This is a genomic window from Bordetella genomosp. 11 (assembly GCF_002261215.1).
GTDB lineage: Bacteria > Pseudomonadota > Gammaproteobacteria > Burkholderiales > Burkholderiaceae_B > Bordetella_C.
Genome location: NZ_NEVS01000004.1, coordinates 1877222 through 1992564, shown reverse-complemented (window position 1 = coordinate 1992564; position 115343 = coordinate 1877222). Strand labels below are relative to the sequence as shown.

Here is a 115343-nt window from a genome sequence, read left to right as displayed (position 1 = left end):
GGCCTGCCCGACGTCCAGGTGCGCTCGCTCTACGACCTTTATCCCGATTTCTATATCGACGTGGCGGCCGAACAGGCCGCGCTGGCCGAAGCCAGCCTGATCGTTTGGCAGCATCCCATGCACTGGTATGGGGCTCCGCCTTTGTTCCGGCAGTGGATGGACAAGGTACTGGGACATGGCTGGGCCTATGGGGCGAACGCCACCGCGTTGCGCGACAAACCGCTGCTCTGGACCGTGACGACGGGCGGCGCGGCCGACGATTTCGTGCGCTGTGCCGATACGGACCTGGGCGTGTTGGGACAACCGTTGCGCAGCGCAGCGGAACTGTGCGGCATGCGCTGGCTGGCGCCCTACGCCGTGCACGGCGCGGTGGCGCTGGGCGGGGCGGAGCTGGCGGCGGTGGCGGCGGCCTATCGGGAGCTGCTATCCGGCCATGCGGGCATAGGCCAGGCCGAGCCAGCCGACGCCGCGCGTCCCCTGACGACGGAGGCCAGCCATGGATAAGAACATGTTGCTGGAAGTGCTGGTGTATCTGGCCGCGGCGGTGATCTTCGTGCCGCTGGCCATGCGTGTGCGCATGGGTTCGGTGCTGGGCTACCTGATCGCCGGTTGCGTGATCGGGCCCTGGGGCCTGCGCCTGGTCCAGGATCCGGAGCAGATATTGGGCTTCGCCGAGATCGGCGTGGTCCTGATGTTGTTCCTGATCGGGCTGGAGCTCGATCCGCGCCGCCTGTGGCATATGCGGATACCGGTCTTCGGCGGCGGCGCGTTGCAGGTCGGCCTGTGCGGCGCCGTGCTGGCGGCCTTCATGGTCTGGCTGGGGCTGGCCTGGCCGATCGCCGCGCTGGTCGGCCTGACGCTGGCCCTGTCCTCGACGGCGGTGGCGATGCAGGCGATGGGCGAACGCAACCTGCTGCAGACCACCCTGGGCGAGCGCTCGTTCTCCGTGCTGCTGTTCCAGGATCTGGCGGCGATTCCGCTGATCGCGATGATTCCGCTGCTGGCCGGCGGCGCGGCGGGGGAAGGCGGCGACAGCGTGGGATTGGCCACGGTCAAAATCGTCGGCGCACTGGTCGTGGCGGTGGTCATGGGCCGCTACCTGGCCCGGCCGCTGCTGCGCTTCGTCGCCCGTTCGGGGCTGCGCGAGGTTTTCAGCGCGGTGGCGCTGCTGCTGGTCATCGGCGTGGGCGAACTCATGGAGCATGCCGGCCTGTCCATGGCCATGGGCGCCTTCCTGGCGGGCGTGCTGCTGGCCAGCTCGGAATACCGGCATGCCCTGGAAAGCGATATCCAGCCGTTCAAGGGATTGCTGCTGGGCCTGTTCTTCATGGGTGTCGGCATGTCGATAGACTTCGGCACGCTGCTGCAGGACCCGCTGCTGGTCCTTGGCGTGCTGGTCGGCTTCCTGGTGCTGAAGTTCGCCGTATTGTTCGTATTGGGCCGCCTGTTCGGGGCCCAGCGCGGACGCTGCCTGATGTTCGCCGCCTTGTTGGGGCAGGGTAGCGAATTCGCCTTCGTGGTGTTCTCCACGGCGCGCATGGCCGACGTGTTGCCGGAAGACTGGTCGCGTATCCTGACGCTGGTGGTGGCGCTTTCGATGGCCGCCACACCGGTGATCCTGGCCGTGCTGGATGCCCTGGAGCGGCGCAAGCCCAAGAGCACGCGGGCCGACGACACCATCGAGGACGACGGCGCCCGGGTCATCATCGCCGGGTTCGGCCGCTTCGGCCAGATCGCCGGCCGCCTGCTGCTGGCCAACGGCGTGAAGGTCGTTATCCTGGACCACGATCCGGACAATATCGACACGGTACGCAAGTTCGGCACCAAGGTGTTCTATGGCGACGCCACCCGATCGGATCTGCTGGAGACCGCCGGCGCCGCCCGCGCCGAGGTGCTGGTGAACGCCATCGACAGCGTATCGGACAGCCTGCGTCTGGTGGACGTTGTGCAGCAGGATTTTCCCAATCTGCGCGTGGTCGCGCGGGCGCGCGACGCGGTTCATTACTTCCAGCTGCGCAAGCGCGGCATCGAGGTGGTGGAACGGGAGTTGTTCGAATCCTCGCTGCTGGCCGGCCGCAAGGCCCTGGAAGCCTTGGGCATGGGTGCATACGAAGCGAAAGAAGTCGCCGATGCCTTCCGGCGCAGCAACGTCGATATGCTGGAGGAAACCACGCCGCGCTTCGAAGACGATGGCTTCCGGATTACGGTGGCGCGGCGCGCGCAGGACACCCTGGAAAAATCCATCTCGCGCGACCGCGAGCTATCGCTGGCAGCGCACCGCGTTCCCTGGGGTGGGGAGCCCGCAGTAGAGGAAACAGGGCAGGATCAGGAGAAGGCCGCGTAGCGGCCGGACCGGGTCTGTTTTGGCTGGCGGGGGCGTGCCGGCGGGCGCGTATCCCGGCCGGCCCCGCATGCGCGCGGCGCCTTTGCCGCGCGGCGGGCTAGGTGCCCTGGATGCGCTTGCCGGTGTCGGGGTCGAACCAGTGCAAGGGATGGCGCCCGTCCGGGCCGATGTTCATCTGGTCGCCGGGCTTGATGGTCGCTTCCTGCAGTTGGCGCGTGGTACAGCGCACGACCAGGTCGGTGTCCCCGCAGCGGCCATGCACCAGTTGCTCCGAGCCCAGCGTTTCCACCATCTCGACTTCCACCCGCATGCCCGGCGCGTTCAGCACCATATGTTCGGGCCGCAGTCCCAGCACCGCGCTGCGACCGCGTACGACGGTGGGAACGTCGTTGGGCTTGATCGCCAGATCGATGCCGGCGGCGCTCTTGAGCGTGCCGTCGCCCTGCACATTGACGGGGATCAGATTCATGGGCGGCGAGCCGATGAAGCCGGCCACGAAGGTCGACGCCGGACGCTCGAAGACTTCCATCGGTGTGCCGATCTGTTCCGGCACGCCCTTGTTCATCACGATCATCCGGTGCGCCAGCGTCATTGCCTCGACCTGGTCGTGCGTCACGTACAGGCTGGTGGTGCCCAGGCGGCGGTGCAGCTTCAGCAGTTCGAGGCGCATCGCCACGCGCAGCTTGGCATCCAGGTTGGACAGCGGCTCGTCGAACAGGAACACCTTGGGCTCGCGCACGATGGCGCGGCCCATGGCCACGCGCTGGCGCTGGCCGCCGGAGAGCTGGCGCGGCCGCCGTTCCAGCAGGTGGCCCAGTTCGAGGATCTGCGCGGCCACTTCGACGCGGCGGCGGATCTCGTCCTTGGACATCTTGCGGATCTTCAGCCCGTACGCCATGTTCTGGAACACGCTCATGTGCGGATACAGGGCGTAGTTCTGGAACACCATCGCGATATCCCGTTCGGCGGGCTCCAGGTCGTTCACGACCCGGTCGTCGATCCTGATCTCGCCGCTGGTGACGGTTTCCAGCCCGGCCACCATGCGCATCAGCGTGGATTTGCCGCAGCCCGACGGCCCGACGATGACGACGAATTCGCCATCGGCGATGTCGACGTCGATGCCGTGGATGACGGGAATGTCGCCGGCGTAGGTTTTCTTGACGTTGCGAAAGCTCAGGGTAGCCATACGGAGAGTCGGTGAGTTGCGGCGGCGATCACTTTTCAGTGTCCACGAGGCCCTTGACGAACCACTTTTGCATGAAGATGACGACCAGGGCAGGGGGCAGCATCGCCAGCATGGCGGTAGCCATGGTGATATTCCATTCCGTGACGCTGTCGCCGCCGCTGACCATGCGCTTGATCCCGATGACGATCGGGTACATGTCTTCCTGTGTGGTGATCAGCAAAGGCCACAGGTATTGGTTCCAGCCATAGATGAACTGGATGACGAAGAGGGCGGCGATGCTGGTGCGCGACAGCGGCATCAGCACGTCGCGAAAGAAGCGCATGGGACCGGCGCCGTCGATGCGTGCCGCTTCCACGAGTTCGTCCGGTACGGTCAGGAAGAACTGGCGGAACAGGAACGTGGCGGTGGCCGATGCGATCAGCGGCAGCGTCAGGCCGGCATAGCTGTTCAGCAGGCCCAGGTCGGCGACGACCTTGTAGGTCGGCGCGATGCGGACCTCCACCGGCAGCATCAGCGTGACGAAGATCATCCAGAAGAAAAACATGCGGCCGCGGAAGCGGAAGTACACCACCGCGAAAGCGGACAGCAGCGAGATGATGATCTTGCCGATGGAGATGGTCAGCGCCATCACCAGGCTGACCCACAGCATGCGGCCGACCGGCGCGCCGCTGGAGCCGCCGCCGGAGCCGGCGAACAGCGCCTGCAGGTAGTTGCTGACGAAGTGCGAGCCGGGGACCAGCGACATGGGCGCGTTGGCCACTTCCTGCGCGGTCTGCGTGGACGCCACGAAGGTGACGTAAAGCGGGAAGGCCACCAGCGCCACGCCGCACAGCAGAATGGCGTGGGCCAGGAAATCCAGCCAGGGACGGCGTTCAACCATAAGGCCTCTGAATCAGTACTGGACCTTGCGGTCGATATAGCGGAATTGGGCGACGGTCAGCACCACGACGATCGCCATGAGCACTACCGATTGCGCGGCCGAGGATCCCAGGTCCAGCCCCCGGAAGCCGTCGCTGTACACCTTGTAGACCAGGATCGCGGTCGACGTGCCGGGGCCGCCCTGGGTCGTCGTGTCGATGACGGCGAAGGTATCGAAAAAGGCATAGATGACGTTGACCACCAGAAGGAAGAAGGTGGTGGGCGACAGCAGCGGGAACACGATGGTCCAGAACCGGCGGGTGGGCCCGGCGCCGTCGATGGCGGCCGCCTCGATGAGCGAGCGCGGGATCGATTGCAGCCCGGCCAGGAAAAACAGGAAGTTATAGGAAACCTGCTTCCAGACCGCGGCGATGAGCACCAGGATCATGGCCTCGGTGCCGTTCAGGCGCGGATTCCAGGCCACGCCCAGTCGGGTCAGTGCCACGGCGAGGATACCGACCGAAGGCGAAAACAGGAACAGCCACAGCACGCCGACCACCGCGGGGGCGACGGCATAGGGCCAGATCAGCAGGGTCTTGTAAAGCCCGGCACCGCGGATGACGCGGTCGGCCATGACGGCCAGCAGCAGCGATACGGACAACCCGACGACGGCGACCAGGATCGAGAAGACCGCCGTCACCTTGAACGAATCGATATAGGTGGCCTGGCTGAAGAGATCGGCAAAGTTCGACAGGCCGACGAAGGTGGACGACAGCCCGAAGGGGTCTTCGATGTGCAACGATTGCCACATCGCCTGCCCGGCCGGCAGAAAGAAGAAGACGACCGTAATGGCCAGCTGTGGCAGCAGCAGCAGATAGGGAAGGAGCTTGTGGCCGAAAACGACGCGTTTTTCCATGGATGCCATCTATTGCGGCGCGGGATTGCCGCGGACGCATAAAAAACGTGAAACATTTCGGGTGGGGACAATTCCCCGACGCATCGCCCGGCGGGACTCGCCATGTTCAGGCAGGGCCAGATCGCGTTATGGGCGCGACCTGGCCCTGCCCGGGCCCGAAAGCGGCCGCTACTTTACACTTTTTTCGAATTTCTCGAGCAGGTCGTTGCCGCGCTTGACGGCGTCCTTCAGGCCGGCTTGCGCATCGACTTTGCCGGAAACGATCTGTTCGATCGTGGCGTCCTCGATTTCGCGGATTTGCGGCAGGTAGCCCAGGCGCACGCCGCGCGATTGCGCGGTCGTTTCGACGTTCAACTGCTTCACGCCGACGTCGGTTCCCGGGTTCTGGTCATAGAAGCCCTGTTTCTGCGTCAGCTCGTATGCCGCCTTGGTGACGGGCACGTAGCCGGTCTGCTGGTGCCACTTGGCCGCCACTTCCGGGCTGGACAGATACTTGAAGAACTTCGTGATGCCCTTGTATACCTCGGGCTTCTTGTTGGCGAACACCCACAGCGACGCGCCGCCGATGATGGTGTTCTGCGGGGCGCCCTTGACGTCCGCGTAATACGGCAGGGTGGACGTGCCGAACTTGAACTGGGCGTTTTTGATGATGTTGGCGCGCAGGCCGCTGGAGCCGGTGATCATCGCGCACTTGCCCGAGATGAACAGGGCATTGGGATCGTCGCCCCGTCCGCCGTACATGAACTCGCCGTCCTTGGCCAGCCCGGCCAGGAACTTCAGGTGCCGTACGTGCAGCGGCGAATCGATCGCCAGGCGCGCATCCAGTCCGCCGAAACCGTTGTCCTTGGTGGCGTAGGGCACGTTATGCCAGGCCGAGAAGGTCTCCAGCTGCACCCAGGACGGCCAGGAGGTGGTATAGCCGCATTCCACGCCGGCGGCCTTCAGCTTCTTGGTGTCGGCGGCGAGTTCTTCCCACGTCTTGGGCGGCTTTTCAGGATCCAGCCCGGCTTTCTGGAAGGCGTCCTTGTTGTAGTAGAACACCACGGTCGAACTGTTGAACGGCATGGAAACGAGCTTGCCGTCCGGCGACGAATAATAGCCCGCCACCGCGCCGATGAAATCCTTGGGGTTGATCGGGTCGCCGGCTTCCTCGGACATCTGCTGCACCGGCTTGATGGCGCCCTTGGCGTACATCATGGTCGCGGTGCCAACTTCGAATACCTGGAGGATATCCGGCGCATTGCCGGCGCGAAACGCCGCGATGCCGGCGTTCATCGATTCGCCGTAGTTGCCCTTGTAGACGGCCTTGACCTGGTAATCGGGGTTCTTCTTGTTGAAGTCGTTGACGATTTCGTTGACGCGGTCGCCGAGCGCGCCTTCCATGGAGTGCCAGAACTGAATGTCGGTGGCCGCATGCGCCGATGTGGCGGCGAAAGCGGTAAGCAGAGACGCCGCGACGAGCGCGAGGCGATGGGATCGCATGGATATTCCTCCGTGGGTAGCGATGGCTCTTGCCCCGGGTAGGGGGCAGACAGCCCGACACCATATGAATTGTTTGTGACGAATTCGTGACTGTTACACCGTGCTCCCTCACTGTCAAATAGGACTTCTCCTACGCCGAGCGGGGTGATTCAATGGAACGTGACGCGCCCTGGCTGCACTCCGCCTCCCAGCCCGAGGATGCCCAAGGCAGGCGGGCGGTGTTTACAATCCTGCTCCATGGATAAAAACCTGCATATCGCATTCATCGGCGGCGGAAATATGGCTTCCGCCCTGGGCGCCGGCATGGCCGGCAAGATTTGCCCCCCGGAAAACTTCCACGCCATCGACATCAATACCGCCGCCCATACGGCCTGGATCGAACGCGGCGCCACGGCGGCCACGGCGCCGGACGAACGGCTGGCACGGTGCAATGTCTGGTTCTATGCCGTCAAACCGCAATTCATGCGCGACGCCGTGGCCGCCTCGCGCCCCTGGCTGCGCGAGGGCACCCTGGTGATCAGCGTGGCGGCCGGTATCCGCGGCGATGTGCTGGCGGGCTGGCTGGGCGAGGGCGGCGCGCCCTGGCCCAAGCTGGTGCGATGCATGCCCAATACGCCGGCCCTGGTCGGCGAGGGCATGACGGGCATCCTGGCGCTGTCCGGCGTTACCGCCGAAGAACGCCAACTGGCCGAATCCATGCTGCGGTCGGTGGGCAAGGTGGTATGGGTGAAGGACGATGCGGCCATCGACGCCGTCACCGCCTTGTCCGGTAGCGGGCCCGCCTATGTCTTCCGCTTCATCGAGGCACTGATCGAGGGCGGGCAGAGCGTCGGCCTGGATGCCGCGCAGGCGCGCGAGCTGGCCTTGGGCACGTTGTCCGGCGCCGTGCGCCTGGCGCAAGAATCCGAAGACCCGCCGGCCGTCCTGCGCGAGCGCGTGACCTCCAGGGGCGGTACCACCGCCGCCGCCCTGGGCGTGTTCGAGGAAGGCGATTTCATGGGCTTGGTCTCCCGCGCGATGCAGGCCGCTGCGCAGCGCTCGCGGGAACTGGCCGAAGAGTTCGGCAAGGCCTGAGGAACGCGTCCGGCGCTTACTCCAGCGCGTAGGGCAAGGGCTGCGGGCGTATCGCGGGGCCGTCGGTACTGCCCAGCCGCAGATTGCCCGTCGCCAGCGCGGCAAGGCTGGTTTCGAACAGGATGGCCGCATCCGGCACGCCGGCTGCATCCACCACGCGCCCGCAGGGCTCGTTGGGTTGCGTGGCATCGTAAATATCCGCGCCGGCCGCGATGGCCGAAGCATCCTGTCCGGGCACGATGCCGTAAGCCATGCGGCGCTTGACGGTTCCGCGGTAATGGCTGCGCGCGACCACCTCCTGGCCGGGATAGCAGCCTTTGGTGAAGCTGACCCCACCCGCCAGGTCCAGGTTGACCGTCTGCGGAATGAACAGGTCCTGCGTGGCCGCGCCTACCCACGGGATACCGGCGGCCAGGTCGCCCGCCTGCCAGATCCGCGGATCGCCGGACTCCAGCGCCGCGCGCAACCCCGTCGCGGCCTCCCATTGCGCCGGCGAGGCAATCCACCACCAGCGCTGTCCCTGCGCCGACGGCGCGGCGATCCAGGTCCCGCTGGGCAATTCGGCGCGGCGCCATGCCTGGCGCGGCAGCGCGCCGCCCGCGGCCGTCTCCAGCGCGGCCGGGTCCGCATCCGTCCACACGCCCGATACGTGCCCTGCCGTGCTCGAGAGCGTCACCTTGGCCCGCAGGACGAACATGCGCAGCCGCTTGAGCAGGGCGTCCGCGACGTCGGCGCGGACCAGGGCGTGCAGGCGCGGCGCGTCGGCGGCAGCGGCGGCATCGGGGGCAGCGCGCCACATGACGAGGGTGGCCAGCAAGCGTCCCTTGGCGGTGCAGTAGCCGGCCAGGGCGGCGTTATCGGCGGCCAGGGCTTGCACATCCTGCGTCAGCTGGCCGTGCAGGAACTCGATGGCGTCGGCACCGCCGGCCGAAATCCATTGCAGCGTCGGCAGGTCGGCGCGATGCGCGCGCGGCTGGGGAAGGGAGGAGGAAGCGACAGGCAGGTCAGTCATTGATGTCAGGGCAGGCCACGAGGGCCATGCGAAATGCCAAAGCACCGATGATACCGCCGGCGCCGCGGCCGCCCGCCCCAGCCCCTGCAGGCCGCGGGGAATAGGCGCAACGGCCGGCACCCGCGCCGGTGCGGCGGACGCCAATCCTTTAAACTGCTGAATCTCATGAAGAAGCGCTCCGCCTTAACTTTCTTTCTTGCCTTCCTGCTCGTCCTCGTGCTGGCCGCGGCCGCGGCCTGCGCCGCCGGCTGGTACTGGATGCACCATACGCTGCGCCTGCCGGCGGAACGCATCGACTTCGTCGTCGATCCCGGCAGCAGTCCGCGCGCCGTCGCGCGGGTCCTGAACGCCGCCGGCGTGCCCTTGTGGGAAGACGGCTTCGTCTGGATGGCGCGCCTGAGCGAGCGGGACAAGCTCATCAAGGCCGGCGGCTACCAGGCCATCCAGGGCGACACCCCCTGGCGCCTATTGGAGCGCCTGGCTCGCGGCGATATGACCCAGCGCCAGATCACCTTCGTCGAGGGCTGGACTTTCAAGCAGATCCGCCAGGCCTTGCGCGAGAACCCCGATGTGAAGCAGACACTGGGCGACATCGACGACGCGGAACTCCTGCGCCGGCTGGGCTCGGACGCGACCAGCATGGAAGGGCTGATTTTTCCCGATACCTATGTTTTCACGCCCGGCAGCACGGATTTCGACCTCTTGCGCCGCGCGTACCAGGAAGGGCAGCGGGTCCTTGCCCGCATCTGGGCCGAACGGGACCCGGACCTGCCGATCGCCACGCCGTACCAGGCGCTTATCCTGGCGTCCATCATCGAAAAGGAAACCGGCGACACGGCGGACCGTACCCGGGTGGCCGGCGTGTTCATCAACCGGCTGCGCGATGGCATGCCGTTGCAGACCGATCCCACCGTGATCTATGGCATGGGCGACACTTACCAGGGCCGTATCCGCCGCCGCGACCTGCAGACCGACACCCCGTGGAATACCTATACCCGTCCCGGCCTGCCGCCCACTCCGATCGCCAGTCCCGGACGCGCCGCGTTGCTGGCTGCCGTGCGGCCGGCGCATCACAATTACCTGTATTTCGTCTCGCGGGGCAACGGCACCAGCGAGTTTTCCGCGACGCTGTCCGACCACAATCGCAACGTATCGCGCTACATACTAGGCAAGGATCGCGCGCCATGACGCTACGCGGCAAGTTCATCACCCTGGAAGGCGTGGACGGCGCGGGCAAGAGCACGCACACGGACTGGCTCGCGGAAACGCTGCGCGGCCATGGCGTGCGTGTGGTCACGACCCGCGAACCCGGCGGTACCGCATTGGGCGAGCGGCTGCGCGATCTGGTGCTGCACGAGGCCATGGGCCTGGATACGGAAACCCTGCTGATGTTCGCGGCGCGCTGCGAGCACGTGCGCCAGGTGATCGAACCCGCCCTCGCGCGGGGCGACTGGGTGGTGTGCGACCGCTTCACCGACGCCACTTATGCCTATCAGGGCGGCGGCCGCCAGCTGGGTGCCGAGCGCGTGGCCGTCCTGGAACAATGGGTGCATCCCGGCTTGCAGCCGGACCGCACCTGGCTGTTCGACGTGCCGCTGGAAGTCGCCCGCGCGCGGCTGGCGGATGCCCGGGCGCCGGATCGCTTCGAGAGCGAGGGCGCGGCTTTCTTCCAGCGCACCCGCGATGCCTATCTGGCGCGGGCCAGGGCATATCCGTCGCGCTTTCGCATCGTCGACGGCGGCCGCGATATCCCGGCGATACGCGCGCAGCTTGCAACCGATATCCAGGCGCTGGTGGACGCATCGCGATGAGCGTGGCGCGCTTCCTTCCCTGGCAGACCGACACCGCTCGTGCCTGGCTGGCGCAGCGGGACCGTTTCGCCCATGCCTGGCTGATCCACGGGCTGGCCGGTATCGGCAAGCTGCAGTTCGCGTCGGCGGCGGCCGCCAGCCTGTTATGCGAGTCTCCCCGGGAAGGGCTGGCATGTGGCGAATGCGCGGCGTGTACCTGGGTTGCCAGCGGCAACCATCCCGACCTGCGGCGCATCCGGCCCGAGGCCATCGCGCTGGAAGAGGGGGCCGAGGCCGCGGCGGAATCGGACGACGCGGAGGCCGCGTCCGGCGCAACGACGGGCGGGGCGGGCAGCAAGCGCGCGCCGTCCAAGGACATCCGGGTCGATCAGATCCGGGCGCTGGAGTCCTGGTTCAATACCGCGACGCATCGCGGGGGCTGGCGGGTGGCGCTGCTGTATCCGGCCCAGGCCCTGAACGTGATTTCCGCCAACGCCTTGCTGAAGGTGCTGGAGGAACCGCCCGAGCACACCGTCTTCCTGCTGGTGGCCGATGCGCCGGACCGCCTGCTGCCCACGCTGCTATCGCGCTGCCGGCGCCTGCCCCTGGCGACGCCATCGCGGCAGGTGGCCTTGCAGTGGCTGGAATCGCAGGATATCGGCGATGCCCCGGCGTGGCTGGCCGCGGCGGGCGGCGCGCCTTTGGGGGCGCTGCGCCTGGCGCAAACCGGGGAAAGCGCGTGCCCGCCCTGGCTGGAACAACTGGCCGGGCCGCTGGCGCAAGGGCGGTCCCCCGATGTGGGGGCGCTGGCCGATCTGTTGGACAAGCTGCCCGCCGTCGAATGGATCGACGCGCTGCAGCGCTTCTACGTGGACCTGATGCTGGCCGGCGTCGGCGCGCCATCGCGTTATTTCCCGGCCCTGGCATCCGCCGTGGCGCGAACCGCGGCGCGGGCGGACGCGGCGAAGATGGCCGAGGGCGCGCGCTGGCTGACGCGCCAGCGCGCCTTGGCCGGGCACCCGTTGAATGCCAAATTGTTCGCCCATGCCGCGCTGCAGCGCGTGGTGCTATCTTGCCAATGAAACATACCCGCCGACGCACCGGCGGCGTCCGATCCACGGCATCCCCGGTGTGGCCACGGCGGTTTTCCCGGCGCGAGGGGCCGTCAAGCGCCATGGACTACTGATATCGCTATGTACGTAGATTCCCACTGTCATTTGAATTTTCCCGAACTGGCGGAAAACCTGCCGGACATCCTGGAGCGCATGGCGGCGAACCGGGTCACGCACGCCCTGGTGGTCAGTGTCGCCATGCCGGACTGGCCCGGGCTGATGGCGCTGGTCAAGCCGCACCGCAACCTGTGGGCTTCGGTGGGCGTGCATCCGGACTACGAGGACACGCACGATCCTTCGTCCGAAGAGCTGGTCGCGCTGGCCGCCGACCCCAAAGTGGTCGCCATCGGCGAGACGGGGCTGGACTATTACCGGCTGAGCGAGCCGCTGGACTGGCAGCGCGACCGCTTTCGCGTACATATCCGGGCCGCGCGCGACGCGGGGCTGCCGTTGATCATCCATACGCGTTCGTCCGCCGAGGACACGCTGCGGATCATGCGCGAGGAAAGGGCGGAGGAAGTCGGCGGCGTCATGCACTGCTTCACCGAGTCCTGGGAGGTGGCGCAGGCGGCCATGGACCTGAATTTCCATATATCGCTTTCGGGTATCGTGACTTTCAAGAACGCCACGGTGCTGCACGACGTCGCTACCCGCATGCCGCTGGACAGGCTGTTGATCGAGACCGACTCGCCTTATCTGGCGCCGGTGCCATATCGCGGAAAGCTGAACGATCCCTCCAAGGTAATCCACGTCGCAGAGAAAATCGCGGATCTGAAAGGCCTGCCCGCCAGCGATATCGCGGCCGCTTCGACAGAAAATTTCTTCAATTTATTCAGTAAGATAGAGCGGTAATAAAGAATTCACTTTAAACGATGGGGCCGGGGAATCGAGGGTACCCGCCGCCGCACCTGGACGGGACCTCCCAGTCTCGCCGGGGCCAGCCGTGCAGGCGTCGCCCCTCGCGCGGTTTCTTGTGGGGGTGATCGCGCCGGCGTGTCCCTTGCTTGGGGATCGCTTGGAGGCGGACTGCGCTGTCCATTCTTCAGAAATCCCCTTCACTTTCAAGTATAAGGGACTGATATGAAAGATATTTACTCGACGCGATCGCGCTACCTTGCCACCCTGGGAACGGCCGCGCTGGTCGCCATCGCCATGCCAGGCCAGTCGCGCGCGGAAGATCCCGCCAATGCGCCCGTCATCGTCGCCAACGATCGCGCCGACGATATACGCGCGCTGCTGGCCCAGGGCTGGGACCCGAATACGCGCATCAAGGGGCAACCCGCCATCATGCAGGCCATACGGGATGGCGCCTGGCATGTCTACGACGTACTCGCTGCCGATCGCCGCACGGACGTCAACGCCGCCAATGACCATGACGAAACCCCGCTCATGTATCTGGCGATCCAGGGCCAAACGCAGCGGGCGCGAGCCCTGATCGCGCGCGGCGCCCACGTCAACCGACTGGGATGGACGCCGCTGCACTATGCGGCATCCAAGGCGCAGATCGATGTCGCCAAGCTGCTGATGGCGCAGGACGCCATCGTCAACGCGCCCGGCCCGGACGGCACTACGCCGCTGATGATGGCCGGCCTGTCGGGTAGCCGCGAAATGGTCGAGCTGCTGCTCAAGGCCGGTGCGGACGCGACCAACCGCAATCTCCAGGGCCTGGATGCCGCCGCATGGGCCGCGTCGGCCAAGCACCAGGAATTGGCCGACGAGCTTAGGCAGGCCGCCAACGAACGAGAGGCGCAATTGCGCGGCATGGCGCGCGGCGGCGCCGCGGGGGCCGCGCGTCCGCCATCTTCGCCGTCTCCCGCGCCCGCTGCGGGCGACGCATCTCCCGCCGTTCCTTCGACCGCACCGCCCGCGGCGCCGGCCCAGGCGGGCAGCGGAGGTGGGGCGGGGTCCACGCTCAAGGGGGTAGAGGGCGTGCAGCTCGATCCGAACGGGGGAGCCCCCGCGCGCTGAGTTCTCTCTGTGGGCGCGCAGTCGCCATATCGGCGCGCGCCTCCCCTTGCGGCGTCCTGGGCAGGGCCCCGGAGCGCTCCTGGGCCGCGCGACCTGGGGTGAACCCGATTTGATTGATATTTCGTTGATAATTTATCAACGAAACATTATTATTCGGCCGTCAGCGCATGGTGGAGTCCGCATGCGGGCGTGAACCGGCCAATGCTGCTTGCCGGCGCCGCGTCCGTACGGCCGGCCGCCGTGCGATGTTCCCCATCCACCTCCCGGGCTTCGCTATGAGCGTTTCACACGACCCCAAGCCGCCGATTGCGGCTTCTTCGCACCTGGTGTCCGATCGCGCGCCGGATCTTTCCTCGGTGGAGTTCGGCCTGATGATTGCCGGACATGCGTTCAACCGCTGGATCGTGCGCTGCATGGCGGCCGCCGGCCTGCCGGACCTGACTTCCATCGACGTGATCGTCCTGCATCACGTGTATCACCGGCAGCGCGGCAAGAAGCTGGCCGACATCTGCTTCACGCTGAATATCGAGGACACGCACATCGTCAACTATTCGCTGAAAAAGCTGGAGCGTCTGGGCGTGGTGCAGGGGCAGCGTAACGGCAAAGAGGTCGTTTACTCCGTCACGCCCAAGGGCAGCGACGTTATCGCCCGCTATGTCGAGGTGCGCGAACGCTGCCTGATCGACGGCCTGCCTGCGGCCAGCAGCGGATTGGAGTTTTCACAGGACCTGGCCAATCTGCTGCGCGGCCTGTCCGGCGTTTATGACCAGGCCGCCCGCGCGGCCACGTCGCTCTAGGATCAGCCAGGGCCGGGCCCTGGTTCTTGTCTTTCTTCCGAAACAGTATGGGAATCGCTATGAAGTGGCAATTTTGGGTCGACCGTGGCGGCACGTTCACGGACATCGTGGGCCGTCGTCCCGACGGGACCACCACCACCATCAAGATGCTTTCCGAGAATCCCGAGCAGTACCGCGACGCGGCCGTCGCCGGCATCCGCAAGCTGCTCGGCCTGGCGCCGGGCCAGCCGGTGCCCGCCGACCAGGTGGACTGCGTCAAGATGGGCACCACCGTGGCCACCAATGCGCTGCTGGAGCGCAAGGGCGAACGCACGGTGCTGGTGACCACGCGCGGCTTCCGCGATGGCCTGCGCATCGCCTACCAGAACCGTCCCCGGCTGTTCGACCGTAACGTCGTCCTGCCCGAAATGCTGTACGACGGCGTTATCGAAGCCGCAGAACGCATCGGCGCGGATGGCGCGGTCGTTACGGCGCTGGACGAGGCCGCGCTGCGCAGCGATTTGCAGGCCAGCTACGATCAGGGCGTGCGTGCCGTCGCCATCGTCTTCATGCATGCCTGGCGCGAGCCGCGGCATGAACAGCGGGCCGCCATGCTGGCGCGCGAAGTGGGGTTCACCCAGGTTTCCGTCTCGCATGAGGTCAGTCCGCTGATCAAGTACGTATCGCGCGGCGATACCACGGTGGTCGATGCCTACCTGTCGCCCATCCTGATGCGCTATGTGGAGCAGGTCGCCAGCGAACTGCCCGGTATCCGCCTGATGTTCATGCAGTCCAGCGGCGGCCTGACCGACGCGCATCGCTTCCGTGGCAAGGACGCCATCCTGTCCGGGCCGGCCGGCGGCATCGTCGGTATGGTGCGCACCAGCGAGCTCGCGGGTTTCCGCCAGGTCATCGGCTTCGACATGGGCGGGACTTCCACCGACGTATCGCACTACGCGGGTGAATTCGAACGCGAATTCGAGACCCAGGTGGCCGGCGTGCGCATGCGCGCGCCGATGATGAGCATTCATACCGTCGCCGCCGGCGGCGGGTCCATCCTGCATTTCGACGGCGCGCGGCTGCGTGTCGGGCCGGATTCCGCCGGTGCCAATCCGGGGCCGGCCTGCTATCGGCGCGGAGGCCCCTTGGCGGTCACGGACTGCAATGTGCTGCTCGGCAAGATTCAGCCGGACTTCTTCCCCCGCGTGTTCGGCCCCCATGCGGATCAGCCGCTGGACCGCGCGGCCGCCGAACAGGGGTTCATCGAGATGGCCGCCCGCGTGAAGGCCGAGACCGGCCGCGATATGACGCCGGAGCAACTGGCCGAAGGTTTCCTGGAAATCGCGGTGGGCAACATGGCCGAGGCCATCAAGCGCATTTCCGTGCAGCGCGGCCATGACGTGACCGAGTACGCCCTGACGGTGTTCGGCGGGGCCGGCGGCCAGCACGCCTGCCTGGTGGCGGACGCCCTTGGCATGACGACGGTATTCGCCCATCCCCTGGCGGGGGTGTTGTCGGCCTATGGCATGGGCCTGGCCGACCAGACCGAGATGCGGCAGAAAACCGTGGAAAAGGTCCTGGACGAGGCCTTGGTGGCCGAGCTCGGGCAGGAACTCGATGCCCTCGCGGGCGATGCCGTCGCCGAACTGCGGCGGCAGCACGTCGCGCCGGAGGCGATCACGGTACAGCGCCGCCTGCATCTGAAATATCGCGGCACCGATACCGCCCTGGAAGTCTCTTTCGGCCCGTCCGCTCAGGCGCGGGCCGACTTCGAAGCGGCGTACCGCCAGCGCTATTCCTTTTTGATGCCGGGGCGCGAGCTGGTCGTGGAAACGATCTCGGTAGAGGCGACCGGCGGCGGCGAGCCCGTGACCGAGGCGCCGGTACCGGCGCGCCGGACGGGACCGCTGGCGGCGCGGCGCGGCGTGCGCATGTACAGCGGCGGCGCCTGGCGCGAGACACCGCTCTACGTGCGCGACGACATGACCCCCGGCGACCTGGTGGATGGCCCGGCCATCATCTCGGAAAAGAACCAGACCACCGTGGTGGAGCCCGGCTGGCGGGCCGAACTGACGCCGCGCGACCATCTCGTGCTGCGCCGGGTGCAGGCCAGGCCGCAGCGGCGCGCCGTCGGCACGCAGGCCGATCCGGTCATGCTGGAAGTATTCAACAACCTCTTCATGTCCATCGCCGAGCAGATGGGCTATCGGCTGCAGAATACCGCCTATTCGGTCAACATCAAGGAGCGCCTGGACTTTTCGTGCGCCATCTTCGACGACCAGGGCAACCTGATCGCCAATGCGCCCCATATGCCCGTGCACCTGGGGTCCATGGGGGAATCCATCCGCACCGTGATGCAGGCCAACGCGGGGCGCATGAAACCCGGCGATGCCTACGTCGTCAACGATCCCTACCATGGCGGCACCCATCTGCCCGACGTGACCGTCATCACGCCGGTCTTCGACGGTGCCGGCCGCGACATCCTGTTCTACGTGGGCTCGCGCGGCCACCATGCCGACATCGGCGGCACCACGCCAGGCTCGATGCCGCCCGATTCGCGTACCGTGGAAGACGAGGGCGTTCTTTTCACGAACTTTCAACTGGTACGGGACGGCGAGTTCCGCGAAAAGGAAGCGCGCGACATCCTTGGCTCCGGCAAATGGCCGGCCCGCAACCCGGACCAGAATATCGCCGACATGCGGGCGCAGATTGCCGCCAACGAGAAAGGCGTGCAGGAATTGCTGCGCATGTGCGACCACTTCGGCCTGGATGTGGTGCGCGCCTATATGGGCCACGTGCAGGATAACGCCGAGGAGGCCGTGCGCCGCGTGATTTCGGTGCTGAAGGACGGCAGCTACGAATACCCGCTGGATAACGGGGCCGTGATACGCGTGGCCGTGCGGGTGGACCAGTCGGCGCGCAGCGCCGTGGTGGATTTCACCGGCACCTCGCCGCAGCTGGACAATAATTTCAACGCGCCGGGAGCGATCGCCGTCGCGGCGGTCCTGTACGTCTTCCGCACGCTGGTGGACGACGAGATCCCCTTGAACGCCGGCGGCCTGAAGCCCCTGGAGATCATCGTTCCCGCGGGCTCCATGCTGCGTCCCAACCCGCCCGCGTCGGTCGTTGCCGGCAACGTCGAGACCTCCATGTGCATCGTCAACGCGCTGTATGGCGCGCTGGGCGTGCTGGCCGCCAGCCAGGGCACCATGAACAACCTGACGTTCGGCAATGCGCGCTACCAGTACTACGAGACCATTTCCGGCGGTACCGGGGCAGGGCCCGCGCGCATCGACGACCCCACGGATACCCGGCACGGTTTCGACGGCCAGTCCGTGGTGCAGGCCCATATGACGAACTCGCGCCTGACCGACCCGGAAGTCCTGGAGCTGCGCTTCCCGGTGCGCCTGGAATCCTACGAAATCCGTCATGGATCCGGCGGCAAGGGACGCTATCGCGGCGGCGACGGCGGCATCCGCAAGCTGCGCTTCCTGGAGCCCATGACTGCGGCGATCCTGTCGAACAACCGCCGCTACGCGCCATTCGGCCTTCAGGGAGGCCAGCCGGGGCAAATGGGGCGCAACTACGTGGAACGAGCCGATGGGCGCATCCAGCCCCTGGGCCCGCAGGACAGCACCGACTTGCAAGCCGGAGATGTCTTCGTCGTCGAGACGCCGGGCGGAGGAGGTTTCGGAGAAATTTAACGGTGCCGGACTGCCTTTGAGGGGATACAGCCGCAATCGGCTGCGTTAACATCCATCCCTTCGGCGTGCCGCCTACCCGCGGCACGCCTCGCAGCCCGTATCCCGGGCGCCGCTCAACAAAGGAGAGTCGAACATGCTCAATAAGAAATTCGCCGCGATGATGGCCGGGATGTCGGTCGCCTGGTTCGCCATGGCCGCGCCCGCCTCAGCGCAAAGCGCCAAGGAACTCGTGGTCGCGACGGACACGGCTTTCGTCCCTTTTGAATTCAAGCAGGGCAACACCTACACCGGCTTCGACGTCGACCTGTGGGCCGCGATCGCCAAGCAGCTGCACCTGAAATACAAGCTGCAGCCCATGGACTTCAACGGCATCATCCCCGGCCTGCAGACCCGGAACATCGATGTCGCGCTCGCGGGCATCACCATCCGTGACGATCGCAAGCAGGTCATCGATTTCTCCGACCCCTATTACGAAAGCGGCCTGTCCATCCTCGTCAACAACAGCAACACCGATATCAAGAGCGCCGCCGACCTGGCTGGCAAGACGGTGGCTGTGAAGACGGGCACGGCGACGGTGGACTACATGCAGAAGAACGTCCCGTCGGCCAAGCTCAAGCTGTTCCCCAACATCGACAACGCCTATCTCGAACTGGCCACGGGCCGCGTCGACGCCGCCGTGCACGATACGCCGAATGTCCAGTACTACGCCAACACCGCCGGCAAGGACCGCGTGAAGGTCGTCGGCAATGTCAAGAGCGGCGATTTCTACGGTATCGCTTTCCCCAAGGGCAGCCCGCTGGTCAAGGAAGTGAACAAGGCGCTGGCCGACCTCAAGGCCAACGGCGAATACGACGCCATTTACGCCAAGTGGTTCGGCAAGAAGGCACAATAAACCCTCGTTGACGGGGCCGCCGGGCGCGCATCGCGCGTGTCACGCCGGCGGCCCGCTGATTCTTCCGTTTCACCCGCCGCGGCCGCGCCGCCTATTCCGATCGCCACGCCGATCCGGACGCGGGTTCCTATCTACAGGGGAAACATGTGAATTTCGATTGGTCCGTGATCTGGGCGGCCCTGCCCAATCTGCTCGACGGAACGGTGATGACGGTCAAGATCACCTTCTGGGGCCTGTTGGGCGGATTCGCGCTCGGCGCGCTGGCGGGCGTCATGCGTGCCTATGCGCCGCGCTTCCTGGCCACCATCGCCGTGATCTACGTTGCCGTGATCCGCGGCACGCCCATCATCGTGCAGGTGATGTTCATCTACTTTGCCTTGCCGCTGATCGCCAACGGCCTGCGTATCGACGCGCAGCTGGCCGCCATACTTACGCTGATGATCAATTCCGGCGCCTACATCGCCGAAATCGTGCGCGGCGCGCTGCTTTCCGTTCCCAAAGGTTTGCGCGAAGCCGGCCAGGCCATGGGGCTGCCGTTCCACAAGATCCTGACCCACATCATCGGGCCGGTTGCCATACGGCGCATGATTCCCCCGCTGGGCAACCAGTGCATCATCAGCCTGAAGGATTCGTCGCTGTTCATCGTGATCGGCGTGGCCGAACTCACCCGCCAGGGGCAGGAGATCATGGCCAGCAACTTCCGCGCTGTCGAAATCTGGTCCGCCGTGGCGGTCATTTATCTGATCATTACCGGCCTGATGGCCGTGGGCCTGCGGATCGCCGAGAAGAGGATGCGCATCTTATGAGCATGGTTGAATTCAAGAACGTTACCAAGCGCTTTGGCGCGTCCACCGTCCTGAACGGCATCACGCTGAATATCGATGCCGGCGAGGTCGTTGTCGTGGTCGGGCCTTCGGGCTCCGGCAAGTCGACCTTTCTGCGCTGTATCAACGTCCTCGAAACCATCCAGGACGGCGAACTCCTGGTCGGCGGCCTGAGCGTGAAGGGCTCGCCCGCCGAGGTGCGTGAAATCCGCCGCGAGGCCGGCATGGTTTTCCAGCAGTTCAATCTGTTCCCGCAGATGACCGCGCTGGAAAACGTTATGTTCGGCCCCATTCATACGCGGGGTGCCTCGCGGGCACAGGCGCGCGCGGAGGCCCAGGCCCTGTTGGCCAAGGTCGGGCTCGAGCAGCGCATGCAGCACTATCCGTCCGAGCTTTCCGGCGGTCAGCAACAGCGCGTGGCGATCGCCCGCGCGCTGGCCATCAAGCCCAAGCTGATGCTGTTCGACGAACCGACGTCGGCACTCGATCCGGAATTGCGGCACGAGGTGTTGAAGGTCATGCGCGACCTGGCGGAAGAAGGGATGACCATGGTCGTGGTAACCCACGAAATGGAATTCGCCCGCCGCGTGGGCAGCCGCCTGATCTTCATCGACGGCGGCAAGGTGGCGCACGACGGCAACCCTCAAGCGCTGCTGTCCGATCCGCCCAGCCAGCGCCTGAAGGACTTCCTGCAACACGTCGCGTAATCGGCGCCACGAAATTCCTGGCGGATCCGCCCGGTTCAGATTTTTCGGTTTTTTTGCGGTGCGCAGCGCGCCGCAAACTGAGCCATTCCAATAGTCGAACCGCGGATCAGCCACGCCAGGAAATTTCGTTTTCAAGCCACGCCTTACCGATACGTATTCGTCGCCGCCGTCGCGTCCGAATATTGTCACGCGACCTCCGGTTCCAAACGCCGCCGGTTCCGGTGCCGGCCTTGCGTCTCCCGCTGTCGCAATCCCCGCCGCCGCTGGATCGCGGCCTTGGGTAAATCCCGCGCAAAAGAGCAGGGCTGTTTTCAAACCCCGCCTTGTTACGACGTTCCCGGCCGCACCGCCCGGACGCCACATCGCGTCCCGCCGCACTCGTCGCCGGTGCGCGGCCCCTGGTCAATCCGGCGATCAAACAAATGCCGACCCTACGCCGACGATCGATTATGCGTTTCTGCAAAGAGGCTAGGCGGAATATACCTACGACCGCATCCGTGGCGGCCAGACGTATCCGGATTACTTGCTAAGCAAGTTCGAGCTTGCCCCGGAACGAGGAAAACACGCCATTGCCCGCCGGCAAGTGGCGCTTTCGCCGCCTACCGCGGTTGAACAGGGGGGGGGGCGCCGGTGGGACGGGGCGCCGTTTCGTCGGCGCCGGATTTCCTGGTGCGAGAATATTCCAGTTTTCGCCGGCCAGGGGGGAGATGCAATATGGAAGTCCCTACATCACCCAGGCATTGTCAATATATGTCGGACTTCCTCGAATACGGTCAATACCGCCTTTGGCGCGGCGCAAATAATCTCGAATTGATAATTTCTTCCCACGGCGCCCGGTCGCTGGCGGGAGGGCGGAAAATATTGAATGGGTTTCACAAGAAAACCGTGCCAGAGGGTACGGAGCTGCATTTTTATGGTCCGGACCGCGCGATACTGAACACCAGAGACATCTACCAGATGTTCATCCTGCGTAATATGGCCAACCGACCGTATCGCATCAAGACAGGCGGGGAACCCTTTGTCGATTATCAGTTAAACAAGTTTCAGGGTGAATTGGAAAGCTACGAGACGGTCCGCCAGTGCTTGGGTAGGTACGATGTCGTCACGATCCGCCATCGCCCCTGGAAAATCGGATCCGACCATATGATGCTTTCGGAGCTGCTGACGGACCTGGAACGGCGAGGCCATCGATACGCCAAGATCCATTGTTTCTTCTGCCGTTCGTATGCCGCGCCTTTCAATGTTTACCTGGACAGGCCCACGCACAGGGCTCGCTGATGTCTTCCGATGACATGGCGGTTCACGCGCCGCCGTGTCCGTATGAGACCGTCCGACTGCCTGGCCGACTGCCAGGCTGGTCCCTACCGGGCGCTATATGGAGGCAGCACAAGGGGCTGCACCGCCGGGTACTCTGCTTCGGTCAATCGCGACAGGGACCGGCAAAAAAAGCAATGTATTCTTTTATACCTGTGCTTCTTCAGGCGCAGGTGTTCCAGTAGCTCGGATAACTGCACCCGCTCTGTCCAGTCTTGATCCGGCGTCGTTTCTATCGTCACTACGTCGTAATAGGGCAGGCATTTCCGGACATGGTCGAATGTCTCGCTTGCGCCCTGGAATTTGGTCAGCAGGTAGTCCGAACAAGTCTGGCCGGCGCGAATGATCTGATACGGGCGCTTGTCAATCTCTTGCTCGATGAATGCGCGATAAATATTCACCGTCGCGACCGATGCGTAATCCGGTCCGTAGAAATGAAGCGCCATCCCTTGCGGTATCACGTTCTGGCGTCCGAATACGCGAGTGCCGTGCGACGAAATAATAAGCTCGGAATTCGTTCTTTGCCCTTTCCACAGGAGATATCTTCCATAATGGAGGGGGCGGCCTGGAATATAGTCCCCATCCGGCAGGGAGGGGAAGCGGGCCAGAATATTGGTGGGACGGGAAAAGTGCCGGGATGGCGGCGGGCGCCGGCTGTTATGGGCCGCGTGCGGGGGCGGTACCAGCCCCGGCACCTGTGGATAGCCCTGGCCCGGCAGCGGCGCTGCCGCCAACCCTTGCATCGGTACGTTGCCGAACCCCGGCCGGGGCGGCACCCAAAGATTTGCCATTGGAGGAGCGCCCTGGCCCGGACGCGGTGGCGCCTCGAGTCCCGAGAAATGCGGATTGCCCGGGCCAGGCGCCGGTGGCAAGCCGAACCGGCGTGGTGGTGCCGCCAGTGCCGGTATGTCCGGATGGCCCTGGGTTGGCCGCGGTGGTTTTCCCAGATTCAAAATATCCGAGAGACGAGGAGGTCTGAAGACGGGATTCGGCATAAGGGGTATCCAAAAGGGGGCCCGCCAGGGTTATCGCCTACGGGCTTGTGCTGGAGAATGCGCGCTTCCATGGACACGCATGGACGCGCATTCGAGAAACCCCATTTTTAAGAATGCCGGATTCCCCAATAAGAGGAAAAATCTGAACAATCGGATATATATGGCCTGTGTGGTTCGCTCACGACGGCAGGGCTTGTTTTTTTAAGTCTGCCATTTTCACGAGCTTGACGGCTTTCGATCCTGGGCTGGGAAATTCAGAGGCGAGGCCCGGTGGATTCCGACTCCTGAGCCTGAGAAATCCCGATGCGGAATGATGGATTCCGATCCCAGGCCAGAGAACTTCCGATGCGGAATCGATGGGCTCCGATCCTGAATCCGACGGATCCGATTATGACTCGATAAGTCTGGCTGAGCGTGCGGGACTGGCCGACGTGGGGGATAAATCCGATCGCGACCCGGTTCGAACCATAAGCCGCATCATTTCCGACCGATTTCGCGTAGGCGCCGCAATGACCGGTGTGGGGCGCGCCCTGGGGGGAGTTCGGAATCAACGCGTCATGCAGGCGGCGCGCGATGCGCGCCGGGACCGTATCACCCCTTTGGGATCAGCCCTTTACGCGGACGATCTTCTGCACCTGCGGGACATGCCGGATGGCGCGTATGACCTGAGCCAGATGCTTGCGGCTGTCCACCTGCACGGTGACGTGCAGCGATACCGTGGCCACCGCGTCATCGTGCATGGTGACATGCACGATGTTGGCGTCAGTCGCTGTGATCTCGGCCGCCAGTCGCCCCAGTACGCCCCGTTCGTTGCGGGTGACGATATCCAGCCGCGTGGACAAATGCTTGGCGGTCTGCGTATCCCACGCCACATTGATCCAGCGTTCGGGCTCCCGGGTGCGCTGCCGGGCCGCGACGGGACAGTCCGCCGTATGGACGACCAGGCCATGGCCCAGCCGCATGCCGGCGATGATGGGGTCGCCGGGCAGGGGGCCGCAGCAAGGGGCCAGCTGGACGGCCTGGCCTTCATTGCCCTGGATCAGGATAGGCGCGCTACGGGCCGCCGTGATTTCGTCCACCGCGGCCGCGGTGGTGGCGATCAGTTCGTGCTCCGGTGCGAAACGCCGCGCGACGACGGCAGCCAGGCGCTTGCCCAGCCCGATGTCGGCCAGGATCTCATCGCGCGAGCTTGCCCCGCTGCTGCGCGCGAGTTTTTCCCATTCGGGGTCGTCGGCCGGCGGCAGCGAGAGATGCAGTTCCTGCAAGGCCTGGGTCAGCAGGCGTTCGCCGAAAGCGACGGATTCCGCGTACTTCACCGTGCGCAGGTAATGGCGGATTTCGGAGCGCGCGCGTCCGGTACGCACGTAGTTGAGCCATTGCGCATTGGGGCGGGATGCCGGCGAGGTGATGATCTCGACGGTATCGCCGCTGGATAGTTCCGTGCGCAAGGGAATGAATTCGTTGTTGACCTTCGCCGCCACCGCCTGGTTGCCGATGTCGGTATGAATGGCATAGGCGAAATCGACCGGCGTGGCACCGCGCGGCAGCGAGATGATCTTGCCTTGCGGGGTGAACACGTAGACGGCGTCCGGGAACAGATCCACTTTGACGTGTTCCAGGAACTCGCCGGAATCGCCCGTCTGGCTTTGTATGTCCAGCAGCGATTGCAGCCACTGGTGCGTGCGCTTCTGCAGATCGTTCAGCGAGACGTCGGCGCTTTTGTACAGCCAGTGCGAAGCGACGCCTTCCTCGGCGACGTGGTGCATGTCGCGGGTGCGGAACTGGAATTCCACCGGCGTGCCATAGGGCCCCACCAGGGTGGTGTGCAGGGACTGGTAGCCATTGACCTTGGGGATGGCGATGTAGTCCTTGAACTTGCCGGGCACCGGCCGGTATAGCTGGTGCAGGGTACCCAGCGCCAGGTAGCATTCCGGCAGCGTATGGACGATGACCCGGAACCCATAGATGTCCAGGACCTCTGAAAAGGTCTTTTTCTGGTCCACCATTTTGCGGTAGATACCGTACAGCGTTTTTTCGCGGCCGCTGACTTCGGCCTCGATGCCCGCCGCGGGCAGGGCCGCGCGCACGGCGTCCTCGATCTTGCCGATGACTTCACGGCGGTTGCCGCGCGCGGCCAGGACTGCCTTGTACAGGACCTGGTAGCGATTGGGATACATGGCCGCGAAGCACAAGTCCTGCAGCTCGCGGAACAGCAGGTTCAGCCCCAGGCGATGCGCGATCGGCGCGTAGATTTCCAGGGTTTCGCGGGCGATGCGCCGGCGTTTTTCCGGCGCCACGGCGTCGAGCGTGCGCATGTTGTGCACGCGGTCCGCCAGCTTGATCAGGATGACCCGCACATCGCGAGCCATCGCCAGCAGCATTTTGCGAAAGCTTTCCGCCTGCTGTTCGGCCTTGGTCGCGAAGTCCAGCCGATCCAGCTTGGACAGGCCGTCGACGAGTTCGGCCACTTCGGGGCTGAAGCGTTCCGCCAGCTCGTGCTTGGTGACGCCCTGGTCTTCCATGACGTCATGCAGGAGCGCGGCGGACAAGGCATTGGCGTCCAGCTTCCAGCCCGCGCAGATTTCCGTGACGGCGATCGGATGGGAAATATAGGGCGCGCCGCTGGCACGGAACTGCCCCAGGTGCGCCTGGTCGGCGAAGCGGTACGCTTCGCGCACGCGCTCGACGTCCTTCGGGTCCAGGTATTTGCCGATGATTTCCGTCAGCGGCGCCAGGGACGCGATGGGCGCGGTGGCGGGGGTTTCGGCCGCCTGCTGGACCGCCGCGGCAATGGGCGAAGGCGCGGTTTTACCGGACTTGCGGCCCGGCCGGCGGCCCAGGCGCGAACCCGCGCGCAGCGCGGCCAGCAAACCGGTAGAGGCGTATTTCAGTGCGGGGAAGGCCATGCGCGCCACCTTCCGACCGCGATCAGGTCGGTACTTTACGCAGCATTTCGGAGCCGGTCAGCCCAGAGGCGATTTCGCGCAGCGCGGTCACCGTGGGTTTGTCCTTGCTGTCCAGCCGCGGGGCATGGCCCTGCGCCAGTTCGCGGGCGCGATAAGTGGCGGCCAGGGTCAGCGTGAAACGATTCGGAATGTGGGTCAGACAATCTTCAACGGTAATGCGGGCCATAGTGGGTCACCTGAAATACGACAAACTGATGAAAGGGGAGCGAAGCTGCGCCCTGGAGCTCAGTGGGGCGCCGAGATACCCAGTTGCGAGAACAACTGGGCGTGGCGGACTGCTTGAGAAGAGAAACGCAACCTTGCCGCATTGACGATCTGGGTAAGTTCCGTCAACGCGTTGCTAAATTCTTGATTAATAATAACATATTCGCATTCGGGCGCGTGGGCGATTTCGCCGCCGGCGGCCAGCAGCCGGCGCGCGATAACGGAGTCGGAATCCTGCCCGCGCGCCTTCAGGCGGCTTTCCAATTCGTCGATGGACGGCGGCAGGATAAAAATGCCGATCGCGCCGGGAAAGCGTTGCCGGACCTGGCGCGCGCCCTGCCAATCGATTTCCAGCAGCACGTCGTGCCCGCCCCGGGTCGCCTGGACAATGCCGTCAACCGGGGTGCCGTAGTAATTGCCGTGCACTTCGGCCCATTCCAGCAGGGCGTTCTCGTCGCGCATGCGTTCGAAATCCGCGACGCTGACGAAGCGGTATTCCCGCCCGTCCTGTTCACCCGGACGCGGCGGGCGCGTCGTGCAGGACACGGACAGGCGGATCGCGGCGTCGCGCTGCAGCAGCGCCCGGACCAGGCTGGATTTGCCGGCGCCGCTGGGCGCAACGACCATAAAGACATTTCCGGGCGTGGCGGGGATTCCGGCGGATGCGGGCATGGCGATCGACAGTCAAGGAAACTTGCGGGCTACCCGCCGTCCGCCGGCGCGCGCAGCGCAACGGCAACCTGAAGTACGGGCGAGACATGAAGGATAACAAATCGTCGCAGGCGGGGGCCATGGGGTAGGATGCCCGATATTTTCCTATGGCTTCCGACAGGAGACGAGCATGAACCAGAACGGCAGGCGAGGCGAGGGCAAGGTGGCGGTGGTAACGGGGGCGGGAAGCGGCATCGGCCGCGCGGTCGCCCTGCAATTGCTGGCGGAAGGCTATCGCGTGGCCCTGGCCGGGCGCAGGGCCGAGGCGCTGGAGGAAACCCGCGCCGCAGCCGGCGCCGATGCGCAGGCTGCCCTGGCGGTGCCCACGGACGTCTGCAGCGAAGAGTCGGTACGCCATCTGTTCGACGAGACGAAGCGTGTTTTCGGGCGGCTGGACGTGCTGTTCAATAATGCGGGACGCGGCGCGCCTGCCGTGCCGATCGAGGAATTGCCGGTGGAAACCTGGCGCAGCGTGGTCGATACCAATCTGACCGGCATGTTCCTGTGCGCGCAGGCGGCGATCCGGATCATGAAAGACCAGCAGCCGCGTGGCGGGCGTATCGTCAACAATGGCTCGATTTCCGCGCATGCGCCGCGGCCGTACTCGATCGCTTACACCTCGACCAAGCACGCCGTGACCGGCATGACCAAGTCGATCTCGCTGGACTGCCGCCAGTACGATATCGCCTGCGGGCAGATCGACATCGGCAATGCCGCGACCCCGATGACCGAGCGCATGGTCGGGGGCGTCCTCCAGCCGGACCATACCGTCCGTCCCGAACCCCGCATGGACGTCGCGCACGTGGCGGAGGCCGTGGCTTCGATGGTGGCCCTGCCGCTGGATGCCAACGTGCAATTCATGACCATCATGGCCACCAAGATGCCCTTCCTGGGACGGGGCTGAGCGCCGCAGGCGGTCCTGACTTCCCGCGAACGGCCCCCGCGGTGGTTCGGATCGGCCACCCGGTAGGCTGGGCCCCCAGCGGGGCCGCTACGCGCCGGCGTTAGCGCGCGTTCGAGGCGACGACGGCCGCGCCGCCATTGGGACCGATATAGCGGCGCGCACCCGTGAAGCGCTTGGCCCAATAGGCGCTGTCCAGGGTATCGATGCGCACTCTTTCCCCGCGCGTGGGCGCGTGGACGAATTCGTTATTGCCGATATAGATGCCCACATGCGAGGTCTGGTTACGCCGGTGGGTACCGAAGAAAACCAGGTCGCCGGGTTGCAGCTGGGCCGTTTTCACGGCATGGCCCTCGGCTCGCTGATCGCGGGCCCGGCGCGGCAGCTCCATCCCGGCCACTTCCCTGTAGATGAAGCTGACCAGGCCGCTGCAATCGAAGCCGGTATCGGGATCGTCGCCGCCCCAGCGATAGCGGGTGCCCAGCGCGTCCAGCCCCGCGGCAACCACGCGGTCGCGCAGCGAGGGAACGGTAGGCAGGTCGGTCGGGGAAAGGCCCTTGAGCGAGCCGAAAGCGTCTGACGAAATCATCGCGCCGGCAGTGCCGGGCAGGGTGGCGAGGGCGATGGTCAGTAGGGTGGTCGGTAGCAGGAATCGAGAAAAAGCAAAGCGTCTCGTCGGCGGCGTCATAACTTCACTTCAGAATGCGGAGTGGAATGGCGTGGCTTCAACTGCGTTCAAGCCGGCGGATGCGGAAATAGTTCGCGAAGCGGATTATATAACGGAAATATTTCTTACATCTGTCGGGAAAATCGTGCTATCTCGTCCATCCTGGGGGCAATTCGTCACATCCCGCCGGAGTGTTCGAAAGTTGTCCCGGGCACGCCTCGGCGATACCCGGGTAAACCCTGATCCGCCCCGGATTTCGATGACAGCCCCAGTGCCGAGCGGACCGTTCACCGACGTTTTGGGGCGCCGCCGGGCGCGTTCCTGCGGTTGCCGTAACTTGGGCGAATATTCGCCGAAGAAGAAAGCAGGAAAGCGGGGAAGCAGGAAAGCGGGAAGCGGGAAGTGGGGAGTGCGAAGCGGGAAGCGGGACAGTCGCCATGCGCGAAGCGCGGTGCCGAAGCGCCGCGCTCCTGGAAGCGCAGCTTCCGGTCAGAAGCTTCCCCGCAGGCCCACCATCACGGCGCGGCCGCCCTCTGGCGCGATGTCGCGCAGTACCGAGGTCGCATAACGGATCTCCTGGTTCGTCAGGTTGGTGCCTCGCAGATAGGCCTGCCATTGCGTCTTGTCGACGCGGAAGGAGTAGGTAAGGTCGGCATCCAGCTTGTAGTACCCGTCCGTACTATCGTCATTGTCGGGATGGCGGTGCTGGGCGAAGGCCTTGGTGAACGAGACGCCCGCGCCCCAGGCGCCGTAGGCGTAGTCCAGGCCGAAGCCCAGGCGCAGCGGCGGAATGCGCGGCAGCGGTTCGCCGGTGTCGCTGTTGCGGGCGTTGGTGTAGTCGCCCGAGAGCAGCAGGTCCAGCTTGTGCGCGCCCCGATCGAGCACCCGGAACGAACTTTCCGCCTCGAATCCGAAGAAGTCCGCGGGGACGCCCCGGTATATCGCCTGCGACAGCGCGTCGTCGGAGCCCGGCGGCACGACGTTGCCCTCGTCGTCGACGGACAGCCCCGTATTGACCTCGGTGATGTAATTGCGGAAGTGGCTGTAGAACACGCCGACGCTGCCATGATGCGGTCCTTCCTTGAAGCGCAGACCCAGGTCGGCCGAGAAGGAGCGCTCCTTGTTCAGGGCGGGATCGCCGATCAGGTATTGGCCGGTCGCGTCATGCGGTCCGTTGGCATAGAGCTCGTAGAAGGTCGGGGCGCGTTCGGTATACGACCCGTTCGCCGCCAGCGACCATACGCTGTCGAGCTTGTAAATGGCGCCCAGCGCCAGGCTGCCGGCGGTGAAATCGCGCTGGGAGGCCGCATCGAATTTTTCGATACCGCCCGCCGAGGGTGTAAGCCTTGTGTATTCCATCCGTCCGCCGACGCTGAGGTTCAGGCGGTCGGTGACGTCCCACTGCTCCAGATCGAATAGCGCGAAGGAATCGGTATTCGTTGTCGGCACGAGGCTTTCGTCGCCCAGCGCGGAAAACCGGCTCTGGCTGACCTGTATCCCCAGCGCGCCGTGCAGCGGGCCCAGGTCGCGATGTTGGGCTTCGATGCGCGCCTCGTAACCATGGTTTTTGAAGGTGGTACCGGTGACGCCGTCGTCCACCTCGCGATGTCGGTAATCGGTGTACGCGAAATCGAAGCGCACGCTTTTGAAGGGGCCGTCCAGGTCTTCGATTTTGCCGGTGGCGCCGAAGCGTTCCTGGCGCATCTTCAAGCGCACCGTATCCTCCGCCACCGAACCGTAGTCAGAGTCGTAGCCGCTGTAGGAAAGCCCGGCGTAGCCGCTGTCGCCCGTCCACGCCAGGCCCAGGCCGCCGCCGTGCACGGAGCCGTCGCTATTGGGCAGGCGGCCGCGCGGTTCGTCGGTGCCCGGATCGTCCTGGGCACGCAGCGCCGCGGAGCGGGCAAAGCCGGGAATACGCAGCTCATCGGTTTTGCGGCCGAAGGCGTCCGCCCGAATGGCGAAGTTGCCATCGCCGCCTTCGACCTGGACGGCACCCGATCGGCTGTCGTTCGCGCCGCCCCAGTCGCCCTGGACCTGGCCGTGTATGCCCTGGACAGGCTCGGTCGGGATGCGGCCGTCGATGACGTTGACCACGCCGCCCACGGCATTGCCGCCGTAGAGCAGGGCGGCCGGACCGCGCACGATCTCGATACGGTCGGCCGTCATGGGGTCCAGCGGCACGGCATGGTCGAACGAGAGCGACGATGCGTCGATCGAGCCCAGGCCGTTGTTCATGATGCGGATGCGGTCGCCGTCCATGCCGCGAATAATGGGGCGCCCCACCATGGGGCCATAGGTGGTCGTGGATATTCCGGGCAGGCCGTTCAGCGTCTGGCCCAGCGTATCGGCACGGCGCAGATCCAGGCCGGTGCCTTCCAGCACGGTCGTCGGCGCGGCCACTTCGGTGCTGCCCAGCGGGTTGCCGGTGATGATGACGGTGGGCAATGTGACCGCGGGTGTCGGGGCGGGTTCGACCGCGCTTTGCGACCGCGCGGACGGTGCGGCGGCCATTGCCAGGGCAGCGCTCAACGATAGGGCCAGCGGGGTGGGGAGAAAACGGCGCAGTGCGGCGCCGCGCGGCTCCTGAATGGATAGGGTCGTCATGGTTTTTTGAAGGCAAAAGGAATCCCGCCGCCGCGGAAAGCGGCGGGAATGCCGGGCCTCGATGAGGCGCGGTACGGGTCGATACGCGACACGATGCACGGCCGGATGGCCGCGATGGTGCGTTCGGCGCTAAGTGTTGACGTTCAGCCTGCGCGGCGGCGCGCGCGGCAGGATCCATGGCCGCCCGGCGGCAAGGTGCGAGACGGGAAGTCGCGTGGCGACGGGGATTGCCGGCGAGGGTGCGGCGTCCGCCTGCGCCGGATTGGGCAGGGCATGATCCAGGAACTGCCACTCATCGCAGGCATGGCAATGCGCCGCCGCGCCATGTCGGTCGGGGTCATCGCCCTTCGGCCCCGCGGCGCCGGCGGATTCCATGTGCGACATGGCGTGCCATGTCGCGCCCGCCGGGGCGAGCAGCACGGCCAGCCACAGCCAGAGCAGCGTGGCGGCGCGTATCGCCGGACGCCGTCCGAATGAGGCCAAGGCGCGGTTTGCCTGCGGCAAGGTTCTTTCCCCGTATATGAATGGCCGGCTTTGGAATGACTAAGCAGCCGGTTTGTCTATTTATGTAATGATATATTATTTCATATCAGATTCGGCAGAAATATGAACGCCGCGGCGGCAAGCCGCCCGCCAGCCGGTATGGTCCCCGGCCATGATCGTCCGACCTAAAGCCCATTGGTTCCGGATGCTGTTCGCCTGGGAAAACTCGGTGCAGAACACCATCCTCGCGCCCCTTGCCATCATCGTGGCGCTGTCGCTGGCAGCCGTGTGGGGTTATCGACGCAGCGACGCATTCTTCCTTTGCCTGAGCCCGGTGCCGTTTTCCCTGATCGGCGTGGCGCTGGCCATCTTCGCCAGCTTCCGCAACAACGCCTGCTACGAGCGGTACTGGGAAGGCCGCAAGCAGTGGGGCGCCCTGACCGCGACCACGCGCGATCTCGTCCGTTTCGCCGTGACGGTACCGCGCCACGCCGGGGCGTCCCCGCCGCCGTCCGACGCGCACCCGCAGGCGCGTCATGTCGTTACGCTGCTGACGGCTTTCGTGCATGTCCTCAAGCACCAATTGCGCGGTACCGATCCGGCCGACGCGTTGCGCGCCCTGGTGGGCGACGCGCAGGCCGGCGAAATCCTGCGGCTTGCCTATCGTCCCCATCATTTGCTGCTGTGCGTGCAGCGCCAGATGGTGCGGTGGCATCGGGATGGCGGCCTCAGCGACGTCCTGCTGGCCACCGGGCTTGCGCATCTGGACAAGTTGAACCAGGCCGCCGGCGCGTGCGAACGGATACGCGGCACGCCGGTGCCGTATCCCTACGAAGTCCTGCTGCACCGGACGACGTACTTCTATTGCGTCCTGCTGCCTTTCGGCCTGGTGGAAAGCATAGGGTGGGCCACGCCCATCGTCGCCGTGTTCATCGCCTATGCCTTCCTGGGACTGCACACCATCGGCGGAGAACTGGAGGATCCTTTCGGACAGGATGCCAACGACCTGCCGCTCGATGCCCTGGCCGTCCATGTGGAACGCGCGATGCGCGAGGCGCTGGGCGACGATGCCTGGCCTCCCGTGCCGGTTCCGGACGCGCGCTACCGGTTGGATTAATCCTGCCGGCGGATCGCCGCGTGAACCGGCGGGCGTGGGTCACCGCCTGAACCAGCGCACGGACAACACGCATGCAATGGCCAGCAGCAGCCCGGCGGCCGCGGCCAGCAATGCGCTGATTTCGGTTTCGCGCCGTTCCAGCGAAAAGCGCGTGCTGAGGTTCTTGTAGACCTGGCTGAGGTCCGCGGCCGAGCCCGCCTGGAAATATTCGCCTCCGGTCATCTTTGCCACGGCCCGCAGGGTGGTCTCATCCAATTGCATGAAATACGACCAGCCATCGCCGCCCACCGTCCCTCCCTGCTGGGTGCCGAAGCCCACGGTGTAGATGCGCACGCCGCGCTTGGCCGCCATGCGCGCGATGTCGATGGGGTCCGGCCCGGTGGTGCGGCGCCCATCGCTTAGCAGGATGATCGCGCCGTTGCGGTATGAGCCGGGCTCGCGGGGAGGGCGGTCCTGCTCGCGCTTGAGCGCGTCATTGACCGCGCCCGCGCTGTCCATGGGAGGGGCGAACGGGCCGAAGCGGGATGCCGGGTCGTTGAGCAGCAGGGATTCGAACTCCGCCCTGTCGTCGGGAAACAGTGTGGCCAGCGCCACGATCAGGCCGCTGCCGGTCGCGGTGGCGCGCTGCAGTTCGAAGCGATCGATGGCGTCGAGCATGTCCTGGCGGTTGTCCGTCGGTGGCTGCACCACCGTGGCTGCAGCCGCGAACGCGACGATTCCCAACCGTACGCTGGCCGGCAGATCCTTGATGAAATCGCGCGCCGCCTGTTGCGCCGCGCCCAGGCGCGTGGGCTGCACATCGGTGGCTTCCATGCTGCGCGACACGTCCATGGTCAGGACCACCGTCAGCGTATCGGCGGGCAAGGTAACGGTGGCGCTGGGGCGTGCGCAGGCCAGCAGGGCCGCGCCCAGCGCCAGCCAGAAAAGGAAAGGAGGGACATGTCGCCGCAGCCGCTGCTTAGGCCCCATTGCGGTGCGTGCGAGCACCAGGCTGGGGTAGATCACCGCGGCTTTTTTGCGCCGCGCGAGCGCATAAAAATAGGCCGCCGCCAGCAAAGGCATCACCAACAGCAGCCAGAGCAATTCCGGCCAGAGAAACCGCATACAGTTCTCCTTGGCGCGTGGATGCGACGATGGTACTGTACTTCCACGACGAGGCGGAATTCCGGTGGCAACGATGAAAAGGGTTGCGATCTACGGATGGGTAGCGGCGGCGGTCGCGTTGGTTTTCGTTGCGGGCTTGGGCTCCGCCTGGCTGATGCAGCCGAAGCTGCGGGTGTTGACGCAAAAGGATATCGACGCCGCGGTCCTGCACACGCTGCAAACCAAGTCGCTGCCGTCGCGCACCGCACGTGCCGCCGAAGCGGTGCGGGCCTCGGTGGTGGAAATCGTCGGGTACCCCGCGGCGGACGAAAAGCCCGCGGCGGCGGACGACCAGGGCGATTCCAAACCGGATCCGCAAAGGCAGGCAGCGCCCGCCCAGCCCAAGGGCGCCGTGCCGGACGGCCCCAAGACCGTGCCACCCGATGCGGGCAAGCAGGCGCCCGCCGACAAGCCGGACGGCGACAAGGAAACGCCGGCGGAGAAGGGCGAGGCCGTCAATATCGGTTCGGGCGTGGTCGTCACCGACAAGGGCGTTATCCTGACCAACTATCACGTCATCGCGGGCGCGCGCCGCTTGAAGGTGCGCTTCTACGATGGCCACGAGTCCGATGCTTCCGTGCTCGGCGTGCAGCCGGAAAAAGACCTGGCCGTCATCCGCGCCACCTCGCTGCCCGATGACCTGCCGGCGGCTACGCTGGGCTCCAGCCGCAACCTGGCGCCGGGTGACGAAGTCGTTGCCGTGGGCTTTCCCTTCGGCATCGGGCCGTCGGTGTCCGCAGGTGTGGTGTCCGGCCTGAACCGCGACTTCGTGTCGCCTGAAAGCAAGCAGGATCTCGATCATCTGATCCAGTTCGACGCGGCCGCGAATCCGGGCAATTCCGGCGGACCGCTGGTGAATATGGACGGCGAGGTGGTGGGTATCGTGACCGCGATCCTCAACCCCACCAACAGCAAAACCTTTCTGGGCATCGGCTTTGCCACGACCATCGAAAGCGCTGGCAGCGCCGTGGGTATTTCCCCCTTCTAGATGTGGAGGCGTATGAACGACCAACCCATGAGCGCCGCGGACAGCGCCAATCTGATGGAACGCCTGCTGTACGAGGTGAAGCGGGTGGTGGTCGGGCAGGACCACTTCCTGGAGCGGGTTCTGGTGGCCATACTCGCGCGCGGGCATTTGCTGGTGGAAGGCGTGCCCGGCCTGGCCAAGACCCTGACGGTGAATACGCTGGCGCGCACCATGCGCGGTTCGTTCAAGCGCATCCAGTTCACGCCCGACCTGCTGCCGGCGGACCTGGTCGGTACGCGCATGTACAACCAGCGGACGGGCGAATTTTCCACCGTGCTGGGCCCGGTCTTCGCCAACCTGCTGCTGGCCGACGAGATCAACCGCGCACCTGCCAAGGTGCAAAGCGCCTTGCTCGAAGTCATGCAGGAAAGGCAGGTCACGATTGCCGGCGAGAGCCATCCGGTGCCGACGCCTTTCCTGGTGATGGCCACGCAGAATCCGATCGAGACCGAAGGCACCTATCCCTTGCCGGAAGCGCAGATCGACCGCTTCATGATGAAGGTGCTGGTGGGTTATCCGACCGAAGAGGAAGAGGTCGTTATCGTCAATCGCTTCACCGGTCCGCCGATTATGGTGAATCCCGTGGCGATGCCGGGACAACTGGCGCGGCTGCAGGATGAATGCCGCAAGGTCTATACGGATCCCGGCCTGATCCAGTACGCGGTGCGCGTGGTGGCGGCGACGCGGTCGCCGGCCCGCTGCGGCCTGGCCGACATGGCGCGCTACGTGTCCTTCGGCGCGAGTCCGCGCGCCAGCATAGGGCTGATCGACGGTGCGCGCGCGCTGGCTTTCCTGCGCGGCCGCGATTATGCGCTGCCCGAAGACGTCATCGACCTGGTGCCGGACATCCTGCGCCATCGCCTGGTGCTTTCCTACGAGGCGCTGTCCGATGGCGTAAGCGCCGACCAGCTTATCGACCGCATCCTGCAGGCCTTGCCGGCGCCCGAGCGCCCGCTGGAATCCCATGTTCGGGTGGCGCAGGCCTAGCGGGCGAGCGGCCGCCCAGGGCGCATCGGCCGATGCGCCGCCAGGCATGTCCGCCGGCGGCGCGCAACGCCGGGCGGACGCGCTGATGCGTCATCTGGAGTGGACGGTCGTTCGCCATCTGGATGGTTTGTTGCAGGGGGACTACCGAACGCTTTTTCGCGGTTTCGGCATCGACTTCGCCGATCTGCGCGAGTACAAGCCGGGTGATGATGTGCGCTACATCGATTGGAACGTGACGGCGCGGGTGCAGACGCCCTATGTGCGCGAATTCCAGGAGGACCGCGAAGTCGCCGCGTGGTTCCTGCTGGACCTGAGCGGATCGGTGGATTTCGGGTCGGGCGATGTGCGCAAGCGCGCGCTGCTGGCCGATTTCACCGCAGTCATGGCGCGTCTGCTGACTCGTCATGGCAATCGGGTCGGCGCGATGCTGTATAGCGGCCAATCCGATGCACGACCGGTGGTCGTACCGGCGCGGTCGGGGCGGCGGCACGTGCTGCATCTGATCGACCGCATGCAGGCGATGCCGTCCGCGGCGCGTGGCGAGACGCGCCTCGGCGACCTGCTGGACCATGCGCGCGGGAGCGTAAGCCGGCGGTCCGCGCTCTTCGTCGTTTCGGACTTCATCAGCGCGCCGGGCTGGGAGACGTCGCTGGGCCATCTGGCGCGGCATCATGACGTGGTCGCCGTGCGCCTGATCGATCCGCTGGAATCCGCCTTGCCGGACCTCGGCCTGCTTGTGCTGCAGGATGCGGAGACCGGCGAGCAGATGCTGGTCGATACCCACGACGCCGCATTCAGGAAGCGTTTCGCCGAGGCGGCCGCCGCGCGCGATGCCGGGCTGCGGGATGCCTTCGGGCATGCCGGCGTGAGTTGCCTGTCCCTGGTTACCGACGCCCGTCTGGACCTTGCGCTGCTGCGTTTCGCGCAAGAGCGCCGGCGACCGGGCGTTGCGGCGAAAGGCGTGGCGCGGCCCGCGGCCGCGGTAGTCGCGGATGTGGCGGGCGCCGCGCGGGATCGCGCGCGAGCGAGCCGGATGGAGGGCAATGGCGTGGCCACGGAGGTACGGGCAAGCCGTCCGAATGCCGTGCGGGGCCTGTCCTGATTTCGCCGTGAGCGCCGCCATGAACGCTTTGCCCTCCATCAGTTTCCTCTGGCCCCGGATGTTGTGGCTGTTGGTGTTCGTGCCCATCCTGGTGCTGCTGTACGTATGGCATGGCAGGCGCCGGGCGCGCGCCGCCGTCCCTTATCCCGCCTTGAGGGCAACCGCCTTTGCCACGGGGAAATCCGCGGGCTGGCGCCGCCACTTTCCCGCGGTGCTGATGCTGCTGGCCGTTACGTCGCTGTTGATTGCCGTGGCGCGCCCGCAGGCCTTGGTGATGCTGCCGTCGCGTCTGCAAACCCTTATTCTTGCCATGGATGCCTCGGGCAGCATGCGGGCGGAGGATATCAAGCCCAACCGCATGCAGGCCGCGCGCCAGGCCGCCAGGATACTGATCGACGCGCAGCCGGCGGATGTCAGCGTGGCCGTCGTGTCCGTGGCGGGTACGGCTGCCCTGGCGCAGGCGCCGAGTCGCAGGAAGGAAGATGTCGTCGCCGCGCTGGACCGGCTGCAACCGCAGCGCGGCACGGCGCTGGGCAACGGCCTGATCATCGCGCTGGTGACGCTGCTGCCCAAAGCGGGCATCGACGTCGATCGTTTCATGAACGACAGCGCCAGGGAAGAGAACGCCAGGCCGGCGCAGCGGCCGGAAGCATCCCGCAACGGTGCCCGTGGCGGATCCGATAATGGCGCGGCCCTCCGGCCGCTGCCCCGCGAAGGCGATGGCGCCAAGCCGGCGCCGGACAACGTCGGCGCCATCGTGCTTCTGTCGGACGGCGAAAACAATACCGGCCCGGAGGCGATCCAGGCGGCCCAGGTCGCCGCGGAACACGGCGTGCGCATCTACACCGTGGGCATCGGCACGCCGGATGGCGTCGTCATTACCGTGGACGGCTGGTCCTCGCGCGTGCGCCTGGACGAGGCGGTATTGAAGAAGGTGGCCGATATCACCGGTGGCGAATACTTTCGCGCCGAGGACGCGGAGGCGCTGAAGAAAGTCTACGGCACGCTCAGTGCACGGCTGGCCTTCGACAGGCAGGACCTGGTCGAAATCACGGCGCTGTTCGCGGCGCTGGGCGCGCTGCTGGCGGCTTGCGCGGGCTTGGTTTCGCTATGGTGGTTCGGGCGCGTGTTGTAGCGACTTCGGCATGCTGGCCTCGAAAGCGGCGATCACAGATTCGCACACCATGGATTCCTGCGCGATCGATAGGAGTTGGCGTCCTTCCCGGTGAGAGGAACGGGTGCGCTGCTCAAATCCGCGACAGCGGCTGCGCGATCTTATGTCGACATTCCTGTCTCCTACATGGTGCCGGCGGAGCTTATTCAAAATACTTTGCCGGGAACTAAAAGCGACCATGGCGTCGATCCGATATGTTGATGCTTATGGCAGTAATTGACTGATGCCCGGCATAAGTGTTCCTTGATGGAACAACGCACCGAGCTCCATCGTCTATCGATCGGAATCCAAAGGGAGCGACTGGTGCGCGCAATGTGGCGTCGAGGAGTGAAGGCCGGCTACCGTTGGTTCGTTAATGCCGTTGTGTTTTCCAGCGCATTGCTGGCTATGGCGACGGTATCGGTGGCAGCTTCCCCCGTGGCCCGGGACAATGGTGCGCGCAGTGCCGATCTTCCCCGGGTTTCACTCGATGCGAGGCTGTCGTCAATTTCCCTGTTGCACCCGGAGCGTCAAGACAGAGTGCCTCCTGGTCAAGCAAGCGAGGTCGTTGCCATCGACGAATCGGTTTCGGGGCCTGATGGGCCGTGGACCCCCGACTGCTCGGGCAGCGTGGTTTGGCAAGGTAAAGACTCCAAGGTCCAGGGGAAGACGCGTGACTATATTTTGACCGCGTACCATTGCGTGAATGACTTGGTGCCCATAGACGCCTTGGACGACAACTGCGTGGATGCGGCATCGAATCCCAAGGTAGGGAATTATCGCGTTCTTTATCTCAATGATCCGAATCAGGCAAAGGCCACGGTCGGCCAAATTTGCCGCCAGCCAACAAAAGAGGGCTACGGTGGCGACGTTGCGCTGCTGATCACCAATCCCAAGGACTATATAACGCCGATGGGCAACATAAGGCCAGTCGCGCGGGGGAGTTTAAGCACTGAAACAGAGGCCAAGGATCTTACGTCCCATACGTTGTTTGGGTATGGGTATTCTGGCACCCAGAAGATGCGGTATGAGCTGACGACGGGACAGATATATTTCGCGTTCATGGGTCGCGTTGTCGACCTCTTCGATGGCGATGGCGTAAATGTAGAGGGACTTCGGATAGAGGCGATGTTGCCTGGCGGGTCGGGCGGGCCGATGTTCTACCAGGGAATATACGTGCTGGGGCCGCTTTCCACGAGCAGCGTATACGAGCCCGAACTGCAAAGCCCTCTGTTCGGCATATTGACGTATTCCCTTCTCGACCCGATTTGGCTGCAGCGCAAGACTTCCAGCGTGCTTATTACTGAACCTGCGCCTGGGAGCTATGTATCCGCGGGCGAACCGCTCGTGCAGCGCGTAGCGGGGGTCGGTCCGCCCGGCGCAGTGATCAGCGTGCAGTTGGGCGATGCGACTTGCAATGGCTTTGGGGACAATGGAGTCGTACAGGTCGATCCGCAAGGGAATTGGAGCTGTCTGATCTCCATCGACTCTTTGCCCCAGTCCGTGCCACACGGCCTTCTGGCACTAGTGGCCGCGATAGTCTCGGATGATGGCAGTCCTCCGCTTGCGACAGATCTGGTCCATCTGCAATACACCGGCTCCGATACGCTGCGATTCACCGCGCCGAGCCATAAGTCGGGCAATTACGGCCAGGATGGAACGAATCTCATAGTCCCGACTTATTCTATTCGCGGCAACAGTCCAGCAGGGTCGCCCGTGGACGTCAGCCGCAATGAGAGCGATGTGCAGCCTGGGGGACGCCAGGTTTGCGACGGTGCGCAACCTGATGGCTTGCTGCGGTGGAGCTGCCCTCCGATGGATGTGGGCAGCGACGGCAGGATGTACACATTGACCGCAGTCACGCGGTTGACGTCTGGCACGAAGGCTGCGCGCCTGTCGGCGCAGACCGAGTACACGGCCAATGGTGGTTCCATCGCCCCTCTTAAGATGCTGACGCCGACGGATGGAAGTACGGTGCCGGAGTGGTATCCGGTAACGCTTAGCGGACAGCCGGGCATCGATACTCAGGCGGAAGTGTCCTCCAGAGACTTCGTGCGTAGAAGAATAGGAAATTTACCGTCTCTCGTGCCGTTTCGGACATACAGATCCAGTGCACTGCTGGCGCGGCAGTTCAATAATGGCGACCAGACCGGCTTTCAACGGATACAGGTCAATTTTCAGGCGGGCACACAATTCACGGTCGATGCACCGCGCGATAAAGAAGCCGGCGCATATCTGCCGACTGACACCATTACGGTGTCGGGTGTTGCATCACCCTGGTTGAAGGTTGAGATCGACAAGGTCTACAAGGATGGGAATCCGTACACCGGGGAGTACAGCTGCAATGTCGCTGTGCAAGCGACAGAGTCGAATGAGCGGCCGAAGGGCTCGTGGCAATGTCCGGATTTCGACGACAAGACGCCCGGCGTTTATACGATGGTCGTGAATCTCGTCCTTCCTGACCCCCCTAACGCGGTGCTGGAGACGATTCAACGCACATTCGAGATCGCATCGCCGGTGACGGTAAGCCTGCCGGCGGAGGGGTCGGTGCGGCAGGAAGGGATCGTGCCGGTGCAGGGCGAGGGCCAGCCGCTGTCGACGCTGGACATCTCCGACGAGGGCTCGTCGCAGACGGTGCCGCAGTCCTCGCTGATCCGCGACGCGTCGCTATGCACGAGCGGGCCTGTGACGGTGGATGCGAACGGTCGGTGGCGGTGCAACGTGCTGGCCTCCGAGGAGGGGGAGTACACGCTGACGGCCAAGGAGTACGTCAACGGTCGCTACCTGAACACGGCGACGCGGCACTACACGGTGGAGGACGACGACGATGACGACGACGACCCGCCAGAGCCGCAGGACCCGCCGGCCGATGGCATGGTGCCGCCCGGCGGCGGTGGCGGCGGCGCGGGCGGGGGCATCCCGTTAAGCGGGTTCGCGCCGCCGGGACTGCCGGCGCTGGGCGGAACGATCTTTCTGTGGCCGCCGGGCTTTGGCCTGGGCGGGGGCCTGGAGGGTGGCATCGAGATACCGATCAGCCCGAGCAGCGGGATCTGGAAGTCGCCGCCGCTGCCGTTTCCGCCGGGCGGGCAGTACACGGTGAACGTGCAGGTGCACAAGCACGGGCAGCCGTTCGGCAAGCCGGTGTCGCGGCACTTCTATGTGTCCGTGGAGATTGCCAAGAACGCGCAGCAGCTGCGGCCGGTGCTGCACGGCCAGCAGGCGATCACGGGGCGGGGCTATCCGGGGGCGCGGGTGGATGTGACGCGCGACGGCCAGCCGGTGTGCACGGTGGAGAAGGTCGGGCCGTCGGGCGACTGGTCGTGCGGACAGTACCCGACCGATACGATGGGCGAGTACACGATCACGGCCACGCACACGCTGGCCGGGGTGCCGCCCAGTACGAGTGCGGTGCACGTGGTGGTGGCGACGCCGGCGGCGACGATAGCGGCGCCGGCCGAGGGGTCGAACGTGGGCACGCCGACGTATGTGGTGTCGGGCACGGGCGAGCCGGGTGCGGTGGTGCTGCTGGACAGCACGCAGGCGCCGGCGGGGGTGGCCGACTGGCTGCGCTGGGCGGTGCAGGTCGATGACCAGGGCCAGTGGCAGTCGCCGCAGTATGTGGCGGTGGCGGGCAGCTACACGGTGACGGCCACGCAGGTGATCGACGGGGTGGCGCAACTCACGCCCAGCACGCGGGGCTACACGGTGTCGGTGCGGGCGACGACGATCGCCACGCCCACGCAGGGCCAGTGGGTGCCGGCGGGCACGCTGACGGTGCAAGGCAGCGCGGCGCCGGGGTCGTCGCTGACGCTGGCCGACTGCGGCGGGGGTACGCTGCCGCAGTGCACGGGCGGCACGCTGGTCAATCGTACGATCGAGGCCGATGACAAGGGCAACTGGTCCAGCAGCTATCTGGCGGTGCGGGGGCTGCATGCGGTGTCGGTGCAGGCGTATACGGCGGGCATCGCGGCGGGGGCGCCGGCCACGGTGAGCTACGCGGCGCAGGGCGACGTGGCGGGGATGTCGATCACCGCGCCGCAGCCTGGGCAGAGCATCAGTACGCCGACTTACACGATCGCCGGCACGGGCCAGCCGGGCACGCTGGTGACGGTGTCGGGGGTGGGGCTGGCCACGCATGCGAACATCCCGGTGGGGTCCAAGGGAACGTGGTCCACGACCTATCTGTCGCAGGCGGGCAGCTACACGGCGACGGCCGTGCAGAAGGGACCCGACGGGGGCGCGGACTGGAACGCCAGCGCCTCGGTGAGCTACTCGGTGGCGGGGACGGCGGTGGCGGCGGCGCTGAGCATCACGGACCCGGCGGAGAACGCGACGGTGGGCGCGAGCCACACCATCAGCGGCACGGGCCAGCCCGGGGCGGTGGTGACGTTGCCGGGGCCGGTGCCGGCGGCGGCAGCGGCACTCGCCTCGTCATCCATGTCGGCCGCTGGTTTGAGCGCGAACAATGGGTGCTACACGACGGTGAGCTCGCAAGGGGCGTGGAGCTGCGGCCCGTACGAGCTGGCGCCGGGCCCGTACAGCGTGACGGCCACGCAGTGGATCAATAACCTGGCGGCCGGGCCGCCGGTGCAGCGCGACTATGCGGTGCGGGCGGCGGCCGCGCCGGTGACGATCACCACGCCCACGGGCGGCGAGGTGATCACCGACCCGGTGTACACGATCGGGGGCACGGGGGCGCTGGGGGCCAGCGTGACGGTCAGCGGGCTGGGGCTGCCCGATGTGGGGCCGATCGCGGTGGGCCAGGACCGCACGTGGTCGGCGGCGTATCTATCCAAGAGCGGGACGTACACGGTCTCGGCCGCGCAAACGATCGGTGGACAGGCCGCGGGCACGAGCGCGCCGGTGCGCTACACGGTGCAGGCCGATGCCACACCGCTGACGATCGCCACGCCGTGGGAGAACCAGGAGATCGACCAGACGCCGTACACGATAGGCGGGTCGGGCGAGCCGGGGGCGTCGGTGACGATGAGCGATCCGCAGGGCGGAGCGCCGTGCCAGGTGACGGTATCGTCGGCGCGGCAATGGTCGTGCGGGCCGTACGACACGAAGGCGGGGACGTACTGGGTGCAGGCCGCGCAGTCGATGCAGGTCGACGGCAAGACGGTGCAGGTGGGCGATCCGGTCCTCCGGCATTACTCGGTGGAGCCGGACCAGGCGACGGTGCCGCCTGCGGGGGTGACGATCGGCACGCCGACCGATGGGCAGATCGTGCAGGTGCCGTATGTGGTGTCGGGCACGGGCCAGGCGGGGATGCAGGTGACGGTCAAGGGCGACAACGGGCTGCCCGAGCACGCGGACATCGACGTGAACGGCGACGGCCAGTGGACGACGACGTACGGGACGGAGTCGCCGCTGAAGGGGGCGTTCACGATCACGGCCACGCAGACGCTGGGCGGACAGATGCAGGGCACGCCGGCGCAACGTTCGTACCAGGTGCAGCCGGAGGCGGTGGCGATCGACAACCCGCAGTCGGGCATGACGGTGGATGTGCCGTATGTGGTCAGCGGCCGGGCGCAGCCGGGGACCACGGTGACGGTCACGGGCAATAACGGCCTGCCGACGTACGCGGGGATCGCGGTCAATGACCAGGGGCTGTGGACGCAGACGTACGGGAAAGGTACGCCGAGCAAGGGCCAGTTCACGATCACGGCCACGCAGTACGCGGGCAGCACGGCGCTGGGCAGCTCGGATCCGGTGACGTACAACGTGGGCGGCACGGCCAGCGTGTCGATCGTGTCGCCGCAGGAGGGCCAGTCGGTGTACCTGCCATACACGATCCGGGGTACGGGCGGGGGCCAGCTGGACTCGGTCAAGGTCGATGTGTCGGGCGTGGCCGAGCGCTCGGCACCGGTCAACGCGGACGGGACGTGGTCGCTGACGTACACGGACCAGGAAGACAAGCAGGGGGCGGGGCCGCGCACGGTGCAGGCCACGGAATACATGGGCAAGGATCAGATTGGGCAGACGCCCACGCGCGACTTCACGGTGGTGGCGGGGCCGCCGCCGGACGCGGCGATCGTCTACCCGCGCGATGGCGACCAGGTGCGCACCAATGGGGGCCGGCTGTACAAGGTGATGGGCACGGGGGCCTCGGGCGGGCAGGTGACGGTGACGCAGGCCGGCGGCGAAGGCGGGCCGGTGACGGTGGACGTGGACCTGAACGGCAACTGGATGACCGACGCGGTCTTCCGGGCGCCGCCGCCGATCAGCGACGCGCAGCACTGCACCTACAACTGGAGCTCGTGCAAGAGCGATCCCGGCACGGTCACCGCCACCCAGACCTACGGCGGCAAGCAGGTCAACCAGCAGCAGATCACCATCTATGGCGTGGTCACCTTCAATTGAAGGCCAGCATGTCGAAGTCGAAGGTGAAGCAGGACGTGGAAGGTGGAAATGGAGGACTAGCCGAACGACGCCTCTTCAAACCCGCCAGGTTGCCTGCCCGGGTGTCATCGCGAACGTCACACGGCCTTGCGCAGGAAGACCACGTCCGGCAGGCCTTCGAAATGGGCGTCGCAGGTCAGCAATTCCGCGTGCTGGTGTTGCGCCGTGGCATAGACGATGGCGTCGGCGGTAGCCAGCTTGTGCTCTCGGTGCAGATCCGCGGCGAGCAGCGCGATGGCCGAGTCCAAGGGCACGACGGCGCACTTTTGCGTATAGGCAATCACCTGGTCGGCACCTTCTTCGCCGACCTCGCGCACGAGCCATTTCGAGAGTTCCAGCTGCACGATGGTGGGGACGATGCACTGCGACTTGTCGGGGAACCGCTTGCGCAGTGTCTTGCCCAGCGCGCTGCCGATAAGCCATTCGATCCAGGCCGAGGTATCGACCACGCACAGCCGCGCGGCCATCAGTAGCGGTCCTTGCGGTCGCGGTAGCCGTCCTTGCGCGCGCCCTTGGCGATGCCGGCCAGTTGCTCCAGTTCAGGTACCGGCATGACCAGGACGCCCTTGCCCTTGGGGATGAATACGAACTCTTGTCCGGCTTGCCAGTGTTGCTCTTCACGCACGGCTTTGGGAATGGATATCTGGAATTTGCTGGACAGGGTGGCGGTGGCGGACATATTCGTACCTCATTCCTATCGATATTGGTTTTGTAAGAATACATCATTCCCGAACCGAAGGACAGCCGATCCGGCCTGCTCCCGGCAGAGCATGCGGCAGATGCCGCGTCGCACCCAAACGGCCGACATGGGGTCGACGCAGCTTATTCAAAACACTTCGCCGCGAACTAAAAGCCGTCGTTGTCCCCTTTGGGTATGTTGTTGCCAATTGCGGTCGGCTGATGCTCCGCCTGCATGGTCTCTTCGCCGGAACCGGGCACGCACATCGCGCCGGTGTTGGTTCGCCGGATCCGCATAGGAGTAATGGTGCACGCAATTTCGCGTTGTCGAAGGATAGCCAGGCCTGGGTGGATGCTCGATGCGTTCATACTGGCCGGTATATTGCTGGCCCTGGCTGCATCGGTGGCTACTGCCGCGACGCCGTCGGACGGCGGCTTGCAGGATGCCCAGCATCGCCGCACCTTCCCTGACGCCATGCTGGCCGCACCAGCCCCGCTACATCCGGCGCAGGGGAATAAAGTGCCGCTGGGCGAGGCACGTCAGATCGTCTCCATAGAGAAGTACGCCATACAATCCGGGACATGGAATCCCGCCTGTACGGGCACCGTGATCTGGCAAGGCGCGGATACCAAGGATCCTTCGAAGACACGCGACTACATTCTGAGTGCCTACCATTGCGTCAATGATCTCCTGCAGATCGAGGCAACGGATGACGATTGCGTGGATGCGGCGTCGAATCGGATTGTGAGAAGTTTTCGGATCCGCTATCTGAACGATCCGGCCCAACGACAGACCTCCATCGCCCGGATCTGCCGGCAGCCGAGAAAAGAGGGCTATGGCGAGGATGTAGCGCTGCTGGTCACCGATCCCAAGGATTACATAACGGAGATGGCCTACATCAGGCCGGTGGCACGCGGGGCGTTAAGTACCGAAGATGAGGTCAAGGCACGGCAGCCCCATCTGCTGCTCGGTTATGGGTATTCCGCGGCCAATCGGGCGCTGTATGAACTGACAACAGGACCCATATTCTTTGCTTTTATGGGACGGATCGCCGACCTGCTGAGTGGGGCCGGAGTTGGCGTATCGGGACGCCGGATATCGGCAATGCTGCCTGGCGGGTCGGGCGGCCCGATGCTCTATCGTGGATTGTACGTACTGGGTGTCATCTCCACGACCGACGTCGAAGAATCCAACTTGCAGAGTCCTGTGTTTGCCAGGATTGCGGTTTCCCTGGTCGACCCGGAATGGCTGCAGAGAAAGGCTTCCAGCGTGCTTATTACAGAACCGGCGCCTGGAATCTATATATCGGCTGGGGAAGCGCTTGCCCTGCAGGTAAAAGGTTTGGGTCCGCCCGGCGCTACGCTCGGGGTACATCTGGGCGGTTTGGTCTGCAATGGCTCGGCCGGCGATGACGCAGTACAAGTCAACGCGCAGGGTGATTGGAGTTGCGAGGTTACTACCGGCTCCATGCCGCAGCCTGTCAGGCCGGACGGCCTTGTAGCACTGTCTGCCGTCATAAATGCAGGTGCCGGCAAGGCCCCGCTTGCAGCGGACTGGGTGTATCTGTCATATACGGGCAGCAATACGCTGAGATTCACCGCCCCGACCGATAGTTCCGGCAATTACGCCACGGACGGTAAGAATCTTGTCGTTCCGAGTTTCTCCATCCGTGGAACCAGTCCTATGGGATCGCGGGTCGAGGTCAGCCGCAACGAGAACGGCATGCAGTCGGGGCAGTCGATATGTTTGGAGGAGGAGCCCGACGCCCTGCTTCGCTGGCGCTGTCCTCCGATGATTGTGGGAAGCGACGGCAAAGGTTATGTACTGACCGCGGCCGCGCGCGTGGCCGCCGGCGCCAAGGCGGCGCGACTGGCTGTGCAAACCGAGTACACGGCCAATGGCGGCCCGATCGCTCCACTTCAGATTTTGGCCCCGCAGGATGACAGTACCGTGCCGGAGTGGTTTTCAAGCACGCTTGGAGGCCAGCCGGGCATCGATACCCGCGCGGAACTGTCCACGGCATATACGATGCGCAACGGGCAAAGCAATTTACCGGCCGCCGTGATGATGCGTACGTTGGCGCCCACCGTGATGCAGGCACGGCAGTTCAACAATGGCGATCAGACGGGCGATGCTCGTATACATCTCAAATTTCAAGCGGGCACCACGTTCACTGTCAACCTGCCACGTGACAAGAGTAGGGGGGCTTATCTGCCGAGTGAGAATCTCCCCGTATCAGGTACCGGGTCCCCATCGTTCAAAATCGAAATCGACAAGGTCTTTAAGGACGGAAGCCCCTATACCGGGGAGTATTCCTGCGATGTCACCGTGGGCTCGAACGGATCCTGGGCGTGTCCCGACTTCGGCGATAAGACGCCGGGCGTCTATACGTTGGCGGTAAGCCTGGTCAATCCTCAGCCTCCAGGCGAGGTGTTGCAGACGATCGAGCGCACGTTCGAGATTGCAGCGCCGGTGTCGGTGAGCCTGCCGGCGGAGGGGTCGGTGCAGGAACAGGGGTTGGTGCCGGTAGAAGGCGAGGGCCAGCCGCTGTCGACGCTGGACATCTCCGACGCGGGCTCGTCGCAGACGGTGCCGCAGTCCTCGCTGATCAGCGACGCGTCGCTGTGCACGAGCGGGCCTGTGACGGTGGACGCGAGCGGTCGGTGGCGCTGCAACGTGCTGGCCTCCGAGGAGGGGGAGTACACGCTGACGGCCAAGGAGTACGTCAACGGTCGCTACCTGAACACGGCGACGCGGCACTACACGGTGGAGGACGACGACGATGACGACGACGACCCGCCAGAGCCGCAGGACCCGCCGGCCGATGGCATGGTGCCGCCCGGCGGCGGTGGCGGCGGCGCGGGCGGGGGCATCCCGTTAAGCGGGTTCGCGCCGCCGGGACTGCCGGCGCTGGGCGGAACGATCTTTCTGTGGCCGCCGGGCTTTGGCCTGGGCGGGGGCCTGGAGGGTGGCATCGAGATACCGATCAGCCCGAGCAGCGGGATCTGGAAGTCGCCGCCGCTGCCGTTTCCGCCGGGCGGGCAGTACACGGTGAACGTGCAGGTGCACAAGCACGGGCAGCCGTTCGGCAAGCCGGTGTCGCGGCACTTCTATGTGTCCGTGGAGATTGCCAAGAACGCGCAGCAGCTGCGGCCGGTGCTGCACGGCCAGCAGGCGATCACGGGGCGGGGCTATCCGGGGGCGCGGGTGGATGTGACGCGCGACGGCCAGCCGGTGTGCACGGTGGAGAAGGTCGGGCCGTCGGGCGACTGGTCGTGCGGACAGTACCCGACCGATACGATGGGCGAGTACACGATCACGGCCACGCACACGCTGGCCGGGGTGCCGCCCAGTACGAGTGCGGTGCACGTGGTGGTGGCGACGCCGGCGGCGACGATAGCGGCGCCGGCCGAGGGGTCGAACGTGGGCACGCCGACGTATGTGGTGTCGGGCACGGGCGAGCCGGGTGCGGTGGTGCTGCTGGACAGCACGCAGGCGCCGGCGGGGGTGGCCGACTGGCTGCGCTGGGCGGTGCAGGTCGATGACCAGGGCCAGTGGCAGTCGCCGCAGTATGTGGCGGTGGCGGGCAGCTACACGGTGACGGCCACGCAGGTGATCGACGGGGTGGCGCAACTCACGCCCAGCACGCGGGGCTACACGGTGTCGGTGCGGGCGACGACGATCGCCACGCCCACGCAGGGCCAGTGGGTGCCGGCGGGCACGCTGACGGTGCAAGGCAGCGCGGCGCCGGGGTCGTCGCTGACGCTGGCCGACTGCGGCGGGGGTACGCTGCCGCAGTGCACGGGCGGCACGCTGGTCAATCGTACGATCGAGGCCGATGACAAGGGCAACTGGTCCAGCAGCTATCTGGCGGTGCGGGGGCTGCATGCGGTGTCGGTGCAGGCGTATACGGCGGGCATCGCGGCGGGGGCGCCGGCCACGGTGAGCTACGCGGCGCAGGGCGACGTGGCGGGGATGTCGATCACCGCGCCGCAGCCTGGGCAGAGCATCAGTACGCCGACTTACACGATCGCCGGCACGGGCCAGCCGGGCACGCTGGTGACGGTGTCGGGGGTGGGGCTGGCCACGCATGCGAACATCCCGGTGGGGTCCAAGGGAACGTGGTCCACGACCTATCTGTCGCAGGCGGGCAGCTACACGGCGACGGCCGTGCAGAAGGGACCCGACGGGGGCGCGGACTGGAACGCCAGCGCCTCGGTGAGCTACTCGGTGGCGGGGACGGCGGTGGCGGCGGCGCTGAGCATCACGGACCCGGCGGAGAACGCGACGGTGGGCGCGAGCCACACCATCAGCGGCACGGGCCAGCCCGGGGCGGTGGTGACGTTGCCGGGGCCGGTGCCGGCGGCGGCAGCGGCACTCGCCTCGTCATCCATGTCGGCCGCTGGTTTGAGCGCGAACAATGGGTGCTACACGACGGTGAGCTCGCAAGGGGCGTGGAGCTGCGGCCCGTACGAGCTGGCGCCGGGCCCGTACAGCGTGACGGCCACGCAGTGGATCAATAACCTGGCGGCCGGGCCGCCGGTGCAGCGCGACTATGCGGTGCGGGCGGCGGCCGCGCCGGTGACGATCACCACGCCCACGGGCGGCGAGGTGATCACCGACCCGGTGTACACGATCGGGGGCACGGGGGCGCTGGGGGCCAGCGTGACGGTCAGCGGGCTGGGGCTGCCCGATGTGGGGCCGATCGCGGTGGGCCAGGACCGCACGTGGTCGGCGGCGTATCTATCCAAGAGCGGGACGTACACGGTCTCGGCCGCGCAAACGATCGGTGGACAGGCCGCGGGCACGAGCGCGCCGGTGCGCTACACGGTGCAGGCCGATGCCACACCGCTGACGATCGCCACGCCGTGGGAGAACCAGGAGATCGACCAGACGCCGTACACGATAGGCGGGTCGGGCGAGCCGGGGGCGTCGGTGACGATGAGCGATCCGCAGGGCGGAGCGCCGTGCCAGGTGACGGTATCGTCGGCGCGGCAATGGTCGTGCGGGCCGTACGACACGAAGGCGGGGACGTACTGGGTGCAGGCCGCGCAGTCGATGCAGGTCGACGGCAAGACGGTGCAGGTGGGCGATCCGGTCCTCCGGCATTACTCGGTGGAGCCGGACCAGGCGACGGTGCCGCCTGCGGGGGTGACGATCGGCACGCCGACCGATGGGCAGATCGTGCAGGTGCCGTATGTGGTGTCGGGCACGGGCCAGGCGGGGATGCAGGTGACGGTCAAGGGCGACAACGGGCTGCCCGAGCACGCGGACATCGACGTGAACGGCGACGGCCAGTGGACGACGACGTACGGGACGGAGTCGCCGCTGAAGGGGGCGTTCACGATCACGGCCACGCAGACGCTGGGCGGACAGATGCAGGGCACGCCGGCGCAACGTTCGTACCAGGTGCAGCCGGAGGCGGTGGCGATCGACAACCCGCAGTCGGGCATGACGGTGGATGTGCCGTATGTGGTCAGCGGCCGGGCGCAGCCGGGGACCACGGTGACGGTCACGGGCAATAACGGCCTGCCGACGTACGCGGGGATCGCGGTCAATGACCAGGGGCTGTGGACGCAGACGTACGGGGAAGGTACGCCGAGCAAGGGCCAGTTCACGATCACGGCCACGCAGTACGCGGGCAGCACGGCGCTGGGCAGCTCGGATCCGGTGACGTACAACGTGGGCGGCACGGCCAGCGTGTCGATCGTTTCGCCGCAGGAGGGCCAGTCGGTGTACCTGCCATACACGATCCGGGGCACGGGCGGGGGCCAGCTGGACTCGGTGAAGGTCGATGTGTCGGGCGTGGCCGAGCGCTCGGCGCCGGTCAACGCGGACGGGACGTGGTCGCTGACGTACACGGACCAGGAAGACAAGCAGGGGGCGGGGCCGCGCACGGTGCAGGCCACGGAATACATGGGCAAGGATCAGATTGGGCAGACGCCCACGCGCGACTTCACGGTGGTGGCGGGGCCGCCGCCGGACGCGGCGATCGTCTACCCGCGCGATGGCGACCAGGTGCGCACCAATGGGGGCCGGCTATACAAGGTGATGGGCACGGGGGCCTCGGGCGGGCAGGTGACGGTGACGCAGGCCGGCGGCGAAGGCGGGCCGGTGACGGTGGACGTGGACCTGAACGGCAACTGGACGACCGACGCGGTCTTCCGGGCGCCGCCGCCGATCAGCGACGCGCAGCACTGCACCTACAACTGGAGCTCGTGCAAGAGCGATCCCGGCACGGTCACCGCCACCCAGACCTACGGCGGACAGCAGGTCAACCAGCAGCAGATCACCATCTATGGCGTCGTGACCTTCAATTGAAGGCCAGCGATATCGAAGTCGAAGATGAAAGTAGAAATTCACGCCGCAGCATGGATTCTATTAATTGAACTGAAGGGTCGAACATGAGAACGCGGATAGGGACGGCATGGACCGAAGTCGTTGCCATCGGCATTGCGCTGGCGATCTTCTTGCCCGGCGTGACGCAAGCCGGTCCTGTATTGGCCAAACACTCCGATGCGCGCCAGCCCGTATCCGCAGCGTCCGCGCAGCCTCAGAAGCCCGGGGAACCCGTGTCGCGAGAGGCAACCTATAACGTACAACTGATCAATCATGGGCCGGCGAACATCACCCTGGATCGGATATTCGATGATTGCATGTACGACGCGGGGCCCCGTACGATTTATGTAAAAGGATTCAGCACTACCACTATCTCATTGTCCGACGACAACAACTTCGGCCATGGTTGCTCCGGCGTCATGAAAACCGTGGCTTGGTGGGTACAGCCCACGACCGAGAAGGGGGCTACGACTCCATATCCTCTGCTATTTACGCATGAGTGGCTTTTCGGATGGGCGACCACAATTGTGGCTCCAGAGGGTAAATCAAACGGAAAAGGCGATGTATCGAGTGCCACGTGCGATGGCGTCGCGTGCCTTGATGAGCCTGCCATGGCGTCCGACAACAACATCGATATCTACTTTGACGGGGACTATGACGCGCACTTGCGGCCCCCGGTGATAACGTGGCCGGCGCAGCACAACGCCATCCACCAAGCTTCCAACGCTTATTCGTCCATACGCGGTACCGCCACGGAGAACTCTCAGGTCACCGTAACTTCTAATGGGCGCAAGGAGTACCCTTGGGCGGACGACAATGGTAACTGGCAGACAAGTGCTTCGTGGTACTTCGGCGCGGGGCAGGTATTTTCCGCGACCGTAACGAGCGCAGACGGGCCATATACATCGACTTTCATCTCGGTTCCCAACGTCACTATCACCGGGCCACAGTCGCCCGTGACTTGGAGCGAGGCGATCACAGTGAGTGGCACCGCCCTTCCCGGCGCGACGGTGGTCGCCAAGGCTGGCCGCCAAGCCGACTCTCCAGGGTGCAACGGCGTCGCGAACGGTGCAGGCTATTGGATGTGCGATTTGACCGGGTTGGCGCCGAACACCGATTACATCATTACGGCGTCGCAACACGGACGTGTGGGCGGTGGGGACGGGTGGTCCTGGAGCGATACGGTACTGGCACAGCAACCGCTTCGTGTCGACGCGCTGCCGCTCAGTTTTTTATATCCCCCCAATGGCGGCCACATCGACGGCGACGTTACGACCTTTACGTCGATCTTCGGCACGGGCACTCCCGGTGGGCAGATCACTATCGTTTCGGATTACAGCGCCACAAAGCCCGTCTATGCCCAGATCAATGCGCAGGGATATTGGAGAACCGATTCCGTATTCCGTTTCCCGCCGCCGTCGCCACATTCTGAAGGCTATTCGGTACCGGTCTCCCAGCAGGTAAACGGCCAAGCCGCGCCCGGCGCTACGTTGCGCTTCGATTCGTGGCCGAGCCTGAAATTTACCTATCCGCTGGACCAGACCACGCTTCCGTCGAACCAGACCAGCGTCGCTATAAAAGGAACGGGGTTGGTCGCGGCCACCGTAACCCCTGATCTTCCGATCTATCCGGACAACGGTGCAAAGGTGTGCGATCCCGTGCAGATCGACTCCACCGGCACATGGTCTTGCCCTGTATCGAACCTGACACCGGCGTTCTATACGCTGAACATGCATCAAGGCATCTCCGGCCAGACGGACCGCCCGGTGTCGGTACATTTTTCCGTGGCGCGCCCTGTCTCCATTGACGAGCCGATTGACGAACAAGCTTTTCCGCCGCAAACGACGCAGGTCGCGTTCAAGGGCTGGGGACAGCCCGGGGCAACGCTGAAAGTCAGCGTGCCGAATGCGACGCCATGCCAGAACCAGGTGATCCCGAATTCCGGCCAGTGGGCGTGCCTGGTGACCGGACTAAAGGTGGGGGCCTCATACATCGCCACCGTGACGGAAGGCGACAGCAGTGCCATTGCCGGAGGCCCGGGTTGGCTCGATCCCGCCGTGACGCGGCAGTTCTCCGTCAGCGGATTCGACCCCTTGTCCATCACCGTGCCTGCCGAAAACCAAGTGTTCAGCTCCACGACCACCGGTATTACGGCTACCGGCCAGGCGCAAGCAGGCGCGCAGTTAAGCATCAATGTGCCGGGAGCACAGCCGTGCCAGCCGCAACAGGCGCCGGCAAGCTGGCAATGCGCGGTATCCGGGCTGCAACCCGCCACATCGTATCTGTTGACGGCCACCCAATCGGTGGGCGGCGTGGACGACGCGCCCAAGCATGCCGATTTTTCGGTTGCGACGCCGCTCGTGGTCCTGCTGCCAAAGGAAAACCAGCAGCTTGGCGCCGCCGATACCACCGTCGATATCAGCGGCACGGGCCAGCCGAACGCGAACGTCGCCATCACGGCGAACCCGGCGCAACCCTGCAATACCACCGCCGACGACAAAGGCCGGTGGCGCTGCATGGTTACCGGCCTGACCACAGGCACATCGTATACGGCGCAGGTCACCCAGAGCGGTCAGGGTTGGCAGGATCCCGCCGTGCCGCGCGACTTCTCGGTCCCGGCGGCGCAAGGTATCGGCATCCGCGCGCCACGGGATAAATCGGTGGTCTCCAGCAACAATCCCATCGACGGCATCCAGATTGCCGGCACGGGGCAGAGCGGCGCGGTGGCCCAGGTGGTGGTAGGCAGCGATTCGCCGCGCAATATCGATATCGTGAACGGAGCCTGGGCGACGGATCCGATACCGCTGTCGCACTATGGCGTAAACGGCGCTCCGCTTTCCATCGTGGCTACCGAATACGTGGACAACAAGCCGCAAAGCCAGGCCACCGCGAATATCACCGTCGCCAAGGTCGCGACGGTGACGTCGCCGCGCGACGAAGAAGAGGTGCAGGACATCGGCAAGGTAACGGTGCGCGGACAAGGCCAGGAAGGTGCCCGCATCACCGTCAATATCATCGATGGCGCCGGGCCGAAGAAGGGCTGCGGGGCCACGGTTACCCAGGGCGCCTGGTCTTGCGTATTGACCGGCATCCTGCCCGGATCGCCCTATACCTTGAGCGTGCTGCAATCCGGGCAAGCCGGCGACTGGACGGACCAGCCGGTCGGCCGGGTGTTCCATACGCGCGCCGCGCGTCCCATCGTGTATGGACATCCCGCGCCCGGCGACGGCTTGCCGGCCAATACGCCGTACGACGTCACGGGAACCGGCGAACCGGATGCGCAGCTGTCCTTGAAACTGATGGGCGTTATCGACCTGGGCTTTACCACGGTGCAAGGCGACGGCACATGGGCCTTCACCAACCTGCTGTCCAGCGGGCCGGGGTGCTACAGCCTGACCGCGACCCAGATGCTGGACGGTTATCCGCTGGACCAGGGGACGACGCAGTATCCGGTGGGCGGTGCGACCTGCCCGGGCGGCAGCCCTTTCTACATCACCGAACCCATGCCGGACCAGGTGGTGGTCGGTTCTTCATACATCGTGCAAGGCTACGGGACGCCGGGCTATACGGTGACCTTTCCAAATGGCCCATCGTGCCAGACGCTGGTGCAGCGCGACGGCACCTGGACCTGCGGTCCTTATCCGATTACAGCCGCGGGCACGTATAGCGTACTCGCGCGGCAGACACAGAACCCCAGCATGGTCAGCGGGGATCCGCCGACGTCGACGCGGCGTTTCAGCGTTTTGAATCCGGTCGCGATTTCTTCTCCCGCGGACGGTTCGAAAACATACTGGCAGGCAAACAAGCCGCCTCCGCCGTTCAGCGTTTCCGGAACCGCGACACCGGATACGTGGGTGGAGGTGAGCCAAACCGGCGGCGGCAGCGGCGACCCGCAGATGGTCAGGGCATCTTCCGCCGGGACGTGGTCCACCGCGGCGGTGTTCCAGACGCCCGCGCCATACCCAGGTGGCAATTGCAGTATCCATGCATGCATAAGTCCACCTCTGACGCTACACGTGCAGCAAATCTACGCGGGCGAGGTGGCGGATGAAGCGAGCGTAACCATTAATGGGGAATGGGACATAACGCAGGCCGAGCAGGGAGCGACGCAAGACCAGAAGCAGGGATCGCGGCAACCGGTATCGCCGCAAGGGGCGGGCCAGGGATCGGCGCGGTGAGCGCCCGCGGCGACTGCCACGGGCGCATCAGGCCACGCGGCGCTATTCGATGTTCTGCGCCTGTTCCCGCATCTGTTCGATCAGCAGCTTCAAGTCCATGGCGGCGCGCGTAACGTCGACGCTGCCGGCCTTGGAGCCCAGCGTGTTTGCCTCGCGGTTCATTTCCTGGAACAGGAAATCCAGCCGCTTGCCGGCGCTGCCGCCGCCGCCGGCGCGTTTGGCGGATTTGCCGGCGGCGTCGGCGTTGCCATCGGCCAGGATGTGGACGAGCTCGGCCAGGTGCGAGCGCAGGCGCGACAGTTCTTCGGCGACGTCGATGCGCAGGGCGAATAGATTGGCTTCCTGCGACAGGCGTTCCGTCAGCTCCTGCCCGCTGATGTGGGCAAAGCCGCCGGGAAAGGCCGCCTCGACCGTTTCGCGCAGTTTGGCCGCCAGCTTTTCGCGATGATCGGCCAGTAACTGCGGCAGGTGGCGCTCTACGTCCTGGACGATTTTTTCGATGCCGGCGGCACAGTCGCGCATCATCGCGGCCAGGCGTTCGCCTTCGCGGGCACGGGCGTCCTGCAACTGGACCAGCGCGTCGCGCGCGGCCTGCATGCCGGCCGCGCCCCAGGCCTGCGGATCGAGGGCATCGTTATTGCGCTGGCCGGGCCAGTTGAACAGCTCCACCAGCCGCGGCGATTCGGTTTCGGGCAGGACCTGGCGAGCCGCCTGCAGTTGTTCGGCCAGGCGCTGCAGCCACTGCGTATCCAGGCGATCCAGGTCCGCGGCCGCGTTGCGGGTATAGCTGACGCGGACTTCGACCTTGCCGCGGCCCAGGCTGGCAGTCAGCAGCTCGCGCAGCGGCGATTCCAGGTGCCGCAGATCGTCGGGCAAGCGGAAATACAGGTCGAGGAAACGGCTGTTGACGCTGCGAAACTCCAGCGACAGCGAGCCTTGGTCCAGGTCGGCGCGGGCGCTGCCGAAGGCGGTCATGCTTCGTATCATGTTCAATACATCCTGAAGGGGCGGTCGCGAGGCGAACGCGATGCCCGCAGAATAACCCGAAGGGCGGCCGGGCCGCCCCGTACAATCGCTGCCGACCTCATCGACTGGAGATATCCGTGACCTCATCCGCATCCACCCCGGTCCGCCATTCGGGCCGCGCGCCCGACGAGCTGCGGCCGCTGTCGCTGACGCGCGGCTTTACGCGCTACGCGGAAGGATCCGTATTGATCAAGGCCGGCAATACGCATGTGCTCTGTACCGCCAGCGTGCTGGACAAGGTACCGCCTTTCCTGAAGGGCCAGGGGCAGGGCTGGGTCACGGCCGAATACGGCATGCTGCCGCGCGCGACGCACACGCGCGGCGACCGCGAGGCGGCGCGCGGCAAGCAGTCCGGACGAACGCAGGAAATCCAGCGCCTGATCGGCCGCAGCCTGCGCGCGGTCATGGACATGACCGCGCTGGGCGAGCGCACGCTGCATATCGATTGCGACGTCCTGCAGGCCGATGGCGGCACGCGCTGCGCCAGCATCACCGGCGCCTGGGTGGCGATGGCCGATGCCATTGCCTTGCTGATGAAGCGGGGCGACCTGGCATCCAGCCCGCTGCGCGATCACGTCGCCGCGGTATCGGTGGGCATGGTCGGCGGACGTCCGGTGCTGGACCTGGACTACGAAGAAGACTCCGGCTGCGATGCCGACGTGAATGTGGTCATGACGGGCGCGGGCGCCTTCGTGGAGGTGCAGGGCACCGCGGAGGGCGTGGCGTTCAGCCGCGCGGAACTGGACGCGATGCTGGGCCTGGCCGAGCGCGGCATCGGCGGGCTGGTGCAGGCGCAGAAGCAGGCGATGGCTTGACGCGCCACGCGAGCCAGCGCCCGCCGACTGCCGGTGTCCCAGGCCTTGCAGGCACGGCGTAGGCGGATCGCATGACACCCGGATGACGATCGCGGTGGCCGTCCTCCCCGGTCCCGCCCGATGTCAAGAAACTGCCATTTGACCGCAACATAATCCTTACCAAATGTGTTTTGCCCCCAGGGGCACGTAGGTGGGATGCGATGCGGAACAAATTGACTGTGAATAGGGCCTTGACGATCGTGCTGGCGCTGTTCGTGACGCTGTTCGTCGTGGCCGGGGCCGCGGCCATCGCGCTGTTGCGCGAGAACCGCGCGTGGGTCGAAGAACTCGGACGCGACAATATCGAGCGCGCCAGCGAACTGGGCAACGTCAGCAGCGCGGTGTTCCAGGCACGTGCCGCGCTGGTGGACGCGAAAACCTATATGGAAGGCGGCCGCATCCCCGAGCGTGACCGGATGCTGGCCGTCGTCGATCGTTTCCTGGGCGATGCGCGCAAAAGCGTCGAACGGCTGCAGTCGCAGGCGTACACCAATTCCGAGGGCAAGCCTCTGTACGATGCGGCGATGCAGGCCTATGCCAGGCTGGTGGACGATTGCCTGGCGCCGATGCGCAAGGCAATCCAGGGGTTCAACGGCGTGGAAGTGAATCGCTTGAACGACCAGGTGCTGCCCGGTTCCGCCGAGGCCTACGTCAAGGCGGAAGGCGCGTTCCAGCGCTATACGCGTGCCCAGGGCGCGGCAGCCATCGTCGAGGTGGCGCGCATGCAGGATGCCGCCGTGTATAGCGCGGCGGGCCTGGCGGTTTTCGTGCTGTTGCTGGCCATCGGTATACGCCTGGTGTTGCGGCGCTCGCTGCTGGAGCCGCTGCGCGATGCCGGCGGCCATTTCGACCGCATCGCCGACGGCGACCTGACGCGTCCCATCGATAGCCGCGGGGAAAACGAGATCGGTGTCCTGTTCTCTGCCATGAGCCGCATGCAGGCCGGTTTGTCCAACGCCGTCGGTACGGTGCGCGCCGCCGTGGACGACATCCATGCCGATATGCGCGCGCTGGCCGCCGGCGGCGTCCAGCTGTCCGAACGGACAGCCGAGCAGGCCGGCATGCTGCAGGAAACCGCGGCCGGCATGTCCACCCTGGCGCAGACCGTAAACGCGACCTCCGAAAACGCCGAGCAGGCCCATGCCCAGGCGCATCGCGTCGAGGCGCTGGCCGAGCAGGGCGCGCAGGCCGTGGATCGCGTGGTCGGGCGCATGCGCGATATCGCCGAAAGCGCGCGCCGCATCGGCGATATCGTGGGCGTGGTCGACGGCATCGCGTTCCAGACCAATCTGCTGGCCTTGAATGCGGCGGTCGAGGCGGCTCGTGCCGGCGAAGCGGGCCGCGGTTTCGCGGTGGTCGCCGGCGAGGTGCGCACCCTGGCCCAGCGCAGCGCTAGCGCCGCGCGCGAGATCAAGTTCCTGATCGCCGACTCGGCGGATCACGTCGACGCGGGCGTGCGCGAGGTGGGTTCGGCGGGCGAAACCATCGGCGCCATGCGCGAGGCCGTCGCGCGTGTCACCGCGCTGGTAAACGAGATATCGCAGGCCGCGGCCGAACAGGCGGCCGGCATTGGCGCGATGCACGAGGCCATGTCGGGCCTGGATCGCAACACGCAGGAGAATGCCGCGCTGGCGGAAGAGACGGCCGCCGCGGTGGCGGCATTGGAGGGCCGTGCCGAACGCCTGAACCGCGCGGTGGCGGTATTCCGCCTGGGGCGGACCGAAGACGGTGCGCCGCCCGCGGCGCGGCGGGCCGCAGACTCAGCCGCCGCCGTCCGCCACGTAGGGCTCGACAACGATCGGAACGTTTCCGTGCTTGACCTGATGCTTGACGCGGGCGGCGGCGGACGCAATGTCCTCGGGGCGGATGCGCACGCCTGACTGCGGCGCCACGCGCAGCGCGCCGATACTGAGCGTGACGAACGGGAACGAGCGCATGACGCCGTAGCGGTCCTCGGCGGCGATGCCGCCGCGCGCGCGGCCTTCGTCGTCGTACAGGTCCACCGCGTCCTCGTTGAAATCCCGGATGATGCGATCGGCACGGTCGCGCCAATCGGGACTGCGGAACAGGATGACGAAATCGTCGCCGCCCACATGGCCGACGAAATCCCGCTGCGGGTCGCAATGGTTGCGGATGACCGTGGCGCACAGCTGGATCATGTCGTCGCCGCGCCAGTAGCCGTAGACGTCATTGAAGGGCTTGAAGTGATTCAGGTCGCAATAGCAGGTGACGAACTCGACGCCGCCGTCCAGCAGGCTGCCGATATGCTGGCTGATCGGAATATTGCCCGGCAGCGAGGTCAGCGGATTGGCGTAGCGCGCGGCCTCGATGCGCATTTCCGTGACCGAGCGCACCAGGGCCTCGCCGGTGCCCAGTCCGTCGTAGTTGCCGTCGCGGGTGATGATGAAACCGTCGACGAGGTAGCGCTGGTCGTCGGATACCAGCACGTGACTGAGCTGGTCGATGGAGGCATGTACGTCGACCAGGACCGGCCGGTCGTTCATGAATGTCGTGCAGGCATCGCGTCCGAACAGCTCGCGGGTGTAGCGCTGTGCGTAGTGCTCCGTGAAGTCGCGCCGGTTGATGATCCCCAGGGGACGGTTATCGTCGTCCACCACCGCCACGGCATGCATGCCCTTGTGTCCGTCGAAAAGACGATGCACGTCGTCGTTGGTATGGCGGCTGGGAGATACCGACGGCGCCTGGACGCGCAGCGTGGCGGCCGTCGCGCCCGGCGCCCGGGTGGGGACGCGCGACGGCGACCGCGCGCTCAACACCTGGCTTACCTGGGGCGACACCTCGCCGCTCAGGCGCGTGGCGGGATACCCCAGGAACCAGCCCTGCGCGTAGCGGATCCCCAGGTCGCGCACCATGGCCAGGTCCTCGGCGGTTTCCACGCCCTCGGCCACCGTCGGCGTACCCAGGCACTGCGCCACCGACAGGACCGCGCGCACCAGCTTCTGGCGGCGCTCGTCCTGCGCGATGCCGTGGAAAAAATAGCGGTCTATCTTGACCAGGTCGGGCTGGGCTTCCGACCATAGCTGCAGGCTGGCATGGCCGACCCCGTAGTCGTCCAGCGCGAGCCGCACCCCATGCGCGCGCAGCGTCCGCAGCATTTCGGTCAGGGTGCGCACGTCCGGATGAAGCGTGTCATGTTCGCTCAGTTCGATGACGACACGGCCCGGTTCGATCGTGCAGGCAGCCAGCAGGCGGGCCGGCATGGCATCGCCCCACTGCGTCCAGAAATGCAGCAGGGCGGAAGCGGACATGTTCAGGAAGAGGCTGCTGCCGGCCGGCGCCGCGTCCTGGAAGCCGCGCAGGCCGCTGGTGGCGCTGGCGTGTTCGACCAGCGGATGTACGCCGTGGCGGCGGGCTTCCCCGAACAGCGCCTCGGGCATGTGCAGGTCGGTGTCGCTGGGGCCGCGGATCAGGCTTTCGTAGCCGTAGACACGGCCGTTCGCCAGGTCGATCACCGGCTGGAACAGGGGTACCAATCGCCCGGAGCGCAGAATCTCGTCCAGCAGGCCCGGAGGAGGCAGGACCGCACTGGAGCCGGCGGCCGGGATAGCGGGGTGTACAGACGCGTGCATGCTTTGCCACCGGGTGAAGAGCGCTTATGGTGAGCGGCCCATATTGCGCGGGCGTTTCAATCTGTGTCTTGCCGCGCGGGCGATACACTACCAGTTTGCCTCTCGAATCGCACCGTTGGTTACAAATACCATGTCCTCCGACTTCGTTTCCGGCCTCGACCGCGTGGTGCTCGCCTCCGGCAATGCGGGCAAGCTGCGCGAGTTCTCGGCCCTGTTCGCCCCGCTGGGCATCGAACTGATCCCGCAAGGCCAACTGGGCGTGCCCGAATCGCCGGAGCCGCACTGCACCTTTATCGAGAATGCGCTGGAAAAAGCCCGCCACGCCAGCCGGCTGACCGGTCTGCCCGCGCTGGCCGACGATTCCGGCCTGTGCGTGGATGCCCTGGGCGGCGCGCCCGGCGTGTATTCGGCGCGCTATGCCAGCCTGGAGGGCGGCGAGAAATCCGACGCCGCCAACAACGCGCGGGTCGTGCGGGAACTGGCCGGCCAGCCGGACCGGCGCGCCTGTTATATCGCCGTCCTCGCGCTGGTGCGGGCGGCGGACGATCCCCGGCCGCTGTTGGGCGAGGGCGTCTGGCTTGGCGAAATCGCCGATACGCCGCGCGGCGAGCACGGTTTCGGCTACGATCCTTATTTCTATCTGCCCGACCTGGGCAAGACGGCGGCCGAGCTGGCTCCCGCCGACAAAAATGCCATCAGCCACCGCGCGCAGGCCCTGCGCGAACTGCTGGCCAAGCTGCACCGGGCCACCCGCTGAACGCGCAACACCGCATGCCCATTACCATTCCCATCCGCCCGGCCGCCGCGGCGCCTGCCGCGCGCGGCGCGTCCGGGCTGACCAGCCTGCCGCCGTTGTCCGTCTACGTCCACGTGCCCTGGTGCGTGCGCAAATGTCCCTATTGCGATTTCAATTCGCATGCGGCCGAGGGTGAAATCCCGGAACGCGCCTATCTGGACGCCTTGCGCGCCGACCTTGAACAGGCCCTGCCGGGGATCTGGGGCCGCCAGGTGATTTCCGTCTTCATCGGCGGCGGTACCCCCAGCCTGTTGTCGGCCGCCGGCCTGGACGAATTGCTGGCCATGCTGCGGGCCTACCTGAACCTGTGGCCGGACGCCGAAATCACCATGGAGGCCAACCCCGGCACCGCCGAGGCCGGCCGTTTCCGCGACTATGCGGCCAGCGGCGTGAACCGGCTGTCGCTGGGCGTCCAGAGTTTCGATGACGCGCAGTTGCGGGCGCTGGGGCGCATCCACAACGCCGACCAGGCGCGGCGCGCCATCGACATGGCGCAGTCCGCCGTGTCCCGGATCAACCTGGACCTGATGTTCGCGCTGCCGGGACAATCGCCGCGGGATTGCGAAGCGGATGTGCGGGAGGCCTTGTCGTACGGCACGGAACATCTGTCGCTGTACCACCTGACTCTGGAACCGAATACGGTCTTCGCCAAGTATCCGCCGGGCAACCTGCCCGACGACGATACGGCGGCCGCCATGCAGGACGCCGTGGAAGCCCTGGCGGCCGGGGCGGGCCTGGAGCGCTATGAGGTCTCGGCCTATGCGCGACCCGGCGCCCGCTGCCGCCACAACCTGAACTACTGGGAATTCGGCGACTACCTGGGCATTGGCCCGGGCGCGCACGGCAAGCTGTCATTCCACGACCGTATCCTGCGCGAAGCGCGCACGCGCAACCCGGAGCGCTGGATGGCGGCGGCGATGGCGCGCGACGGTTCGCACATCGCCGAGACGCGCGAGGTCGGCAAGGACGAGCTTCCCTTCGAGTTCATGCTGAATGTGCTGCGCCTGAAGGAAGGGGTGCCCACCAGCCATTTCGCCGAACGCACCGGCCTGTCGCTGGCGGCGATCGCGCACCAACTGGAGGCGGCCGTCCGCAAGGGCCTGCTGGATGCGGACCCGACGCGGCTGAAGGCAACGCCTCATGGTTGGGCGTTCCTTAATGACCTTCAAGCACTGTTTTTGAACTGATGCACCAAAATAGAGCTCATATGCCCCATGATGGGCACTGTATTGGTGCAATATTTGTCCATCGCCCCGGCGGCACGCCGGATCACCCTCGGGATTCCCAGGGTAAAACATGGCATGGTTGTTGCTTTTTAGCTGAGTGCCAGTCGAGTTGCAGCGCTCGACCCTTTATCAAACGGAGATGACATGGCAAGCCCTAAAGAAGTCCTGAAACAGATTGCCGACGCGGAAGTCAAGTTCGTCGACTTCCGTTTTACCGATACCGCCGGCCGCGAGCATCACGTCTCGGTGCCGTCGCACGTGATTGACGAGGACAAGTTCGAAAGCGGCCATGCTTTCGACGGTTCTTCGATCCCGGGCTGGAAGGGTATCGAGGCGTCCGACATGCTGCTGATCCCGGATGCCACCACCGCGCGCATCGATCCGTTCATGGAAGAAACGACGCTGATCCTGACCTGCGACGTTGTCGAGCCCTCCGACATGAAGGGCTATTCGCGCGATCCGCGCTCGCTGGCCAAGCGCGCCGAAGCCTACCTGAAGGCCTCCGGCATCGGTGACACCGCCTACTTCGGTCCCGAGCCCGAATTCTTCGTTTTCGACGGCGTGACGTGGAACACCGACATGTCCGGCACCTTCGTCAAGATCAAGTCGGAAGAGGCCCCGTGGTCCACCGGCATGGAATTCGAAGGCGGCAACCTGGGTCATCGCCCGCTGGTCAAGGGCGGCTACTTCCCCGTGCCGCCGGTCGATTCGTTCCAGGACATGCGTTCGGAAATGTGCCTGCTGCTGGAGCAGCAGGGCGTGCCGGTCGAAGTGCACCACCATGAAGTGGCGGCTCCCGGCCAGCTGGAAATCGGTACCAAGTTCAGCACGCTGGTGCAGCGCGCCGACTGGAACCAGGTCCTGAAGTACGTCGTGCACAACGTGGCCCATGCCTATGGCAAGACCGCCACCTTCATGCCCAAGCCCGTCGTCGGCGACAACGGTTCGGGCATGCACGTGCACCAGTCGATCTGGAAGGACGGCCAGAACCTGTTCGCCGGCAACGGCTACGCCGGCCTGTCGGAATTCGCGCTGTACTACATCGGCGGCATCATCAAGCATGCCCGCGCGCTGAACGCGATCACCAACCCCGGCACGAACTCCTACAAGCGCCTGGTTCCGCACTTCGAAGCGCCGGTCAAGCTGGCCTACTCGGCCCGCAACCGTTCGGCCTCGATCCGTATTCCCTACGTCGGCAATCCCAAGGGCCGCCGTATCGAAACGCGCTTCCCGGATCCCCTGGCCAACCCGTACCTGGCTTTCTCGGCCCTGATGATGGCCGGCCTGGACGGCGTGCAGAACAAGATCCACCCGGGCGATCCGGCCGACAAGAACCTGTACGACCTGCCGCCGGAAGAGGATGCCAAGATCCCGACCGTCTGCTCGTCGCTGGATCAGGCCCTGGAAGCGCTGGACAAGGATCGCGAGTTCCTGACGCGCGGCGGTGTCTTCACCGACGATATGCTGGACGGCTATCTGGCACTGAAAGAGCAGGAAGTGCAGCGTCTGCGCATGACGACGCATCCTGTCGAGTTCGACATGTACTACAGCCTGTGATTGCCGGCTGATTTCCCGGTGCACGCAGGGGCGGACCGGGGCGCCGGTCCGCCTGTATGCCGCCCCGGGTGATGAAGATGAATGTAGAAGCCTTCGAACTGCTTGCGACATCGGTACTGCTGGTGAACGAGCAGGGGTGCGTCGAATATGCCAATGCGGCCGCCGAGGATATGTTCGGCCGCTCGCGCCGCCAGTTGAGCGGACAGCAGGCCGCCGGCCTGTTCGACGACCGCGAGGCCATGCAGTCTTCGATCGACCAGGCGAAGGCCGGCAATGTCGCCGACGTTCGCCAGGTGACCTCGCTGCGGCGCGGCGGCGATTCCGTCAGCGTGGTGGTGACCACGGTGGCCCTGATGGCGCAGGCCTGGCCCGTGTTGATCGAGGCGCGCGAGATCGAGCTGCGCGTGGCCGCCGATCGCAATCACCGACTGGTCGACGAGATCGAGACCCACCGGCAGTTGCTGCGCAACCTGGCGCACGAGGTCAAGAATCCGCTCGGCGGCCTGCGCGGCGCCGCCCAGTTGCTGGAGGGCGAATTGCCCGATCCGTCGCTGGCGGAATATACCCAGGTGATCATTTCGGAGGCCGACCGGCTGCAGGCGCTGGTCGACCGCCTTATCGGGCCGCAGCGCGTGCCGTTGCACGCCCGTCCGGTGAATATCCACGAAATCTGCGAACGCGTCAGCGCGTTGATCCAGGCCGAGTTCCGCGACGGACTGGCCATCGTGCGCGACTATGACGCGTCCATGCCCGATTTGCAGGGCGACGCGGCGCGGCTGATGCAGGCCGTGCTGAACGTGGCGCGCAACGCCGCGCAGGAGCTGTCCATCCAATCCGCGGGCGACGATGCGCCGGCGCCACAGATCACGCTGCGCACGCGCGTGGCCCGGCGCGTTATGCTGGCGCATCGGCAGCATCGGCTGGCCGCGGTCCTTTCGATTATCGACAACGGTCCCGGCGTACCGGAACATATCCGCGACCGTATTTTCCATCCGCTCGTCACCGCGCGCCCCGGCGGCACGGGCCTGGGACTGAGCCTGGCCCAGGACTTCGTGCAGCAACACGGCGGCATCATCGAATTCGAATCCCGACCCAGGCATACGGAATTCCGCCTGGTACTGCCGATGGAACACGCATGAAACCTGTTTGGATCGTAGACGATGACCAGGCGATACGCTGGGTACTGGAAAAGGCCCTGGCGCGCGCGGGTATAAACACCCGCAGCTTTTCGCAGGCCACCGATGTGCTCAGCGCGCTGGAAGGGGACGAGCCCGCGGCGCTCGTATCGGATATCCGCATGCCCGGCGGCAGCGGGCTGGACCTGCTGAGGCAGATCAAGGAAGGCCACCCCGCGCTGCCGGTCATCGTGATGACGGCGTTCGCCGACCTGGACAGTACCGTATCGGCGTTCCAGGGCGGGGCCTTCGATTACCTGGCCAAGCCTTTCGACGTCAATGAGGCGGTGTCGCTGATCCAGCGCGCCGCGCAGGAGTCGGCCGACGGCCCGGACGGCGGTCCCCTGGCGGGCCAGGACGAGCAGGGCGAGCGTTGGATGATGACGCAGTCGGCCTCGCCGGCCATGCAGGAAATCTTCCGGGCCATCGGCCGCCTGGCGCAGTCCAAGGTAACGGTGCTGATCACCGGGGAATCCGGCACCGGCAAGGAATTGGTGGCGCGTGCGCTGCATGGCCACGGCGCGCGGGCCAAGGGCCCCTTCGTGGCGCTGAATGCCGCCGCGATCCCGCGCGACCTGCTGGAAGCGGAACTGTTCGGCCATGAGCGCGGCGCCTTCACGGGTGCCAATACGCTGCGCCGCGGCCGCTTCGAGGAAGCCCACGGGGGCACGTTATTCCTGGACGAGATCGGCGATATGCCGATCGAACTGCAGACGCGCCTGTTGCGCGTGCTGGCCGAGGGCACGTTCTATCGCGTGGGCGGTGCCCAGCCCGTGCGGGTGGACGTGCGCATCGTCGCGGCGACGCACCAGCCGCTGGAGCAGCGCGTAGAGCAGGGGCTATTCCGCGAGGACTTGTTTCATCGCCTGAACGTTATCCGCCTGCGCCTGCCGCCCTTGCGCGAGCGGGTGGAGGATATTCCCGCGCTGGCGCAGCATTTCCTGACGCAGAGCGCGCGGCAGCTGGGGGTGTCGGCCAAGCGCCTGACGCCGGAAGCCCTGGCCGTGCTGACACGCTTCGATTTTCCCGGCAACGTGCGCCAGCTGGAAAACTTCTGCCACTGGCTGACCGTCATGGCCCCAGGCCAGACCATCGAACGCGCCGACCTGCCGCCGGAAATCCGCGCCATGGAGCAGCAGTCGTCGTTGCCGCAGACCGCCGCGCGCGGCGCGACGGCGGCGCCGGCCGCCGCGGCCGTGGCCGATGCTTCCCAGCAGAACTGGCAGGAATTCCTGTTGCGGGATGCGCAGCATCGCCTGGATCGCGGCGAGCCTGCGATCATGGCCACGCTGACACGGCAGTTCGAAAAGATCCTGCTGCAAACGGCACTGCAGGCCAGTCGCGGGCGCCGGGTCGAGGCGGCGTCGCGGCTGGGGATCGGCCGCAACACCATCACACGCAAGTTGCGCGACCTGGGGATGGAAGACGAGTAGTCAGGCCGCCGGCACGTCCACCAGGCTGCCGCGCAGCCGCGGCGATTCCAGTTTCTTCAACCACCACTTCAAGGCTTCGCCGCGGGCGGGCGCGCGCCACGCGCAGGACAGGCGTTCCAGCATGCCGCCGTCGCGTGTGGGCTTTTCCACCAGCAGTCCCTGGTCCAGATAGGGCGCGGCGAGCAGGTGCGGCAGGTAGCCGCAACCCACGCCGCGTATCTGCGCATGGATCTTCGCCTGCATGGTCGGCATGACGACGCGTTGCTGCGTGTCCAGCAGGCCGCGCGTCAGTGGCGGCAGGGCGCGCGATGTGTCGGCCACGACCACCGCGCAGTGCGCGCCGATGTCCTCCGGCGTCAGCGGCTGCTCGGCCTGGGCCAGCGGGTGGTGCGGCGCGACGCAGAACAGCAGATGCAGCTCGCCCAGGGGCTGGGTGGCGAAGCGGCCCGGCGGCGCGAGCGCGGCGTCGCCGCCGATCAGCAAGTCCGCGCGTCCGCCGGTCAGGGCGTCCCAGGTACCGCCCAGCACTTCGCTGGTGAAGCGCAGCTTCGTGGCGCTGCCCAGGGCCTGGAATTCCTCGATCAGGTCGTAGATGGGCGGCCAGGGCAGCACGCCGTTCACGGCGATGCGCAGCTCGGGTTCCCAGCCGGTGGCGATCCGGCGCACGCGTCGGGTCAGGTCTTCCAGGGACTTCAGCAACAGGCGGCCATCGTCCAGCAGGGCCTGGCCGGCCGGGGTCAGGACGGCGCGGTGCCCGCTGCGGTCGAACAGCAACACGTCGAGGCGGTCTTCCAGGCCGCGAATGGCGTAGGTCACGGCGGACGGCACCCGGCCCATTTCCCGGGCCGCCTTGGCGAAGCTGCCATGGCGGGCGATCGCGTCCACCAGCAGCAGCAGGTCCGGGGTGATCAGGGCGTCGGGGCCGGGCGGGGGCAGGTCAGGCGGCATGGTGGAAAGCGTCGGAAGAAGGGCAGTGCGCAGACGGCGGTGCGGCCTTGGCTGGCAGCGGGAAGGCGGGGTACGGACCGGTAAAAATCGTTCAAATTTATTGAATGATGTCTTCAAAACGGCTCAGCCGCAAGTGCCGCCGGGACGCCCACAATGACGTTCATCGACAACGTTCACAAGGAGTTCCAGCCATGCTTACCCTGCGACGCAGCGAAGAACGCGGTTTTGCCGACCACGGTTGGCTCAAGAGCCACCATACGTTCTCATTCGCCGGCTACTACGATCCGCGCCATATGGGATTCGGTCCCCTGCGGGTGATCAATGACGACCAGATCGCCGCCGGGCGCGGCTTCGGCACCCACGGCCATCGCGATATGGAAATCATCACCTATGTGCTGGACGGCGCGGTCGCGCACAAGGACAGCATGGGCAACGGTTCCACCATCCGGCCGGGCGATGTGCAGCGCATGAGCGCCGGGCGCGGCGTGTTGCATTCGGAGTTCAACCCGCAGCCCGATCACGGCACGCACCTGCTGCAGATCTGGATCGAACCGAACGTGGCCGGCATCGACCCCAGCTACGAGGAAAAGCGCTTCGAGGAAGCCGACAAGCGCGGGCGCCTGCGCCTGGTGGCGTCGCCGGATGCGCGGGACGGTTCGGTCCTGATCCACCAGGACGCGCGTTTGTATGCGGGATTGTTCGATGGCGAGGAACGTGCGACCCTGACGCTGGCGGACGGCCGGCGCGCCTGGATCCACGTGGCCCGCGGCAAAGTGACCGCCAACGGCAAACCCCTGGTGGCCGGCGACGCGGTGGCCGTTGAGGATGAAAGCGAGATCGTCCTGGAACAGGGCGAGGACGCCGAAGTCCTGGTATTCGACCTGCCGTGATCGCTCGGTCGCGCCTGCTCCGCGTCGCCGATGCGGGGCAGGCGCGTCGCCCCCATCGTTGTTCGCCCTTGCCACCGCACCGCTTACCGGAGTCTGCCATGTCCCAGCTAATGCCCGAGTTCCCCCCGTCCATCGAATCCGTGGTGATACCGCGCACCAGCGACATCGGCAATTTCGAGGTGCGGCGCGCCTTGCCTTCGCGCGAGCGCCGCACGGTGGGGCCCTTCGTCTTCCTGGACGAGATGGGGCCGGCCATGTTGCCGGCGGGCGCGGGCATCGACGTGCGGCCGCATCCGCATATCGGTCTGTCCACGGTGACCTACCTGTACGAAGGGGCGATCGTGCATCGCGACGGCGTGGGCACCGTGCGCACCATCCTGCCCGGCGAGGTGAACTGGATGACCGCGGGGCGCGGCATCGTGCATTCCGAACGCTCCTCGGCGCAGAGCCGCGCGCAGCCGCAGCCGCTGGCGGGGTTGCAGTCCTGGGTGGCGCTGCCGGCCAGCCACGAAGAGACCGATCCCGGTTTCGTGCACTACGGCCGCGATGCGCAGGCGGTGATGGAAGGCGAGGGCGTGCGCGCGCAGATCGTCGCCGGTTCCCTGTTCGGACAGACTTCGTCGATACGCACGCTGTCGCCGCTGTTCCTGGGCGATGTCGCGCTGGAGGCGGGCGCGCGCCTGCAGCTGGACGCGGAATATGAAGAGCGCGCGGCCTACGTGGCGCGCGGCGAGGTGGAAATCGACGGCCAGCGCTTCGAGTCCGGGCGGCTGGTGGTATTCGCGCCGGGCAAGCCGGTGACGCTGAAGGGACTTTCAGCGGCGCGGGTGGCCTTGCTGGGTGGCGAACCGCTGGACGGTCCGCGCTACCTGTGGTGGAACTTCGTCTCCAGCCGCCGCGATCGCATCGAGCAGGCGCGCGAGGACTGGATACGCAATCGCTTCGGCCAGACCGTGCCGGAGGACACCACGGAATTCATTCCCGCGCCGGCCTGGGCACCGCTGGCGCCGATCCCGCCGCGATAGGCTGGTTCGCGTCGCGCCTTGCAGCCCATGGCTTGTGTGTGCGGACGCGCGGCATCGTAGCGCCGGGGCCCGGCCCACAACGACGCATGGCACGCAGGCGACCGTGTGCTACGGCGATCAGGCGCGCCGCGCGCCGCGCGCATAGGCCGCCGCGCGCTGCTCCGCCAGCGCTTCCCGGCGGATGAAGTCGGCGACGAAAGGCGTGGCGGGATGGTGGCGCAGGTTGTAGGGCGTGTCCCACTGCGCCACGCGGCCTTCGGTCATTACCCCGATGCGGTCGGCGATGGCGAAGGCTTCCGCCTGGTCGTGCGTGACCAGCACCGCCGTGTGCCCGGTGTGCTTCAGGATGTCGCGCACTTCGAATGCCAGGCGTTCGCGCGCATCCGCGTCGAGGTTGGAAAAAGGCTCGTCCAGCAGCAGCAGGTCCGGCGACGGCGCCAGCGCGCGGGCCAGCGCGACGCGCTGCTGCTGGCCGCCGGAAAGCTCGTGCGGATAACGGTCGACGGCCTGCGCCAGTCCCACGAGTTCCAGCATCTCGGCGACACGGCGCTCGCGTTCGGCGCGCGGCTGGCGGCGCAGGCCGAAGCCGACATTGCGTCCCACCGTCAGGTGGGGAAACAGCGCATAGTCCTGGAACATCATGCCCACGCGCCGGCGCTCCGGCGCCACGTGCCGGGTGGTGCTGGACAGCACGACGCCATCGAGCAGAATGCGGCCGCCGGCCGGCGGTTCGAACCCCGCGATGGCGCGCAGCACGGTGGTTTTGCCGCAGCCCGACGGGCCGAGCAGGCAGCCGATGTGGCCGCCGGGCAGCGTCAGCGACAAATCGTCGACCGCGCGTATGGGGCCGCGGGGCGTATCGTAGGCCAGGGCAAGGTGATCCAATTCCAGTGTTGCGGTCATGATGGGGTGCCTTGCGGCATTGCGCGATCGCGCGATCGGCTCGCGCGCGGGACGGACGTATGTTCCTGGCCGCGCGCCAATAGAATCACGGGAAGCAGGCCGGCCGCGACGATGGCCAACGCGGCCACCGCGCCTTCCTCGTAGGTGCCGCGCGCGGCTTCGCCGTACAGCCAGGTGGCGAGGGTGTCGAAGTTCATGGGCCGCAGCAGTAGCGTGGCCGGCAGTTCTTTCATGGCATCGACGAATACCAGCAGGGCGGCCGCTGCCATGGCGGGACGCAGCAGCGGCAGGTGCACGCGCCGTAGCGTTCCGCCCGGGCTTTCGCCGAGCAGGCGCGCCGCCTGTTCCAGCGAGGGCGGGATGCGTGCCAGTCCCGCTTCCAGGGCGCCGGAAGCGATGGCCAGGAAACGGATCGCATAGGCGCATACCAGGGCAGCGGCCGATCCCATCAATACCAGGCCGCCGGTGCCCAGCGTTGCCGATAAGGCGCGATCGAACAGCGCCAGGGGCGTCAGCAGGCCGATCGCCAGCACGGTGCCGGGCACCGCGTAGCCCAATCCGGCCATGCGCGCGAAAAGCCGCGTCAACCGGTGTCCGCCGCTGTCGCGCGTGGCGCGGGCCGCCCAGGCCACCACCATGCCGCAGGCCAGCGTGATCGCGGTTGCCGCGGCGGCGATCGCCACCGTGTTGCCGGCCGCCGCCGCCAGTTGCCGCGAGATACCGCCGACCAGGTGCAGGCGTTTCTGCGTTTCCCACAGCAGGTAAAGGGCGGGTGCCAAAAAGCCGAGTGTGACCGGCACGGCGCCCAGCGTGGCCGCGAGGGCCGCGCGCCAGCCACGCAGCCGCAGCCGCTGCATCGGCCGCATGCGCTGGGCGGCCGCGTAGCGCTGGCGCCGGCGTCCGTGCCGTTCCAGCACGATCAGGACCACCACGATCGCGAGCATGGACAAGGCGATCTGCGCCGCCGAGGCCAGGTCCGACCGTGTCACCCAGGTGGTATAGACCGACACCGTCAAGGTCTGCACACCCAGGAATTCGGACGCGCCGATGTCGTTCAGGGTTTCGAGCAAGGCCAGGCTCAGGCCGACCGCGATGGCGGGCCGCGCCAGGGGCAGGGCGACACGCCAGAAGGCCGCCAGGCGGCCCGCGCCCAGCGTGCGGGCCGCTTCCAGCACATTGGCCGCCTGCGTCATGAACATGGCCCGCGTCGTCAGGTAGACATAGGGATAGAGCGCGCAGCCCAGGACGAAAATGGCGCCCGGCAGGGAGCGCAGATCGGGCAGGCGGAACTGCCGCGGGCTGTCGTAGCCCAGCAGCGCGCGGATGGCGCCCTGCACCGGGCCGAGCGGATGCAGCAGATCCAGGTAGGCGAAGGCGACGATATAGGTGGGCACCGCCAGCGGGAGCAGCAGCGCCCAGCTCAGCACGCGGCGCCCGCGGAATTCATAGGCGCTGACCAGCCAGGCGCTGCCGGTACCCAGCACGGCCGTCACCGCGCCCACGCCCAGCAGCAGGATTCCCGTATTCGCCGCGGCCTGCGGCAGGACATATTGCGCCAGGTGCGACCAATGGCCGACGTCGGCGCCCAGCGCCTGCCACCCCAGCGCCACCAGCGGGGCGCAAACGACCAGCGCGATCAGCAACGCGCCCCAGAACCAGGCCATCAGTTATCGAAGCCCACCTTGTCGACCAGCTCGCTGGCCTGCTTGCGATACTTGGCGATGTCCGCCACCGACAGGGCATCGACCTTCAGCGGACCGAAGCTGGCCACGACGGGATCCAGCTTGACGCCTTCGCGCACGGGATACTCGTAATTGGCCTGCGCATAAAGGGCCTGGGCCGGCGCCGATACCAGGTACTCCAGCAACTTGACCGCTTGTGCCTTGTGCGGCGCGTGCCGGGCCACGGCGGCGCCGCTGATGTTGACGTGCGTGCCGCCGTCCTTGGCCTTGGCGAAGGTGGGCCGCACGACCTTGATGGCGTCGCCCCACTTGCGCGCGTCCGTACCGGGTTGGGCATTCTTCATGTGGCCGACGTAGTAGGCGTTGGCCAGGCCGATATCGCAGATGCCGCCCAGGATGTCGCGCGCCACATCGCGGTCGCCCCCGGCGGCCTTGCGCGCCAGGTTGGCCTTGACGCCGCGCAGCCAGTTTTCGGTGGCTTCGGCGCCGTCATGGGCGATCATCGCGGCGATCAGGCCGGTGTTGTAGGGGTGCTGGCCGGAACGGATGCACACCTTGCCTTTCCACTTGGGGTCGGCCAGGTCTTCGTAGTGGAAGCTGGTCAGCGGCAGGTCCTTTTCCACGTACAGCACGCGGTCGCGCAGGGACAGCGCATACCAGCTGCCGCCCGCGCCGCGCAGGTTGGCCGGCACCACGGATTCCAGCGTCTTCGACGGCGTCGCCTGCGTCACGCCGCCGTCCACCAGGTCGAGCAGATTGCCGATGTCCACCGTCATCAGGACGTCCGCGGGCGATTTGTCGCCTTCTGCCTTGACCCGCTCCAGCAGGCCGTCCTTGACGAAGACGGTATTGACCTTGACGCCGCTTTCCTTGGTATAGGCGTCCAGCAGCGGCTGTATCAGCTTGGGCTCGCGGGTGGTGTACAGCGTGACTTCATCGGCGGCGACCGCCGGGCCGGCGTACGTGGCGGCGGCGAGGCACAACGCGCCGAACAGGGAGGACAGGGTATGGCGTTGGAATTTCATGGTCAGCTCCGGACGTCGCCCGCCGGATCGCCCGCGCCGCGTCCGGAAGACTGTTAACGAAAATTATTCTCAGTCAGAGGACGGGGAAGATACCAAGATTCCGGGGTTTATTCAACTTAATGTAAGGAGCCCTAAGGAAGAGGCAGTGTTTGCCAAAGCGGCGGCGGCCGGGAGGTGTCGGGCGGAAGCGCCAAAGGGCGAAAAGCACGGATACGGGACCGGGGGCGCGACCGGAGGCCCGGCGAAGGGATGGCGATATCGCGGCTATTTGTCCAGGCGCAGCAGGCGCGCCTCCTCCATCAGACAGGCCTTCATGTCGCTGGCCGGTTGGCTCATGCCGCGCTGGCGTGGCCAAACCAGGGCCAGGATCAGGTCGTCGACAGGCATCACGCTACGCGCGACCAGCCCCTGGCGCCGCGCGTAGACCGCGCCCAGGCTTTCCACGATCCCGATGCCGACGCCGGACGCGACCAGCGCGCAGGCGGCGGAAGATTGCATAACTTCGACGCTGGGTAGGTGGGCCATGCCCAATGCCTCGAGCGCGCGGGCGGTGGCGCGGCCGGCGGGAAGCGCCGCGCCCAGTACGATCGGCTGTTCCCGCGCCACTTCGCTCAAGGCCAGGCGCCGCCGCGACGCATAGGGATGTTCCGGCCGCATGATGCAGAACAAGTTCAAACTGCTGAGCGTGCACATTTCCACGCGCGCATCCTGGGACGAACCGACGATGATCCCCAGGTCGATGCGGTGGTCCACCGCCATGTCGATGATTTCCAGCGCGGTGCCGGATCGCACCGTGACCGCGACGTCGGGATGCGTGTGGCGCAGCCGGGCCAGCGCCGCCGGAAACAGGCTGGAGGCCGCGATCGCCACCGCGCCGATTGCCAGGCGCGAGGCGGATCCATGGCGGATGTCGCGTGCCAGACGGTCCACGGATTCGATACCGGCCAGCGCATTGAGCACTTCCGGCAGCAGGGCGCGTCCCTGGCTCGTCAGGTGCAGCCGGCGGTTCTCGCGGCTGAACAGGGCGAAGCCCAGACGGATTTCCAATCCGCGCAGCAGGGCGCTGGCGGCCGGTTGCGTCATGTTGACCGACGCGGCGGCGGCCGTCACGGTCTCGTGCTGGTACATCGCGCGCAGCAGGGCCAGTTCGCGGCGGTTCACCATGGGCAGGACACGATAGGGATCATAGGGAAGGCACCATACGGATTTCATATGAAGGCAGACAATCTATCTATTTGACCATGCGCTGCACGGCTGGGAGACTGGCGGCCTTCACGCAACCCGACCGAATATGGCAGCCAACGACATCGTCTCCGTGCAGTGCATTCCCATGCGCCTGCCGTTTCACCACTGGACCGCGCCGCCATTGTTCGCGGGCCGTCCGCGCGACCGGCTGGACAGCGCGCTGGTGCGCGTGCAGACCGCCGACGGGACGGTCGGCTGGGGCGAATCCTATTGCGTGGAGCCGCGCGCCATCGTGGCGGTTTTCGAGACCCTGGTCGAACCGCTGGCCCGGGGCAAGGACGCGGCCGACCAGGCGCTGATACCGGCGATGCAACGCACCCTGCACAACCTGGGCCGCTCCGGCCCGGTGGTGCATGCGATCGCGGGGCTGGATATCGCGTTGTGGGATCTGCGCGGCAAGCGCGAGCGCGTGCCGGTTCACCAGCTACTGGGCGGCAGGCGGCGTTCGCGGGTCCGCGCCTATGCGTCGCTGCTGCAGTACTACGGCGATGCGGGTCTCCTCGACCGCGTGGTGACGCGTGCGCTGCAAGAGGGCTATACCGAAATCAAACTGCACGAGCGCACGCCCGATGCGGTCAAGGCCGCGCGCCGGGCCGCCGGCCGGGGCGTGCCGGTGATGGTCGATACCAACTGCGCGTGGCTGCCCGTCGAGGCGCCGGCCGCGATTGCCGCGATGGCCGAGCATGAGCCCTTCTGGATCGAAGAGCCCCTTTGGCCGCCGGAGGACCACGACGCGCTCGCGCGCTTGAGCGCGTCCAGCCCCGTGCCGCTGGCGGTGGGCGAAAACGCCAGCAGCGCCGTCGAACTGTCGGCCTTGATCGCACGCGCGTCGTCCCGCTACGTGCAACCCAGCGTCATCAAGCTGGGCCTGAGCGCGGCATGGGCGCTGTCGCGGCAATGCGAGGATGGCCCGGTGGCCTGCGCGCCGCAGGTGGCCTTCTTCGGGCCGGGATACCTGGCCAGCCTGCACCTGCTGGCCGCACAGGCCGCCGAGGCCTCGCTGGAACGGCTCTACGTGGAGCTGGGCCATGTCCCGTATGGCGCGACGGTGCCGGTTTCGCGCGGCTGGATCGATGTGCCGGATGGACCGGGATTGGGCGCGGACCCGGAGGCGGAACTGGCCGCGGCACGCTTTGCATGATGAGCACCGCCGGGCGGATAACAACAGACGACAGGAGACAGGAAAATGAATGGTTCACGCAGACGTTTTGTCGCCACCGGCGGTGCGCTGATGCTGGCCGGTACGCTGGCGCCCCGGGCCGGCCGCGCCCAGGGCATCGCGTATCCCGACAAACCCGTGCGCATGTTCGTGCCTTACCCGCCGGGAGCGGCCACGGATACGCTGGGCCGTTTCGCGGCGGAGGTCTACACCAAGGCATATGGCCAGTCCTTCATCGTCGAAAACCGCAGCGGCGGCGGCACCGTGATCGGAACGCGGGCGGTGGCGACCGCGCCCGCGGACGGCTATACCATCGGCATGGTGGATACCGCGTTCGTCATCAATCCCGGCCTGCTCGGCAGCCGCCTTCAATACGATACGTTGAAGGATTTCGCCCCCATCTCGCTGCTGGCGACGGCGCCCTTCGTCATGGTGGTCCATCCTTCGGTGAAGGCGACGGACATGGCATCGTTCGTGGCCTTGGCCAAGGCGGAGCCGGGCGCGCTGTCGTTCGGCTCCGCCGGCGTGGGAAGCGCGCCGCACCTGGCGGGGGAGCAGCTGCGCCAGCAGGCGGGGATCAGGATCGTCCATGTGCCTTACCGCGGCGGCGGTACGGTTTTCACGGATCTACTGGGCGGCCAGATACAGTTCGCTTTCGCGACGGTGCCCACGCTGCTGGAGCACATTAAGGCGGGGCGCCTGCGCGCCATTGCCGTCACCAGCCCCGCGCGCGTGCCCTCGCTCCCGGACGTCCCGACGATGGCCGAGGCCGGCTATCCCAACGTGGATACCGCGCCGCTGTTCGGCCTGGTGGCCCCGGCCGGCGTTCCCGCACCGGTGATCGATAAGCTGGGCGGCACGATATCGTCCGCCGCCCGCGAGGGCGCGCTGCACGACAAGCTCGCATCATTGGGATTCCAGCCGGTCGGCAGCACGCCCGCCGAATTCGCCGCCCGCATCGCCGCCGATATCGCCAAGTGGCAGGGCGTCATACAGCGAGGCGGCATCAAGCCGGAATAGCGGGACAGCCGCCATGCCTGGCCCGGGGGCGGCCAGGCCGGCCAGGGCGGCACGCCTGGCCGGGGTGGCACGTGGGTCTGACCAGGGAGCGACATGCCTGCAAGGCATATGCCGCCCGGAATTTTCGCGCCGGGGTTATTTGCTTACAACGAATCTGTCTCGATAAACGAGGCAAAACCGCCTCAGTTGAGAACCTTTATCAACAAAAACGTATAAAATCGGGTTATCCCTCACCTGTTGGACGGATCCTTTTATTCCCCGTCCGGCGGCCGCGCCTGCGAACGACGCTGCCGCGCGTCATCCTTGATCACTATGGCAGCCTTCAATACCGAGCGCGTCCTGAGCGTGCACCACTGGAACGACACCCTGTTTTCCTTCAAGACCACCCGCGATGCGGCGCTGCGTTTCCATAACGGTCATTTCGTCATGATCGGGCTGGAAGTCGAGGGCAAGCCCTTGCTGCGCGCCTACAGCATCGCCAGCGCGAACTACGAGGAAAACCTGGAATTTCTCAGCATCAAGGTGCCCGATGGCCCATTGACGTCGCGCCTGCAGCATTTGAAGGAAGGCGACACCATCCTGGTCAGCCGCAAGCCGGTGGGCACGCTGGTCGTCCATGACCTGAAGCCGGGCAAGAACCTGTACCTGTTCGGCACGGGCACCGGCCTGGCGCCGTTCATGAGCATCATCAAGGACCCGGACGTCTACGAACGCTTCGAAAAGGTCATCCTGGTCCATGGCGTGCGCTGGAAGAGCGAACTGGCCTACGCCGACTATATCCAGAACGAACTGCCGGCCAACGAGTTCTTCGGCGACATGGTCAACGGCAAGCTGGTGTACTACCCGACGGTCACGCGGGAACCCTTCCGCAACCAGGGCCGGATTACCGAACTGGTCGACAGCGGCAAGCTGTTCCAGGACATCGGCCTGCCGCCGTTGAACCCGGAAACCGACCGCGCCATGATCTGCGGCAGCCCGCATATGCTGGCCGACATCAGCGCCATGCTGGACAAGCGGGGATTCACCGTTTCTCCCGGCGTGGGCCAGCCGGGGGACTACGTGGTCGAACGCGCCTTCGTGGAAAAATAAGCCGCGTTTATTGGCGGCACGATGCAAGGGCCGGCGATAGGGTCGGCGCCCGCGGGCTGGACCAAGTCCAGGCCTGAGGCGCCGGTCATATCGCCGGCCTTTTCGTTTCTGCGCGATCCCGCCGGCTCGGGCGGGTGTCCGTTCATTGTTCCCGCGCCGCGATCTGCCGGCGCGGTGCGGCCATTATTCCGGTTCGATGCCGGCCTGCTTGATGATGGTCTGCCACTTTTTCGATTCCGCTTGCTGGAAGGCGGCCAGTTCCGCCGGGGTCGAGGTGGCGGGCTCGGTGCCGGTGCTGCTGTAGAACTGCTTGGCGGCAGCGCCTTCGGTGGCCTTGGTCAGCAGGGCATTCAAGCGCTTGACCACGTCGTCGGGGGTCCCGGCCGGTGCGTAGGCAGCAAACCAATATCCCATTTCATAGCCGGGCACGCCCGATTCCGCGATCGTGGGAACGTCAGGCGCCAGCGGCGAACGTTTCAGCGTGGTCACGCCCAATGCGCGCAGCTTGCCGGACTGGACCTGCGGCAGGCCGGTCGCCATGTCGGTAATCATGGTGCTGATCTGGCCGCCCAGCAGATCGGTCAGGGCCAGGGGATTGCTCTTGTAAGGCACGTGCAGCAGCTTCACGTTGGCCATTTGCTGCAGCAATTCGCCGGCGATGCGGCTGCTGGAACTGCCGCTGCCGAAACTCAGCTTGCCGGGCTCCTTGCGCGCCAGGGCCAGGAATTCCCCCACGGTTTTCGCCGGGAAGGACGGGTTGACCACCATGATCTGGCTGCCCTTGCCCAGCAACGTCAGAGGCGCGAAGTCCTTGACCGGATCGTATTGCAGGCGCTTGTACAGGTGCTCGTTGGCCGCATGCGTGGTGTTGGTGGTGATCAGCACCCGGTAGCCGTCCGGCTTGGCGCGGGCGACATCCTGCGCGCCTATCATCGCGCTGGCACCGGGCTTGTCCTCGATGACCACGGCCTGGCCGGTCTGCTCCGTAACGCCCTGGGCCAGGGCGCGGGCGATCTGGTCGGTGGCGCTACCCGCGGCGAAGGGAACGACGAAGGTGATGGGGCGATTGGGGAAGTCCTGGGCGGACGCCGCCAGCGGCGCGCAGCCGGCCGCGATCAGGGCGGCCAAAGCCGGCAGGGCACGGATTTTCATTGTGTGTCTCCTTGGTTTTTCGTGGGTGTGTCGCGTGATTGAGGTTTGCCCGCGCGCGATCCGCGGATTCATGGGTGATGCGAAGCGTCCTGGAAAGGCCAGGCGTCGCCGGGTACGTCGGGCAGGCGCGCCGCCAGCGCGGAGGGCACCGGGACGGGCAGGTCCAGCAGCTGGAAGGACAGCGACTTGCCGTGGGCGTCCAGGTTCAGCGCATCGTTCACGCCGCCGTCCAGTACGCCTTCCAGCACGAAATTCATCGCGTGCAGCGTGGGGAGCAGGTAGCGCGTGACGGCGTGCGGCCGGCGGTAGGCGAACCAATCGCGCACGCGATCGGCAGTCACATAGGCCGCGATCACGTCGTAGCATTCCGGATCCCAGGCGATCAGGCTCAGGTTCGAGATATCGCCCTTATCCCCGGAACGGCTGTGCGCCAGGCGGTAAAGAGGTACGAATGGCTGATTCATCGCGCGTCCTCGTCGGCGTCGAACATGCGCCAGCCGCCGGGCACGGCGTTCCGGTCGATGGCGCATGACACCATGTTCAGGCGCGGCCGCAGGGCGGTGCGCACGCCGCCGCCGCCGGCCGGACCGCAGCAATACAGCGCCGTGACTTCGCGCAGCACGCGTTCGGCAACGGCGCGATCGGCATGCGTGCCGGCCACGCGCAGCCTGACGTCGCGCGCGTGGCGGTCGGGCAGGGCGCCGCGCAAGGCGCCGTCGTCGCTGTCAAGGATGCTGATCGCCCCGATCAGATCGATGCGCAGCGGCAGGGCGCTGCCCAGGCGGCGGCGCACGATGTCGGCGGCCAGCCGCGCGCGGGCCTCGGCCTGCACGCCGGCGTAGGAAATCTCGGCTTCGCCCAGCCAGCCGCCGCGATGGCATATGTTGACCTTCAACGTGTCCGGACGCGCGTGGCCGGTAATGCCGCGCAGCTGGACGCGGTCGGCTCCCAGCTCCACGACCTGCGCCCGGCTGAGGTCCGCGACGACGTCCGGCGTCAGGTAGCGCGCGGGATCGTGGACCTCATACAGCAGTTGTTCCTTGACCGTGCGCGCGTCCACGCGGCCGCCCGTGCCCGTGGCCTTGCCGACGACGAAGTCGCCGTCGGCGGAAATTTCCGCGATCGGAAAGCCTGTCTCGTGCAGGCCGTCGACATCTTTCAGGCCCGGCACGGCGAAATAGCCGCCCGTGACCTGCGTGCCGCATTCCAGCATGTGGCCGGCCATGGTGGCCCGGCCCAGCTTTTCCCAATCGTCCTCGCGCCAGCCGAAGTGCGCCAGCGCCGGCCCCACCGTCAACGACGGATCGGCCACGCGGCCCGCCACGACGATGTCGGCGCCCGCGCGCAGGGCCGCGGCGATGTCGGCGCCGCCCAGGTAGGCATTGGCGCTGACGATGTCCATGTCGTCCATGCGCGGGCCCAGTTGTTCACGCAGCAGCGCGCGCTGCCGCGGCGAGGCAAGATCGTCGCCGTGGATGATCGCGATGCGCGGTGCGGGCAGGCCTTGGGCGCGCGCCAGTTCGGCAATGCGCCGCGCCGCGCCCGAGGGATTGGCCGCGCCGAAGTTGCTGACGATGCGTATGCCGTGCGCGTGGCAGCGCGCGAGTATCGGGCCGACCAGTTCGTCCAGCAGGGGCTCGTAGCCGGCCCGCGGATCCTGCTGGCGGGCCAGTTGGGCCAGCGCCAGCGTACGTTCGGCCAGGGTTTCGAAAATCAGCGTGCCGCCGCCCCGCGCGGCCAGCGTGTCGACCACCGGGCCCGCGCCGTCGGTGCGGTCGCCGGAAAAGCCAGAGGCGCAGCCGATCAGCAGGGGCGGCGGCGTACCGGCGGTGGGGGTACGGGCGGGCGTGTGGGTATCCGGCATGGCTTTTTTTGAGGGTGTCTCCCCGGCCACTATAGGGAGCCGCCGTTCATACGTAAAATAGAAATAAAAGATCGATTGATACAGAAAACCCATGAATCTATCGGCCCGGCACCTGCGCGCCTTCGTCGCCCTGGCGGAAGAGAAGCACTTCACCCGGGCGGCGCAGCGCTGCCATTTGACGCAGCCCGCCTTCAGCGCCCTTATCCGCGCGATCGAGGACGACGCCGGCATGCGGCTGTTCGACCGCACCACGCGGCACGTCGAGCTCACCGCGGAGGGCCGCGTGCTGGAGACCTCCGCGCGGCGCCTGCTGGCGGACTTCGACATGGTCATGGAGGACCTGCGCGACCACGCGGCGCGGCGCCGCGGGCGCGTGGCAATGGCGGCGCTGCCGTCGCTGGCGGCCGGATGGCTGCCCGACATCCTGGCGGATTTCCATCGGCGCTATCCCGGCATCGCGCTGACGCTGCGCGACGCTTTGCTGGATCCCTGCCTGGACATGGTGCGCGACGGCGAGGTGGATTTCGCGGTGGCCTCGCGGCGCGCCGATATGACGGACCTGGACAGCGAGTTCCTGCATGCGGACCGCTTCCATCTCGTCTGCCGCGCCGACCACCCCCTGGCCGCCCAGCCGGACGCGACCCTGGCGCAGATCGCCAAATGGCCGCTGATCCAGCTGGCCCGCAACAGCAGCGTCCGGCAGCACCTGGATGCCGCCCTGGGCCGGCGCAAGCTGCGCCCCCTGGTGGAGGTCGAACACCTGGCCACGGTCATGGGCCTGGTGGCTTCCGGCCTGGGGGTCAGTCTCGTGCCGGCGATGACGCTGTTCCATTTCCAGCGGCCCGGCCTGGCCATCCGCCCGCTGGCGGGCAAGGTGCCAACCCGGGCGCTCTATCTGGTCAAGCGCAGCGGACGCACGCTGCCGCTCGCGGCCCAGACGCTTTACGAAATATTGTTACGGGAGCGTGAACATATCGCGTCGCTGGCGCATCATGCGGGGCTTTCGCGGTAGCCTATGGGTGATTAAACTTCGATAGAAGTTTTCCTATGTCTTTCGCGCGCGGAGCCACCATGAACAAGCAAATCATCCACACCCATGACGCGCCCAAGGCTGTCGGCCCTTACTCGCAGGCCGTGGCCGTGACCGGGTCCAAGACGGTTTATCTGTCGGGGCAGATCGGCCTGGAGCCGCATAACGGCGAGCTGGTGTCCGAAAGCTTCGAAGGCCAGGTCAAGCAGGCTTTCGCCAATATGCTGGCGGTGGTGCAAGCCGCCGGCGGCGGCAAGGAGAACGTCGTCAAGCTGACGTTGTTCCTGACGGACCTGGGCAAATTCGGCACGGTCAACACCATCATGGAAGATATCTTCCCCCAGCCTTACCCGGCGCGGTCGACCGTGGGCGTCGCCAGCCTGCCCAAGGGCGCGCAGTTCGAAGTGGAAGCCGTTGTCGTTGTCTGAGGACGCGATCCGTTTTCCGCTTCCAGTACGGTAATCATCGCCATGCCTGCCGCCGCGGCCCCGGGCAAGGCCCGCGCATCGACGGCCGATGCCGCGTCGCCCGCGCGCGGCGACGCCATCACGCGCCGCCTGCACGCCCTGGGCCTGTTCGAGCCGGCCGACCTGATCCTGCACCTGCCCCTGCGCTACGAGGATGAAACGCGGATCACCCCGATTTCCGCCTTGCGGCCCGGCTTCAGCGCCCAGGTGGAAGGGGAAATCACGCGCTGCGAGGTGCAGTACCGGCCGCGCCGTCAATTGACGGCGGCGATCGCCGACGATAGCGGCGAACTGCAATTGCGCTGGCTCAACTTCTATCCCAGCCAGCAGCGCCAGCTGACGGTCGGGCGCCGCCTGCGCGCACGCGGCGAGGTGCGCGGCGGACTCTTCGGCAGGGAAATGGTGCATCCGCGCATGACCAGCGCGGACGCGCCCCTGGCCACGGCGCTGACCCCGGTCTACCCGACTACCGAGGGCCTGCACCAGACGGTGCTGCGCAAGGCGATCGGCCAGGCCTTGGCGCAGGCCGATCTTGCCGACACCCTGCCGGCCGGGCTACGGGAGCGCTATGGCCTGGCGCCGTTCGACGAGTCGATACGCGTGCTGCACGCGCCGCCGCCCGGCGTGTCGGAGCACGAACTGGTGGAGCGGGCGCATCCGGCATGGCGGCGCATCAAGTTCGACGAACTCCTGGCCCAGCAATTGTCCCTGGCCGCCGCGCGGGCGGCCCGCCGCACGCATAAGGCCTTGCCGCTGGCGCCATCCGGCGATGCGGACGGGCTGGTCGCGCGGCTGTACGGCGCCTTGCCCTTCGCGCTGACGGGTGCCCAGCAGCGTGTCGTGGCGGAAATCGCCGGGGATCTCGCCCGTCCCTTTCCCATGCATCGCCTGCTGCAAGGCGATGTCGGCAGCGGCAAGACCGTCGTCGCCGCCATCGCCGCGGCACAGGCCATGGAAGCGGGCGCGCAGGTGGCGCTGATGGCGCCGACGGAAATCCTGGCCGAGCAGCATTTCCGCAAGCTCGTCGATTGGTTGCAGCCGCTGGGCGTGCGGGTGGCCTGGCTGAGCGGCAGCCTGGGGGCGAAGGCACGGCGCGAGGCGGCGGCCGCCGTGGCGGACGGCAGCGCCCAGCTGGTGGTCGGCACCCAGGCGCTGATCCAGGACCATGTGGCATTCCAGCGCCTGGGCCTGTCCATCGTGGACGAACAGCATCGCTTCGGGGTGGGCCAGCGCCTGGCCCTGAATCGCAAGGGCGAGTCCGCGCGCGGACGCATCGTGCCGCACCAGCTGAACATGAGCGCGACGCCGATTCCGCGCACGCTGGCCATGACCTTCTTCGCCGACCTGGATGTGTCGGTGATCGACGAATTGCCGCCCGGCCGCACCCCGGTCGTGACCAAGCTGGTGAACGACGGCCGACGCGAGGAAGTCATCGCCCATATTGCCCAGGCCGCCCGCGCCGGACGGCAGGCGTACTGGGTGTGTCCGCTGGTCGAGGAAAGCGAAGCGCTGGAATTGCAAACGGCCGTCGATACCTACGAGGCCATGCGCGCCGATCTTCCCGACCTGCGCATCGGGCTGGTCCACGGGCGCCTGCCGCAGAACGAGAAGGCCGAGGTGATGCAGGCCTTTCGCGAAGGGCGGGTCGACGTGCTGGTCGCCACCACGGTGATCGAGGTCGGTGTGGACGTGCCCAATGCCTCGCTCATGGTGATCGAACATGCGGAGCGCTTCGGCCTGGCGCAATTGCACCAGCTGCGCGGCCGTGTGGGGCGGGGGACCGCCGAGTCGGTCTGCGTGCTGCTGTACCAGGCGCCGCTGTCGCGCATCGCGCGGGAGCGCCTGCGCGCGATGTTCGAGACCTCCGATGGATTCGAAATCGCGCGGCGCGACCTGGTGCAGCGTGGGCCGGGGGAATTCCTGGGAACCCGGCAATCCGGCCTGGCGCTGCTGCGTTTCGCCGATATCGAACTGGACGCGGACATCGCCGAACAGGCCCGCGAGGCCGCCGCCTGGCTGCGCGGGGAACATGCCGAGGCCGTACAGGCGCACCTGGCGCGCTGGATGCGCGGCCGCGAGGATTTCCTGCGTACGTGAAGACCGTGACTCAATGCGCCGCGCGAGCGGCATGATAGGGAAGCCGCACCATGACTCTCACTGAACTCAAGTACATCGTCGCCGTGGCGCGCGAACGTCATTTCGGTCGCGCGGCCGAAGCCTGTTTCGTCAGCCAGCCCACGCTGTCGGTGGCGATACGCAAGCTTGAGGACGAACTGGGCGTGACGATTTTCGAACGGGGCGGGTCGGAGGTCGGCGTCACACCCATTGGCCAGCGCATCGTTGCGCAGGCGCAGAAGGTGCTGGAGGAAAGCGCGAGCATCAAGGAGATCGCCCGGCAGGGCCACGATCCGCTGGCCGGGCCTCTGCGCGTGGGTGTCATCCATACGATCGGACCTTACCTGCTGCCCAGGCTGGTGCCGGTGCAGATCGAACGCACGCCGCAAATGCCCTTGCTGCTGCAGGAGAATTTCACCTTGCGGCTGGTGGAGCTGTTGCGTCAGGGCGAGATCGACTGCGCCATTATGGCGCTGCCCCTGCCGGAAGCCGGCCTGGTGATCCAGCCGCTGTACGACGAGCCCTTCCTGGTGGCCGTGCCCCGCGACCATCCGTGGGCCGACCGCAAGGCCATTCCCGCGCAGGACCTGAAGCAGCAGACCATGCTGCTGCTGGGCAGCGGACATTGCTTCCGCGACCAGGTGCTGGAAGTCTGTCCCGAGCTGTCGCGTTTTTCCGCCGCCAGCGACGGTATCCAGCGCACCTTCGAAGGCTCGTCGCTGGAAACCATCCGCCACATGGTCGCGGCCGGCATCGGCATTACCGTGCTTCCCGTTTCGGCGGTGCCGGAAAACCCGCCCAGCGACAGCCTGTTGCGCTACGTGCCTCTGGAAGCGCCGGTACCGGACCGCCGCGTGGTTCTGGCCTGGCGGCGCAGCTTTCCGCGGCTGGCCGCCATCGAAGCGCTGGCGCAGGCCGTCTATGCCTCGCCCATGCCGGGAGTGCGCATGCTGGAAGGCGAGGCCGCCGCGCATCAGGACCAGAGCGAAGCGCTTTCCAGTATCAACCGGCCCTAGGCGCGATTCCACTCGCCGCGATGGCGTTGCTCCAGCGCCGCGCGCAATGCGGCGACCAGGCCGGGATCGGGGGCCTTGGGCAGGCGCGCGGCCGGCGATGAAGGCAAGGGCTTCACGGGGCTGGCGGGCTCGGTGGCCGGCTCGCGCCGATGGCTGTCAATGACAACCTTGGCGCAATCGCCGATGCCGCTGTCCTCGGAGACCGTCACGCTGGCGCGACCGCCGCCATGGCCGCCCACCGCCGTGGGTGCCGGCTCTAGGGCCGGGATAACGGCGTAGATGGAGTCCGGCCGCGGCCAGTCCTGAATCAGGCTGTACTCCTCTTCGTCGATCGCGACCGCCGTCGCCCGCCGCGGCCGGTCGAGCAGGGATGTCGGTAACTTGTAGCAGTTCTCGTCCACCGAGCGCGTTGACTTCGTGCTGGCACGCGTGCCACCCCGCCTTGGCGTGTCGAACGGATCGCTAGGTCGCGCGGCGACCCAGTCGGGTTGCGTGGCCGCATCACGCGGCTGGCGATGCGCCAACTGGTCCAGATGCTTCCATATGCCGGTCTCCTGCAGGATGTAATCGACCGCGCCGGCGCGCCATGCCCCGAGGGCCGCGGAGGAGCGGAAGCGCGCGATGCCTATATCGTCCATGCTTGCCTGCAGGCGCATGTGCAGCGCCGCGATGTCGCGCGACAGCGCGCGCGTCACGTCCTGTGCCACATCGTAGCCATGCACGGTGCGCAGGAATCCCGTTCCCATCATTTCCGTTGCCACCCGTTCGCCATACTCGTGGGTCAGGCGGCCATGCCTGGCGGCATCGGCGATCAGGCGCTCCAGCGTTCCGAGCAACGGGCCATTGGCCGCGGCCGCCTGCGGCGTGTCGAGCAAGGTGTGAAGGAAGGCCGCCTGTTCGAAGACCGCCGAGCGAACGGCCGTTATCGACGCGTCGCGCAAGGCCTCCATGCGCTGTTCCGCGTGGCCCTTCGCCGCCTCGTACAACTGATCGAGAAAGGCCCGCGTATCGATCCGCCGGCTGCTCGGCACGACGGTGTTCGCATCGATCCGCGCGGAGTCGCCGCGCAGATAGCGCGTCAGCCGCTGGCGCAGCGTCAGCGTTCCGGCGCCGGCGGGGGAGGCCGGCTGGCCCGGCAGCGTCGCGGCCACGCCGCTGATCCCGGCCGGGGCCGGGCCGGCAGCGGCCGGCACGGCAGCCAGCGCGGGAACCGTCGCCAGGGCATGGATCAAGGCCTTCAGTTCGGCGTTATCCAGGCTTTGCAGGGCGGCGTCCAGCAGTGTCTGCACCGGTACCGTGCCGTCGGCAAGCATGCCTATCCGATCGCGCAGGGACTCGACCTGGCGGGGAAGCGTCGCGCCCTCGGCCATGTCCCGCGGCGTCGCCAGCGTTGCGCACCAGGCTTTCAAGACCGGGCCCGCGTCGCGGCTGGCGGATGCCGCGCGGACGGCGGTCCAGACGTCCCGTAGCAGCTTATCGCTGGCGGCGCGGTGGGCCGGATCGGCGACCTTGGCGGCCAGCGAGGCCATGCCGCTAACATGCGCGTGCAGCGCGCCCGTATTCAGCGCCAACAGGTCGTGGTCCTTCAAGCGCCTGGCTTCCGCGGTCAGCACGCGTTGCCAGACCGTTCGCGCCGATTCGCCGTGCACGGCGTACAGCGCTGCATGAATGTCGTTCAGCGCTTGCAGCCTGTAAGCCGGCAGAGGCTTGCCGCCAGCCTGCCGGCAGGCCGACAGCAGCTTGGCGACCTGGCGCCGTGCCTCCGCTTCGACTTTCTTCATGCGCTTGGCGACTGTCGGATTCAGCGGTTTGTCGACAGGCCCGGAGAGCGTGAAGGGCGTGCGCGGCGGCCGGGTGTCGCGTGTGGCGGACTTGCGCGTCGTGGGCGTGCTGACGGCGTCGGCGGATGCGTTCAATCGGTGGATTTCCCCGAGAATGCCGGTTTCCTCCAGGACCGCCTGCATCAGCGCCTGGCGCAGGGCGGCGATTTCCGCAGCCGGTGCGTGCAGGGCAAACTGCCGCTCGTCCAGCGCCTGCTGGATATGCTGGGCAACCTGGTCCAGTCCGCTTTTGAGCTGCCCTAGCAAAGGCCCGAGGTTCCCAGCCGGCTTGGCGGCGATGCCCAATGCCTGATTGGCGGCCTGTTCCAGCAGCATCTTCACGGCATCGGGCGGGGATGCGCGCAGGATCGCCTCACCGGTATTCTGTCCCGGTTCGCGTTCGCGCCAACGCTGTGCGCTGGCATGCAGGATGCCGGCTTCCCGGAACAGGCCACGCTGCGCTTCGCGCGCCCAGCCGGGCACCTGGCCGCGAAGCTCTTCATGCAACACCTTGCGGGCCGCGCCTGCCAGGCCATCCAGCAGCACATCCAGTTGATCGGCCAGACCCTGCCGGGCCGCGGCCCGATCGCGGGCCAGGGAATCCGGCGAATTGTTCGCCAGCCACAAGTCCAGCGCGCCGCGATTCCGCTTCAATTGCGCGCGCAGCCCTTCCGGATCGTCCCGTCCGGCTTCGCCGAGATCGCGCAACAGATTGCCCAATACCCGGCCCGCATCCGGATGCGCGACGCGGTTTGCCTCATGCATCAGCTTCACTGCCGGATAGAGAAAATCGGCGGGATCCTGGTCGTGGCCGCGCAGCATGTTCATGCCGTCCAGCAGGCCGATCAGGTCCTGTACGAACCGTGCGGACGGAACGATCCGGCCCGGGTCGGACCGGTATGCGTCGCCTATGGCCTGGACCTGCGCGGCCGAGGCTTCCAGGGCGGTCGCGGCCTGCAGCGTGGCGCGGACCGCGTCATGCGCCGGGCCCGCACCCTGCGGGGCTTTCGACACGGCCTGCCGCAGCTTGATCAAGCCCTTGTAGCGCCGCCTGGCCTGCCGCGCATCGGCCTGCGGCAGGTGTGCGCGTATGGCGCGCTCGACCATCAGGTCGCGCATCGAGCAGTGGATGCGTGTCTGGCCTCGCAGTTTCTCTTCCGATCGCTGGAGTGTCGCGAGCTCGTCCGTGTCCAGGGGGCGCGGCGAGCCGCCGTGGAGCAGGGCGCCGACGTCGGCGATGCGTTCGCGGCAGCGCGCCGCCCGGTCCGTGCGCGTGGCGAATTCGCCGCGCACCAAGGTAAAGGGGGCATGGCCCGTGGAGCGCGTGGCCGATTGCCATGGGCGTATTCGCTTGGTCAGGCCCTGGATGGCCTTGAAGCCGGTTCCGGCTGCGCGATGGGAGGGTTGGATGGAGTCGGAAGAAGCGACCAGTGTGATGGGAGCCGGATTGGCTCCGGTAATGGGAGGCATATGGCTTGATTTCGATGCAGGCGGATAGCGCCACCAGTCTAGGCACGGCTTCATGCCGGTTCCATAGGCGGAGGCGCGCCGTATGAACCCATCTCGCCGCGGCATCTTGTAGGGATGAGCGCACCGGTGCCGTACGCCGGCCGTGCCGCGTGGCGGCGAACGGAATTTCCCTGGCGGGATAATTCCGAGGTCCGGCGATGGACGCCCGCCGGTATCAGGCGCGCGCCCGCGCCAGCGGAGGAATGCGGCGCACCGGCGCGGTGACGCGCCAGGCTGCGCGGCGACGCAGGGCATGCAGTATTTTCAGGCCGTCCGGCCAGTTGCCGAAGCCGGCCGCCGCATTGATGTGCCCGGCGCCGGAGAGCACCACGAGACGGCTGCCCCAATGCTGCGCGAATTCGCGGGCGCGGGGCAGGGCGCAATAGGGATCGTCGTCGCTGGCGACCACCACGCTCTGGAAAGACAGCGCCTGCGTCGCAATGGGCGCGAACGATGCCAGGCAGGGCGGCGCGCCCGGCCGCTCGACGTCCGCCGGTGCCACCAGCAGCGCCGCGCCGATCCGGCCGTGCAGCGCGGCGGGCAGGGCGGTCGTCGCGATGCAGCCCAGGCTGTGGGCAATCAACAAGGCCGGCCAGGGCGCCGCCTCCACGCGCGCGGCCACGGCGGCGACCCATTCGCGCGGATCCGGGTTGTGCCAATCCCGCTGGCACACCCGCACGGCATGGGGCAGGCTGCGCTCCCAGAGCGTTTGCCAGTGATCGGGGCCGGAATCCATCCAACCCGGGACGATGATCGGTTGAAATCGCATGCCGCGATAATGCCGCCGCCGCTTCATTGCGCAAACAACTTAATTTGCGTTTGTTTATATGCCTTCCGTTATATAAATAGGGCGTTGAAACGGACCATTGCATCTTTTAAAAGGACCTGGCCGATATTTGCGGGGTGTCCCGGAGACGGCGTGAATGGGTCCCGCTTTACGGTATCCTTTGGTCCCTTCCGGCGGCCTGTGGCCGGCGGAAACGCCCTGGAGGACCACGAGTCCGCCATTTGGCACGGAGCGCAACAGGAGATGAAAATGACAAAGCACCATCGTTTGGCGGCCATGGCCGCGCTTGCCCTGACGGCCGGCATGCTGGCCGCGCCGGCTCAGGCCCAGGCGATCAAGATCGCCGTGGTCGGCCCGACCACCGGTCCCGTCACGCAGTACGGCGACATGGTCCGCGAAGGCGTCGCTACCGCCATCGAGCAGGTCAATGCCCAGGGGGGCGTCAACGGCCACAAGCTCGAGACCGTGATCATCGACGATGGCTGCGAGCCCAAGCAGGGCCCGACGGCGGCCAACCGGGTGGTGAACGAGAAGATCAGCTTCGTCGTGGGCGGGGTCTGCTCCGGCGCGACGATCGCCGCCGCGCCGATCTACGATCAGGAAGGCGTGGTGATGATCACGCCGTCGGCGACCGCCCCGGCCCTGACCGACGGCAAGAAGTACAACTTCATTTTCCGCACCATCGGCCGCGACGACCAGCAAGGTCCGGCGGCGGCAGCCTACATCATCGAGAAGGTCAAGCCCAAGAAGGTCGCGATACTGCACGACAAGCAGTCGTATGGCCAGGGCATCGCCACCTCGGTCAAGAGCCAGCTGGAAAAGGCCGGAATCGCAGTCCCGGTATTCGAGGGCATCAATGCCGGCGACAGCGACTATTCCGCCGTCATCACCAAGCTCAAGAGCCAGAACGTCGACTTCGTCTACTACGGCGGCTATCACCCCGAAATGGGCCTGCTGATGCGCCAGGCGTCGGAACAGGGCCTGAAGGTGCGCTTCATGGGGCCGGAAGGCACCGGCAATCCGGATATCAACGCCATCGCCGGCCCGGCCGTGGAAGGCATGCTGCTGACCCTGCCGGCGGACTTCTCCCAGGACCCGCGCAACGCGAAGCTGGTGCAGGCCTTCAAGGACAAGCAGCGCAATGCGTCCGGCGCCTTCCAGCTGACGGCCTATACGGCGACGATGGCCATCGTCGACGGTATCAAGGGCGCGGGTTCGACGGATCCGGCGAAGGTGGCGGCCTGGCTGCACAAAAGCAGCATCGAATCGCCCATCGGCACGGTATCCTGGAACTCGCAGGGGGACCTGAACAGTTTCGCCTTCAAGGTCTACGAGTGGCACAAGGACGGTTCGCATACGCCGGCGCCCTAAGGCGGGCCAAGGTACCCTGGGGCACTCTGGGCCACCCTGGGGCACCCCAAGGCAACCGTGCGGCGAGGGGCGCCCGGACGGCCCCGGCTGCCGCGCCGGCTCTGTCGGCCGGCCGCCCTTGCCGGGGGGCGGCCCACAGGAGATTCACCCATGAGCAGTGTCGATGCAGTATCCCCCACCGTCCGGCCCGATTTCATGCCGTACGAGGCATTCCATAGTGCCGAAGCCGCGGTCCAGCGCCTGATCGACATCTATGAACGCAATACCGCCTACCTGCGCGAGGCCCTGCAGCGCCTGACGCGCGGCGGCGAGCTGCAGGCCGTCCGGGTGCGCGCCTGCTATCCCAGCGTGCGCATCGCCGTCCATACCTACGACCCGGTCGATACCCGTTTGTCGTACGGCCACGTGGCCGAACCCGGCGTTTACCAGACGACCATCACGCAGCCCCGCCTGTTCAAGGACTACCTGACCGAACAGATCGGCCACCTGCTGCAGAATCACAAGGTACCGGTCGAAGTCGGCGAATCCAACGTACCCATTCCGCTGCACTTCGCTTTTCCCGAGGGCGCCTACGTCGAGGGCGAACACCTGGAAGCGCTGGCCCGGCCACTACGCGATACCTTCGATGTGCCGGACCTGGCAATCACCGACGACGCCATCGTCAACGGCACCTGGCATGGCCGCGACAACGAGCCGCGCCCGCTGGGGCCTTTCACGGCACCGCGCGTGGATTACTCGCTGCATCGGCTGCAGCACTACACCGCCACCGCGCCGGCGCACTTCCAGAATTTCGTGCTGTTCACCAACTACCAGTTCTACGTCGACGAATTCTGCGCGCGCGCGCGGGCGATGCTGGCCGCGGGCGAAGGCGACTACGATGCGCTGATCGAGCCCGGCAACCGGATCACGCGGCGGGGCGAACCCGTGGTGGCGGAGCCCACGCCGGGCCGCTTGCCCCAGATGCCGGCCTACCATCTGACGCGCGCCGGCCATTCCGGCATCACCCTGGTCAATATCGGGGTGGGGCCGTCCAATGCCAAGACGATTACCGACCACATTGCGGTGCTGCGCCCGCACGCGTGGCTGATGCTGGGGCATTGCGCGGGCCTGCGTACCTCGCAGCGCCTGGGCGACTATGTGCTGGCGCATGGCTATGTGCGCGACGACCACGTGCTGGATGCGGACCTGCCGACCTGGGTACCGGTGCCGCCGCTGGCCGAAGTGCAGGTGGCGCTGGAACAGGCCGTGGAGGAAGTCGCCGGCCTGTCGGGGTGGGAGCTCAAGCGCATCATGCGCACCGGCACGGTGGCCACCATCGATAACCGCAACTGGGAACTGCGCGACCAATCCGAACCGGTCCAGCGATTCGCGCAGTCGCGCGCCATCGCCCTGGACATGGAATCGGCCACCATCGCGGCCAACGGTTTTCGCTTTCGCGTGCCGTACGGCACCTTGCTATGCGTGTCGGACAAGCCGCTGCACGGCGAATTGAAACTGCCCGGCATGGCCACGGCCTTTTACCGTCGCCAGGTAGGGCAGCACCTGGAAATCGGCATCCGCGCGCTGGAACGGCTGCGTGAAATGCCGCCCGAGCGCCTGCATTCGCGCAAGCTGCGCAGCTTCATGGAAACGGCGTTCCAGTAATCTCGCAGCGCGCGTCGCCGGCATCCAGCCGCAGCGGCGCGCCGGCCGGCAGCGCGGCCAGCGCCTGCCAGGTGTGGGTGTCGACCACGGCGATCGGTATGTCGATGCCGTACAGTTCGGACGCCACGATGCAGCCCAAGGCCACGATCAGGTCGCGATCCTGCATGACGATGGCGGCGGGGCCGGTGCCGTTGCGTATGGCTTCCGCCAGCACGCTGCTGCTGGAGCTGGATCCCTTGGCGCGCGCCATCAGCAGGAATCTGCCCTTCAGCGCCGTGCCGAACTGCGGGTGCCGTTGCTCGACGATCGTGCCGCCCTGGGCGTCGTAGCCGCCCCAGAAACTAAGCGCTTCCTCCAGCACGAGCAGGCCGCCCGAGCCGCTGCCCGGCACGACGGTTTCGCCGCGATACCGGGCGCTGCCCGGCACGACGGTTTCGCCGCGATACCGGGCGCTGCCCGGCACGACGGTTTCGCCGCGATACCGGGCGCTGCCCGGCACGACGGTTTCGCCGCGATACCGGGCGCTGCCCGCCGGCGCGCCGGCAGCGGACGCGGCCACGCGGGGCGGGGCGGGAAATGCATCAGGCTTCGTCAAAGCACACCTTCCCTTGCATGGCCGACCGCACGCATTCGCGCAGGCTGCCGTAGGCGACCTGTACGCCGATATTGGCGGGCGCATAGTGCGCCCATTTGCCGGAATTGGTCATCACCAGGCCTTGCGTTTGCCGCATGATGGGCGTGATGTAGGTGCAGGTGTCCGTCACGAACTGCACGCCGGCCGCGCGCAGCCGTTCGGCCTGTCCCGTCGCCTCCAGTTCCCAAAGGATATAGCGGCTGGTATTGACGTAGAAGTCCACGGCGAAGCGATGCTGCCCTCCACCCAGCAGGCTTTCCAGCGCGGCGCATTCGGCCAGCGAGAAATGCGGGGTACCGACGCTGACGGCGGCCAGCGCCGCGCCGGGCGCCGCCTGGTTCAATGTCGCGCGCACGGCGCGCAAGTCGGCCATGCCGACAGGGATGGTACGCGGCGCAGGATGGCCGGCCAGCGCGGCTTCCAGGGTGGGCGCTTCCGGCGTGACGCCCACCGCATGGAACAGGGCGATGGCGCCGCTGGATGCCGCGGCGGCGCCCAGTGCCTTGAGTTCGTCTTCCGTCGTATCCCGCGGCATGCCGGTGATGGCCGGGATCGCGCCGCCGGCGCGATCCCCGACGAGCAGGCCCAGCGCCGCATACCAGATATCGCGCCCGGCAGGGTCGCGGGGAAAGGCGTCGTCCAGCGCGAAGACGATGCCGGCATGGCGGTTTTCCGTCAGATGCAGGCCGCAGCGCGGCGCGCGGCCGGTCAGCGCCGCGCACAGGTCCATGAAGTCGCCGTAGCGGTTGGTGCGCGCGCCCAGCACGGAATTGGCGAAGACGATGGCGTTGGATTCGGCCCAGGCGATCTGCTGGCCCAGGTGGGGCCGCCGCTTGAGCTGATAAGGCGCGCAGGTAAAGCTGGATTCGCAGCCCAGCTCGATGTGGGCCTGCATCAGGCGCGTGCCGGCGCTGCGCAGCGCGTCGCCGCCGCGGAACAGCTCCGGATGGATGAGGTCCATGGAGCCGACGTTCAGCGTGGTCGGGACCACGACTTTGCCGCCGCCGCGCACCAGCCTTTCGACGAAATCCAGGCTGGCCTGGCCGTGGTACAGGCAACCGTCGATATGGGCGCTTTCGATATCGATAAGGCTGTCCGCGCCCATGACGGCGGCGGAACGCACCAGCACCCGCATGGCCAGGGCGGCGGCCTCGCCGCGTTCACCCCGGAGCAGGGCCTGGTCGTAGTCGGAAAGCGCGATCACGGAGGAGCTTCCTTGCGGCGGCGAAAAACGGAATTGTAGTGCGGACCCCGGTTTTCCATCCCTATCTTCCGCGCTTGCCCGCCGGCGAAGCCGCGCGTAACGTGATGCACGACACGTGATGCACGACATGATGTACGACGCTCCAGGAGACACCCTTATGCAAACCTTTGCTTTTCACGCCGCGAAATCCGTCATCGTGGCGCCGGGCGCGGTCGGCCAGCTGGCCGATCACGTCAGGCGGTTGGGCGCGCGCCACGTGCTGGTCGTCACCGACCCGGGGGTGGCGCGGGCGGGGCTGGTCGAACCCGTACTGGCGGCATTGCGTGACGCCGGCCTGGCGGTATCGTGCTTCGCGGACGTCGAACCCGAGCCTCCCGTCGAGGTCGTGTTGCGCGCGGCCGAACAGGCGCGTGCCAGCGGTGCCGGGTGCGTGGTCGGGTTCGGCGGCGGCAGTTCGCTGGACGCGGCCAAGCTGGCCGCTTTGCTGGCGGCGGGCGATACCCGCCTGGAAGATATCTATGGCGTGGACAAAGTGCGCGGCGCGCGCTTGCCGCTGGTGCTGATCCCCACGACCGCCGGGACGGGATCCGAGGTAACCCCTATCGCCATCGTCACGACGGGTGAAAACATGAAGCAGGGCGTGGTTTCACCCGTGCTGCTGCCCGACGTGGCCTTGCTGGACGCCGACCTGACGCTGGGCCTGCCGGCGCACGTCACCGCCGCCACCGGCATCGACGCGATGGTGCACGCCATCGAGGCCTATACCAGCAAGCGCCTGAAGAATCCGTTATCGGACAGCCTGGCCCGTGAGGCGCTGCGGCTCCTGGCGGCGAACATCCGCCGCGCCTGCGAAATGCCGTCGGACCGCGAGGCGCGGCAAGCCATGCTGGTGGGTGCCTGCATGGCCGGCATGGCGTTCGCGAATGCGCCCGTGGCGGCCGTCCATGCGCTTGCCTATCCGGTGGGCGCGAGGTTCCACGTACCGCACGGTTTGTCGAATTCCCTGGTACTGGGGCCGGTGCTGCGTTTCAACCTGCCGGTAGCCCTGCCGCTGTACGCGGAACTCGCCCAGCAAGTGGTGCCGCATGCCGGCGGGTCGCCGGAGGCACGCGCGGCGGCGTTCATCGACACCCTGGAGGCGCTGCCCGCCGCCCTCGGCCTGCCGGCGCGGCTGGCGGACGTGGGGATCGCCGCCAAGGACATCGACCTGCTTGCGGACGATGCCATGCGGCAGACGCGCCTGCTGGTGAACAATCCCCGCGAGCTGTCCCGTGACGATGCCGCGGCTTTGTACCGCCAGGCGCTTTGATCCGCGGATCCGGAAACGCCGGCGCTCCCCGGAACCGGGCACCCGAAGCCTGCCCGGCATGTGCCCGTACGGTAAATATCTCAAAAAAAGAATGTGAATCGCGATAGCATTCCTTGAAAAGAATCTGGGGCAACCCATGGAAATCGCCGAACTGGAAATCTTTCGCGCGGTGGCGGAAGAACAAAGCGTGACGCGGGCCGCCAGGCGCCTGCGGCGCGTGCAATCGAACGTGACCACGCGGGTCAAGAACCTGGAAGAGGACCTGGGCGCGGTGCTGTTCCAGCGCGGGCGGCGGCAGATGACCCTGACGCCGGAAGGCCAGCGCCTGCTGGACTATGCGCAGCGCATCCTGGCATTGACCGCCGAAGCGCGACAGGCCGTGCGCGACGAAGCGCCGCAAGGCCCCTTGCGACTGGGTTCCATGGAAGCCGCGGCGGCCAGCCGGCTGCCGGCCGTGCTGGCCGGCTTCAACCGCAAGTGGCCGGCGGTGCGCATCGAGATCAAGACCGGTACGACGCAGGCCCTGGCCGATGCGGTGGGCGCGCACCGCCTGGACTGTGCCATCGTGGCGCATCCCGGCGAAGGCCGCCCGGAGCACGCGGACATGGCGCGCCTGGGCGCGGATCTGGAAGGCAGCTATCTGTTTTCGGAAAGATTGCTGCTGGTGGCGCCGCCGTCGCATCCGCGCATCCGGCGCGCGCGCGACGTGCGCGTGCGCAACATCGCGGCCTTCGGGCAGGGTTGCACGTATCGCAATTGCATCGACGACTGGCTCGCGCGCGACGGCGACAGCCTGGACGGCTGGGGCATCGTGGAGCAGGGCTCGTATGCCTCCATCCTGGCCTGCGTGATGGCCGGCACGGCGGTGGCGGCGATCCCGCAATCCGTATTCGAAATGCATCCGGCGGCGGCCGCCGCGCGCACCGCCTATCTGCGCACCGTCAATAGCTTCCTGATCCGCCGCGCGGGGTACGCAACGTCGGCCTGCACGGCCTTTTACGAGGAGATGCGGCGCGTCGCGGCCTGATCCCGTCCGCCGCGCGTGGCGCCGTCCGGCCCGAAAACATCCCGCAGCACATCCGATAGCGCATCCCACAGCACATCCGATAGCCCAGCCAAGGAGCCCATCATGCCAGCCCGCATCCGCACCCCGTTCACAGAACGCCTGGGATTGTCCACGCCCATCGTCCAGGCGCCCATGGCCGGCGTGACCACCCCCGCGCTGGCCGCCGCATCGGCCAACGCGGGGGCGCTGGGATTTTTGGGCGTCGGGGCGATGACCGCGGCGGCGGCGCGCAAGGCGATCGCCGACACGCGCGCGCTGACGCAACGGCCGTTCGGCGTGAACGTGTTCTGCCATCGTCCGGCCGTGGCCGATGCGGCCGTGGAGGCCGCATGGCTGTCCTACCTGGCGCCGGTGTTTCGCGAATTCGGCACCGACCCGCCCCAGGCCTTGGGCGAGATCTACACCAGCTTCGTGCAGGACGATGCCATGCTCGAGGTCTTCCTGGCGGAGCGGCCGGCGGTGGTCAGCTTTCATTTCGGCCTGCCGGATGCCGCCCGCATCCGCGCGCTGCGCGATGCCGGCATCTACCTGATGGCCAGCGCCACCAGCGTGGAGGAAGCGCTGCGCATCCGGGACGCCGGTGTCGACGCGATCGTGGCGCAGGGCTACGAAGCCGGCGGCCATCGCGGCGTATTCGATCCCGGCGCGAGGGACGAGCGCCTCGGCACCCTGGCCTTGACGCGGCTGCTGGTGCGCCGCATCGATCTGCCCGTGGTGGCGGCCGGCGGCATCATGGACGGCGCGGGTATCGCCGCCGTGCTGGCCTTGGGCGCGCAGGGCGCGCAACTGGGCACGGCCTTCGTCGCGTGTCCGGAGTCATCCGCCGATGCGGCGTTCCGCGCGGCGATGGCGGATGCGCGGGCGGTCACCTCCATGACCGCGGCCATCTCCGGTCGCCGCGCCCGCGGGCTCTACAACCGCCTGATGCAGTTGGGCGAAGCGGCGGACAGTCCCGCCGTGCCGGACTATCCCATTGCCTACGATGCCGGCAAGGCGCTGAACGCGGCGGCCAAGGCGCGCGGCAACAGCGACTTCGCGGCGCAATGGGCCGGCCAGGCGGTGAGATTGTCGCGGGCATTGCCGGCCGCTGAACTGGTCGCGGCGCTGGACGCCGAACTGGACGAATCCCTGCAAGGGCTGCTGGCCTTGCAAGGCGGTTCGCCGGCGAGATAGCCATCCACCGGCTATTCGCCGGCGGTATCCGAATCGAAGTGCGCCAGCAGCTCGCGCAACATCGGGCCGATGGCGCGCAGTTCCTCGAAATGGGCGGCCGACAAGGCATCCAGCTTGTCCTGCGCCGCGCGCGTCAGGGCCACGTGCACCTTGCGCCGGTCCATCGCGTCGGCCCGGCGTTCGACCAGGCCCATGCGCTCCAGCCGATTGATCAGCTCGCCGGCACTGTGCGGCCGCAGCAACAGCCAATCGGCGATTTCGCCCACGGTCATCGTCTCGTCCGGCGCGGCCTTGATCGCCAGCAGTGCCTGGTGCTGCTGCGGTGTCAGTCCGCGCTCGGCCGCCGCGGATTCGCTGAAGGCGGTGAACTGGCGCAAGGCGAAGCGCAGGCGCGCCAGGGCGACGAAGTCGTCCGCCTGCAGCGTACGCGAGGCGGCGGTATCGGCATGGCGCCGTGACAGCTGGTCCAGGCGGGGAATGGGAGAGCGCGACATGCCGGCTATGGTACAGCCACTTCAGGCGCGTCCGTGGGCTTCGGCCACGGCCTGGCAGGCCGCGCAACGGATGGCGGTGGGCAAGGCAAACAGGCGCGCTTGCGGTATGGCACCCTGGCAGTCGATGCAGATGCCGTATTCGTCCTGCGCCAGGCGCGCCAGCGCGCGGTCGACATTGGCCAGGGTGTGGCGGTCGATTTCCATTTCGGCCCAGCGCACTTCGTCCTGCCGGCGCGGTTCCGCGGCATCCGCGGCATCGCCGGCTTCGTGGCCGGCGCCCGTCCGCTCGGCACCCGTATCGGCGCCGCCTTGCATTTCCAGAAGCGCGCGGGCGCGGATGTCACGCAACCGTTGCGCCAGGGCGGTAAGCTCCGCGGCGGATAAGTGGGACATGGCCTCGCTCCTTTATGGAAATCATTGTCCGCCGGTCCGCGAGTGCCATGCTTGATGGCGATCAAACGCACGCGGGGCGGCATGGATGCCTATCAAGTAGCGTTCCAGGCGGACGGCAGGCGAGGTTGCCGCGCCGGCAAAGGGCGCGGTAGGCGATGGACGAGCAGGAATGGGAACGGCATCGCGGAAATCGACGCCTGGCCTGGGTAAGGGCGCGGCATGCTGCCGCGCGCATCAGGAGGCGGGCAGGTGTTCGAGCTGGCGCGTGTACCAGAACGACCAGGCGACCAGGCCCAGCATGATCAGATAGCTCACCGCCGGGACCGCCGCGAGGAAATGCTGGAACGGCCAGTCGGCGCGCGACCACACTTGCCACCAGCCCTCGAAAAGGAAGGCCACGCCCCAGGTCGCCGTCAGCACGACGGCGGGCTTGCCCGACGAAGGCGCGCCCGCTTCCGGCAAGATCCCCAGCAGCACCGGGCGGCCAACGAGCAGCGATGCCAGGAAGACCGCCCCCATGGCAGTGGACCAGGCCGCGGCCCATATCGTCCACAGCCCCAGCGCTATTACCGCGGCGCCCACGACGCCGCACAGCGCCACGCCTATCAGTACCGTCTTCGGAAGCGTATCGATGCGTTCGTGCTGGGTCCGGTACGCGACCGCGCGGATCAGCGGGATCGCGGCGGCGACGATGAGGGCGCCCAGGTAATTGCCGTGGGGCTCGACAATGCGAAACAGCAGCCATGGCACGGGTACGCAGGCCAGAAATTCCAATGGTTTGCGCATGGAGCGAGGCTCCCGTTCAAGGCGACGCGGAAGTGTATCCCAATCGGCCTACCATGGTTTCGACTTGGCTGGATATTTTTACTGGATTTTTACGCCAGATTTTTCATAACTGTGTCTTTTTTGCAATATCGACCGTGTTGCGGAATCGGGCGGCGGCACGCTCCGCCCCCCTGCCGGCGTCCCGCCGGGCGTGTAGGCGATGCCCTACAAAAAGTGTCCCGTAAACGCCGATACTGGCCGTCCGGCCTGTTGGGCACAATGCTGTTCACCTGCATACGGGGCGCGGCGTCTGGGCGCGGCCGGTACGGTCAGGCAACGACATTCGCCCCACGGAGCCGCCATGGAAAACCTTCACACCGACACGTTCGCATTTTCAGAATATCTATCCGGGTCGGCGCCGTGGCTGGACAGCGTCGCGCCACCCAGGACCGCCGGCCGCGTGCCGTGCGACGGCTGCGGGGCGCGCCGGCTTTGCCAGGCGGCTCAACTGTGCCGCGGCGGGCAGGAAAGGCCGGTATCGCTGCCCGTGTGCTCGCGCAAGGTCAGCGCGGGCGAGGCGGTCTACCGCGCCGGCGATCCGCTGCGCAACCTGTACACCTCCCGCGCCGGCACCTGCAAAAGCATTCGCCTGTACCGCGACGGGCGGCAGCAAATCACCGGGTTCCATCTGAACGGTGAGTTCCTCGGCCTGGACGCGATCGCGACAGGCCGGCACGAGACCGACGCGGTGGCGCTGGAGGACATGGTCGTCTGCGTGCTGCCGTACCGGGAAATCGAGGCACTGTCGGATGAACACGCCGATGTGCGCCGCGGCATGCAGCGCATGCTGAGCCGCGAAATCGTGCGTGAAGCCGGACTGCTGATGTTGATGGGCAATCTGAGCGCCGAAGAGCGGGTTGCCGCCTTCCTGGTGGATCTGGCCGACCGCTACGCCGAGCGCGGCTATTCCCCGGTTGCGTTCACGCTGCGCATGAGCCGCGAAGAGATCGGCTCGCACCTGGGCATGAAGCTCGAAACCGTCAGCCGTATGTTTTCCCGCCTGCAACAGCGCGGATTGATCGCCCTGCATGGCAAGGAAGTGCGCATCCTGGACCTGCCCGCCCTGCGGCTGGCCTGAGCCCGGCGTCGGCCGACGCCGGACAAGAGGGCCCGCCGGATCGGGACGGGAGCGCGAATCGATCGATAAGGCGGCCACGGCGCGCGGCGGGACCGTCGCCGTTCAGGTAACAGCGGGTTACGGTCGGCTACGCTCGCGGCATGACTTCAGCAATCTCCGACTCTGTACCGCGCCTGGCGGGTGAACAATGGCTCGCCCTGGGCCGGGCCCTTAACGGGGCCGGCCGGCATGCGGAAGCGGTAAAAGCGCTGCAGCGGGCAGCCGCCGACCTGCCGCTGGACCTGGATGTCTATCGCGCGCTGGTCGAAGCCTTCGACGCCAGCGGGCAGGTCGCCGATGCCGCATCCGCCCGTATCGGCATCGATGCCATCGAACGGCGCCGTGCGGTCGACCTGTTCGAGATCGGCCGCGTGTACGCCAGGCATCGCCAATGGGATGCCGCCGGCCATTGGCTGGAGCGGGCGTTGATGATCGATCCCGGGCTGTTCACGGCGCACATCTGCATGGCGTGGGTGCTGCGACAACTGGGGCGCGCAAGCGAAAACGGCCGGCAGGTCCATCGCGTCTATCGCCGCCAGGCCGCCTTCGTCCAGGCCAGGGCGGGCGGACGGCGCCGCACCGTCCTTATCCTGTGCTCGAGCGGTTTTGCCAATGTGCCGTTTCGCCATCTGCTGCCGCCGGCGGTGAACCGGGTCATCCGTTGGGTGGTGGACCTGGGCGTGGTCGGCATGGTCCGCGGCCGCACCCGCCGCCTGCCGCGCTACGACATCGCTTTCAATGTCGTCGGCGATGCCGACCTGGGCGTGCTATGCCGGGAAGACCTGGCGCGTTTCGCCGCCGTGGCGCCGACGCCGGTGCTGAACCAGCCGGACCGCATCGAACGGACAACGCGCGAGCGGATCGGCGCGCTGCTCGATGGCATCGGGGACATCCTGGTGCCCGCCACAGTGCGCTGGGATCGCGGCGGCGGCGCCGAAGAAACCGTGCACGATGCGATCGCCCGTACGGGCATGCGCTATCCCGCCATCGTGCGTCCGGCAGGGCATCACGGAGGCCAGGGCGTGGTGCTGCTGGCCGCGCCCGGAGACGCTTGCACGGTACCCGACACGGGAGACATGTACCTGACCGACTACCACGAGTACCGGTCCGCCGACGGCTACTACCGCAAGTACCGGGTCATCTTTATCGACCGCGAACCGTATCCCTATCACCTGGCCATCGGCAGCCTGTGGCTGCTGCACTATTTCTCCGCGGACATGCTTTCGCAGGCCTGGAAGCTGGAGGAGGAAGAGCGGTTCCTGCGGGATCCCGAAGCCGTGCTGGGCGCACCTGCCTGGGCCGCGCTGCGCGCCATCGGCACGCGCATGGACATGGACTATTGCGGCATCGATTTTTCCCTGCTGCCCGACGGCCGCGTCCTGGTGTTCGAAACCAACGCCACCATGCTGGTGCACCCGGAGGTCGAGGACGATGGACTGCGCTTCAAGAACGCCTACGTGCAGAAGATCTTCGATGCGTTCGACGCCCTGATGACGCGCCGGGTGTCGGCCGCGTCCGCCTGAGGCGGCAATGGCGCGGCGAAGCGGCCGCGCGCGCCTCGGGCGCCGTCGCGTCGCCGCGGCTTCCGGGGTGGGGCGCCCCATCTCCATATGTGTACGGACGATTCAAATCTTCCATGCGGGCCGTGGGCTCAAGGCCGGTTTTCCCTTAATTAATCACGGCCTTGCGTGAATCGCGCGGGCGGGAAGGACTGCTCTTCAGCCGCGCAAGCAGTTGTTAGCGGTCGTACGCCCTCACGCTCGCCGGGCGTACATTTTCCTGCAATGGCGCGGCGTGCCGGGTGCCCTCCGCCGGCAAGCCTGCCGCGCCATGCGATTCCTGGCTGGTGTGTTTCTTCCCCCGATTCCGCCGTGGCGGCATGGAGGAACGCGATGCGTGCATGCCTCAAAACCAGGCGGCGCCGGGCCGCGCGGAGGCGATATGAGCCAGCCTGATCGTGGCGATATCGCTCGCGTCTTTTTCCTGATCGTCGTGCTCTCGGCCTTGCTGGCGGGCAGCGTGTACGTCCTGCGGCCATTCATTCCGGGATTGATTTGGGCGACCACCATCGTGGTGGCATCGTGGCCGCTGCTGCTGGCCGTCGAGCGGCGGCTGGGGAAGCGGCGGTGGCTGGCCGTGACCGTGATGATGGCGGGCCTGGTCGTCGTGATGGTGCTGCCGCTGTATCACACCATCGCCACATTGGCGGAGCGCGCCAACGAGATCATGGTGGCCATCCGCAAGCTGCCCACCTATGCCTTGCTGCCGCCGCCCGGGTGGGTGCGCGACATTCCCTTGATCGGACATCGGACCGCCACGGAATGGCAGCGGCTGTCCGATGCGGGACCGGGCGGCCTGCTGGCGCGGATAGAGCCCTACCTGACGCTCGCCGCGCGCTGGGTGCTCGGCCGCGCGGCGGTATTGGGCGCCTTCGCCGTTCATATGCTGGTGACGCTGGTTTTCTCCGGCATTCTCTACGCGCGTGGCGAGGCCGCGGGGGCCTTCGTGTCGCGCCTGGCCGTCCGGCTGGCCGGCCCGGCGGGCGAGGGCGCCATCCTGCTGGCGGGCCAGGCGGTACGTGCCGTCGCGCTGGGCATCGTGCTGACGGCCATTGTCCAGGCCACGCTGGGCGGACTCGGCCTGTGGCTGGCCGGCGTGCCAGCGGCGGGCATCCTGACGGCCATCATGTTGCTGCTGTGCGTGGCCCAGATCGGCCCTTTGCTTCCCATGGCGTTCGGCGTGATCTGGCTTTACCGGCTGGACGCCAACCTGGCCGCGACACTGCTGCTGCTGTGGGGAATCTTTATCGGCACCATGGATAACGTGCTGCGCCCGCTGCTGATCAGCCGGGGAGTGCGCCTGCCGCTGCTGCTTATTTTGTGCGGCGTGGTCGGCGGCCTGTTGGCCTTCGGACCGGTCGGGCTATTCATCGGGCCGGTGATTCTTGCGGTCACCCACGTGATGCTGCGCACCTGGGTGGACGGCGTGCCGCTGTCGCACGCAACGCCGGATGTGCAAGGCGCCGCGATGCCGCCGCGCCACGCGACACCGGACCCGCAAGGCGATGCGCCGCCGCAGCCGCCGGCGGCGCGCGATCAGGCCGCGCGGACGTAGTCGGGATACCGTTTGCAGATGTCTTCCACCTGGCTCAGGGTACCGGACAGGTGCTCGCGCAATGCCTGCTGCGCGCGTGGCGCATCCCGCGCGACGATCGCATCCAGGATGCGCTGATGGTCCTGCAGGATGCGCTCGGCCTTGCCGGCTTCGGGCAAATGCAGCCGCCGCAGGCGATCGACGTGGCCGCTGTAGCGTTGTTCCAGCTCCCAAAGACCGAGTACCCCCGCCGCGTCGTGCATCTCGCGGTGGAAAGCCTGGTCGGCGGCGATGAACTGGCTGTACTGATTGGCGGCCAGGCTGGCGCGCTGCAGGTCGATATGGCCTTGCAGGCGGGCGGCGAGCAGGGCGTCCGCGCGGCCGGCCAGGACATGGACGATTTCCAGTTCCAGCGAACGGCGCAGGAAATGCGCCTGGCGCGCGGCCGCGATATCGATGCGGCTGACCTCGGTGGTGTGCTGCGGAAAGATGTCGACCAGGCCTTCCTCGCTCAGCCGCAACAGCGCATCCCGGATGGGCGTCTGGCTCAAGCCGAAGGCTTCGGCCAGCTCGGGCCGGGACAGGACGGTGCCGGGAGCCAGCTCCATCGACACGATCAGTTCGCGCAGCTTGTCGAAGACCTGCGGCGCGGCGTGCCGGGAGCGGTCCAGGCGCAGGGTGGAGAGGATTTCAGTCAAGGACATGGATCTGCGCGAAGGCGCGGCGCGGCTTGCCTGGCCGGCCGCGCCGCCGGAGTTAGGATAGGAAGCGGACCGGAATTGTAGCGGCTGGACCGCGTTGACATACTAATACATTAGTGTTTCAATGCGACCCGAGACACGCCGCGGCCGCGTCCGGCGCCTATAAATCCGATACGAGTGGAATCCATGACACGCACCTACGAAAGCCTGCGCAGCGCGCGCTGGATGGCCAAGGACGACCTGCGCTCCTTCGGCCACCGTTCCCGCATGATGCAGATGGGGTATGCGCCCGAAGACTGGGAAGGCCGGCCCATCATCGCCATCCTCAACACCTGGTCGGATCTGCAGCCCTGCCACATGCACTTCAAGGAGCGCGTGGCGGACGTCAAGCGCGGCGTGCTGCAGGCGGGCGGCTTTCCCGTGGAGTTGCCGGCGCTGTCGGTATCGGAGTCCTTCGTCAAGCCGACCACCATGCTCTATCGCAACATGCTGGCGATGGAGACGGAAGAGCTGCTGCGCAGCCATCCGGTGGATGGCGCGGTGCTGATGGGCGGCTGCGACAAGACCACCCCGGGCCTCATCATGGGCGCCATCAGCGCCGGCCTGCCTTGCGTCTACTTGCCGGCGGGCCCGATGCTGCGCGGCAACTGGAAAGGCAAGGTGCTGGGTTCGGGCTCCGACGCATGGAAGCTGTGGGACGAACGGCGCGCCGGCAATATCAGCAAAGCGGAATGGACGGAAGTCGAGGGCGGCATCGCGCGCAGCTACGGCACCTGCATGACCATGGGCACGGCCAGCACCATGACCGCCATCGCCGAGGCCATCGGCATGACGCTGCCCGGTGCGTCCTCCATTCCGGCCGCCGATGTGGGGCACATGCGCATGGCCGCCGAGTGCGGCCGCCGCGCCGTCGAGATGGTGTGGGACGACCTGACCCCGCAGAAGATCCTGACGGTGGCGTCGTTCAAGAACGCCATCAACGTGGCCATGGCCATGGGCTGTTCGACCAATGCCATCGTGCACCTGGTCGCCATGTCGCGGCGCGCCGGCTGCGCGGTCGGGCTGGAAGATTTCGATGCGGCCAGCCGCAAGGTGCCGGTCATCGCCAACATCCGGCCCAGCGGCGATACCTACCTGATGGAAGACTTCTATTACGCCGGCGGCCTGCCCGCGCTGATGAACCGCCTGGCGGCGCATCTGGACCTGTCGGCCTTGACGGTGAACGGCAAGACGCTGGGCGACAACATCCATGGGGCGGAGGTCTACAACGACGACGTTATCCGTCCGCTGGACAATGCCATCTACGACGAAGGCGCGCTGGCCGTGCTGCGCGGGAACATCGCGCCGGACGGCTGCGTCATCAAGCCCAGCGCCTGCGCGCCGCAATACCTGCAGCACACCGGCCCGGCGCTGGTGTTCGACGACTATCCCAGCATGAAGGCCGCGGTGGAGGACGAGAACCTGGATGTCACCGCCGACCACATCCTGATCCTGCGCAACGCCGGCCCGCAAGGCGGCCCCGGCATGCCCGAATGGGGCATGCTGCCCATCCCCACCAAGCTGGTCAAGCAGGGCGTGCGCGACATGCTGCGGCTGTCGGATGCGCGCATGAGCGGCACCAGCTACGGCGCCTGCATCCTGCACGCGGCGCCGGAAGCCTATATCGGCGGCCCCCTGGCGCTGGTGCGCACGGGCGACCTGATCACCGTGGACGTGCCCGCGCGCCGCATCCACCTGAATATCAGCGACGAGGAAATGGCCGCGCGCCGGGCCGCGTGGCAGCCGCCGCCGCGCCGCTACGAGCGCGGCTACGGCTGGATGTATTCCAAGCACATCCTGCAGGCCAACGAAGGCTGCGATTTCGATTTCCTGGAAACCGGGTTTGGCGCGCCGGTCTCCGAACCCGAGATTTTCTGATCCGCGTCCGTCCGTATTGGGCGCGCGAGTCCGCGCGCCTTCCACCGATATCCCGGAGTTCCCCGTGTCGCAACTCAAACCCGAAACCAAGGCCCGGCTGGCGCAGGTCAGCACGGCCACGCTCTGCACGGCCCTGTTCAAGCGCGGCCTGCGCAACCAGTTCATCCAGAACGTGCATCCGCTGAACGGCGACCTGCCCAATATGGTGGGCGAGGCCTTCACGTTGCGGTACATCCCGGCGCGCGAGGACCTGAATCACATCAAGGTATTCGAGGACCGCACCCATCCGCAGCGCGTGGCGATCGAGACCTGCCCCGAAGGGGCGGTCATGGTCATCGACAGCCGCAATGACGCGCGCGCGGCGTCCGCGGGTTCCATCCTGGTGACGCGGTTGATGAAGCGCGGCGCGGCCGGCGTCGTCACCGACGGCGGTTTCCGCGACTCGCCGGAGATCGCCAAAATGGGCTTTCCCGCCTATCACCAGCGCCCCTCGGCGCCCACCAACCTGACCCTGCATCAGGCGCTGGACATCAATGTGCCCATCGGCTGCGGCGATGTCGCCGTGTTCCCGGGCGATGTGGTCGTCGGCGATGGGGAAGGCGTGGTCGTGATTCCCGCCCATATGGCCGACGAGATCGCCGCCGAGGCCACCGAGATGACCGCATTCGAGGATTTCGTCACCGAGCGCGTGCGCGAAGGCGCATCGACGCTGGGGCTGTATCCGCCGACCGACCCGGCCTCGCGCGATGCCTTCGCCGAATGGCGCAAGGCGCGCGGCCGCTAGAACCACCCGGAAACCCGCGCGGGACATCTTTGCCGGGCCTTCGGTGCCGCGCCTGCCCGGGCGGCGCCGGGGGGCGTTCGTCCCGCGGAAGCCATATCCCGCATGCCGGCACGGGGCCGCGCATGTCCATAGCAAATAGCGATAGACAGGAGACAACCATGACATCGCAACGACGCAGGACGCTTGCCGCCCTGGCCGGCGCCGGCTTGCTGGCGACCGTGGGCATCCCGGCGCACGCCGCCGACTGGCCGCAGCAGAAACCGATTTCCTATGTCGTGCCGTTCACGCCCGGCGGATCCACCGACGTGGTGGGCCGCGTCATCGCGCAGAAGCTGTCGGAGCGCCTGCACCAGTCGGTCGTGGTGGAAAACAAGCCGGGCGCGGCCGGTGCCATCGGCGCCGCCTATGTGGCGAAGGCGACCCCGGACGGCTATACGCTGTTCGGCGGCACCATCAGCACCCACGCCATCAATCCCAGCCTGTACAAGAACCTCAGCTACGACCCGGTCAAGGACTTCGAACCGGTGTCGCTGGTGGCGACCCTGCCCAACGTGCTGCTGGTCGATCCGCACCTGAAGCTGAAGTCGGTGGCCGATCTGATCGCCTTGCTGAAGAAGGATCCCTCCAAGCGCACGTTCGCCTCGTCCGGCGCGGGCACGTCCACCCATCTGACGGGCGAGCTGTTCGCCCAGACCATCGGTGTGCCGCTGACCCACATCCCCTACAAGGGCACGCCGCCCGCGATGGTCGACGTCTCGTCCGGCAATGTGACCTTCATGTTCGACCAGATGACCGCCGCCTTGCCGTTGCTGCAGCAAGGCAAGCTGCAGCTGCTGGCGGTGACGACGGCCAAGCGGATCGCGCTGGCGCCGGATGTCCCGACGCTGCAGGAAGCGGGCGTGCCGGGCTTCGACGTGTCGTCATGGCAGGCCGTGTATGCCCCCAAGGGCACGCCCAAGGCCATCGTCGACCGCCTGTCCAAGGAAATCTCCGAAATCCTCAAGGAACCCGACGTCCAGGAAAAACTGGGCAAGACCATGGGAATGGAACTGGTGGGCGGCTCGCCCGAACAGTTGCGCGACCTGATGGCCCGGGAGATCCCGCGCTGGGCCGAGGTGGTGAAAAAGTCGGGCGCGAAGGCCGAGTAAGGCGGGCGCTTCGCGCGCCGGCGGCCACGCGTCGCCGGGTATGCCGGGGCGCGGCCCGGCGCCCCGGCACCAGCGGGGCGGCCGCTATTTGCCGGCGCGCCACACCGCCACGCCGGCAAAATCGCCGGCGGCGCGGTGGGAGGCCGCGCTGGCCGCCGCGGCGGCCAGCCGCGCCTCTTCGGCCTCTACCGTCTTGCCGGTATCGATGAACAGCGCGGCGATGGTGCCGACGGCCAGCAGGCAGGCGGAAATCACGAAGGGCACGGTGTAGCTTCCCGTTGCCTGGATCAGCACGCCAAACACCACGGGCGAGATCATGCCGGCGATGCCGAAGCCGGTGTTCATCATGCCGCCGGCGGTGCCCGCGTACTTGCCCGCGATGTCCAGCGGCAGGGTCCACAGCACGGGATTGGTGATCTCCAGGAAGAAGAACGACGCGCTCAGCAGCAGGACCGCGACGACCGGATCGCGCACGAAAACCACCGGTCCCAGGAAAACCAGGGAGCCCAGCATTCCCGTGACGAGCACGGTGCAGCGCGCCATGCGCAAGCGCCCGGTTTTCTTGTACAGGTGATCCGAGACGACGCCGCCCAATGTGTCGCCGATCACGCCGGCCAATAGCGGCAGGGCCGTGAACAGCGCGAGTTGCTTCAGGTCGAAGCCGCGCGCTTCCTTCAGATAGGACGGCAGCCAGGTCAGGTAGACCCACAGCAGCCAGCCGTAGCAGAAGTCCACGAAGGTCACGAGCCACATGCGGCGCACCAGGATGCGCCATGGCGTCCTGGCGTCGCGGGCGCGTTCGCAATCGCCCTTGCGGTAGCCGATCTCGGCCATCTCGCTCGCGTCGACCCGTCGATGCTGTTCCGGCGAATTGGTGAACACGAAGGCATACAGCGCGGTCCAGACCAGGCTGAGCACGCCCAGCAGCAGGAAGGCATCGCGCCATCCGCCGAAGGCGATGACCACCAGGACCAGTGGCGGGGTAACGGCGCCGCCCAGGCGCGCGAAGCTGTGGGTAATGCCCTGGGCGAAGCCGCGTTCCGTGGCCGGCATCCAATAGGTGAAGGCACGCGTGGCGGTGGGGAACGCGCCGCCTTCACCCACGCCCAGCAGGAAGCGCAGCATCACCAGCATGCCGACGCTGCCGGCAAAGCCCGTGGCCAGCGTCGCGACTCCCCAGATCAGGGACAGCACGATCAGTACCCGCTTCGGTCCGTACTTGTCGGCCAGCCAGCCGCCGATGATCTGCATGGCGGCGTAGGGATAGGCGAAAGCCGAGAACACCAGGCCCAGCTCGGTGCTGGTCAGCCCCATCTCCTGGCGGATCATGGGGGCAGCCACCGAAATGTTCACCCGGTCGATATATGAAATGAAGTACATCAGGCACATGACCCCCAGGATGATGTGGCGGGTCTTCACGTGCGGTAGTCGCTTTCCCATGTCGTCTCCTCCTGTCTGCGCCGGTTATCCGGTCGATTCGTGCCGTTCGCCTTCTTAACAGGCCCTAGGGCAATAGCTTCAGGCGCTGCACCTTGCCCGAGGGGCCGCGCGGCAGCTCGGCCACGGTGCGGAATTCCTTGGGTGTTTTGTATCGGCCCAGCTCGCGCAGGCAATGCGCGCGCAGATCGTCGAAGTCGATGCGGTCGCCGCGGGGTACGACGAAGGCGATGATTTCCTGGCCGTAGGCGGGATCCGGCATACCGACGCTGGCCGCCTCCAGCACGCCGGGGTGCTTGAGCAAGGCTTCGTCGATCTCGCGCGGCGCGATGTTTTCCCCGCCCTTGATGATCAGTTCCTTGGCGCGGCCGTTGATATAGAAGTAGCCTTCGGCATCGCGGTAGCCCAGGTCGCCGGTCCGCAGCCAGCCATCGTCGGTGTAGGCCTTGCGCGTTTCTTCGGGCTGCTTGTAGTAGCCACGCATGACCTGCGGGCCGCGCACCACGATCTCGCCGCATTCGCCCGGCGCGGCCGTGCGGCCGTCGGGCAACAGCACCTTGGCCTGCGCGCCGCAGGGCAGGCCGATGCTGCCCACGCGCCGCCGGTCCGCGGCAAGCGGGTTGCTGAACAAGGGCGCGGCCGTTTCCGTCATGCCCATGGTTTCGATGACGCCGATACCGAAGCGTTTTTCGAAAGCGCGATGATGTTCCGGCGGCAGGGCGGCGGACGCCGAGCGGCAAAAGCGGATGCGGCGCAGGCCTTCGGCATCGACGGCCTCTTCCCCATTCAGCAGATAGGCGACGATGGTGGGCACCACATTGATCCAGGTGCAGCGATGGTCGATGACATCGCGCCAGAAAGTGCGCGCGGAAAAGCGCGGCGGCATGACGACCGACCCGCCATGCGCCAGCGGCGCCAGCAGCGTCACCACCAGGCCGTTGATGTGGTACAGCGGCAGCGACGCCATCACCCGGTCTTCCGGGCCCAGGCGATGCTCCGCGCTGATGATTTGCGCGTTGGCGACCAGGTTGGCGTGCGTGAGCAGCACGCCCTTGGGCGTGCCCGTGGTGCCGGAGGTATACATCAGCAGCGCATCGTGGCCGGGCGCCGGCGCCTCGGACCGGGCGGATGCGCCGGCATCATCGGAGCGTGCCGCGATGGCGGCGCCATCCAGGGCCACATCCAGGTCCAGACCCAGGTCCATACCCAGGTCCACATCCACGCCCACCTCCGCGGCTGCACCCAGGCCCGGGTGCGCGCCGGCATCACGGCATCGCTGCCCGGGGGGCGCGGCCTCGCCATCGGCGAGCACGGCATGGCCTGCCGGAGACGGCCGCCATGCCATCGCGCCGTCGATGCATACCGGGTGCGGCAACCCCGCGTGCCCGTCCGCGCGCAGTTCGGCCAGCGCCGCGTCGATGGGACCTTGCGTCGCGGCGGTCGTGAAGACCAGCCGGGAGTCCGAATGGCACAGTATGTGGCGGGTCTGGACCGGCTGGCACAGCAGGTTGATGGGATTGGCGACCAGGCCGCTGTACATGGCGCCCAGCAGCAGGCGCGCGGCGTGGATGCAATTGCCCATATAGACGGACACCACATCGCCACGCCGCAAGCCCTGCTGGCGCAGGCGGGCCCGCAGCGCGCGGCAATCGGCCTGCAGCTGGCCGTAGGTCAGGATCGTCGCCGGCCGGCCCGGCGCGTTGTCGTCGTCCAGGGCGATCAGGAAAGGCGTGTCCGGATGCGTCGCCGCGCGGGCGTCGATCAGGTCGCGGATGGTGCTGGCGCCGCTCATTGTCCGTACCTCTCGAAAAAGTCGCCCAATACATCGTCCAGCTCCGGGACCCGTTCCTCGATGGGATGGGCGACGCGTGTGATGTTCAGGTAGTGCCGGTAGTTCAGGTTGTCGGAAAAGTTGTTGCGCCCCCACGTACCGCAGCCCATGGACAGCGAGAACGGCAGGCCGTTGTCGAAGTTGCCGCCGGTGGCGAAGCAGTGCGATTGATTGACGATGACGCGGGCTACCGGAAGATCGCGCGCCAGGGATTCGGCGCGCTCCGGCGTCGCGGTATGCAGGCCGACCGAATGTCCCGCGCCCATATAGGCGTAGATGCGGTCGACGATGTCCGCGGCATGCGCGAAATCGCGCGCACGGTAGACGGCCAGCACGGGCGACAGCTTCTCTCCGGAAAATGGATGATCCGGGCCATAGCCGTCTTCCTCGGCCATCAGAAAGCCGGGCTGCCGCGCGGCAATGGCATGCAAGCCGGCGCGGGTGGCCAGCGTGGCGGCGTCCCGCGCCGTCATGGCGTGCGACAACTTGCCTTCCTGCCACATCGCGCGTTGCAGCGCCGCCTTGCCGGCGGCATCCAGCAGGGCGCCGCCGGCCGCGGCAAGCTCGTCCAGCATGCGCGCGTAAACGGCATCCTCGATCACCACGCTGTTCTCGGACGAGCAACTGGTCGCGTTATCGAACATCTTGGAGCGGGCGATGCGTTGCGCCGCGAGCCGCAGGTCCGCGCTGGCGTCGACGATGGCGGCGACGTTGCCGGCACCCACGCCGAAGGCCGGTGTGCCGCTCTGGTAAGCCATGCGGACGTTCGACTGCGATCCGGTGGCGACCACCAGGTCCGCTTGCCGCATCAGTTCGGCGGTGGCCTGTTTATCGACCGGCGCGGGCAGCATCTGGACGAGCGCGGCGGGCAGTCCGCAGCGATCCAGTTGGGCGTGCGCGTATTCCAGCAGCCGGGCGCAGGTCGAATGGCCCTTGGGCGAAGGCGCGACGATCACGGCATTGCCGCACTTCAGCGCGTTGATGATCTTGTTGGCGGGCGTCGCGGCCGGATTCGTCGACGGCGTGATGGCCGCCACCACGCCCACCGGCCTGGCGATTTCCACCAGGCCGCGCGCCGGGTCGCGCGAGATGACGCCCGTCGTCGGCACGCCGTGCAGGTCGCGCATCAGGCCCAGCGTTTTGCGATGGTTCTTGCGTATCTTGTCCGGGACATTGCCCAGTCCCGTGTCGGCGACCGCGAGCTCGGCCAGCGCGCGGTTGCGGTTTGGCTCCATGATGGCCCAGGCGACTGCCTGGGCCGCGGTGTCCAGGCTTTGCTGGCCCCCGGCCAGCAGCGTTCGCTGCGCCGCGCGGGCCTGTTCGATCATGGTGGCGATCTGGGCGGAACTGGCGCCGGTCTTCGCCGGAACCGGGGCGGCAACCGCCAGCGTTGCGGAGGCGTTCATGCGTTTGCTTCCTTGCAAGAGAACCGGCCCTCACTCTAGGTCCACTCGCACCGCAGCAAAGTCCCGTTTTTTTCAACTCGCGCGCCTGCTTTCCTCGCTAGAATCGAAATAAACGTTTTTCGGGACCGATGTTGTCCCGAAAAACAATAAAGTCATCGCAAAAATACACAGAGCATAAGAAGAGGGGACCGCTGGAGGAGGCATGACGAATTGGAATCAATCCAATGCGGCGGCCGTGCGCGCTTTCCGGGTGCTGGAAACCCTGGCCAGCGCGGGCCGTCCGCTTTCGATGACCGAGCTGGTGGAGACGCTGGGCCTTCCCAAGCAGACGGTGCATCGGATTCTCGGCCAGCTCACCGATGCATGGCTGGTGACGCGCGGCGCGGGCGACCGGCTCTATGAATGTTCGTCGCGGGTGCGCCAGCTGGCGGTAAACGTGTTGATGCACGCCGGCCCGGCGGCGGCGCGTCACGCCTTGCTGGAACAACTCGTCGAGCGCATCGGCGAAACCTGCAACCTGACCATGCTGTCCTGCAACGACGTCGTTTACGTCGACCGCGTGGAAACACGCTGGCCGCTGCGCCTGCATTTGCAGCCCGGCTCGCATGTACCGCTGCACTGCTCGGCCAGCGGCAAACTGCTGCTGAGCTTCCTGCCGCACGAGCGGCGCGAGCGCGTCCTGGCCACGCTGCCCCTGAGAGCCTATTCCGAGCGCACCATCGTCGACAGGGACCGGCTGCGCGAAGAACTTGCCCTGACGCGCAAACGGCGGCTGGCGGTGAACGACCAGGAACACCTGCAGGGCCTGATCGCGATCGCGGTGCCGGTGATGCTGGACCGCACGCGCGCCTGCGCCGCCATCGCGGTACAGGCGCCGGTAGGCCGGGTCACGCTGGAAGACCTGGAGGCCTTCGTGCCGGACCTGCGCGCGGCCGCGGCCAAGACCGCGGAAACCTTTCGCCTGTAGAAGGGGCAGCCGCCGCCTGGGCAGGGCTACAATAGCTCGTCTCATTTTCCGGAACGGCTGGCATGACCAAGGCGGATACCCCGACGCTGCGTTCGTTCGCATTGCTGGAGCACCTCGTGCGGGCCGAGCGGCCCGTTTCCCTGGCCGAAATCGTGCAGGAGTTCCCCGCGCCCAAGGCCTCGCTGCATCGCATGCTGGCCTCGCTGGAGGCGGGCGGCCTGGTCATCCGCGAGCCAGGGCAAAAGAATGCCTACGCCATCGGGCCGCGGCTGGCGCAACTGGGGCTGGGCATCGTGATGCTGGCCGGCGAGCGGCGCCAGCGGCATGCCATCCTGTCGCGGCTGGTGGCCGAACTGGGCGAGACCTGCAACCTGACCATGCTGCACGAAAGCGAAGTGCTCTACCTGGACCGCATGGAAGCGCCCTGGCCGCTGCGCCTGGACCTGAAGCCCGGCTCGCATGTGCCGGCGCATTGCACCGCCAGCGGCAAGCTGCTTCTGGCCATGCTGCCGCGCCCGCGGCGGACCGCGCTGGTCCACGCATTGAAACTGCAGGGCCACACGCCCAATACCATCACCGACGTCGAGCTGCTGGAGGCCGAACTGGACCGCATCGGCCGCAAGCGCATCGCCATCGACAACGAGGAGTTCCTTACCGGCATCGTTTGCGTGGCCGCGCCGGTGATGGACGAGAACGACGTCTGCCTGGCAGCGATCGCGGTGCACGCGCCGGTTCCGCGCACGCCGCTGTCGCGCGCGCTGGAGTTCGTGCCGCAATTGCAGCAGGCCGCGCGCGAGCTGGCCAAG

General features: G+C 66.7%; 88 protein-coding genes (2 of these 88 running past the window's edge). 52 read left to right on the top strand and 36 right to left on the bottom strand.

Annotated elements, in window-relative coordinates:
* Positions 1-504 carry the 3' portion of a glutathione-regulated potassium-efflux system oxidoreductase KefF gene (gene kefF, locus CAL28_RS16555; protein WP_094844673.1) on the top strand. Its footprint begins 75 nt before the window's first position, so 504 of the gene's 579 nt are visible here — the last part of the coding sequence; its start codon lies beyond the left edge, outside the window; its stop codon occupies positions 502-504.
* A complete protein-coding gene (gene kefC / locus CAL28_RS16550) occupies positions 497-2344 on the top strand; it encodes a glutathione-regulated potassium-efflux system protein KefC (protein WP_094842392.1) in 1848 nt (615 codons plus the stop codon). The genes kefF and kefC overlap by 8 nt, the downstream gene beginning before the upstream one ends.
* Positions 2345-2441: 97 nt before the next feature.
* Here kefC and CAL28_RS16545 read toward each other — a convergent pair whose 3' ends face one another.
* The 4 genes from CAL28_RS16545 to ugpB form a co-directional block, all read right to left on the bottom strand.
* Complete coding sequence (locus tag CAL28_RS16545; RefSeq protein ID WP_094842391.1) at positions 2442-3530, bottom strand: sn-glycerol-3-phosphate import ATP-binding protein UgpC; 1089 nt, start codon at positions 3528-3530, stop codon at positions 2442-2444.
* A gap of 28 nt (positions 3531-3558) precedes the next feature.
* Positions 3559-4410 (bottom strand): sn-glycerol-3-phosphate ABC transporter permease UgpE, encoded by an 852-nt coding sequence (ugpE, locus tag CAL28_RS16540; RefSeq protein WP_094842390.1) that lies wholly within the window; start codon positions 4408-4410, stop codon positions 3559-3561.
* 12 nt (positions 4411-4422) lie between these two features.
* Positions 4423-5304 (bottom strand): sn-glycerol-3-phosphate ABC transporter permease UgpA, encoded by an 882-nt coding sequence (gene ugpA / locus CAL28_RS16535; protein ID WP_094844672.1) that lies wholly within the window; start codon positions 5302-5304, stop codon positions 4423-4425.
* Between the two features lie 168 nt (positions 5305-5472).
* Positions 5473-6786 (bottom strand): sn-glycerol-3-phosphate ABC transporter substrate-binding protein UgpB, encoded by a 1314-nt coding sequence (gene ugpB, locus CAL28_RS16530; protein ID WP_094842389.1) that lies wholly within the window; start codon positions 6784-6786, stop codon positions 5473-5475.
* Between the two features lie 237 nt (positions 6787-7023).
* Between ugpB and proC the strand changes: the two genes are divergently transcribed.
* Complete coding sequence (gene proC / locus CAL28_RS16525; RefSeq protein WP_094842388.1) at positions 7024-7860, top strand: pyrroline-5-carboxylate reductase; 837 nt, start codon at positions 7024-7026, stop codon at positions 7858-7860.
* Positions 7861-7876: 16 nt separating this feature from the next.
* Here the strand turns inward: proC and ygfZ are convergent, their stop codons facing one another.
* Positions 7877-8872 (bottom strand): CAF17-like 4Fe-4S cluster assembly/insertion protein YgfZ, encoded by a 996-nt coding sequence (gene ygfZ, locus CAL28_RS16520; RefSeq protein ID WP_094842387.1) that lies wholly within the window; start codon positions 8870-8872, stop codon positions 7877-7879.
* A gap of 165 nt (positions 8873-9037) precedes the next feature.
* Between ygfZ and mltG the strand changes: the two genes are divergently transcribed.
* The 11 genes from mltG to CAL28_RS16465 all read left to right on the top strand — a co-directional run bounded on the left by mltG (position 9038) and on the right by CAL28_RS16465 (position 21923).
* On the top strand, positions 9038-10060 hold the full coding sequence (gene mltG / locus CAL28_RS16515) for an endolytic transglycosylase MltG (RefSeq protein WP_094842386.1): 1023 nt from the start codon (positions 9038-9040) through the stop codon (positions 10058-10060).
* Complete coding sequence (gene tmk, locus CAL28_RS16510) at positions 10057-10683, top strand: dTMP kinase (RefSeq protein WP_094842385.1); 627 nt, start codon at positions 10057-10059, stop codon at positions 10681-10683. The genes mltG and tmk overlap by 4 nt, the downstream gene beginning before the upstream one ends.
* Complete coding sequence (holB, locus tag CAL28_RS16505; protein ID WP_094842384.1) at positions 10680-11744, top strand: DNA polymerase III subunit delta'; 1065 nt, start codon at positions 10680-10682, stop codon at positions 11742-11744. Before tmk ends, holB begins: the two co-directional genes overlap by 4 nt.
* Positions 11745-11855: 111 nt before the next feature.
* Positions 11856-12626 carry a TatD family hydrolase gene (locus tag CAL28_RS16500; protein ID WP_094842383.1) on the top strand — a complete coding sequence of 257 codons (771 nt, stop codon included), beginning with the start codon at positions 11856-11858 and terminating at the stop codon, positions 12624-12626.
* Positions 12627-12863: 237 nt separating this feature from the next.
* Positions 12864-13742 (top strand): ankyrin repeat domain-containing protein, encoded by an 879-nt coding sequence (locus tag CAL28_RS30220; protein WP_440588436.1) that lies wholly within the window; start codon positions 12864-12866, stop codon positions 13740-13742.
* Between the two features lie 275 nt (positions 13743-14017).
* Positions 14018-14539 (top strand): winged helix DNA-binding protein, encoded by a 522-nt coding sequence (locus CAL28_RS16490; RefSeq protein ID WP_094842381.1) that lies wholly within the window; start codon positions 14018-14020, stop codon positions 14537-14539.
* Between the two features lie 59 nt (positions 14540-14598).
* On the top strand, positions 14599-18222 hold the full coding sequence (locus tag CAL28_RS16485; RefSeq protein WP_094842380.1) for a hydantoinase B/oxoprolinase family protein: 3624 nt from the start codon (positions 14599-14601) through the stop codon (positions 18220-18222).
* A 133-nt stretch (positions 18223-18355) separates the two neighbouring features.
* Positions 18356-19114, top strand: coding sequence for a glutamine ABC transporter substrate-binding protein GlnH (gene glnH, locus CAL28_RS16480; protein ID WP_094842379.1), 759 nt, complete (start codon positions 18356-18358; stop codon positions 19112-19114).
* A gap of 146 nt (positions 19115-19260) precedes the next feature.
* A complete protein-coding gene (gene glnP / locus CAL28_RS16475; RefSeq protein WP_094842378.1) occupies positions 19261-19920 on the top strand; it encodes a glutamine ABC transporter permease GlnP in 660 nt (219 codons plus the stop codon).
* Entirely contained in the window at positions 19917-20645 is a 729-nt protein-coding gene (gene glnQ / locus CAL28_RS16470; RefSeq protein ID WP_094842377.1) for a glutamine ABC transporter ATP-binding protein GlnQ, read from the top strand. Before glnP ends, glnQ begins: the two co-directional genes overlap by 4 nt.
* 750 nt (positions 20646-21395) lie before the next feature.
* Entirely contained in the window at positions 21396-21923 is a 528-nt protein-coding gene (locus CAL28_RS16465; protein WP_141218205.1) for a putative adhesin, read from the top strand.
* Between the two features lie 83 nt (positions 21924-22006).
* On the opposite strand, the gene CAL28_RS29555 is transcribed toward CAL28_RS16465, so the two are convergent.
* From CAL28_RS29555 to gmk, 4 genes are all read right to left on the bottom strand, one after another.
* On the bottom strand, positions 22007-22954 hold the full coding sequence (locus tag CAL28_RS29555; protein WP_141218204.1) for a putative adhesin: 948 nt from the start codon (positions 22952-22954) through the stop codon (positions 22007-22009).
* A gap of 605 nt (positions 22955-23559) precedes the next feature.
* On the bottom strand, positions 23560-25860 hold the full coding sequence (locus tag CAL28_RS16455; RefSeq protein WP_094842374.1) for a RelA/SpoT family protein: 2301 nt from the start codon (positions 25858-25860) through the stop codon (positions 23560-23562).
* Between the two features lie 22 nt (positions 25861-25882).
* The gene (gene rpoZ / locus CAL28_RS16450; protein ID WP_094842373.1) at positions 25883-26086 is read right to left on the bottom strand and encodes a DNA-directed RNA polymerase subunit omega; all 204 of its coding nucleotides are present in this window, start codon (positions 26084-26086) and stop codon (positions 25883-25885) included.
* A 59-nt stretch (positions 26087-26145) separates the two neighbouring features.
* Positions 26146-26751, bottom strand: a complete 606-nt coding sequence (gene gmk / locus CAL28_RS16445; protein WP_176464021.1) for a guanylate kinase — start codon at positions 26749-26751, stop codon at positions 26146-26148.
* A gap of 214 nt (positions 26752-26965) precedes the next feature.
* Here gmk and CAL28_RS16440 point away from each other — a divergent pair, with 214 nt between their 5' ends.
* Positions 26966-27739: an SDR family oxidoreductase gene (locus CAL28_RS16440; RefSeq protein ID WP_094842371.1), complete on the top strand. Its 774-nt coding sequence runs from the start codon at positions 26966-26968 to the stop codon at positions 27737-27739.
* Between the two features lie 100 nt (positions 27740-27839).
* Here CAL28_RS16440 and CAL28_RS16435 read toward each other — a convergent pair whose 3' ends face one another.
* The 3 genes from CAL28_RS16435 to CAL28_RS16425 all read right to left on the bottom strand — a co-directional run bounded on the left by CAL28_RS16435 (position 27840) and on the right by CAL28_RS16425 (position 31490).
* Positions 27840-28424: a C40 family peptidase gene (locus CAL28_RS16435; RefSeq protein WP_094842370.1), complete on the bottom strand. Its 585-nt coding sequence runs from the start codon at positions 28422-28424 to the stop codon at positions 27840-27842.
* A gap of 468 nt (positions 28425-28892) precedes the next feature.
* Positions 28893-31007, bottom strand: a complete 2115-nt coding sequence (locus CAL28_RS16430) for a TonB-dependent receptor (protein ID WP_094842369.1) — start codon at positions 31005-31007, stop codon at positions 28893-28895.
* Positions 31008-31136: 129 nt separating this feature from the next.
* Positions 31137-31490, bottom strand: coding sequence for a hypothetical protein (locus CAL28_RS16425; protein ID WP_141218203.1), 354 nt, complete (start codon positions 31488-31490; stop codon positions 31137-31139).
* 172 nt (positions 31491-31662) lie between these two features.
* Between CAL28_RS16425 and CAL28_RS16420 the strand changes: the two genes are divergently transcribed.
* Positions 31663-32607, top strand: a complete 945-nt coding sequence (locus CAL28_RS16420) for a bestrophin family protein (protein WP_094842367.1) — start codon at positions 31663-31665, stop codon at positions 32605-32607.
* A 39-nt stretch (positions 32608-32646) separates the two neighbouring features.
* Here CAL28_RS16420 and CAL28_RS16415 read toward each other — a convergent pair whose 3' ends face one another.
* Positions 32647-33711: a VWA domain-containing protein gene (locus tag CAL28_RS16415; protein WP_094842366.1), complete on the bottom strand. Its 1065-nt coding sequence runs from the start codon at positions 33709-33711 to the stop codon at positions 32647-32649.
* Between the two features lie 73 nt (positions 33712-33784).
* Here CAL28_RS16415 and CAL28_RS16410 point away from each other — a divergent pair, with 73 nt between their 5' ends.
* The 5 genes from CAL28_RS16410 (at position 33785) to CAL28_RS16380 (ending at position 44385) form a co-directional block, all read left to right on the top strand.
* Entirely contained in the window at positions 33785-34738 is a 954-nt protein-coding gene (locus tag CAL28_RS16410) for a trypsin-like peptidase domain-containing protein (protein ID WP_094842365.1), read from the top strand.
* Positions 34739-34750: 12 nt separating this feature from the next.
* Entirely contained in the window at positions 34751-35764 is a 1014-nt protein-coding gene (locus CAL28_RS16405; RefSeq protein WP_094842364.1) for an AAA family ATPase, read from the top strand.
* Positions 35742-36866 (top strand): DUF58 domain-containing protein, encoded by a 1125-nt coding sequence (locus CAL28_RS16400; RefSeq protein ID WP_094842363.1) that lies wholly within the window; start codon positions 35742-35744, stop codon positions 36864-36866. The genes CAL28_RS16405 and CAL28_RS16400 overlap by 23 nt, the downstream gene beginning before the upstream one ends.
* Positions 36867-36873: 7 nt before the next feature.
* Entirely contained in the window at positions 36874-38001 is a 1128-nt protein-coding gene (locus CAL28_RS16395) for a VWA domain-containing protein (protein WP_094844671.1), read from the top strand.
* A 2103-nt stretch (positions 38002-40104) separates the two neighbouring features.
* Positions 40105-44385 (top strand): hypothetical protein, encoded by a 4281-nt coding sequence (locus CAL28_RS16380; protein ID WP_176464020.1) that lies wholly within the window; start codon positions 40105-40107, stop codon positions 44383-44385.
* 116 nt (positions 44386-44501) lie between these two features.
* Here the strand turns inward: CAL28_RS16380 and CAL28_RS16375 are convergent, their stop codons facing one another.
* Together CAL28_RS16375 and CAL28_RS16370 are read right to left on the bottom strand one after the other, a co-directional pair.
* A complete protein-coding gene (locus tag CAL28_RS16375) occupies positions 44502-44891 on the bottom strand; it encodes a type II toxin-antitoxin system VapC family toxin (protein WP_094842359.1) in 390 nt (129 codons plus the stop codon).
* Positions 44891-45103 (bottom strand): AbrB/MazE/SpoVT family DNA-binding domain-containing protein, encoded by a 213-nt coding sequence (locus CAL28_RS16370; protein WP_094842358.1) that lies wholly within the window; start codon positions 45101-45103, stop codon positions 44891-44893. The genes CAL28_RS16375 and CAL28_RS16370 overlap by 1 nt, the downstream gene beginning before the upstream one ends.
* Before the next feature lie 351 nt (positions 45104-45454).
* Here CAL28_RS16370 and CAL28_RS29790 point away from each other — a divergent pair, with 351 nt between their 5' ends.
* Positions 45455-51424 (top strand): hypothetical protein, encoded by a 5970-nt coding sequence (locus CAL28_RS29790; protein ID WP_094842357.1) that lies wholly within the window; start codon positions 45455-45457, stop codon positions 51422-51424.
* Between the two features lie 998 nt (positions 51425-52422).
* Positions 52423-55620: a hypothetical protein gene (locus CAL28_RS16360; RefSeq protein WP_141218199.1), complete on the top strand. Its 3198-nt coding sequence runs from the start codon at positions 52423-52425 to the stop codon at positions 55618-55620.
* A gap of 42 nt (positions 55621-55662) precedes the next feature.
* Here the strand turns inward: CAL28_RS16360 and CAL28_RS16355 are convergent, their stop codons facing one another.
* On the bottom strand, positions 55663-56607 hold the full coding sequence (locus tag CAL28_RS16355; protein ID WP_094842355.1) for a YicC/YloC family endoribonuclease: 945 nt from the start codon (positions 56605-56607) through the stop codon (positions 55663-55665).
* 116 nt (positions 56608-56723) lie between these two features.
* On the opposite strand from CAL28_RS16355, the gene rph reads away from it, so the two are divergent.
* Both rph and CAL28_RS16345 read left to right on the top strand, forming a co-directional pair.
* A complete protein-coding gene (gene rph, locus CAL28_RS16350) occupies positions 56724-57461 on the top strand; it encodes a ribonuclease PH (protein WP_094842354.1) in 738 nt (245 codons plus the stop codon).
* Positions 57462-57661: 200 nt separating this feature from the next.
* The gene (locus tag CAL28_RS16345; protein WP_094842353.1) at positions 57662-59380 is read left to right on the top strand and encodes a methyl-accepting chemotaxis protein; all 1719 of its coding nucleotides are present in this window, start codon (positions 57662-57664) and stop codon (positions 59378-59380) included.
* Here CAL28_RS16345 and CAL28_RS16340 read toward each other — a convergent pair.
* Entirely contained in the window at positions 59261-61090 is a 1830-nt protein-coding gene (locus tag CAL28_RS16340) for an EAL domain-containing protein (RefSeq protein ID WP_094842352.1), read from the bottom strand. The genes CAL28_RS16345 and CAL28_RS16340 overlap by 120 nt on opposite strands.
* A gap of 130 nt (positions 61091-61220) precedes the next feature.
* Here CAL28_RS16340 and rdgB point away from each other — a divergent pair, with 130 nt between their 5' ends.
* The 5 genes from rdgB to ntrC all read left to right on the top strand — a co-directional run bounded on the left by rdgB (position 61221) and on the right by ntrC (position 67277).
* The gene (gene rdgB, locus CAL28_RS16335) at positions 61221-61847 is read left to right on the top strand and encodes an RdgB/HAM1 family non-canonical purine NTP pyrophosphatase (RefSeq protein ID WP_094842351.1); all 627 of its coding nucleotides are present in this window, start codon (positions 61221-61223) and stop codon (positions 61845-61847) included.
* 14 nt (positions 61848-61861) lie between these two features.
* A complete protein-coding gene (hemW, locus tag CAL28_RS16330) occupies positions 61862-63073 on the top strand; it encodes a radical SAM family heme chaperone HemW (protein ID WP_094842350.1) in 1212 nt (403 codons plus the stop codon).
* A gap of 183 nt (positions 63074-63256) precedes the next feature.
* A complete protein-coding gene (glnA, locus tag CAL28_RS16325) occupies positions 63257-64669 on the top strand; it encodes a type I glutamate--ammonia ligase (protein WP_094842349.1) in 1413 nt (470 codons plus the stop codon).
* A gap of 77 nt (positions 64670-64746) precedes the next feature.
* Positions 64747-65808, top strand: coding sequence for a nitrogen regulation protein NR(II) (gene glnL, locus CAL28_RS16320; RefSeq protein ID WP_440588390.1), 1062 nt, complete (start codon positions 64747-64749; stop codon positions 65806-65808).
* Positions 65805-67277, top strand: a complete 1473-nt coding sequence (gene ntrC, locus CAL28_RS16315) for a nitrogen regulation protein NR(I) (protein WP_094842347.1) — start codon at positions 65805-65807, stop codon at positions 67275-67277. The genes glnL and ntrC overlap by 4 nt, the downstream gene beginning before the upstream one ends.
* Here the strand turns inward: ntrC and CAL28_RS16310 are convergent, their stop codons facing one another.
* On the bottom strand, positions 67278-68225 hold the full coding sequence (locus CAL28_RS16310) for a LysR family transcriptional regulator (RefSeq protein WP_094842346.1): 948 nt from the start codon (positions 68223-68225) through the stop codon (positions 67278-67280).
* A 191-nt stretch (positions 68226-68416) separates the two neighbouring features.
* Here CAL28_RS16310 and CAL28_RS16305 point away from each other — a divergent pair, with 191 nt between their 5' ends.
* Both CAL28_RS16305 and CAL28_RS16300 read left to right on the top strand, forming a co-directional pair.
* Entirely contained in the window at positions 68417-69115 is a 699-nt protein-coding gene (locus CAL28_RS16305; protein ID WP_094842345.1) for a pirin family protein, read from the top strand.
* 98 nt (positions 69116-69213) lie between these two features.
* Positions 69214-70140 carry a pirin family protein gene (locus CAL28_RS16300; RefSeq protein WP_254926148.1) on the top strand — a complete coding sequence of 309 codons (927 nt, stop codon included), beginning with the start codon at positions 69214-69216 and terminating at the stop codon, positions 70138-70140.
* Between the two features lie 117 nt (positions 70141-70257).
* Here CAL28_RS16300 and CAL28_RS16295 read toward each other — a convergent pair whose 3' ends face one another.
* From CAL28_RS16295 to CAL28_RS16280, 4 genes are all read right to left on the bottom strand, one after another.
* Entirely contained in the window at positions 70258-71043 is a 786-nt protein-coding gene (locus CAL28_RS16295) for an ABC transporter ATP-binding protein (RefSeq protein WP_094842343.1), read from the bottom strand.
* Positions 71040-72707, bottom strand: a complete 1668-nt coding sequence (locus CAL28_RS16290) for an ABC transporter permease (protein WP_094842342.1) — start codon at positions 72705-72707, stop codon at positions 71040-71042. The genes CAL28_RS16295 and CAL28_RS16290 overlap by 4 nt, the downstream gene beginning before the upstream one ends.
* The gene (locus tag CAL28_RS16285) at positions 72707-73750 is read right to left on the bottom strand and encodes a Fe(3+) ABC transporter substrate-binding protein (protein ID WP_094842341.1); all 1044 of its coding nucleotides are present in this window, start codon (positions 73748-73750) and stop codon (positions 72707-72709) included. Before CAL28_RS16285 ends, CAL28_RS16290 begins: the two co-directional genes overlap by 1 nt.
* A 264-nt stretch (positions 73751-74014) precedes the next feature.
* A complete protein-coding gene (locus CAL28_RS16280) occupies positions 74015-74962 on the bottom strand; it encodes a LysR family transcriptional regulator (RefSeq protein ID WP_254926147.1) in 948 nt (315 codons plus the stop codon).
* A gap of 79 nt (positions 74963-75041) precedes the next feature.
* Between CAL28_RS16280 and CAL28_RS16275 the strand changes: the two genes are divergently transcribed.
* From CAL28_RS16275 to CAL28_RS16265, 3 genes are all read left to right on the top strand, one after another.
* Complete coding sequence (locus CAL28_RS16275) at positions 75042-76136, top strand: mandelate racemase/muconate lactonizing enzyme family protein (RefSeq protein WP_094842340.1); 1095 nt, start codon at positions 75042-75044, stop codon at positions 76134-76136.
* A gap of 45 nt (positions 76137-76181) precedes the next feature.
* A complete protein-coding gene (locus CAL28_RS16270) occupies positions 76182-77174 on the top strand; it encodes a Bug family tripartite tricarboxylate transporter substrate binding protein (RefSeq protein ID WP_094842339.1) in 993 nt (330 codons plus the stop codon).
* 312 nt (positions 77175-77486) lie between these two features.
* Entirely contained in the window at positions 77487-78263 is a 777-nt protein-coding gene (locus CAL28_RS16265; protein ID WP_094842338.1) for a ferredoxin--NADP reductase, read from the top strand.
* A 183-nt stretch (positions 78264-78446) separates the two neighbouring features.
* On the opposite strand, the gene CAL28_RS16260 is transcribed toward CAL28_RS16265, so the two are convergent.
* The 3 genes from CAL28_RS16260 to CAL28_RS16250 form a co-directional block, all read right to left on the bottom strand.
* A complete protein-coding gene (locus tag CAL28_RS16260) occupies positions 78447-79415 on the bottom strand; it encodes a Bug family tripartite tricarboxylate transporter substrate binding protein (protein WP_094842337.1) in 969 nt (322 codons plus the stop codon).
* Positions 79416-79483: 68 nt separating this feature from the next.
* A complete protein-coding gene (locus CAL28_RS16255) occupies positions 79484-79879 on the bottom strand; it encodes an AtuA-related protein (RefSeq protein WP_094842336.1) in 396 nt (131 codons plus the stop codon).
* Complete coding sequence (locus tag CAL28_RS16250) at positions 79876-81279, bottom strand: acyclic terpene utilization AtuA family protein (protein ID WP_094842335.1); 1404 nt, start codon at positions 81277-81279, stop codon at positions 79876-79878. Before CAL28_RS16250 ends, CAL28_RS16255 begins: the two co-directional genes overlap by 4 nt.
* Before the next feature lie 91 nt (positions 81280-81370).
* Here CAL28_RS16250 and CAL28_RS16245 point away from each other — a divergent pair, with 91 nt between their 5' ends.
* Genes CAL28_RS16245 through CAL28_RS16230 form a run of 4 tightly spaced genes read left to right on the top strand, consistent with a single transcriptional unit; the run spans position 81371 to position 85907 of the window.
* Positions 81371-82291: a LysR family transcriptional regulator gene (locus CAL28_RS16245; protein WP_094842334.1), complete on the top strand. Its 921-nt coding sequence runs from the start codon at positions 81371-81373 to the stop codon at positions 82289-82291.
* A gap of 59 nt (positions 82292-82350) precedes the next feature.
* Positions 82351-82737: a Rid family detoxifying hydrolase gene (locus CAL28_RS16240; protein ID WP_094844669.1), complete on the top strand. Its 387-nt coding sequence runs from the start codon at positions 82351-82353 to the stop codon at positions 82735-82737.
* Between the two features lie 42 nt (positions 82738-82779).
* The gene (gene recG, locus CAL28_RS16235) at positions 82780-84873 is read left to right on the top strand and encodes an ATP-dependent DNA helicase RecG (RefSeq protein ID WP_094842333.1); all 2094 of its coding nucleotides are present in this window, start codon (positions 82780-82782) and stop codon (positions 84871-84873) included.
* 50 nt (positions 84874-84923) lie between these two features.
* Entirely contained in the window at positions 84924-85907 is a 984-nt protein-coding gene (locus CAL28_RS16230; RefSeq protein WP_094842332.1) for a LysR substrate-binding domain-containing protein, read from the top strand.
* Here the strand turns inward: CAL28_RS16230 and CAL28_RS16225 are convergent.
* Complete coding sequence (locus CAL28_RS16225) at positions 85904-89251, bottom strand: hypothetical protein (protein WP_141218198.1); 3348 nt, start codon at positions 89249-89251, stop codon at positions 85904-85906. The genes CAL28_RS16230 and CAL28_RS16225 overlap by 4 nt on opposite strands.
* 160 nt (positions 89252-89411) lie before the next feature.
* Positions 89412-90005 (bottom strand): RBBP9/YdeN family alpha/beta hydrolase, encoded by a 594-nt coding sequence (locus tag CAL28_RS16220; RefSeq protein WP_094844668.1) that lies wholly within the window; start codon positions 90003-90005, stop codon positions 89412-89414.
* Positions 90006-90272: 267 nt separating this feature from the next.
* Here CAL28_RS16220 and CAL28_RS16215 point away from each other — a divergent pair, with 267 nt between their 5' ends.
* The gene (locus CAL28_RS16215) at positions 90273-91394 is read left to right on the top strand and encodes a branched-chain amino acid ABC transporter substrate-binding protein (RefSeq protein WP_094842330.1); all 1122 of its coding nucleotides are present in this window, start codon (positions 90273-90275) and stop codon (positions 91392-91394) included.
* A gap of 150 nt (positions 91395-91544) precedes the next feature.
* Positions 91545-93038 (top strand): AMP nucleosidase, encoded by a 1494-nt coding sequence (locus CAL28_RS16210; protein ID WP_094842329.1) that lies wholly within the window; start codon positions 91545-91547, stop codon positions 93036-93038.
* Here the strand turns inward: CAL28_RS16210 and CAL28_RS16205 are convergent.
* Complete coding sequence (locus CAL28_RS16205; protein WP_254926146.1) at positions 93016-93633, bottom strand: aconitase X swivel domain-containing protein; 618 nt, start codon at positions 93631-93633, stop codon at positions 93016-93018. The two genes, CAL28_RS16210 and CAL28_RS16205, sit on opposite strands and share 23 nt — an antisense overlap.
* Entirely contained in the window at positions 93620-94876 is a 1257-nt protein-coding gene (locus CAL28_RS16200; protein ID WP_094842328.1) for an aconitase X, read from the bottom strand. Before CAL28_RS16200 ends, CAL28_RS16205 begins: the two co-directional genes overlap by 14 nt.
* A 157-nt stretch (positions 94877-95033) precedes the next feature.
* Here CAL28_RS16200 and CAL28_RS16195 point away from each other — a divergent pair, with 157 nt between their 5' ends.
* The 3 genes from CAL28_RS16195 (at position 95034) to CAL28_RS16185 (ending at position 98424) form a co-directional block, all read left to right on the top strand.
* On the top strand, positions 95034-96185 hold the full coding sequence (locus tag CAL28_RS16195; protein WP_094842327.1) for an iron-containing alcohol dehydrogenase: 1152 nt from the start codon (positions 95034-95036) through the stop codon (positions 96183-96185).
* Positions 96186-96321: 136 nt separating this feature from the next.
* Positions 96322-97212 (top strand): LysR family transcriptional regulator, encoded by an 891-nt coding sequence (locus CAL28_RS16190; RefSeq protein WP_094842326.1) that lies wholly within the window; start codon positions 96322-96324, stop codon positions 97210-97212.
* Positions 97213-97314: 102 nt separating this feature from the next.
* The gene (locus CAL28_RS16185; RefSeq protein WP_094842325.1) at positions 97315-98424 is read left to right on the top strand and encodes an NAD(P)H-dependent flavin oxidoreductase; all 1110 of its coding nucleotides are present in this window, start codon (positions 97315-97317) and stop codon (positions 98422-98424) included.
* An 11-nt stretch (positions 98425-98435) separates the two neighbouring features.
* On the opposite strand, the gene CAL28_RS16180 is transcribed toward CAL28_RS16185, so the two are convergent.
* The 3 genes from CAL28_RS16180 to CAL28_RS16170 form a co-directional block, all read right to left on the bottom strand.
* Entirely contained in the window at positions 98436-98918 is a 483-nt protein-coding gene (locus CAL28_RS16180; RefSeq protein ID WP_094842324.1) for a MarR family winged helix-turn-helix transcriptional regulator, read from the bottom strand.
* 21 nt (positions 98919-98939) lie between these two features.
* Complete coding sequence (locus CAL28_RS16175) at positions 98940-99311, bottom strand: TraR/DksA family transcriptional regulator (RefSeq protein WP_094842323.1); 372 nt, start codon at positions 99309-99311, stop codon at positions 98940-98942.
* 234 nt (positions 99312-99545) lie between these two features.
* Positions 99546-100097 (bottom strand): hypothetical protein, encoded by a 552-nt coding sequence (locus CAL28_RS16170; RefSeq protein WP_094842322.1) that lies wholly within the window; start codon positions 100095-100097, stop codon positions 99546-99548.
* A gap of 340 nt (positions 100098-100437) precedes the next feature.
* Between CAL28_RS16170 and CAL28_RS16165 the strand changes: the two genes are divergently transcribed.
* The 3 genes from CAL28_RS16165 to ydiK all read left to right on the top strand — a co-directional run bounded on the left by CAL28_RS16165 (position 100438) and on the right by ydiK (position 104367).
* On the top strand, positions 100438-101214 hold the full coding sequence (locus tag CAL28_RS16165) for a helix-turn-helix domain-containing protein (protein ID WP_094842321.1): 777 nt from the start codon (positions 100438-100440) through the stop codon (positions 101212-101214).
* Positions 101215-101354: 140 nt separating this feature from the next.
* The gene (locus tag CAL28_RS16160; RefSeq protein WP_094842320.1) at positions 101355-102776 is read left to right on the top strand and encodes a tetratricopeptide repeat protein; all 1422 of its coding nucleotides are present in this window, start codon (positions 101355-101357) and stop codon (positions 102774-102776) included.
* Between the two features lie 418 nt (positions 102777-103194).
* On the top strand, positions 103195-104367 hold the full coding sequence (gene ydiK, locus CAL28_RS16155) for an AI-2E family transporter YdiK (protein ID WP_094842319.1): 1173 nt from the start codon (positions 103195-103197) through the stop codon (positions 104365-104367).
* Here the strand turns inward: ydiK and CAL28_RS16150 are convergent.
* The gene (locus tag CAL28_RS16150) at positions 104349-105050 is read right to left on the bottom strand and encodes a GntR family transcriptional regulator (protein WP_094842318.1); all 702 of its coding nucleotides are present in this window, start codon (positions 105048-105050) and stop codon (positions 104349-104351) included. The genes ydiK and CAL28_RS16150 overlap by 19 nt on opposite strands.
* A gap of 183 nt (positions 105051-105233) precedes the next feature.
* On the opposite strand from CAL28_RS16150, the gene araD reads away from it, so the two are divergent.
* The 3 genes from araD (at position 105234) to CAL28_RS16135 (ending at position 108896) form a co-directional block, all read left to right on the top strand.
* The gene (gene araD, locus CAL28_RS16145; RefSeq protein WP_094842317.1) at positions 105234-106964 is read left to right on the top strand and encodes an L-arabinonate dehydratase; all 1731 of its coding nucleotides are present in this window, start codon (positions 105234-105236) and stop codon (positions 106962-106964) included.
* 64 nt (positions 106965-107028) lie between these two features.
* Complete coding sequence (locus tag CAL28_RS16140) at positions 107029-107748, top strand: ribonuclease activity regulator RraA (protein WP_094842316.1); 720 nt, start codon at positions 107029-107031, stop codon at positions 107746-107748.
* Between the two features lie 158 nt (positions 107749-107906).
* Complete coding sequence (locus tag CAL28_RS16135) at positions 107907-108896, top strand: Bug family tripartite tricarboxylate transporter substrate binding protein (RefSeq protein WP_094842315.1); 990 nt, start codon at positions 107907-107909, stop codon at positions 108894-108896.
* Between the two features lie 84 nt (positions 108897-108980).
* Here the strand turns inward: CAL28_RS16135 and CAL28_RS16130 are convergent, their stop codons facing one another.
* The 3 genes from CAL28_RS16130 to sauS form a co-directional block, all read right to left on the bottom strand.
* Complete coding sequence (locus CAL28_RS16130; RefSeq protein WP_094842314.1) at positions 108981-110336, bottom strand: MFS transporter; 1356 nt, start codon at positions 110334-110336, stop codon at positions 108981-108983.
* Between the two features lie 64 nt (positions 110337-110400).
* Positions 110401-112125, bottom strand: coding sequence for an AMP-binding protein (locus tag CAL28_RS16125; protein WP_094842313.1), 1725 nt, complete (start codon positions 112123-112125; stop codon positions 110401-110403).
* Positions 112122-113570, bottom strand: a complete 1449-nt coding sequence (gene sauS / locus CAL28_RS16120; RefSeq protein ID WP_094842312.1) for an acylating sulfoacetaldehyde dehydrogenase — start codon at positions 113568-113570, stop codon at positions 112122-112124. Before sauS ends, CAL28_RS16125 begins: the two co-directional genes overlap by 4 nt.
* A gap of 202 nt (positions 113571-113772) precedes the next feature.
* On the opposite strand from sauS, the gene CAL28_RS16115 reads away from it, so the two are divergent.
* Both CAL28_RS16115 and CAL28_RS16110 read left to right on the top strand, forming a co-directional pair.
* Positions 113773-114537 carry an IclR family transcriptional regulator gene (locus tag CAL28_RS16115; protein ID WP_094842311.1) on the top strand — a complete coding sequence of 255 codons (765 nt, stop codon included), beginning with the start codon at positions 113773-113775 and terminating at the stop codon, positions 114535-114537.
* Positions 114538-114599: 62 nt separating this feature from the next.
* Positions 114600-115343 carry the 5' portion of an IclR family transcriptional regulator gene (locus tag CAL28_RS16110; protein ID WP_094842310.1) on the top strand. Its footprint extends 9 nt past the window's final position, so the window shows 744 of its 753 coding nt (coding positions 1-744); it begins with the start codon at positions 114600-114602; its stop codon lies off the right edge, out of view.

Coding starts and splice junctions, on each gene's coding strand:
- kefC (WP_094842392.1), top strand. CDS start 497: ATGGATAAGAACATGTTGCTGGAAGTGCTGGTGTATCTGGCCGCGGCG.
- CAL28_RS16545 (WP_094842391.1), bottom strand. CDS start 3,530: ATGGCTACCCTGAGCTTTCGCAACGTCAAGAAAACCTACGCCGGCGAC.
- ugpE (WP_094842390.1), bottom strand. CDS start 4,410: ATGGTTGAACGCCGTCCCTGGCTGGATTTCCTGGCCCACGCCATTCTG.
- ugpA (WP_094844672.1), bottom strand. CDS start 5,304: ATGGAAAAACGCGTCGTTTTCGGCCACAAGCTCCTTCCCTATCTGCTG.
- ugpB (WP_094842389.1), bottom strand. CDS start 6,786: ATGCGATCCCATCGCCTCGCGCTCGTCGCGGCGTCTCTGCTTACCGCT.
- proC (WP_094842388.1), top strand. CDS start 7,024: ATGGATAAAAACCTGCATATCGCATTCATCGGCGGCGGAAATATGGCT.
- ygfZ (WP_094842387.1), bottom strand. CDS start 8,872: ATGACTGACCTGCCTGTCGCTTCCTCCTCCCTTCCCCAGCCGCGCGCG.
- mltG (WP_094842386.1), top strand. CDS start 9,038: ATGAAGAAGCGCTCCGCCTTAACTTTCTTTCTTGCCTTCCTGCTCGTC.
- tmk (WP_094842385.1), top strand. CDS start 10,057: ATGACGCTACGCGGCAAGTTCATCACCCTGGAAGGCGTGGACGGCGCG.
- holB (WP_094842384.1), top strand. CDS start 10,680: ATGAGCGTGGCGCGCTTCCTTCCCTGGCAGACCGACACCGCTCGTGCC.
- CAL28_RS16500 (WP_094842383.1), top strand. CDS start 11,856: ATGTACGTAGATTCCCACTGTCATTTGAATTTTCCCGAACTGGCGGAA.
- CAL28_RS16490 (WP_094842381.1), top strand. CDS start 14,018: ATGAGCGTTTCACACGACCCCAAGCCGCCGATTGCGGCTTCTTCGCAC.
- CAL28_RS16485 (WP_094842380.1), top strand. CDS start 14,599: ATGAAGTGGCAATTTTGGGTCGACCGTGGCGGCACGTTCACGGACATC.
- glnH (WP_094842379.1), top strand. CDS start 18,356: ATGCTCAATAAGAAATTCGCCGCGATGATGGCCGGGATGTCGGTCGCC.
- glnQ (WP_094842377.1), top strand. CDS start 19,917: ATGAGCATGGTTGAATTCAAGAACGTTACCAAGCGCTTTGGCGCGTCC.
- CAL28_RS16465 (WP_141218205.1), top strand. CDS start 21,396: ATGTCGGACTTCCTCGAATACGGTCAATACCGCCTTTGGCGCGGCGCA.
- CAL28_RS29555 (WP_141218204.1), bottom strand. CDS start 22,954: ATGCCGAATCCCGTCTTCAGACCTCCTCGTCTCTCGGATATTTTGAAT.
- CAL28_RS16455 (WP_094842374.1), bottom strand. CDS start 25,860: ATGGCCTTCCCCGCACTGAAATACGCCTCTACCGGTTTGCTGGCCGCG.
- rpoZ (WP_094842373.1), bottom strand. CDS start 26,086: ATGGCCCGCATTACCGTTGAAGATTGTCTGACCCACATTCCGAATCGT.
- gmk (WP_176464021.1), bottom strand. CDS start 26,751: ATGGTCGTTGCGCCCAGCGGCGCCGGCAAATCCAGCCTGGTCCGGGCG.
- CAL28_RS16440 (WP_094842371.1), top strand. CDS start 26,966: ATGAACCAGAACGGCAGGCGAGGCGAGGGCAAGGTGGCGGTGGTAACG.
- CAL28_RS16435 (WP_094842370.1), bottom strand. CDS start 28,424: ATGACGCCGCCGACGAGACGCTTTGCTTTTTCTCGATTCCTGCTACCG.
- CAL28_RS16430 (WP_094842369.1), bottom strand. CDS start 31,007: ATGACGACCCTATCCATTCAGGAGCCGCGCGGCGCCGCACTGCGCCGT.
- CAL28_RS16420 (WP_094842367.1), top strand. CDS start 31,663: ATGATCGTCCGACCTAAAGCCCATTGGTTCCGGATGCTGTTCGCCTGG.
- CAL28_RS16415 (WP_094842366.1), bottom strand. CDS start 33,711: ATGCGGTTTCTCTGGCCGGAATTGCTCTGGCTGCTGTTGGTGATGCCT.
- CAL28_RS16410 (WP_094842365.1), top strand. CDS start 33,785: ATGAAAAGGGTTGCGATCTACGGATGGGTAGCGGCGGCGGTCGCGTTG.
- CAL28_RS16405 (WP_094842364.1), top strand. CDS start 34,751: ATGAACGACCAACCCATGAGCGCCGCGGACAGCGCCAATCTGATGGAA.
- CAL28_RS16400 (WP_094842363.1), top strand. CDS start 35,742: ATGTTCGGGTGGCGCAGGCCTAGCGGGCGAGCGGCCGCCCAGGGCGCA.
- CAL28_RS16375 (WP_094842359.1), bottom strand. CDS start 44,891: ATGGCCGCGCGGCTGTGCGTGGTCGATACCTCGGCCTGGATCGAATGG.
- CAL28_RS16370 (WP_094842358.1), bottom strand. CDS start 45,103: ATGTCCGCCACCGCCACCCTGTCCAGCAAATTCCAGATATCCATTCCC.
- CAL28_RS29790 (WP_094842357.1), top strand. CDS start 45,455: ATGCTCGATGCGTTCATACTGGCCGGTATATTGCTGGCCCTGGCTGCA.
- CAL28_RS16355 (WP_094842355.1), bottom strand. CDS start 56,607: ATGATACGAAGCATGACCGCCTTCGGCAGCGCCCGCGCCGACCTGGAC.
- CAL28_RS16345 (WP_094842353.1), top strand. CDS start 57,662: ATGCGGAACAAATTGACTGTGAATAGGGCCTTGACGATCGTGCTGGCG.
- CAL28_RS16340 (WP_094842352.1), bottom strand. CDS start 61,090: ATGCACGCGTCTGTACACCCCGCTATCCCGGCCGCCGGCTCCAGTGCG.
- rdgB (WP_094842351.1), top strand. CDS start 61,221: ATGTCCTCCGACTTCGTTTCCGGCCTCGACCGCGTGGTGCTCGCCTCC.
- hemW (WP_094842350.1), top strand. CDS start 61,862: ATGCCCATTACCATTCCCATCCGCCCGGCCGCCGCGGCGCCTGCCGCG.
- glnA (WP_094842349.1), top strand. CDS start 63,257: ATGGCAAGCCCTAAAGAAGTCCTGAAACAGATTGCCGACGCGGAAGTC.
- glnL (WP_440588390.1), top strand. CDS start 64,747: ATGAATGTAGAAGCCTTCGAACTGCTTGCGACATCGGTACTGCTGGTG.
- ntrC (WP_094842347.1), top strand. CDS start 65,805: ATGAAACCTGTTTGGATCGTAGACGATGACCAGGCGATACGCTGGGTA.
- CAL28_RS16310 (WP_094842346.1), bottom strand. CDS start 68,225: ATGCCGCCTGACCTGCCCCCGCCCGGCCCCGACGCCCTGATCACCCCG.
- CAL28_RS16305 (WP_094842345.1), top strand. CDS start 68,417: ATGCTTACCCTGCGACGCAGCGAAGAACGCGGTTTTGCCGACCACGGT.
- CAL28_RS16300 (WP_254926148.1), top strand. CDS start 69,214: ATGTCCCAGCTAATGCCCGAGTTCCCCCCGTCCATCGAATCCGTGGTG.
- CAL28_RS16295 (WP_094842343.1), bottom strand. CDS start 71,043: ATGACCGCAACACTGGAATTGGATCACCTTGCCCTGGCCTACGATACG.
- CAL28_RS16290 (WP_094842342.1), bottom strand. CDS start 72,707: ATGGCCTGGTTCTGGGGCGCGTTGCTGATCGCGCTGGTCGTTTGCGCC.
- CAL28_RS16285 (WP_094842341.1), bottom strand. CDS start 73,750: ATGAAATTCCAACGCCATACCCTGTCCTCCCTGTTCGGCGCGTTGTGC.
- CAL28_RS16280 (WP_254926147.1), bottom strand. CDS start 74,962: ATGAAATCCGTATGGTGCCTTCCCTATGATCCCTATCGTGTCCTGCCC.
- CAL28_RS16275 (WP_094842340.1), top strand. CDS start 75,042: ATGGCAGCCAACGACATCGTCTCCGTGCAGTGCATTCCCATGCGCCTG.
- CAL28_RS16270 (WP_094842339.1), top strand. CDS start 76,182: ATGAATGGTTCACGCAGACGTTTTGTCGCCACCGGCGGTGCGCTGATG.
- CAL28_RS16265 (WP_094842338.1), top strand. CDS start 77,487: ATGGCAGCCTTCAATACCGAGCGCGTCCTGAGCGTGCACCACTGGAAC.
- CAL28_RS16260 (WP_094842337.1), bottom strand. CDS start 79,415: ATGAAAATCCGTGCCCTGCCGGCTTTGGCCGCCCTGATCGCGGCCGGC.
- CAL28_RS16255 (WP_094842336.1), bottom strand. CDS start 79,879: ATGAATCAGCCATTCGTACCTCTTTACCGCCTGGCGCACAGCCGTTCC.
- CAL28_RS16250 (WP_094842335.1), bottom strand. CDS start 81,279: ATGCCGGATACCCACACGCCCGCCCGTACCCCCACCGCCGGTACGCCG.
- CAL28_RS16245 (WP_094842334.1), top strand. CDS start 81,371: ATGAATCTATCGGCCCGGCACCTGCGCGCCTTCGTCGCCCTGGCGGAA.
- CAL28_RS16240 (WP_094844669.1), top strand. CDS start 82,351: ATGAACAAGCAAATCATCCACACCCATGACGCGCCCAAGGCTGTCGGC.
- recG (WP_094842333.1), top strand. CDS start 82,780: ATGCCTGCCGCCGCGGCCCCGGGCAAGGCCCGCGCATCGACGGCCGAT.
- CAL28_RS16230 (WP_094842332.1), top strand. CDS start 84,924: ATGACTCTCACTGAACTCAAGTACATCGTCGCCGTGGCGCGCGAACGT.
- CAL28_RS16225 (WP_141218198.1), bottom strand. CDS start 89,251: ATGAAGCCGTGCCTAGACTGGTGGCGCTATCCGCCTGCATCGAAATCA.
- CAL28_RS16220 (WP_094844668.1), bottom strand. CDS start 90,005: ATGCGATTTCAACCGATCATCGTCCCGGGTTGGATGGATTCCGGCCCC.
- CAL28_RS16215 (WP_094842330.1), top strand. CDS start 90,273: ATGACAAAGCACCATCGTTTGGCGGCCATGGCCGCGCTTGCCCTGACG.
- CAL28_RS16210 (WP_094842329.1), top strand. CDS start 91,545: ATGAGCAGTGTCGATGCAGTATCCCCCACCGTCCGGCCCGATTTCATG.
- CAL28_RS16195 (WP_094842327.1), top strand. CDS start 95,034: ATGCAAACCTTTGCTTTTCACGCCGCGAAATCCGTCATCGTGGCGCCG.
- CAL28_RS16190 (WP_094842326.1), top strand. CDS start 96,322: ATGGAAATCGCCGAACTGGAAATCTTTCGCGCGGTGGCGGAAGAACAA.
- CAL28_RS16185 (WP_094842325.1), top strand. CDS start 97,315: ATGCCAGCCCGCATCCGCACCCCGTTCACAGAACGCCTGGGATTGTCC.
- CAL28_RS16180 (WP_094842324.1), bottom strand. CDS start 98,918: ATGTCGCGCTCTCCCATTCCCCGCCTGGACCAGCTGTCACGGCGCCAT.
- CAL28_RS16175 (WP_094842323.1), bottom strand. CDS start 99,311: ATGTCCCACTTATCCGCCGCGGAGCTTACCGCCCTGGCGCAACGGTTG.
- CAL28_RS16170 (WP_094842322.1), bottom strand. CDS start 100,097: ATGCGCAAACCATTGGAATTTCTGGCCTGCGTACCCGTGCCATGGCTG.
- CAL28_RS16165 (WP_094842321.1), top strand. CDS start 100,438: ATGGAAAACCTTCACACCGACACGTTCGCATTTTCAGAATATCTATCC.
- CAL28_RS16160 (WP_094842320.1), top strand. CDS start 101,355: ATGACTTCAGCAATCTCCGACTCTGTACCGCGCCTGGCGGGTGAACAA.
- ydiK (WP_094842319.1), top strand. CDS start 103,195: ATGAGCCAGCCTGATCGTGGCGATATCGCTCGCGTCTTTTTCCTGATC.
- CAL28_RS16150 (WP_094842318.1), bottom strand. CDS start 105,050: ATGTCCTTGACTGAAATCCTCTCCACCCTGCGCCTGGACCGCTCCCGG.
- araD (WP_094842317.1), top strand. CDS start 105,234: ATGACACGCACCTACGAAAGCCTGCGCAGCGCGCGCTGGATGGCCAAG.
- CAL28_RS16135 (WP_094842315.1), top strand. CDS start 107,907: ATGACATCGCAACGACGCAGGACGCTTGCCGCCCTGGCCGGCGCCGGC.
- CAL28_RS16130 (WP_094842314.1), bottom strand. CDS start 110,336: ATGGGAAAGCGACTACCGCACGTGAAGACCCGCCACATCATCCTGGGG.
- CAL28_RS16125 (WP_094842313.1), bottom strand. CDS start 112,125: ATGAGCGGCGCCAGCACCATCCGCGACCTGATCGACGCCCGCGCGGCG.
- sauS (WP_094842312.1), bottom strand. CDS start 113,570: ATGAACGCCTCCGCAACGCTGGCGGTTGCCGCCCCGGTTCCGGCGAAG.
- CAL28_RS16115 (WP_094842311.1), top strand. CDS start 113,773: ATGACGAATTGGAATCAATCCAATGCGGCGGCCGTGCGCGCTTTCCGG.